The sequence below is a fragment of the Streptomyces sp. NPDC005925 genome (assembly GCF_040638805.1).
Taxonomy (GTDB): domain Bacteria; phylum Actinomycetota; class Actinomycetes; order Streptomycetales; family Streptomycetaceae; genus Streptomyces.
The window spans coordinates 57,672-173,014 of sequence record NZ_JBEXVL010000011.1 but is presented as its reverse complement, the minus strand read 5'-3'; the positions used below and the strand labels follow the sequence as shown (position 1 = coordinate 173,014).

Annotated in this window: 88 protein-coding genes, 12 tRNA genes, 1 other RNA gene and 2 pseudogenes (2 of these 103 cut by a window edge); 55 read left to right on the top strand and 48 right to left on the bottom strand. The window is 72.0% G+C overall.

Going from position 1 to position 115,343, the window contains the following annotated elements:
* The 3 genes from ABZ354_RS16330 to ABZ354_RS16320 all read right to left on the bottom strand — a co-directional run.
* Window positions 1-2,059, bottom strand: the 5' portion of a protein-coding gene (locus ABZ354_RS16330) for a DEAD/DEAH box helicase (RefSeq protein ID WP_358657142.1). It extends 182 nt beyond the left edge of the window; only the first 2,059 of its 2,241 coding nucleotides appear in the window; it begins with the start codon at window positions 2,057-2,059; the stop codon falls past the left edge of the window.
* A 299-nt stretch (window positions 2,060-2,358) separates the two neighbouring features.
* A complete protein-coding gene (locus ABZ354_RS16325) occupies window positions 2,359-2,895 on the bottom strand; it encodes a hypothetical protein (protein ID WP_358657141.1) in 537 nt (178 codons plus the stop codon).
* Between the two features lie 181 nt (window positions 2,896-3,076).
* The gene (locus ABZ354_RS16320; RefSeq protein ID WP_358657139.1) at window positions 3,077-3,427 is read right to left on the bottom strand and encodes a metallopeptidase family protein; all 351 of its coding nucleotides are present in this window, start codon (window positions 3,425-3,427) and stop codon (window positions 3,077-3,079) included.
* A gap of 84 nt (window positions 3,428-3,511) precedes the next feature.
* On the opposite strand from ABZ354_RS16320, the gene ABZ354_RS16315 reads away from it, so the two are divergent.
* From ABZ354_RS16315 to ABZ354_RS16285, 7 genes are all read left to right on the top strand, one after another.
* Window positions 3,512-5,149, top strand: coding sequence for a metallophosphoesterase (locus tag ABZ354_RS16315; protein ID WP_358657137.1), 1,638 nt, complete (start codon window positions 3,512-3,514; stop codon window positions 5,147-5,149).
* An 80-nt stretch (window positions 5,150-5,229) separates the two neighbouring features.
* Window positions 5,230-5,302, top strand: a tRNA-Glu gene (locus ABZ354_RS16310).
* Window positions 5,303-5,339: 37 nt separating this feature from the next.
* Window positions 5,340-5,414 (top strand) — tRNA-Asp (locus tag ABZ354_RS16305).
* A 24-nt stretch (window positions 5,415-5,438) separates the two neighbouring features.
* Window positions 5,439-5,512 (top strand) — tRNA-Phe (locus ABZ354_RS16300).
* Between the two features lie 163 nt (window positions 5,513-5,675).
* Complete coding sequence (gene hrpA, locus ABZ354_RS16295) at window positions 5,676-9,653, top strand: ATP-dependent RNA helicase HrpA (protein WP_358657135.1); 3,978 nt, start codon at window positions 5,676-5,678, stop codon at window positions 9,651-9,653.
* 93 nt (window positions 9,654-9,746) lie between these two features.
* Window positions 9,747-9,821, top strand: a tRNA-Asp gene (locus ABZ354_RS16290).
* Window positions 9,822-10,109: 288 nt separating this feature from the next.
* Window positions 10,110-10,304, top strand: a complete 195-nt coding sequence (locus ABZ354_RS16285) for a DUF6274 family protein (RefSeq protein ID WP_358657133.1) — start codon at window positions 10,110-10,112, stop codon at window positions 10,302-10,304.
* A gap of 460 nt (window positions 10,305-10,764) precedes the next feature.
* Here the strand turns inward: ABZ354_RS16285 and bldC are convergent, their stop codons facing one another.
* The gene (gene bldC / locus ABZ354_RS16280) at window positions 10,765-10,971 is read right to left on the bottom strand and encodes a developmental transcriptional regulator BldC (RefSeq protein ID WP_033321412.1); all 207 of its coding nucleotides are present in this window, start codon (window positions 10,969-10,971) and stop codon (window positions 10,765-10,767) included.
* A 563-nt stretch (window positions 10,972-11,534) separates the two neighbouring features.
* Window positions 11,535-12,386 (bottom strand): hypothetical protein, encoded by an 852-nt coding sequence (locus ABZ354_RS16275; protein ID WP_358657130.1) that lies wholly within the window; start codon window positions 12,384-12,386, stop codon window positions 11,535-11,537.
* A gap of 220 nt (window positions 12,387-12,606) precedes the next feature.
* Between ABZ354_RS16275 and ABZ354_RS16270 the strand changes: the two genes are divergently transcribed.
* Window positions 12,607-13,692 (top strand): Glu/Leu/Phe/Val dehydrogenase dimerization domain-containing protein, encoded by a 1,086-nt coding sequence (locus ABZ354_RS16270; protein WP_358657128.1) that lies wholly within the window; start codon window positions 12,607-12,609, stop codon window positions 13,690-13,692.
* Window positions 13,693-14,001: 309 nt separating this feature from the next.
* Window positions 14,002-14,253 carry a DUF3073 domain-containing protein gene (locus ABZ354_RS16265; protein WP_279551926.1) on the top strand — a complete coding sequence of 84 codons (252 nt, stop codon included), beginning with the start codon at window positions 14,002-14,004 and terminating at the stop codon, window positions 14,251-14,253.
* A 153-nt stretch (window positions 14,254-14,406) separates the two neighbouring features.
* On the opposite strand, the gene purM is transcribed toward ABZ354_RS16265, so the two are convergent.
* From purM to purS, 7 genes are all read right to left on the bottom strand, one after another.
* Window positions 14,407-15,474 (bottom strand): phosphoribosylformylglycinamidine cyclo-ligase, encoded by a 1,068-nt coding sequence (purM, locus tag ABZ354_RS16260; RefSeq protein ID WP_358657126.1) that lies wholly within the window; start codon window positions 15,472-15,474, stop codon window positions 14,407-14,409.
* A 44-nt stretch (window positions 15,475-15,518) separates the two neighbouring features.
* Window positions 15,519-17,048, bottom strand: a complete 1,530-nt coding sequence (gene purF / locus ABZ354_RS16255) for an amidophosphoribosyltransferase (protein ID WP_358657124.1) — start codon at window positions 17,046-17,048, stop codon at window positions 15,519-15,521.
* A 62-nt stretch (window positions 17,049-17,110) separates the two neighbouring features.
* Entirely contained in the window at window positions 17,111-17,878 is a 768-nt protein-coding gene (locus ABZ354_RS16250) for an META domain-containing protein (protein WP_358657122.1), read from the bottom strand.
* 53 nt (window positions 17,879-17,931) lie between these two features.
* Window positions 17,932-18,729, bottom strand: coding sequence for a sterol carrier family protein (locus tag ABZ354_RS16245; protein ID WP_358657120.1), 798 nt, complete (start codon window positions 18,727-18,729; stop codon window positions 17,932-17,934).
* 404 nt (window positions 18,730-19,133) lie between these two features.
* Window positions 19,134-21,392, bottom strand: coding sequence for a phosphoribosylformylglycinamidine synthase subunit PurL (gene purL, locus ABZ354_RS16240; protein WP_358657118.1), 2,259 nt, complete (start codon window positions 21,390-21,392; stop codon window positions 19,134-19,136).
* Window positions 21,389-22,069: a phosphoribosylformylglycinamidine synthase subunit PurQ gene (gene purQ, locus ABZ354_RS16235; RefSeq protein WP_358657116.1), complete on the bottom strand. Its 681-nt coding sequence runs from the start codon at window positions 22,067-22,069 to the stop codon at window positions 21,389-21,391. The genes purL and purQ overlap by 4 nt, the downstream gene beginning before the upstream one ends.
* A complete protein-coding gene (gene purS, locus ABZ354_RS16230; protein ID WP_019982969.1) occupies window positions 22,066-22,329 on the bottom strand; it encodes a phosphoribosylformylglycinamidine synthase subunit PurS in 264 nt (87 codons plus the stop codon). Before purS ends, purQ begins: the two co-directional genes overlap by 4 nt.
* 354 nt (window positions 22,330-22,683) lie before the next feature.
* Between purS and ABZ354_RS16225 the strand changes: the two genes are divergently transcribed.
* From ABZ354_RS16225 to ABZ354_RS16205, 5 genes and pseudogenes are all read left to right on the top strand, one after another.
* On the top strand, window positions 22,684-23,001 hold the full coding sequence (locus ABZ354_RS16225) for an Lsr2 family protein (RefSeq protein ID WP_358657113.1): 318 nt from the start codon (window positions 22,684-22,686) through the stop codon (window positions 22,999-23,001).
* Window positions 23,002-23,127: 126 nt separating this feature from the next.
* Window positions 23,128-23,199: transfer RNA gene (locus tag ABZ354_RS16220), tRNA-Gly, on the top strand.
* 77 nt (window positions 23,200-23,276) lie between these two features.
* Window positions 23,277-23,349 (top strand) — tRNA-Gly (locus tag ABZ354_RS16215).
* 194 nt (window positions 23,350-23,543) lie between these two features.
* A pseudogene (locus ABZ354_RS16210) lies at window positions 23,544-23,972 on the top strand (LuxR C-terminal-related transcriptional regulator); the annotation flags it as partial.
* A gap of 23 nt (window positions 23,973-23,995) precedes the next feature.
* Window positions 23,996-24,071: transfer RNA gene (locus ABZ354_RS16205), tRNA-Gly, on the top strand.
* 160 nt (window positions 24,072-24,231) lie between these two features.
* Here ABZ354_RS16205 and ABZ354_RS16200 read toward each other — a convergent pair.
* The 6 genes from ABZ354_RS16200 to ffs form a co-directional block, all read right to left on the bottom strand.
* On the bottom strand, window positions 24,232-25,131 hold the full coding sequence (locus ABZ354_RS16200) for a phosphoribosylaminoimidazolesuccinocarboxamide synthase (protein WP_358657111.1): 900 nt from the start codon (window positions 25,129-25,131) through the stop codon (window positions 24,232-24,234).
* A 185-nt stretch (window positions 25,132-25,316) separates the two neighbouring features.
* Complete coding sequence (locus tag ABZ354_RS16195; protein ID WP_358657109.1) at window positions 25,317-26,864, bottom strand: N,N-dimethylformamidase beta subunit family domain-containing protein; 1,548 nt, start codon at window positions 26,862-26,864, stop codon at window positions 25,317-25,319.
* 324 nt (window positions 26,865-27,188) lie between these two features.
* Window positions 27,189-29,297: a hypothetical protein gene (locus ABZ354_RS16190; RefSeq protein ID WP_358657107.1), complete on the bottom strand. Its 2,109-nt coding sequence runs from the start codon at window positions 29,295-29,297 to the stop codon at window positions 27,189-27,191.
* A gap of 555 nt (window positions 29,298-29,852) precedes the next feature.
* Entirely contained in the window at window positions 29,853-31,112 is a 1,260-nt protein-coding gene (gene purD / locus ABZ354_RS16185) for a phosphoribosylamine--glycine ligase (protein ID WP_358657106.1), read from the bottom strand.
* A 286-nt stretch (window positions 31,113-31,398) separates the two neighbouring features.
* A complete protein-coding gene (locus tag ABZ354_RS16180; protein WP_358657104.1) occupies window positions 31,399-33,831 on the bottom strand; it encodes a DNA polymerase III subunit gamma and tau in 2,433 nt (810 codons plus the stop codon).
* 174 nt (window positions 33,832-34,005) lie between these two features.
* Window positions 34,006-34,102: signal recognition particle sRNA small type (gene ffs, locus ABZ354_RS16175), an RNA gene on the bottom strand.
* Between the two features lie 72 nt (window positions 34,103-34,174).
* Between ffs and ABZ354_RS16170 the strand changes: the two genes are divergently transcribed.
* Window positions 34,175-34,262: transfer RNA gene (locus tag ABZ354_RS16170), tRNA-Ser, on the top strand.
* Between the two features lie 497 nt (window positions 34,263-34,759).
* Here ABZ354_RS16170 and ABZ354_RS16165 read toward each other — a convergent pair.
* From ABZ354_RS16165 to ABZ354_RS16155, 3 genes are all read right to left on the bottom strand, one after another.
* Window positions 34,760-36,547 carry a copper resistance protein CopC gene (locus tag ABZ354_RS16165; RefSeq protein WP_358657192.1) on the bottom strand — a complete coding sequence of 596 codons (1,788 nt, stop codon included), beginning with the start codon at window positions 36,545-36,547 and terminating at the stop codon, window positions 34,760-34,762.
* 277 nt (window positions 36,548-36,824) lie between these two features.
* Window positions 36,825-37,625, bottom strand: coding sequence for a glucose 1-dehydrogenase (locus ABZ354_RS16160; RefSeq protein ID WP_358657102.1), 801 nt, complete (start codon window positions 37,623-37,625; stop codon window positions 36,825-36,827).
* On the bottom strand, window positions 37,622-38,095 hold the full coding sequence (locus tag ABZ354_RS16155; protein WP_358657100.1) for a cupin domain-containing protein: 474 nt from the start codon (window positions 38,093-38,095) through the stop codon (window positions 37,622-37,624). The genes ABZ354_RS16160 and ABZ354_RS16155 overlap by 4 nt, the downstream gene beginning before the upstream one ends.
* A gap of 316 nt (window positions 38,096-38,411) precedes the next feature.
* On the opposite strand from ABZ354_RS16155, the gene ABZ354_RS16150 reads away from it, so the two are divergent.
* From ABZ354_RS16150 to ABZ354_RS16140, 3 genes are all read left to right on the top strand, one after another.
* Window positions 38,412-39,002, top strand: a complete 591-nt coding sequence (locus ABZ354_RS16150; RefSeq protein ID WP_358657098.1) for an HhH-GPD-type base excision DNA repair protein — start codon at window positions 38,412-38,414, stop codon at window positions 39,000-39,002.
* A gap of 503 nt (window positions 39,003-39,505) precedes the next feature.
* Window positions 39,506-39,802 (top strand): type II toxin-antitoxin system VapB family antitoxin, encoded by a 297-nt coding sequence (locus ABZ354_RS16145; protein ID WP_358657096.1) that lies wholly within the window; start codon window positions 39,506-39,508, stop codon window positions 39,800-39,802.
* Window positions 39,803-39,964: 162 nt separating this feature from the next.
* Window positions 39,965-40,582 carry a LytR C-terminal domain-containing protein gene (locus ABZ354_RS16140; protein WP_358657190.1) on the top strand — a complete coding sequence of 206 codons (618 nt, stop codon included), beginning with the start codon at window positions 39,965-39,967 and terminating at the stop codon, window positions 40,580-40,582.
* A gap of 163 nt (window positions 40,583-40,745) precedes the next feature.
* On the opposite strand, the gene upp is transcribed toward ABZ354_RS16140, so the two are convergent.
* Window positions 40,746-41,381, bottom strand: coding sequence for a uracil phosphoribosyltransferase (upp, locus tag ABZ354_RS16135; protein ID WP_358657095.1), 636 nt, complete (start codon window positions 41,379-41,381; stop codon window positions 40,746-40,748).
* A 96-nt stretch (window positions 41,382-41,477) separates the two neighbouring features.
* Between upp and ABZ354_RS16130 the strand changes: the two genes are divergently transcribed.
* From ABZ354_RS16130 to ABZ354_RS16095, 8 genes are all read left to right on the top strand, one after another.
* Window positions 41,478-41,804, top strand: a complete 327-nt coding sequence (locus tag ABZ354_RS16130; protein WP_358657197.1) for a hypothetical protein — start codon at window positions 41,478-41,480, stop codon at window positions 41,802-41,804.
* A 316-nt stretch (window positions 41,805-42,120) separates the two neighbouring features.
* Window positions 42,121-42,684, top strand: coding sequence for a hypothetical protein (locus tag ABZ354_RS16125; protein ID WP_358657188.1), 564 nt, complete (start codon window positions 42,121-42,123; stop codon window positions 42,682-42,684).
* A gap of 68 nt (window positions 42,685-42,752) precedes the next feature.
* Window positions 42,753-43,184 (top strand): tRNA adenosine(34) deaminase TadA, encoded by a 432-nt coding sequence (gene tadA, locus ABZ354_RS16120; protein WP_358657093.1) that lies wholly within the window; start codon window positions 42,753-42,755, stop codon window positions 43,182-43,184.
* Between the two features lie 75 nt (window positions 43,185-43,259).
* A tRNA-Ser gene (locus ABZ354_RS16115) sits at window positions 43,260-43,344 on the top strand.
* A gap of 140 nt (window positions 43,345-43,484) precedes the next feature.
* On the top strand, window positions 43,485-43,664 hold the full coding sequence (locus ABZ354_RS16110; RefSeq protein WP_358657091.1) for a hypothetical protein: 180 nt from the start codon (window positions 43,485-43,487) through the stop codon (window positions 43,662-43,664).
* The gene (locus tag ABZ354_RS16105; protein ID WP_358657089.1) at window positions 43,661-43,954 is read left to right on the top strand and encodes a Dabb family protein; all 294 of its coding nucleotides are present in this window, start codon (window positions 43,661-43,663) and stop codon (window positions 43,952-43,954) included. Before ABZ354_RS16110 ends, ABZ354_RS16105 begins: the two co-directional genes overlap by 4 nt.
* A gap of 266 nt (window positions 43,955-44,220) precedes the next feature.
* Window positions 44,221-45,108 carry a SigB/SigF/SigG family RNA polymerase sigma factor gene (locus tag ABZ354_RS16100; protein ID WP_358657186.1) on the top strand — a complete coding sequence of 296 codons (888 nt, stop codon included), beginning with the start codon at window positions 44,221-44,223 and terminating at the stop codon, window positions 45,106-45,108.
* A gap of 289 nt (window positions 45,109-45,397) precedes the next feature.
* A complete protein-coding gene (locus ABZ354_RS16095; protein WP_358657087.1) occupies window positions 45,398-46,300 on the top strand; it encodes an RNA polymerase sigma factor SigF in 903 nt (300 codons plus the stop codon).
* 143 nt (window positions 46,301-46,443) lie between these two features.
* Here ABZ354_RS16095 and ABZ354_RS16090 read toward each other — a convergent pair whose 3' ends face one another.
* Window positions 46,444-46,635 carry a hypothetical protein gene (locus ABZ354_RS16090; RefSeq protein WP_358657086.1) on the bottom strand — a complete coding sequence of 64 codons (192 nt, stop codon included), beginning with the start codon at window positions 46,633-46,635 and terminating at the stop codon, window positions 46,444-46,446.
* 206 nt (window positions 46,636-46,841) lie between these two features.
* Here ABZ354_RS16090 and ABZ354_RS16085 point away from each other — a divergent pair, with 206 nt between their 5' ends.
* The 3 genes from ABZ354_RS16085 (at window position 46,842) to ABZ354_RS16075 (ending at window position 51,031) form a co-directional block, all read left to right on the top strand.
* Window positions 46,842-47,429, top strand: a complete 588-nt coding sequence (locus ABZ354_RS16085; RefSeq protein ID WP_358657084.1) for a MarR family transcriptional regulator — start codon at window positions 46,842-46,844, stop codon at window positions 47,427-47,429.
* 13 nt (window positions 47,430-47,442) lie between these two features.
* Window positions 47,443-50,049 (top strand): MFS transporter, encoded by a 2,607-nt coding sequence (locus ABZ354_RS16080; RefSeq protein ID WP_358657082.1) that lies wholly within the window; start codon window positions 47,443-47,445, stop codon window positions 50,047-50,049.
* A 160-nt stretch (window positions 50,050-50,209) separates the two neighbouring features.
* On the top strand, window positions 50,210-51,031 hold the full coding sequence (locus tag ABZ354_RS16075) for a YceI family protein (RefSeq protein WP_358657080.1): 822 nt from the start codon (window positions 50,210-50,212) through the stop codon (window positions 51,029-51,031).
* A 278-nt stretch (window positions 51,032-51,309) separates the two neighbouring features.
* Here the strand turns inward: ABZ354_RS16075 and ABZ354_RS16070 are convergent, their stop codons facing one another.
* Window positions 51,310-52,020 carry a GAF and ANTAR domain-containing protein gene (locus ABZ354_RS16070; RefSeq protein ID WP_358657078.1) on the bottom strand — a complete coding sequence of 237 codons (711 nt, stop codon included), beginning with the start codon at window positions 52,018-52,020 and terminating at the stop codon, window positions 51,310-51,312.
* A gap of 314 nt (window positions 52,021-52,334) precedes the next feature.
* Window positions 52,335-52,946, bottom strand: coding sequence for an ANTAR domain-containing protein (locus ABZ354_RS16065; RefSeq protein WP_358657184.1), 612 nt, complete (start codon window positions 52,944-52,946; stop codon window positions 52,335-52,337).
* 490 nt (window positions 52,947-53,436) lie between these two features.
* Between ABZ354_RS16065 and ABZ354_RS16060 the strand changes: the two genes are divergently transcribed.
* On the top strand, window positions 53,437-53,790 hold the full coding sequence (locus tag ABZ354_RS16060) for an STAS domain-containing protein (RefSeq protein WP_358657076.1): 354 nt from the start codon (window positions 53,437-53,439) through the stop codon (window positions 53,788-53,790).
* A 9-nt stretch (window positions 53,791-53,799) separates the two neighbouring features.
* Complete coding sequence (locus tag ABZ354_RS16055) at window positions 53,800-54,270, top strand: PPOX class F420-dependent oxidoreductase (protein WP_358657074.1); 471 nt, start codon at window positions 53,800-53,802, stop codon at window positions 54,268-54,270.
* Between the two features lie 377 nt (window positions 54,271-54,647).
* Here the strand turns inward: ABZ354_RS16055 and ABZ354_RS16050 are convergent, their stop codons facing one another.
* From ABZ354_RS16050 to ABZ354_RS16040, 3 genes are all read right to left on the bottom strand, one after another.
* Window positions 54,648-55,388, bottom strand: coding sequence for a response regulator transcription factor (locus ABZ354_RS16050; RefSeq protein ID WP_358657072.1), 741 nt, complete (start codon window positions 55,386-55,388; stop codon window positions 54,648-54,650).
* Window positions 55,389-55,564: 176 nt separating this feature from the next.
* Window positions 55,565-56,461, bottom strand: a complete 897-nt coding sequence (locus tag ABZ354_RS16045) for an amidohydrolase family protein (RefSeq protein WP_358657070.1) — start codon at window positions 56,459-56,461, stop codon at window positions 55,565-55,567.
* Window positions 56,462-56,540: 79 nt separating this feature from the next.
* A complete protein-coding gene (locus ABZ354_RS16040) occupies window positions 56,541-57,425 on the bottom strand; it encodes a DUF2797 domain-containing protein (protein WP_358657068.1) in 885 nt (294 codons plus the stop codon).
* Between the two features lie 478 nt (window positions 57,426-57,903).
* On the opposite strand from ABZ354_RS16040, the pseudogene ABZ354_RS16035 reads away from it, so the two are divergent.
* Both ABZ354_RS16035 and ABZ354_RS16030 read left to right on the top strand, forming a co-directional pair.
* Window positions 57,904-58,197: pseudogene (locus ABZ354_RS16035) on the top strand (DUF3662 domain-containing protein); the annotation flags it as partial.
* A gap of 588 nt (window positions 58,198-58,785) precedes the next feature.
* A complete protein-coding gene (locus ABZ354_RS16030; RefSeq protein WP_358657182.1) occupies window positions 58,786-60,126 on the top strand; it encodes an AAA family ATPase in 1,341 nt (446 codons plus the stop codon).
* Between the two features lie 229 nt (window positions 60,127-60,355).
* Here ABZ354_RS16030 and ABZ354_RS16025 read toward each other — a convergent pair.
* Together ABZ354_RS16025 and ABZ354_RS16020 are read right to left on the bottom strand one after the other, a co-directional pair.
* Window positions 60,356-60,428 (bottom strand) — tRNA-Arg (locus ABZ354_RS16025).
* Window positions 60,429-60,638: 210 nt separating this feature from the next.
* Window positions 60,639-60,729, bottom strand: a tRNA-Ser gene (locus tag ABZ354_RS16020).
* A 196-nt stretch (window positions 60,730-60,925) separates the two neighbouring features.
* Here ABZ354_RS16020 and ABZ354_RS16015 point away from each other — a divergent pair.
* Window positions 60,926-61,510 carry an SSI family serine proteinase inhibitor gene (locus tag ABZ354_RS16015; RefSeq protein ID WP_358657066.1) on the top strand — a complete coding sequence of 195 codons (585 nt, stop codon included), beginning with the start codon at window positions 60,926-60,928 and terminating at the stop codon, window positions 61,508-61,510.
* A 332-nt stretch (window positions 61,511-61,842) separates the two neighbouring features.
* Entirely contained in the window at window positions 61,843-66,717 is a 4,875-nt protein-coding gene (locus tag ABZ354_RS16010) for a PAS domain-containing protein (RefSeq protein WP_358657064.1), read from the top strand.
* Window positions 66,718-67,000: 283 nt separating this feature from the next.
* Here the strand turns inward: ABZ354_RS16010 and ABZ354_RS16005 are convergent, their stop codons facing one another.
* The 4 genes from ABZ354_RS16005 to ABZ354_RS15990 form a co-directional block, all read right to left on the bottom strand.
* Entirely contained in the window at window positions 67,001-68,644 is a 1,644-nt protein-coding gene (locus tag ABZ354_RS16005) for a long-chain fatty acid--CoA ligase (RefSeq protein WP_358657180.1), read from the bottom strand.
* Between the two features lie 160 nt (window positions 68,645-68,804).
* A complete protein-coding gene (locus ABZ354_RS16000; protein WP_358657062.1) occupies window positions 68,805-69,365 on the bottom strand; it encodes a SigE family RNA polymerase sigma factor in 561 nt (186 codons plus the stop codon).
* Between the two features lie 623 nt (window positions 69,366-69,988).
* A tRNA-Ser gene (locus ABZ354_RS15995) sits at window positions 69,989-70,075 on the bottom strand.
* Window positions 70,076-70,137: 62 nt separating this feature from the next.
* Window positions 70,138-71,739: a trypsin-like peptidase domain-containing protein gene (locus tag ABZ354_RS15990; RefSeq protein WP_358657060.1), complete on the bottom strand. Its 1,602-nt coding sequence runs from the start codon at window positions 71,737-71,739 to the stop codon at window positions 70,138-70,140.
* A gap of 256 nt (window positions 71,740-71,995) precedes the next feature.
* On the opposite strand from ABZ354_RS15990, the gene ABZ354_RS15985 reads away from it, so the two are divergent.
* From ABZ354_RS15985 to ABZ354_RS15975, 3 genes are all read left to right on the top strand, one after another.
* Window positions 71,996-72,823: a glycerophosphodiester phosphodiesterase gene (locus ABZ354_RS15985; protein WP_358657058.1), complete on the top strand. Its 828-nt coding sequence runs from the start codon at window positions 71,996-71,998 to the stop codon at window positions 72,821-72,823.
* A 226-nt stretch (window positions 72,824-73,049) separates the two neighbouring features.
* Window positions 73,050-73,601, top strand: coding sequence for an ATP-binding protein (locus ABZ354_RS15980; protein WP_358657056.1), 552 nt, complete (start codon window positions 73,050-73,052; stop codon window positions 73,599-73,601).
* Between the two features lie 222 nt (window positions 73,602-73,823).
* Window positions 73,824-74,789 carry a DUF5926 family protein gene (locus tag ABZ354_RS15975; protein WP_358657054.1) on the top strand — a complete coding sequence of 322 codons (966 nt, stop codon included), beginning with the start codon at window positions 73,824-73,826 and terminating at the stop codon, window positions 74,787-74,789.
* Window positions 74,790-74,996: 207 nt separating this feature from the next.
* Here the strand turns inward: ABZ354_RS15975 and ABZ354_RS15970 are convergent, their stop codons facing one another.
* Together ABZ354_RS15970 and ABZ354_RS15965 are read right to left on the bottom strand one after the other, a co-directional pair.
* Complete coding sequence (locus ABZ354_RS15970; protein ID WP_358657052.1) at window positions 74,997-75,668, bottom strand: hypothetical protein; 672 nt, start codon at window positions 75,666-75,668, stop codon at window positions 74,997-74,999.
* Window positions 75,669-75,722: 54 nt separating this feature from the next.
* The gene (locus ABZ354_RS15965) at window positions 75,723-76,388 is read right to left on the bottom strand and encodes a bifunctional DNA primase/polymerase (RefSeq protein ID WP_358657050.1); all 666 of its coding nucleotides are present in this window, start codon (window positions 76,386-76,388) and stop codon (window positions 75,723-75,725) included.
* 504 nt (window positions 76,389-76,892) lie between these two features.
* Between ABZ354_RS15965 and ABZ354_RS15960 the strand changes: the two genes are divergently transcribed.
* Both ABZ354_RS15960 and ABZ354_RS15955 read left to right on the top strand, forming a co-directional pair.
* On the top strand, window positions 76,893-78,410 hold the full coding sequence (locus ABZ354_RS15960; protein WP_358657048.1) for a PP2C family protein-serine/threonine phosphatase: 1,518 nt from the start codon (window positions 76,893-76,895) through the stop codon (window positions 78,408-78,410).
* A gap of 189 nt (window positions 78,411-78,599) precedes the next feature.
* Window positions 78,600-80,063, top strand: coding sequence for an aminopeptidase P family protein (locus ABZ354_RS15955; protein ID WP_358657046.1), 1,464 nt, complete (start codon window positions 78,600-78,602; stop codon window positions 80,061-80,063).
* 188 nt (window positions 80,064-80,251) lie between these two features.
* Here ABZ354_RS15955 and ABZ354_RS15950 read toward each other — a convergent pair whose 3' ends face one another.
* Entirely contained in the window at window positions 80,252-80,722 is a 471-nt protein-coding gene (locus tag ABZ354_RS15950) for an ATP-binding protein (protein WP_358657044.1), read from the bottom strand.
* A 224-nt stretch (window positions 80,723-80,946) separates the two neighbouring features.
* Here ABZ354_RS15950 and ABZ354_RS15945 point away from each other — a divergent pair, with 224 nt between their 5' ends.
* From ABZ354_RS15945 to ABZ354_RS15905, 9 genes are all read left to right on the top strand, one after another.
* Entirely contained in the window at window positions 80,947-81,783 is an 837-nt protein-coding gene (locus tag ABZ354_RS15945) for a hypothetical protein (protein ID WP_358657042.1), read from the top strand.
* A 218-nt stretch (window positions 81,784-82,001) separates the two neighbouring features.
* A complete protein-coding gene (locus ABZ354_RS15940) occupies window positions 82,002-82,733 on the top strand; it encodes a YcnI family protein (RefSeq protein WP_358657040.1) in 732 nt (243 codons plus the stop codon).
* A 79-nt stretch (window positions 82,734-82,812) separates the two neighbouring features.
* Window positions 82,813-83,460: an SCO family protein gene (locus tag ABZ354_RS15935; RefSeq protein ID WP_358657038.1), complete on the top strand. Its 648-nt coding sequence runs from the start codon at window positions 82,813-82,815 to the stop codon at window positions 83,458-83,460.
* A 53-nt stretch (window positions 83,461-83,513) separates the two neighbouring features.
* Complete coding sequence (locus ABZ354_RS15930) at window positions 83,514-83,996, top strand: copper chaperone PCu(A)C (RefSeq protein ID WP_358657179.1); 483 nt, start codon at window positions 83,514-83,516, stop codon at window positions 83,994-83,996.
* Window positions 83,997-84,009: 13 nt separating this feature from the next.
* Entirely contained in the window at window positions 84,010-86,028 is a 2,019-nt protein-coding gene (locus ABZ354_RS15925) for a copper resistance protein CopC (protein WP_358657037.1), read from the top strand.
* 6 nt (window positions 86,029-86,034) lie between these two features.
* Window positions 86,035-87,354: an iron uptake transporter deferrochelatase/peroxidase subunit gene (gene efeB / locus ABZ354_RS15920; protein ID WP_358657036.1), complete on the top strand. Its 1,320-nt coding sequence runs from the start codon at window positions 86,035-86,037 to the stop codon at window positions 87,352-87,354.
* A 160-nt stretch (window positions 87,355-87,514) separates the two neighbouring features.
* The gene (gene pheA / locus ABZ354_RS15915; RefSeq protein WP_358657035.1) at window positions 87,515-88,447 is read left to right on the top strand and encodes a prephenate dehydratase; all 933 of its coding nucleotides are present in this window, start codon (window positions 87,515-87,517) and stop codon (window positions 88,445-88,447) included.
* A gap of 695 nt (window positions 88,448-89,142) precedes the next feature.
* Window positions 89,143-90,420 (top strand): serine--tRNA ligase, encoded by a 1,278-nt coding sequence (gene serS / locus ABZ354_RS15910; protein ID WP_358657033.1) that lies wholly within the window; start codon window positions 89,143-89,145, stop codon window positions 90,418-90,420.
* Window positions 90,417-91,265 (top strand): Cof-type HAD-IIB family hydrolase, encoded by an 849-nt coding sequence (locus ABZ354_RS15905; RefSeq protein ID WP_358657032.1) that lies wholly within the window; start codon window positions 90,417-90,419, stop codon window positions 91,263-91,265. The genes serS and ABZ354_RS15905 overlap by 4 nt, the downstream gene beginning before the upstream one ends.
* Before the next feature lie 422 nt (window positions 91,266-91,687).
* On the opposite strand, the gene ABZ354_RS15900 is transcribed toward ABZ354_RS15905, so the two are convergent.
* Genes ABZ354_RS15900 through ABZ354_RS15885 form a run of 4 tightly spaced genes read right to left on the bottom strand, consistent with a single transcriptional unit; the run spans window position 91,688 to window position 95,227 of the window.
* On the bottom strand, window positions 91,688-92,407 hold the full coding sequence (locus ABZ354_RS15900) for an ABC transporter permease (RefSeq protein ID WP_358657030.1): 720 nt from the start codon (window positions 92,405-92,407) through the stop codon (window positions 91,688-91,690).
* A gap of 12 nt (window positions 92,408-92,419) precedes the next feature.
* Window positions 92,420-93,331 carry an ABC transporter ATP-binding protein gene (locus tag ABZ354_RS15895; RefSeq protein WP_358657028.1) on the bottom strand — a complete coding sequence of 304 codons (912 nt, stop codon included), beginning with the start codon at window positions 93,329-93,331 and terminating at the stop codon, window positions 92,420-92,422.
* Window positions 93,328-94,236 (bottom strand): ABC transporter permease, encoded by a 909-nt coding sequence (locus ABZ354_RS15890; protein WP_358657026.1) that lies wholly within the window; start codon window positions 94,234-94,236, stop codon window positions 93,328-93,330. Before ABZ354_RS15890 ends, ABZ354_RS15895 begins: the two co-directional genes overlap by 4 nt.
* The gene (locus ABZ354_RS15885) at window positions 94,226-95,227 is read right to left on the bottom strand and encodes an ABC transporter ATP-binding protein (RefSeq protein WP_358657177.1); all 1,002 of its coding nucleotides are present in this window, start codon (window positions 95,225-95,227) and stop codon (window positions 94,226-94,228) included. Before ABZ354_RS15885 ends, ABZ354_RS15890 begins: the two co-directional genes overlap by 11 nt.
* 485 nt (window positions 95,228-95,712) lie before the next feature.
* Between ABZ354_RS15885 and ABZ354_RS15880 the strand changes: the two genes are divergently transcribed.
* The gene (locus ABZ354_RS15880) at window positions 95,713-97,755 is read left to right on the top strand and encodes an SDR family oxidoreductase (RefSeq protein WP_358657024.1); all 2,043 of its coding nucleotides are present in this window, start codon (window positions 95,713-95,715) and stop codon (window positions 97,753-97,755) included.
* Window positions 97,756-98,183: 428 nt separating this feature from the next.
* A complete protein-coding gene (locus tag ABZ354_RS15875; protein ID WP_358657022.1) occupies window positions 98,184-98,777 on the top strand; it encodes an RNA 2'-phosphotransferase in 594 nt (197 codons plus the stop codon).
* 274 nt (window positions 98,778-99,051) lie between these two features.
* On the opposite strand, the gene ABZ354_RS15870 is transcribed toward ABZ354_RS15875, so the two are convergent.
* Window positions 99,052-99,963: an LLM class flavin-dependent oxidoreductase gene (locus ABZ354_RS15870; RefSeq protein ID WP_358657020.1), complete on the bottom strand. Its 912-nt coding sequence runs from the start codon at window positions 99,961-99,963 to the stop codon at window positions 99,052-99,054.
* Window positions 99,964-100,558: 595 nt separating this feature from the next.
* Here ABZ354_RS15870 and ABZ354_RS15865 point away from each other — a divergent pair.
* Window positions 100,559-101,446, top strand: a complete 888-nt coding sequence (locus ABZ354_RS15865; protein WP_358657018.1) for an HAD-IIB family hydrolase — start codon at window positions 100,559-100,561, stop codon at window positions 101,444-101,446.
* A gap of 131 nt (window positions 101,447-101,577) precedes the next feature.
* Here ABZ354_RS15865 and ABZ354_RS15860 read toward each other — a convergent pair whose 3' ends face one another.
* The 5 genes from ABZ354_RS15860 to ABZ354_RS15840 all read right to left on the bottom strand — a co-directional run bounded on the left by ABZ354_RS15860 (window position 101,578) and on the right by ABZ354_RS15840 (window position 111,059).
* A complete protein-coding gene (locus tag ABZ354_RS15860; RefSeq protein ID WP_358657016.1) occupies window positions 101,578-102,630 on the bottom strand; it encodes a M23 family metallopeptidase in 1,053 nt (350 codons plus the stop codon).
* Window positions 102,631-103,021: 391 nt separating this feature from the next.
* Window positions 103,022-104,791: a GAF domain-containing protein gene (locus tag ABZ354_RS15855; RefSeq protein WP_358657014.1), complete on the bottom strand. Its 1,770-nt coding sequence runs from the start codon at window positions 104,789-104,791 to the stop codon at window positions 103,022-103,024.
* Window positions 104,792-104,978: 187 nt separating this feature from the next.
* Window positions 104,979-108,512, bottom strand: a complete 3,534-nt coding sequence (gene cydD / locus ABZ354_RS15850) for a thiol reductant ABC exporter subunit CydD (protein WP_358657013.1) — start codon at window positions 108,510-108,512, stop codon at window positions 104,979-104,981.
* A gap of 12 nt (window positions 108,513-108,524) precedes the next feature.
* On the bottom strand, window positions 108,525-109,529 hold the full coding sequence (gene cydB / locus ABZ354_RS15845) for a cytochrome d ubiquinol oxidase subunit II (RefSeq protein WP_358657011.1): 1,005 nt from the start codon (window positions 109,527-109,529) through the stop codon (window positions 108,525-108,527).
* Window positions 109,530-109,550: 21 nt separating this feature from the next.
* Entirely contained in the window at window positions 109,551-111,059 is a 1,509-nt protein-coding gene (locus ABZ354_RS15840; RefSeq protein WP_358657009.1) for a cytochrome ubiquinol oxidase subunit I, read from the bottom strand.
* Between the two features lie 180 nt (window positions 111,060-111,239).
* On the opposite strand from ABZ354_RS15840, the gene ABZ354_RS15835 reads away from it, so the two are divergent.
* Window positions 111,240-111,407 carry a hypothetical protein gene (locus tag ABZ354_RS15835; protein ID WP_358657007.1) on the top strand — a complete coding sequence of 56 codons (168 nt, stop codon included), beginning with the start codon at window positions 111,240-111,242 and terminating at the stop codon, window positions 111,405-111,407.
* Window positions 111,408-111,477: 70 nt separating this feature from the next.
* On the opposite strand, the gene hisC is transcribed toward ABZ354_RS15835, so the two are convergent.
* Complete coding sequence (gene hisC, locus ABZ354_RS15830; protein WP_358657005.1) at window positions 111,478-112,557, bottom strand: histidinol-phosphate transaminase; 1,080 nt, start codon at window positions 112,555-112,557, stop codon at window positions 111,478-111,480.
* Window positions 112,558-113,041: 484 nt separating this feature from the next.
* Here hisC and ABZ354_RS15825 point away from each other — a divergent pair, with 484 nt between their 5' ends.
* Together ABZ354_RS15825 and ABZ354_RS15820 are read left to right on the top strand one after the other, a co-directional pair.
* Window positions 113,042-114,154: a LacI family DNA-binding transcriptional regulator gene (locus ABZ354_RS15825; RefSeq protein ID WP_358657003.1), complete on the top strand. Its 1,113-nt coding sequence runs from the start codon at window positions 113,042-113,044 to the stop codon at window positions 114,152-114,154.
* A 190-nt stretch (window positions 114,155-114,344) separates the two neighbouring features.
* A protein-coding gene (locus ABZ354_RS15820) for a metallophosphoesterase (protein WP_358657001.1) crosses the window boundary here: on the top strand, window positions 114,345-115,343 show its 5' portion. Its footprint extends 105 nt past the window's final position; the window shows 999 of its 1,104 coding nt (coding positions 1-999); it begins with the start codon at window positions 114,345-114,347; the stop codon falls past the right edge of the window.

Below are 115,343 nucleotides of genomic sequence, written 5' to 3'. Positions count from 1 at the left end.
CGCCACGCTCGTCACGGCGGAAACCGGGGCGGTCGCCGTCACGGCGCTCCTCCCGGCGGAAACCGCCGCGCTCGCCGTCACGGCGCTCGAAGGTACGGCCACCACGGTCGTCCCGACGGTCGTCCCGGCGGAAGCCGCCACGGTCACCGCCACGGTCGTCACGACGGTCGTCACGACGGAAACCACCACGGTCAGCACCACGGTCGCCGCCACGCTCGTCACGACGCTCGAAGGTACGGCCACCACGGTCGTCACGACGATCATCGCGACGGAAGCCGCCACGGTCACCGCCACGCTCGTCACGACGGTCGTCACGACGGAAACCACCACGGTCACCGCCACGCTCGTCACGACGCTCGAAGGTACGGCCACCACGGTCGTCACGACGATCATCGCGACGGAAGCCACCGCGGTCACCGCCACGGTCGTCACGACGGAAACCGCCACGGTCACCACCGCGGTCACCGCGGTCGTTGTCCCGGCGCTCGCGACGCTCGTACGGTGCCGGGGCCTCCGTACGCGCCTCGCGCTCGACCCGGTCCGTCCGCTCGACCCGCTCCACGTCCTGCGCACCCGCCTGCGCCGGCACCACGACCTCGGTGTCGGACACGGCGTCGGACGCGACGGCCTCGGCCGCCTCCGCCAGGACCACGGCCGGGTCCTCGCCCCGCTCGCGCGCGGCACGGGCGAGCAGCCGGTCGGCCTCCTCGCGCAGCTCGCTCGCGCGCCGCTGCGCCCGCTCCAGCTGCTTGGTGAGGTGGGAGACCTCACGCTCGGCCTGCTGCGCGGCGTTGCCCGCGGACTCGGCCTGCACCTCGGTCATGGACCGGGCGCCGGTGATCTCGGCGACCTCCGAGTCGAAGGCCGCGCCGCCCTGGATGATGTGGCGCGCGGCGTCGACGCCCGCGTCCTCCATCTGGCGGAAGATCTGACGCCGCTGGTGCGGCAGGGAGAGGGAGACGACGGTGCCGGTGCGGCCGGCACGCGCCGTACGGCCCGCGCGGTGCAGGTAGTCCTTGTGGTCGCCGGCCGGGTCCACGTTGAGGACGAGGTCGATGCCGTCGACGTGGATGCCGCGGGCGGCGACGTCGGTCGCGACGAGCGCGTTGACGTAGCCCTTCTTGAAGTCCTCGAGCACCCGGGTGCGCGCGCCCTGGGTCATGCCGCCGTGCAGCGCGTCGGCCTTCACACCGGAGTCGCAGAGCTGCTCGGCGATGCGGTCGGCGCCCAGCTGGGTGCGGACGAAGATGATCGTGCGGCCCTTGCGGGAGGCGATCGCGGCGGTGACCGGAGCCTTGTCCTTGGGCTTCACGATGAGGATGTGGTGGGACATCGTCGTGACGTTGCCCTGGGCGCTGTCGACCTCGTGCGTGACGGGGTCGGTCAGGTAGCGCTTGACCAGCGTGGAGATCTCGTTCTCCATGGTGGCCGAGAACAGCATGCGCTGCCCGCCCGCCGGGATCTGGTCGAGCAGCTCGGTGACCTCGGGCAGGAAGCCCAGGTCGGACATCTGGTCGGCCTCGTCGAGTACCGCGATCTGCACGTTCTCCAGCGAGCAGGCGCCGCGGTTGATGATGTCGCGCAGGCGGCCGGGGGTGGCGACGAGGACGTCGACGCCGCGCTCGAGGGCGTAGATCTGGTTGCCCATGGAGGTGCCGCCGCAGACGACCTTCATCTTCAGGCCGAGGACGTCGCCGTACGGCTGGAGCGCGTCGGCGACCTGCATGGCCAGCTCACGCGTCGGCGTCAGGATGACGGCGCGCGGCTTGTGCTTCTCGGTGCGTCCGCCGGCCAGCGTCGCCAGCGCCGGCAGACCGAAGGAGAGGGTCTTGCCGGAGCCGGTGCGGCCACGGCCGAGGATGTCCTTGCCGGCCAGGGCGTCCGGGATGGTCGCGGCCTGGATCGGGAAGGGGGAGGTCACGCCGTTCTGCGCGAGCTTGCGCACGATGCCCTCGGGGAGGCCGAGGTCGGCGAAGGTGGGCTCGGTGGTGGTGTCCTCGGTGGTGTCGATGCCCTCGTTCTCGGGCATGACGACGTGATCAGAACTGGTGATGGACATGCGAATGCGAAACCTTCCGGAGTCTCGTCGGCACGCGCCCGTCAACTCCGTGAATCGCAATTCGACCGCCTCGATGCGGTCAGCCACGGCAAAGGAGAGTACGCGCCACACGGCGCGCTCTGCGTTGGCGCCGGGCAAATAGGATCAAACGATCTGCCACCATACGCACCCCGGGCCCCCGAAAGCAAATTGAGCTCCTGCCGGTCCCTCCTACGGGGTACACCTGCCGCGTCGGGCGCCGCGAGACCGGGACGGCGGCGGTCCGTCGGGCGGCGGACGGGAGCCCGTCGGCCAGGGTTCTAGACCGGCGCCCCCGCTTCCGGCGACGGTTCCTGGTAGCGCACCTGCGAGCCCTGCGGCTCGTGCGCCGACGAGGACGGTTCGGCCATCGTCGGCTCGGGTGTCGGCGAGACCGACGGCTCCTTCGTCGGCGTGGGCTGCGGCTCGGGCGTGTTGCTCGGGGTGGGGTCGTCGTCGCGGGGCGGCGTGGATCCGTCGGGCCCACCCGCACCGCCCGGCGCGGGAGCGGACCGGCTCGGACCGGCGGACGGCGAGGCCCCGGGAGACGCCGCAGCCGCCCCGTCCTCGCCCTTCGCCCGGCCGCTCTTCGCGCCGGTCCCGCCGGTGTCCGCTTCTCCTCCGTCGCCCGTCGGCCGGTGTCCGTAGGCCCCGCCCACGGCCGTCCCTCCGTCGGGCACCTCACCGCCCTCCTGTTTCACGGAGTGCGACGGCTTGGCGCGCTCGCCCTGGTCACCGCCCACGCTCATGCAGCCGGCGACAGCGGCAACGGCCAGGACCGCGGTGGCCACACGGACGGAGAGGTACAAGGGGCGCACGGGAAGCGACCTCCGGGGGACGGGAGAGGAGTCAACCTGCCCAACTCCCCTGGCCCACAAGAAGACACGCGCCGAGCACGGCAATCCGCCGCCGGGCTCCCGGAAGGACACCCGCCTGCCGGCGATCCCGACGAGCCGTCAGCCGGTCGACCCGCTCCCCACCTGCTCTTCGACCCGCCCGTCAGCCGTATCCCAGGGCGTGCAGCCGCTCGTCGTCGATACCGAAGTGATGCGCGATCTCGTGCACCACGGTCACCTCGGTCTCCTCGACGACCTCCTCCCGCGACGCGCACAGCCGCAGCGTCGGTCCCCGGTAGACCGTGATCCGGTCGGGCAGCACACCCGCGTACCACTCGCCGCGCTCGGTCAGCGGAGTCCCCTCGTACAGCCCGAGCAGCTCGGGGTCGTCGGCGGGCGGCTCGTCCTCGACGAACACCGCGACGTTGTCCATCAGACGGGTCAACTCCGGCGGAATCCGGTCGAGCGCCTCCGCGACCAGTTCCTCGAACTCCTCACGCGTCATCTCCAGCACACCGCCCATTGTCGGGCACGTCACGCCCGGGCGAGAGTCGCGGACGCCCGCATATCCGACGCACTACTTGGGCATACGGGATCAATGGCCCGCGTCCCCGCCGCCGCCCAGAAGCTCCCGCACCGACTCGCCGGTCTCCCGCGCGCCCTCGTACGCCGCTACCGTGCCCGCCAGGCGCCCGCGACCGTCGAACTCGTCCGCCGGCCCCACCCGTGGGCCCACGCGCTCGGCCTCGTCGCCGTCGTCCTGCTCGGCGCCTGGCTCGGCCTGCTGATCGTGGGCGACGTCCGAGCCCCGGTGGGACCCATGGACACGACGATGACCCTGCGCCCCTCCCTCACGGGCGGCACGAAGATCAACGTCTCACCGCTGGGCGCCCTGCAGCTCGACAGTCACACCGCGCCCGTCCGCCTGGACGTCAACGTCGACCAGCTCGACCCGGCCCGCTCCCAGGCCCTGGTCGACCATCCCGAGCGCATCTCCGGACTCCAGGAGGAGGTCACCCGCGACATCGCGCACGGCACCCTGGACCTGGCCGTCCGCTCCGGCGTCGCCGTCGTCGCCGGCGCCACCGCCCTCGGGCTCGCCGTCTACCGGCGCCCGCGCCGCGCCCTCGCCGCCGGCGGCCTCGCCCTCACCCTGCTGGCCGCATCGGGCGGCACCGCGTACGCCACCTGGCACCCCGACTCGGTCCTGGAACCGAAGTTCTCCGGGCTGCTGTCCTCCGCCCCGTCCCTGGTCGGCGACGCACGCAGCATCGTCACCGAGTTCGACGTCTACCAGCAGGAACTGGCCCGCCTGGTGACGAACGTGACCAAGCTCTACGACGTCACGTCCACGCTGCCCGCCTACCGGCCCGACCCGACGACGATCCGGGTGCTGCACGTGTCGGACATCCACCTCAACCCGGCGAGCTGGAAGATCATCGCCTCGCTGGTGAAGCAGTACCAGGTTGACGTGATCGTGGACTCCGGCGACACCATGGACCACGGCACGGCCGCCGAGAACGGCTTCCTGGACCCCATCGAGGACCTGGACGCCCCCTACGTCTGGGTGCGCGGCAACCACGACTCGATGATCACCCAGCGCTACCTGCGCGGCCTGAAGAACGTGCACGTCCTGGACGAGGGCCGGTCGACGTCCGTCGCCGGTCTGCGCTTCGCCGGCATCGGCGACCCCCAGTTCACCCCGGACCGCTCGGCCGGGCCCGGCGGCGGCCGGGTGCAGGAGATCGCCGGCGCCCGCCTCGCCTCCGCGCTGCGCGACCTGCGCGCCGCCGCCAAACCGGCGGACATCGCCGTCACCCACGAACCGGAGGCCGCCCGCGGGGTGGACGGGGAGGTGCCGCTGGTGCTGGCCGGCCATGTCCACCACGAAAGGATGGAGGTCATGAAGTACGGCACCCGGCTGCGCGTCGAGGGCTCCACGGGCGGCAGCGGGCTGCGCGCCGTCGAAGGCAAGTACCCGGACCCCGTGCAGGCGTCGATCCTCTACGTCGACCGCGACTCGCACCGCCTCCAGGCCTGGGACGAGATCAGGCTCGGCGGGCTCGGCGAGTCGGCGGCCGAGGTCAGCCGCCATCTGCCGAAGGAGAACCAGCCGGGAGCGACGCCGTCACCGGGCACGCCATCACCCGGCACCCCCTCCCCCGGTCCCGCCTCCGGTCCCGCTGCGAAACCCGCCGCAGGCCGGGCGCCGGCCCCGGCGGCGACGAGCCCGTAAACCGTTTTGGCGATAGGTCCCGCCATCCCATATGCTTCTCACGTCCCCGACGCGCTGAGAAGCGCCCAGGCGGGCCGATAGCCCTCATCGTCTAGCGGCCTAGGACGCCGCCCTTTCAAGGCGGTAGCACGGGTTCGAATCCCGTTGGGGGCACGCAGTACGCTGTGCGACACTGTCGTACAACACGCTTGGTCCTGTGGAGCAGTTTGGAGTGCTCGCCACCCTGTCAAGGTGGAGGCCGCGGGTTCAAATCCCGTCAGGACCGCTGAGGTTTCACGTGAAACCTCGTGGCTGGGTAGCTCAGTTGGTACGAGCGTCCGCCTGAAAAGCGGAAGGTCGCCGGTTCGACCCCGGCCCCAGCCACAACAACCCCCGTCGAGATCATCGGCGGGGGTTTTGGTTGTGCCCTGCAGTCCGGCAAACCCGGTGAGCACGGTGGCCCGAGCGGGCCCGCCCGCCTCCCGACGCGAGGCCCTCACAAAAGCGTTCGCCACGTTTTTCGCCGGGATGAGATCCTGGAATCCGTATGTCTACGCACCCTGCCCCCGCCCTCGGCGCCCTCGCCCCCCGTCTGTCCGAGTTGTCGCTGCGTGACGCGCACCGGCTCGGGCGCAGGCTCGAGGGTGCCCGCAAGATCCGTAAGCCGGAGGCCCGTGCCGCCGTTCTCGCCGAGATCGAGGCCGAGGTCGACAGGGCCGGGCAACGGATGGCGGAGCGGCGCGCCCGCCTCCCCCGGATCACGTATCCCGAACAGCTGCCGGTCAGCCAGAAGAAGGACGTGATCGCGGAGGCCGTCCGTGATCACCAGGTCGTGATCGTGGCCGGTGAGACCGGGTCCGGCAAGACCACGCAGATTCCGAAGATCTGCCTGGAGCTGGGGCGCGGCGTGCGCGGCATGATCGGGCACACCCAGCCGCGCAGGATCGCCGCCCGCACGGTCGCCGAGCGCGTGGCGGAGGAGCTGGACACCCCACTGGGGGAGGCCGTCGGCTGGAAGGTGCGGTTCACCGACCAGGTGAACCCGGACGCCACGTTCGTCAAACTGATGACGGACGGCATCCTGCTCGCCGAGATCCAGACCGACCGCGAGCTGCGCGCCTACGACACGATCATCATCGACGAGGCGCACGAACGGTCCCTCAACATCGACTTCCTGCTCGGGTATCTGGCGCAGCTGCTGCCGAAGCGGCCCGACCTCAAGGTCGTCATCACGTCGGCGACCATCGATCCGGAGCGCTTCTCGCGGCACTTCGGGGACGCCCCGATCATCGAGGTCAGCGGTCGGACGTACCCGGTGGAGGTGCGGTACCGCCCGCTGCTCGAGGAGGACTCCGACGACGCCGACCGCGACCAGATCACGGCGATCACGGACGCCGTCGAGGAGCTGATGGCGGAAGGGCCCGGCGACGTCCTGGTGTTCCTGTCCGGTGAGCGGGAGATCCGCGACACGGCGGACGCGCTCACCAAGAAGAACTACCGGTTCACCGAGGTGCTCCCGCTGTACGCCCGGCTGTCGCACGCCGAGCAGCACCGCGTCTTCCAGCAGCACGGCGGACGCAGGATCGTACTCGCCACGAACGTCGCCGAGACGTCCCTGACCGTCCCCGGCATCAAGTACGTCATCGACCCGGGCTTCGCCCGTATCTCCCGCTACAGCCACCGCACCAAGGTGCAGCGGCTGCCGATCGAGGCGATTTCGCAGGCCAGCGCCAACCAGCGCAAGGGTCGCTGCGGCCGTACGTCCGACGGCATCTGCATCCGTCTCTACAGCGAGGACGACTTCCTGTCCCGCCCGGAGTTCACGGACGCGGAGATCCTGCGGACGAACCTGGCGTCAGTCATCCTGCAGATGACCGCGGCCGGCCTCGGCGAGATCGAGAAGTTCCCGTTCATCGACCCGCCGGACCACCGCAACATCCGCGACGGTGTGCAGTTGCTCCAGGAGCTCGGCGCCCTCGACCCGGCGCAGAAGGACCCGCGCAAACGGCTCACGGACACCGGCCGCAAGCTGGCCCAGCTGCCCGTCGACCCCCGGCTGGCGCGGATGGTGCTGGAGGCCGACCGGAACGGCTGTGTCCGCGAGGTCATGGTCGTCGCGGCCGCCCTGTCCATCCAGGACCCGCGCGAACGTCCCGCCGACAAGCAGGCGCAGGCCGACCAGCAGCACGCCCGTTTCAAGGACGAGACCAGTGACTTCCTCGCCTACCTCAACCTGTGGCGCTACATCCGTGAGCAGCAGAAGGAGCGGGGGTCGAGCTCCTTCCGGCGGATGTGCAAGCAGGAGTACCTGAACTTCCTGCGCATCCGCGAGTGGCAGGACATCTACGCGCAGCTGCGCACGGTCGCCAAGCAGATGGGCATCCACCTCAACGACGACGATGCCCCCGCCGAGCGCATCCACGTCTCCCTCCTCGCCGGTCTGCTGTCCCACATCGGCATGAAGGACGTGAAGGAGTCCAAGGACTCCGGGCCGGGCGGGCGCAAGGACAGCGGGCGCAACGAGTACATCGGCGCCCGCAACGCCAAGTTCGCGATCTTCCCGGGCTCGGCGCTGTTCAAGAAGCCGCCGCGGTTCGTGATGAGCGCCGAGCTCGTCGAGACGTCCCGGCTCTGGGCGCGCGTCAACGCGAGGATCGAGCCGGAGTGGGTCGAGCCGCTCGCCGAGCACCTGCTGAAGCGGACGTACAGCGAACCGCACTGGGAGAAGGACCAGGCCGCGGTGATGGCGTACGAGAAGGTCACGCTGTACGGCGTGCCGATCGTGGCGCAGCGGAAGGTGAACTATGGGCGGATCGACCCGGAGGCCAGCCGCGAGCTGTTCATCCGCAACGCGCTCGTGGAGGGCGACTGGCGTACGCACCACAAGTTCTTCACCGACAACCGCCGGCTCCTCACCGAGGTCGAGGAGCTGGAGCACCGGGCACGGCGCCGGGACATCCTGGTGGACGACGAGACGCTGTTCGACTTCTACGAGCAGCGGATCCCCGACCACGTGGTGTCCGGCGCGCACTTCGACTCGTGGTGGAAGCACAAGCGGCACGAGCAGCCCGACTTCCTCGACTTCGAGCGCGAGATGCTCATCAACGAGCGGGCGGGCGCGGTCAGCAAGGACGACTATCCGGACTCCTGGCGGCAGGGCCGGCTCACGTTCCGGGTGACGTACCAGTTCGAGCCGGGCGCGGACGCGGACGGCGTGACCGTGCACATCCCGCTGCAGGTGCTCAATCAGGTCACGGACGAGGGCTTCGACTGGCAGATCCCGGGCCTGCGGCACGAAGTGGTCACCGAGCTGATCCGTTCCCTGCCGAAGCCGATCCGCCGCAACTACGTGCCCGCGCCGGACTTCGCGAAGCGTTTCCTGGACACGGCCGTCCCCCTCCAGGAGCCGCTGACGCTGACCATGGCGCGCGAGCTGAAGCGCATGGTGGGGGTGCCGTTCGGGGCGGACGACTTCGACTGGGACAAGGTCCCCGACCATCTCAGGATCACGTTCCGGATCATCGACGAACGGCGTCGCAAGCTGGCCGAGGACAAGGACCTGGAGGCGCTGCGGCTGACGCTGCGTCCGAGGGCCCGGAAAGCCATCTCCCGGGCCGCCGCCGCGACCGCCGAGCGGCAGGGCGGCGAGTCCCTGGAGCGCACCGGCCTGACGGACTGGACGATCGGCACGCTGAGCCGTGTCTTCGAGACGCGCCGCGCCGGACAGCCGGTGAAGGCCTACCCGGCCCTGGTGGACGACGGTGACACCGTCTCCGTACGGCTCTTCGACACGGAGGCCGGGCAGGCGCAGGCGATGTGGCGCGGCACGCGCCGGCTGATCCTGCGCACCATTCCGGTCAACCCTGCGAAGTTCGCGTCCGAAAAGCTGACCAATCCTCAAAAGCTGGCCTTGTCCGCGAATCCGCACGGTTCCGTCCAGGCGCTGTTCGACGACTGCGCCATGGCGGCGGCGGACAAGCTGATCGCCGACTTCGGCGGGCCGGCGTGGGACGAGGGGTCGTACCGCACCCTGTACGACAAGGTCCGTGCCGAGATCGTCGACACGACGGTCCGGACGGTGGGTCAGGTACAGCAGGTGCTGGCCGCCTGGCAGTCCTGCGAGCGCCGTCTGAAGGCCGCCCGGAGCCCCGCGCTGCTGCCGAACCTCCAGGACGTACGCAGGCAGCTGGACGGCCTTGTGAAGCCCGGCTTCGTGACGGAGGCGGGGGTGCGGCGCCTGCCCGACCTGATGCGCTATCTGGTCGCTGCGGACCGACGGCTGCAGCAGATGCCCACGAACGCGCAGCGGGACACCACGCGCATGGCCAAGGTGCACGAGATGCAGGACGAGTACGCCTGGCTGCTGGAGCAGTTGCCGCAGGGCCGGCCGGTGCCGCGGCAGGTCCTGGACATCCGCTGGATGATCGAGGAGCTCCGGGTCAGCTATTTCGCCCACGCGCTCGGCACGGCGTACCCCGTGTCGGACAAACGGATCGTGAAGGCGATCGACGCGGCCTCACCGTAACGGCCCCTGCACGGTGGGTGAGTTCGACCAGGAGGCGCGCACTCCTGTACAGTCCTTCTCGCAGCGCAACGCACGAATCGCCCTGCGAAACCTGGTCCTGTGGAGCAGTTTGGAGTGCTCGCCACCCTGTCAAGGTGGAGGCCGCGGGTTCAAATCCCGTCAGGACCGCAAGAGAGAAGGGCCCGGGTCGCGAGACCCGGGCCCTTCTGCATGCCCCGGTGCGCTTGAGGACCGGTCCCTCCGGGCGCCTTTCCCGCCCGTGGTGACGCGCGAGGCCCTGTCGACGTCCCGCTGAGCCCTGCCGGTGCCGCGCGGGGCTCCTGCGGTTCACCGCGGCCCTTCGCCGCGGATTCCTCACCGGTTCACCCTTCCGCCCTCGCGCCGTCTTGACGGTCTCTCAACGGCTCGGTACCCCAATGAGGCAGGGTCCTTCCGTGGGCCCGCCGGAGGTGGCGTATGGCGGCATCGGCCAGGCACGAGACGCGAGCCCTGCTCCGCGCGCATTTGTCGGCCGCTTCCTCCTACGGTCACGTCACCCGCCGCTGCCCCATCTGCCACCGCCTCCTGAGACTGGCGATGGACGCGGCCCCGTCGGCGGACACGGAGGGCCAGGAGGCAGCGGCGGAGGACGAGAGCCCCTCGCCCGCGTGAGCCTCGGCGGCGTCAACTCCCGTCCCGGCGGCGGGCGGTGGAATGGCGTGTTCCATTAGCTCACACGTGCCAAGGGTCACAAGCCTCTCAGCACGTGACGGGTGTCACTGCATGATTTTTGATGGGCCCTGAACTTACCCCTCACCTACAACAGGTCAATTTAATATGTACAATTGCACTCTCCTCCCAGCCCTCTCACAGAGGTTCCGACACCTCTCCCCAGACCCCGACAACCCCGCTCACAGAACGGCCGTCGGCGGCCCCCGAAGGGCACAAAAAAAACCGCGCTGGACCCGGCGGAGTCCAGCGCGATCGACGACGCTTCCTGCTGCTCACCCGGAGAACTCCGGGCTGCTTGGGCGTGGGGGCCGTTGGGGCAGTCCCCGCATCGTGTGGTGCGGTGTTTCAGGCGTCTCGGCACATTGGGGGAACGTGACGTTCTGCCTGGTTATGCGGTTGTTCAGGCCTCGGTGCGCTGTTGCGGGATACCCGCGAGCAGAGCGCGGACCTCGGCCTCGCGGTAACGGCGGTGTCCGCCGAGCGTGCGGATCGACGTGAGCTTGCCGGCCTTCGCCCACCGCGTGACCGTCTTGGGGTCGACGCGGAACATCGTGGCGACCTCAGCCGGGGTCAGCAGCGGCTCGGCATCAGGGGTGCGAGCGGTCATGAGCGGCCTCCTCGGGAGAACCGAACCTTCTCGGTTCTTTCCTCTAAATTCTGCACCTTGACCCACGTTGCCCGAAATGGCGGACGCGGGTCGAGTCGGTTATAGGACGAACGGCTTGTCCTCGGCACTACAACTACACCATCTGTCCAGCCGCCTCGGCCAAACCGATGGAATTGCCCCCCCAGGTGTTCATCAGCGACGGAAGCCGATGGACTATGCCATAGCGGACAGTCACGTCACTGTGACGATCAGTCACAGGACGATCAGGAGGCACCGGGCGCCCAGAGTCGTGCAATGCCGAGATTCCCCCCACTCCACAACAGAGTTGGGCGAACAGAGTCCTTGCGGACTCCTTGTCCTATTTTGGCATGAGGGTGGGCAAGGGGCGCAAGGGCCGCGTTAGTGCAGTCCGTCACGCTTGACGCAGTTGACACATACGCCCGGATCGGGACCTACGTCCGTCATGAAGACCGTACTGACGACCCTTCAGGGCAGACTCGACTCGGGCTGGATGCGCACCTCAGTGCGAAGACAAAACCCCAAGACGGGCGCCCCGTCAAACGTCAGTTCGCGGACCGCAGGTCCCGCACGGCCCGCCACCGCTCCACGAGCCGCCCGTACGCCTCGGCCGCCGCTCCCCCGTCACCGCGCCGCAGCGCGTCGATGCCCTCGGCCACGTCGGCCGCCGAGTGGTCGTCCTCCAGCTCATCCGCCCGCAGGGCGTGCACCAGGCCGCCGTAGTCCAGCTCCACGAAGGACCGGGGGTGGAACTCCTCCAGCCAGCGCCCGACGTCCAGGAGGCCGTCGATGAGCGGCCCCTCCTCGATCGCGTCCTTCAGGGCGCGCAGTCCGCGCGCGACCCGACGCCGGGCCTGCACCATGGGCGTGCGGTAGCGCAGCAGGGGCGCACTTCCCTCACGCGCGCCCGATCCTTTCTCGTACTCGCGCTCGCCGTCCTCGACCAGCACGAACCAGTTGATCGGCACCTGCCAGGTGGCCGTGCGGATCCAGGGGCGCGCGTCGGGGTTGCGGGCCAGCCAGCGCTCGTAGTCCTGTGCGGCCTCGCGGCGCAGGACCGGGGGCAGCACCGCGTCCAGGACGGGCTGCGAAAGCTCCGCGGCGACCTGCGGGAGTGCCTGCCAGCCGCGCAGCCGGGTGCGCCAGGGGCAGACGCAGACCACCCCGTCGGCCTCGATGACGAACGCGTCCCCGCTCTCGTGCACCGGCACCGGGACGGGCGGTGTGGGCAGCAGGTCGGCCAGCGAGCGGCGCAGTTCGTCCTGGTACGTGGGGCGGTGGGGGCGGCGCGCATAGCGCGCCCAGTGCCCGCGCTCCGGCTCCGGGAATGCGGCCAAAGGCTCGTACACGCGGAGGTACGCCGCGTACGGGACGGTCACCGAGGACACCTTGGGCACGCCTGCTCCCTCCCCCGCCCTCCGATGGGAAAAACTGCAGATTCCCCTCACGATCTCGCATGAAAACTATGCAAATGGTCGCACGCCGGTACCCCACGCGGACGTGATCCTGAGCACTGTGGGACCCACGGGCGCACCAGGCTCTAATCTCATGCTCACAGCGCCCGCCACCCGTACGGGGGCTTTACCCCCCGCCGCTATTTACTCAGGAGTCACCACAGTGACCGACGTAACCGACGGCGTCCTGCACACCCTGTTCCACTCGGACCAGGGGGGTCATGAGCAAGTCGTGCTCTGCCAGGACCGCGCCAGTGGCCTCAAAGCAGTCGTCGCCATCCACTCCACCGCACTGGGCCCCGCCCTCGGCGGTACGCGCTTCTACCCGTACGCGAGTGAGGAAGAGGCCGTAGCCGACGCCCTGAACCTCGCGCGCGGCATGTCGTACAAGAACGCCATGGCCGGTCTCGACCACGGCGGCGGCAAAGCTGTGATCATCGGCGACCCGGAGCGGATCAAGACCGAGGAACTGCTCCTCGCGTACGGCCGCTGCGTCGCCTCCCTCGGGGGCCGCTACGTCACCGCGTGCGACGTCGGCACGTACGTCGCCGACATGGACGTGGTGGCCCGGGAATGCCGCTGGACCACGGGCCGCTCCCCCGAGAACGGCGGCGCCGGCGACTCCTCCGTCCTCACGGCGTTCGGCGTCTACCAGGGCATGCGGGCCTCCGCCCAGCACCTGTGGGGCGACCCCTCGCTTCGTGACCGGACCGTCGGTGTCGCAGGTGTCGGCAAGGTCGGGCACCACCTGGTCGAGCACCTGATGTCCGAGGGCGCGCACGTCGTGATCACGGACGTCCGGGAGGACGCCGTGCGGCGCATCGTCGAGCGGCACCCCGGGGTGCGCTCCGTCGCCGGCACCGACGCGCTGATCCGTGTCGAGGACCTCGACATCTACGCCCCGTGCGCGCTGGGCGGCGCTCTGAACGACGAGACCGTGCCGGTGCTGACCGCCAGGGTGGTGTGCGGCGCGGCCAACAACCAGCTCGCCCACCCGGGCGTCGAGAAGGACCTCGCGGACCGCGGGATCCTCTACGCGCCGGACTACGTGGTGAACGCCGGCGGTGTCATCCAGGTCGCCGACGAGCTGCACGGCTTCGACTTCGAGCGGTGCAGGGCGAAGGCGGCGAAGATCTACGACACCACGCTCGCCATATTCGCACGTGCGAAGACGGATGGGATTCCGCCGGCCGCGGCGGCCGACCGGATCGCCGAGCAGCGCATGGCGGAGGCCCGCGCGACACGCTGATCGTCCTCCTCACACCCGGGTCTGCCCGGGTGTGAGCGGTACCCGCCGGGGGCCGGTTGGAGAGAACTCTCACCTTTCCCGGCGGGTCGACTGCCGATAAGTGGTTAAAATCGCGGTTGACCAGCGAGGACAGGGCTCCTCGAAGGTCCCGGGCGCGGCGACGTCCTGCGGGCGACGTACCGTATGGGCGCGGGCTCAGGTACCGTGGAAGCCCTACGGACCGGCCTCTCCACGGAGAGTCCGTTCCGGATCATGAACGCGTGTCAAGACTCTGGGGCCGTCGAGCCCCGTCGTTGAGGGGGTCGAGCCATGGGGCGCGGCCGGGCCAAGGCCAAGCAGACGAAGGTCGCCCGCCAGCTGAAGTACAACAGCGGTGGGACTGATCTCGCACGCCTGGCCGAGGAGCTGGGCGCATCGACTGCGAACGCGTCGCCGAATGGCGGCGAACGGTTCGAGGACGATGAGCAAGACGACGACCTGTACGCAAAGTACGCCGACCTCTACGAGGACGACGACGAGGACGAGGACGGCCAGTCCCCGCAGCAGCGTCGCGGCGCTTGACCTTGCACTGAGCATCCGCCCGGTCGGTGACTTCGGTCACCGACCGGGCTCTGTGCTGCCCGCACGCCCTTCGCGCCACGGGCGGTGCGTGAAGGGCGGATACAAGGACGCGTGAGATGTGGACGCGTGAGGCGCGAGGGCAGCCGCCACCGCTCAGCCCGCGTAGTCACCGGTCATCGCCGCGCCCGTGGCGTGGTCGCCGCGGTCGGTGATCTCGCCGGCCACCCAGGCGTCCACGCCGCGGTCGGCCAGGGTCGCCAGGGCCACGTCCGTGGACTCCTCCGGGACGATCGCGATCATGCCGACGCCCATGTTCAGCGTCTTCTCCAGCTCCAGGCGCTCGACAGAGCCGGTCCGGCCGACAAGGCCGAAGATCGGCGCCGGGGTCCAGGTGGAGCGGTCCACGACCGCGTGCAGGCCGTCCGGGATCACGCGGGCCAGGTTGGCCGCCAGACCGCCGCCGGTGACGTGGCTGAAAGCGTGCACTTCGGTGGTGCGCATCAGGGCCAGGCAGTCCAGCGAGTAGATCTTCGTCGGCACCAGCAGTTCCTCGCCGAGGGTGCGGCCGAGGTCGTCCACGTGGCGGTCGAGTGCCATGCCGGCCTGGTCCAGCAGGACGTGCCGGACGAGCGAGTACCCGTTGGAATGAAGGCCGGAGGACGCCATGGCGATCACCGAATCACCCGTACGGATACGATCCGCGCCGAGCAGGCGGTCGGCTTCGACCACGCCCGTGCCGGCGCCCGCGACATCGAAGTCGTCCGGGCCGAGCAGGCCGGGGTGTTCGGCCGTCTCTCCGCCGACCAGGGCGCAGCCGGCGAGCACGCAGCCCTCGGCGATGCCCTTGACGACGGCGGCGACGCGCTCGGGGTGCACCTTGCCGACGCAGATGTAATCGGTCATGAACAGCGGCTCGGCGCCGCACACCACGATGTCGTCCATGACCATGGCGACCAGGTCGTGGCCGATCGTGTCGTAGACGCCCATGCGGCGGGCGACGTCCACCTTGGTGCCGACGCCGTCGGTGGCGGAGGCGAGCAGCGGGCGCTCGTAGTTCTTCAGGGCGGAGGCGTCGAAGAGGCCGGCGAAGCCGCCGAGGCCGCCGAGGACCTCGGGGCGCTGCGTCTTCTTCACCCACTCCTTCATGAGCTCGACGGCGCGGTCGCCCGCTTCGATGTCGACGCCCGCGGCTGCGTAGCTGGCACCAGTTGTCTCAGACATGGCTAATGAGAACCTTCGTGTCGTACAGCAGGTAGTGCGGGCCGCTACGGGCGGCGGATCGCGTCGGCGGCGGCCGTGGCGGCCGGGCCCGCGGCCAGCTCCGTCTCCAGCAGCTGCTTGCCGAGCAGCTCGGGGTCGGGGAGTTCCATCGGGTACTCGCCGTCGAAGCAGGCGCGGCACAGGTTCGGCTTGGCGATGGTGGTCGCCTCGATCATGCCGTCGAGGGAGATGTAGGCGAGCGAGTCGGCGCCCAGGCTGGTGCCGATCTCGTCGATGGTCATGCCGTTGGCGATGAGCTCGGCGCGGGTGGCGAAGTCGATGCCGAAGAAGCAGGGCCACTTCACGGGCGGGGAGGAGATCCGGATGTGGACCTCGGCGGCGCCCGCCTCGCGCAGCATGCGGACCAGGGCCCGCTGGGTGTTGCCGCGGACGATGGAGTCGTCCACGACGACCAGACGCTTGCCCTTGATGACTTCCTTCAGCGGGTTCAGCTTCAGCCGGATGCCCAGCTGGCGAATGGTCTGTGAGGGCTGGATGAAGGTCCGGCCCACATAGGCGTTCTTCACCAGGCCGGCGCCGAACGGGATGCCGGAGGCCTCCGCGTAGCCGATCGCGGCGGGAGTGCCGGATTCCGGTGTCGGTATGACCAGATCGGCCTCGACGGGGGCCTCCTTGGCGAGGCGGCGGCCCATCTCGGCGCGGGACAGGTACACGTTCCGGCCGGCGATGTCGGTGTCCGGGCGGGCCAGGTAGACGTACTCGAAGACACAGCCCTTGGGCTTCGCTTTCGCGAATCGGGAGGTGCGCAGGCCGTTCTCGTCGATGGCGACGAACTCGCCCGGCTCGATCTCGCGCACATAGCTCGCGCCACAGATGTCGAGGGCGGCGGACTCGGAGGCGACCACCCAGCCGCGCTCGAGACGGCCGAGGACCAGCGGGCGGATGCCCTGCGGGTCGCGGGCCGCGTAGAGGGTGTGCTCGTCCATGAAGACGAGGCTGAAGGCGCCGCGCACCTCGGGCAGCACCTTGCCGGCCGCCTCCTCGATGGTCAGCGGCTTGCCGTCGGCGTCGGCCTGGCCCGCGAGGAGCGCGGTGATGAGGTCGGTGTCGTTGGTGGCCGCGACCCGGGTGGAGCGCCCGGAGTGGTCCTTGGGCAGGTCGGCGACCAGGTCGGCGAGCTGCGCCGTGTTGACGAGGTTGCCGTTGTGACCGAGTGCGATCGAACCCTGCGCGGTGGCGCGGAACGTCGGCTGGGCGTTCTCCCAGACGGAGGCACCGGTGGTCGAGTAGCGGGCGTGTCCGACCGCGATGTGTCCCTGGAGCGATCCGAGGGAGGTCTCGTCGAAGACCTGGGAGACCAGGCCCATGTCCTTGAAGACGAGGATCTGGGAGCCGTTGCTGACCGCGATTCCCGCGGACTCCTGGCCCCGATGCTGGAGGGCGTAAAGCCCGAAGTACGTGAGCTTGGCGACCTCTTCGCCCGGCGCCCAGACACCGAAGACGCCGCAAGCGTCCTGGGGGCCTTTCTCGCCGGGGAGAAGGTCGTGGTTGAGTCGTCCGTCACCACGTGGCACGCCACCGAGTGTAGGCGAGGTCGACCACTGGTCCGAATTGGGGATGTGCCCTCAGTTGTGGATCACGGGGCGGCGACGGCCCGTAGGGAAGCGCCGTTCTCGCTGGTCAGCGTGAGGGTGTGGTGATCGATGCGGTACTCGACCGGACCCTTGAGGGCGCGCAGCACGGCCCGCTCGGTGTCCATGAGTGAGTCTTCGCACATCATCCGGGTGGTGGTCGGAGCGCCTACGGTGATACGGCCGTCGCGGACAGTGGCCTTGGCGTTGACGTGGTTGCAGCCGAGGCGGCCGGTGACGGTGCTCTTCTTCGCGTCGAAGGTCAGGTGGGCCTCGCCCTTGGCGTCGGGGCTGGTGACGATCCACTTGGTGCCGCGCAGCTTCGCGTCCGGCGACCTGCTGAGGTGGACGGTGCCGTGGTCGCCGGTCAGGTCGACGCGGTCGCTCTTCACGTCGGTGCCGAGTTCGGCGTCGGTGAGGGCGGCGGCGAGGACGCGTTCGAAGGCCATGGGCTTCTTGTCGCAGGCCATGTCCGTCGAGGTGGCGTCGCCGAGGCGGACTGTGCTGCCGTCGAAGGTGGCCTTCGCGCTGAAGGTGTTGCAGCCGTAACTGCCTTCGGCCCGGCCGTCGTCCGTGACGGTGAGGTGGGCGTCGGCCGGGGAGCGGTGCGTGGTGCCGTCGACGGTGACGCTGTCGACACTCCACACCGCTCCGGTCAGGGGTTTCTCGGCCCCGACCGATCCGCTGCCCGCCTTCTCGCTGCCGCAGGCCGCCACGAGCGGGACCAGCACGGCCGCTGCTGTCAGGGTGATGCGTTGCTTGTGCCTGTCCATGGCGCTTCGACGGGTCTTCCGAAGGAACGGTTCCCCGCGCGCCCGGGGGCGTGTCAGCCCATGAGGGGCAGCAGCTCCGAGAGGTCGGCGCGCTCGCCGCTCGCGCTCACCTCGGCCGCGGCGACCGCGTCGGCCCAGGTGAGGCGGCCGGTGGCGAGCCGGACCCAGGTCAGCGGGGCGGTCTCGACGACGTTCGGCGGGGTGCCGCGGGTGTGCCGGGGCCCTTCGACGCACTGCACGACGGCGTAGGGCGGAATCCGCACCTCGGTGGCGCCGCCGGGTGCCTTGGCGGCGAGGGCGTCGGCCAGCAGCCGGGTGCAGGCGGCCAGGGCCTGGCGGTCGTACGGGATGTCGAGGCCGGGCACGGCGGCGTTGAGGTCGTCGGTGTGGACGACGAGTTCGACGGTGCGGGTGACCAGGTAGTCGGCCAGCGTCATGGTGCCGGTACGGGCGGCCAGCAGGCGGGTGCCGGGGGCGTCGGCGAGCCGCTCGGTGAGGCGGTCGGCGGTGCGGGCGTAGAGGTCTTCGAGGTCGGGGTTGGCCCGCGCGAGTTCGCGGGTGCCGTCGGCGATGTCGGTGGCGCGGGCGGCGGTGGCGAAAGGCCAGTCGAGCAGGGCCAGCCCGGCCTCGGCGGGCTCGTCCCGGTCGAGGTTCCGGCTGACGGTCCCGACGGCCATCGTCACGTGCGCGGCCAGCTCCCGGACCGTCCAGTCCCCGAGGCGCGTCGGCAGGTCGAGCTGCTCGGGGCTCAGCGTGCGCACGGCCGCGCGTACGTGCCCGAACTGGGTAAGGACGGCGGAGCGGATCTTGACGGGGTCGTAGGCGCGGAGGCGTTTTCTGGCCGGGGGCATGGGGGCGAGCCTATGCGGCGCGGAGGCCACCGGACCGGGGAAAGTCGATGCCGGTGCGGTGGGGCCCCGGGCGACGTCGGTGACGCAGGCGCGGAGGAGCGTCGCCGGTGCGGGCCTGACCTGCCCCGTGTCGATCTCGCGTCGTGTCGACCGTCCCGGACCCGCCGGGTCTCTCGCCCCCTGTGACCGGCACCGCCCGGCGAGCGGGCGCGGTGACACGTCGGCCGCGCTCCTCACTCCGCCCGGAAATCGGAGCTCCCCGTGCCCCCAGAGCATCGGTGCCCGCGTGACATCGCACGCTCGGACGACCGAAGTCGCCGGCGGCACCGGCAGGAGGACCCGGTTCGGACGCGAGGAACCCCCGCCCGGTCAGGCCCGGGCGGGGGCTCAGGGGTTGGGCCCGGTCAGGCCAGCAGTGCCGGAATCGTGCCCTCGTGGGCGTCGCGCAGCTCGGTCAGGGTGAGCGCGAACTCGCCCTGCACCTCGACCGTGTCGCCGTCCACGACACCGATGCGGGTGACGGGCAGGCCCCGCGCGCCGCACATGTCGTTGAAGCGGACCTCCTCCGAGCGCGGCACAGCGACGATCGCTCGGCCGGCCGACTCGGAGAGCAGGAACGTGAACGCGTCCAGGCCGTCCGGGACGATCAGGCGAGCGCCCTTGCCTCCGAGCAGCGCCGACTCGACCACGGCCTGGATCAGACCGCCGTCGGACAGGTCGTGCGCGGAGTCGATCATGCCGTCGCGGGAGGCGGACAGCAGGATCTCGGCCAGGAGCCGCTCGCGCTCCAGGTCCACGGCCGGGGGCAGGCCGCCCAGGTGGTCGTGGATCACCTGCGACCAGGCCGAGCCGCCGAACTCCTCGCGAGTGTCGCCGAGGAGGTAGATCAGCTGACCCTCCTCCTGGAAGGCGACCGGCGTGCGGCGGGCGACGTCGTCGATGACGCCGAGGACCGCGACGACCGGCGTCGGGTGGATCGCCGCCTCGCCCGTCTGGTTGTAGAGCGAGACGTTGCCGCCGGTCACCGGTGTGCCGAGCTGTCGGCAACCGTCGGCGAGACCGCGGACGGCCTCCGCGAACTGCCACATGACGGCCGGGTCCTCGGGCGAGCCGAAGTTCAGGCAGTCGGAGACGGCGAGCGGCTTGGCGCCGGTGGTGGCGACGTTGCGGTACGCCTCCGCCAGGGCCAGCTGTGCGCCCGCGTACGGGTCGAGCTTGGCGTACCGGCCGTTGCCGTCCGTCGCGAGGGCGACGCCGAGGCCGCTCTCCTCGTCGATGCGGATCATGCCGGAGTCCTCGGGCTGCGCGAGGACGGTGTTGCCCTGCACGAAGTGGTCGTACTGCGAGGTGATCCACTTCTTGGACGCCTGGTTCGGGGACGCGACCAGGCTCAGGACCTGCTTCCTCAGTTCCTCGGACGTCTGCGGACGCGGCAGCTTGTTCGCGTCGTCGGCCTGGAGGGCGTCCTGCCAGGCCGGGCGGGCGTACGGACGCTCGTAGACCGGGCCGTCGTGGGCGACCGTGCGCGGGTCGACGTCCACGATCTTGCCGCCGTGCCAGAAGATCTCCAGCCGGTCGCCGTCGGTGACCTCACCGATGACGGTCGCGATGACGTCCCACTTGTCGCAGATCTCCAGGAAGCGGTCGACCTTGTCGGGCTCGACCACCGCGCACATGCGCTCCTGCGACTCGCTCATGAGGATTTCCTCGGGCGAGAGCGTGGAGTCGCGCAGCGGTACGTCGTCCAGGGTGACGCGCATGCCGCCCGAGCCGTTGGACGCCAGCTCGCTCGTCGCGCAGGACAGGCCGGCCGCGCCGAGGTCCTGGATGCCGACGACCAGCTTCTCCTGGAAGGCCTCCAGGGTGCACTCGATGAGGAGCTTCTCCTGGAAGGGGTCGCCCACCTGCACGGCGGGACGCTTCGAGGGCTTGGCGTCGTCGAAGGTCTCGCTCGCCAGGATCGAGGCGCCGCCGATGCCGTCGCCGCCGGTGCGGGCCCCGTACAGGATGACCTTGTTGCCCGCGCCGGACGCCTTGGCGAGGTGGATGTCCTCGTGCCGCATGACGCCGATCGCACCGGCGTTGACCAGTGGGTTTCCCTGGTAGCAGGCGTCGAAGACGACCTCGCCGCCGATGTTCGGCAGGCCCAGGCAGTTGCCGTAGCCGCCGATGCCGGCGACGACACCCGGCAGGACGCGCTTGGTGTCGGGGTGGTCGGCCGCGCCGAAGCGCAGCGGGTCGACCACGGCGACCGGCCGGGCGCCCATGGCGATGATGTCGCGGACGATGCCGCCGACACCGGTCGCGGCGCCCTGGTAGGGCTCCACGTACGACGGGTGGTTGTGCGACTCGACCTTGAAGGTGACGGCGTAGCCCTGGCCGACGTCGACCACACCGGCGTTCTCGCCGATGCCGACGAGGAGGGCGTCGGACTGCGGGGCCTTCTCGCCGAACTGGCGCAGGTGGACCTTGCTGCTCTTGTACGAGCAGTGCTCGGACCACATGACCGAGTACATGGCGAGCTCGGCGCCGGTGGGCCGGCGGCCGAGGATCTCCACGACCCGCTCGTACTCGTCCTTCTTCAGGCCGAGTTCGGCCCAGGGCAGCTCGACGTCGGGGGTCGCGGCCGCGTGCTCGACCGTGTCCAGAGGCGTCCGGCTCATGCGTTGACCAGCTTCTTGAGGATCGAGGTGAAGAAGGGGAGGCCGTCGGTACGACCCGTACCGATCAGCGGCTCCACGGCGTGCTCGGGGTGCGGCATCAGGCCCACGACGTTCCCGGCCTCGTTGCTGATGCCGGCGATGTCGCGGAGCGAGCCGTTGGGGTTGAAGTCCACGTACCGGAAGGCGACGCGGCCCTCCGCCTCCAGCTTGTCGAGGGTGTACGCGTCGGCGACGTACCGGCCGTCCATGTTCTTCAGCGGGATGTCGATCTCCTGGCCCGCCGAGTAGTCGGTCGTCCAGGCGGTTTCCGCGTTCTCCACCCGCAGCTTCTGGTCGCGGCAGATGAAGTGAAGGTGGTCGTTGCCGAGCATCGCGCCGGGCAGCAGGTGCGCCTCGGTGAGGATCTGGAAGCCGTTGCAGATGCCGAGAACCGGAAGACCGGCCCTGGCCTGCTCGATGAGGGGCTCCATCACGGGCGAGAAACGGGCGATGGCACCGGCACGCAGATAGTCGCCGTACGAGAATCCGCCGCACAGCACCACGGCGTCGACCTGCTTGAGGTCCTTGTCCTTGTGCCAGAGCGCGACGGGTTCGGCACCGGCGAGCCGGATCGCGCGCTGCGTGTCACGGTCGTCGAGGCTGCCGGGGAAAGTGACGACGCCAATGCGAGCGGTCACTTCGCGGCCTCCGCGACTTCCTCCACCTTGACGGTGAAGTCCTCGATCACGGTGTTGGCGAGGAAGGATTCCGCAAGATCGTGGATGCGGGCGAGCGCGGCGTCGTCGACCGGCCCGTCAACTTCCAGTTCGAATCGCTTTCCCTGACGTACGTCCGAGATCCCCTCGAAACCCAGACGCGGCAGTGCGCGCTGCACCGCCTGGCCCTGGGGGTCGAGGATCTCCGGCTTGAGCATGACGTCGACTACGACGCGTGCCACTGGCACTCCCGGTGTTGTGGTGCTGAGCAGGTTCCTGCGTGTGTCTTCAGACTACCCGCACAAAATTTCTACGCGAGTAGAGTTGGAGGAATCTACGTGACCGCTGTCACGATCGGGTCTCGACCAGGGGTTTTCGCGAAAAGTTACTGGAAAGATCCGTGATCCGGGCGTGTTCCCTATTGCGCTGCGGACACGCGGAGAGATTTAGTCGGGCTTCACAATGCAATGGCAGGCACTGTACAAATGAATTGCCATTGGCCGATACTCTGCCCATTAACAGGCGAACAGTCGACATCTCCGTGACGTCCCGGCACGTCACAACGGACGAGATGTCGCACGAAGGGACCGATATTCGTGGCGCAGAAGGTCGTGGTCACTCTCTTTGACGACATCGACGGCTCGGAAGCGGCGGAGACGATCGCCTTCGGACTCGACGGCAAGTCGTACGAGATCGACCTGAATGAAGCCAACGCCGTCAACCTGCGCCGGGCCCTCGAGCCCTACGTGGCGGCCGGCCGCAAGCGGTCCAGGTCGGGCAAGGCGTACCGGCAGACCGAGGTCGCGCCGGACCCGGCGGCCGTACGGGCCTGGGCCCAGGCCAACAAGATGGACGTACCGGCGCGCGGCCGGATCCCGAAGAAGGTGTACGAGGCCTTCTCCGCCGCTCAGTGAGCCCCGGACCGACGACCGGTCATACGCCCCTCGCGTGAACCGACTTGCGCAGCACCCCCGCTGATCAGCTAGAGTCTGGAGCACGCCGAGGGGCAAGGCCGAAAGGCCCAGCTCACTCAGGGGCGCGCGGGTGTAGTTCAGTAGTAGAACATCCCCCTTCCAGGGGGAAGGCGCAGTGTGCAATTCCTGTCACCCGCTCTGCATCGCCACCACCACTCTTGTGGATCAGGTAAGATGATGCTCGCGCCGATCGGTGAGAGCCGGTCGGAGGCAATGCGGACGTAGCTCAGTTGGTAGAGCGCAACCTTGCCAAGGTTGAGGTCGCGAGTTCGAACCTCGTCGTCCGCTCGGGAATGAGACCCCGGTCCCTCAGGGACCGGGGTCTTTTCGTTGTTCCGCGAATCCTCCCCCGTCCGCGAATCACCTCGTTCTTCCGCGGGTTCTCCTCCCGCCCCGTCTGCCATGTGTCATGCCGCCTGGTGGCAACGCGCACTGCCGCACCGCTGCACCGCCCCATCTTCAGATGCCCGCTCGGCGTGGGCGGTGTGAAGGTCGCCACATCAACATCGCTACGTAGGGAACTGCCGGACTTGCTTAGTGCTGAGCGTGACCAGTCGCGGTCGGCCGGCCACCTGAAGCGGGCGCTCGCCTCTGGTGTGCGCGGGTTCGTCGTGACGACGGTCAGCGCGGAGCGGCTCGCGGAGGTCATCCGTACCGTGCACGCCGGGAACCGCCCCGTGGTTCCGGGGTGGGCGGCCGACGCGGTCTCCGCCGGTGACTCCCCGCTGACCGCACGGGAGACGGAGGTGCTGGTATTCGCCGCCGACGGGACGTTCGTCGCGGAGATCGCCGAGCGCGCCGCGCTGTCACAGGGAACGGTACGGAACTGCTTGTCGTCGGCCGCGTCGAAGCCCGGGGCGGAGAACCGTCACACGGCGGTGCGTCTCGCACGGGAGCGAGGTTGGGTATAGTTGCTCTCGCGCCACCGCGCACTGCGGACGTAGCTCAGTTGGTAGAGCGCAACCTTGCCAAGGTTGAGGTCGCGAGTTCGAACCTCGTCGTCCGCTCCAGATGGTGAAGGCCCCGGTCCTTGGACCGGGGCCTTCGTCGTGGTGGGCGGGCCGCCCTCGTCGTGATGGCCGTCGGCACCGGTCCTGCGTCGTGGACCGGTGCCGGCCTGCCCCAGCCGGGTGCCCGTGCCCCGTGCCCGTGACCTGTGCCGGTCGTGCGTCAGCTCCAGGTGGTGCCCGTCAGGCGCTCGTACGCCTCCACGTATTTCGCCCGGGTCGCGTCCACGATGTGCTGCGGCAGCGGCGGCGGGGGCAGCTCGCTCCCGCGGTCCCAGCCGGACGCGGCGGAGGTCAGCCAGTCGCGCACGAACTGCTTGTCGTACGAGGGCTGCGCACGCCCCGGCTCCCACTGGTCCGCCGGCCAGAAGCGGGACGAGTCCGGGGTGAGGACCTCGTCCGCGAGGATCAGCTCCTCGCCCTCGAAGCCGAACTCGAACTTCGTGTCCGCGAGGACGAGGCCGCGCTCGCGGGCGACGTCGCGGGCGCGGGAGTAGACGGCGAGCGTCGCCTGGCGCAGCTGCGTGGCCGTCTCGGCGCCCACCTGGCGGGCGACCTCCTCGTAGGAGACGTTCTCGTCGTGCTCGCCGACCTCGGCCTTGGTGGCCGGGGTGAAGATCGGGGCGGGCAGTTCGGAACCGTCGACGAGCCCCTCGGGGAGGGCGAGGCCGCAGACGGTGCGGAATTCCTGGTACTCGGTGAGGCCCGAGCCGGTGAGGTAGCCGCGTGCCACGCATTCCACGGGGATCATCCGCAGCGACTTGCAGACGAGGGTGCGGCCGGCCCAGTCGGCGGGGGCGCCCGACGGCAGCTCGGTGCTCAGGACGTGGTTCGGGACGAGGTCCGCGAGCTGGTCGAACCACCACAGGGAGAGCCGGGTGAGGACCCGGCCCTTGTCGGGGATCTCGGTGGGCAGCACCCAGTCATAGGCGGAGATGCGGTCACTCGCGACCATGACGAGCTCCCCCGCCTCGTTCTGGTACAGGTCGCGCACCTTGCCGGTGTGCAGATGTACCAGGCCCGGAACCTGACGCGGTTCGGGCTTCTCTACGAATCCGGACACGGTTCCTCCCCGTGGTTCTGTACGACTCCCCCCGATTCTTCCGTATGGCGAAGCGACGGGCGCCGCCAGGGGCGCCATCAGCGGCAACGCGGACGCGTCCTGGTCGTCGGCCGGGCGCGCTCCGGTTCCCCGGCGGGCGTCGTGCGGCGCTCGGGCGAGCTTTTCGGCGGCGCTCGGGGCGGGGGTCAGTCCCGCTTGCAGATGCGGTCCAGGAGGTTGGCCGTCGCGCGCTGGATGCGGGGGTCGACGTGGCCGGGCCGGTCCAGGGCCGGGGACCAGGCGGAGGTGCCGGAGGCGAAGACCCAGGCGCCCGACGGGGCCCGGTAGAGAGACGTGTCCTGGTGACGGAGGGCCCCGTTCGCATCGGTGTACGGGGAGTGGGCGAGCAGGGTCCGCTCCTCGTACGGGGGCAGCGCCGTGCGCGGGAAGTAGCGGTCGGCCTCGCCCGCGACCAGGCCGTCGAGCTCGTCGCCCTCCCGGGCGCCGGTCGCCTCCCACAGCCAGTGGTCGCCGTTGCGGACGATCAGCGGGTGGGGCTCCGGCACACTGCCCGCGTACTGGATGCCCAGCAGTTGCTGCTCGGGGCGGTCGATCTCGCGCCACAGCACCGGCTTCCCGGGGCCCTTGCGCTTGCGGCAGGTCAGCAGGCGGTCCGGGGTGCCGGACGGCGAGGGCCTCAGCTCCACCTGCCAGCGCATGGTGTCGGCGGAGAGGAAGACCAGCGACGTGCCGTGGTCCCGGGCGCGCTCGGCGGTGGCGCGCATGGGGACCGACCAGTACTCGTCGTGCCCGGGGAAGATCAGTCCGCGGTAGCGGGTGGGGTCGACCCGGCCGGCGTGCAGGTCGCGGGCGTCGGCGTAGGTGAGGTCGTAGCCGTAGCGCTCGGCCCAGCGGATGACGTCGTAGGCGTGGCCGATGTGCAGCGGCAGGCCCCAGCCCGCGTAGGGGCGGTCGAAGGAGACCGTCGCCGCGGCGTCGGCCTCCCCGAGCAGGCGGCCCCCGTCGTCCCAGGCGTGGTACATGCTCGCGCCGGTGCGGCCGTCGTCCGGGTAGCGGTTGTACGCCTGCCAGGTGATGTCCGGCAGGACGAGCAGCAGGTCGGCCGGGCGGTCGTCGCGGACGGTGAACGGCACGTGGGAGCGGTGGCCGTCGGCGGTGGTGAGTACGGCGACGTACGCGCCGGGGTTCCAGTACGACGGCACCTGCAGCCGCCAGGACAGCCACCAGTGGTGACAGGACACCGTACGGTCGGCGGTGAGCGGCGCCGGCTGCACGATGCCGGACAGCCGGGGGCTCGTGGTGATCTGCTCGGCGCCGTCGCCGCCGTAATGGCCGATGCGGTAGACGTCGACGCCGAATTCCTGCGGCGGGTCGACCGTGATGTGGAAGTCGATCGCCTCGCCGGGGGCGACCGCGCCGGTCGAGGTGAACCCCTTGATCTGGAGGCGCACGTCGTCCGCCGAGCGGGGGCCGTCGATGGCCCGCGGGTGCGGGGTGCCGCCGACGGTCCCGTGCCGGGACGTCGGTCCTGTCCGGTCGGCGTCGGCCGCCTGGTCCGCCGGCTCCGTCTCCCCCACGTACCAGGGGACGATCCGGTCGGGGTCGCCGACGTACGTCTCGGTGCCGCGCGGCCAGGGGGTGGGGCCGGTGCCCCGTCCGAGGGGATCCGGCACGGCGTGCGCCCGTGCTCCCGGCTCCCGCGACTCCCAGCGGCGGATCTGGTCCGACGCCATTGGCCTTCCCCTCCCTGGTCCCCCGTGGCCGCCCTCTTCATGGTGGTGGCCGGTCGCGTCACCGGTCTCGCCACCGGTGACGCCACCGGTGGTGGTCGCCGGGTCATCGCGGGCTCGTCGTGTCTCGACACCACCCTGCTGCGCGCGATCGGTCCCAGCACATCACATACCGCACGCGCGCTGTCACTATTCGTCGCGGATTGGCTGAAAGTGGAACTAGGCAGTCCGGAGGAGTGTCGGAGCGTTGGGCGGCCCCGCCGGACGGGCGGAGAGGCTGCTTCGGTGGCCGGTGAGCGGGCGCGTCAGAGTCGCGTCGTACGGGCGTCAGACGAGCCGTACCGGCTTGTCCGGCCGTATGCCCTGGTCCGTCAGCCAGGAGCGCAGGGGGGTCGGGTCGCCCCGCTCCACGAGGCTCAGGACGCGGGGGCCGAGGTCGGTCGCGCGTACGCCGTTGACCAGGAGCGACGGGCCGTCGAGCCAGTCGAGGCCCGGAACCGCGCCCGCCGTGTCCACCGCGGCGCAGCACACCAGCGCGGTGATGTGGTCCGCGAGCAGTTCGCGGCCGGAGCGCGGCGGCTGGAGGGGGAACAGCGGGAGCGCCTGATCGTCCCAGAGGGCGGTGTCCGGGCCGGTCCGGTCGGCCCGGGGCACGTCGGCGGGCGGGGCGGTCCGGGCGGCGATCGCCTCCTCGCGGGCCACCTCGGCACTGAGGCCTGCGGCGAGGTCGGCACTGCGGGGGGTGGTGTCGCGGAGGTCTTCTTCCTCGTCGGCCTCGTCGTCGTAGCGGGCGACGAATTCGTCGTCGTGGCCGTGGCCGACGGCGTGTTCGACGGTGTAGCCGACGGCGTGTGCGGCGGTGCAGCGGTCGGCGTGTGCGGCGTCGTGTTCGCCGTCGGGCCGGCGGTGGTGTTCGCCGTCGGATTCGTCGGGCCGGTGGGGACGCTCGGCGGATTCGGCTGATCCGGCGGACTCAGCGGATTCGGCGGGCTGAGCGGGCTCGGGGGGTTCGGCGGGGCGGTGGGGCTCAGGGGTGGGGCCCTGAGCCGACGGTCTTGTCGGTTCCGCGAGGTGGTGGAGGACGCGGGCCAGGGTCGGGTCGTCCCTGTCGGGGGTGTGGGCGTCGGCGTCGCGGCGGATGCCCAGGGTGTCGAGGACGCGGTGCAGGCGGGCCGCGTCGCTGCGCCACTTGCGGTCCACCACCTCCTCCGGATACGCGTCCCAGTCCACCGGGGACCAGTCCGGGCCGGACTCGGCGGGACCGCCGTGGAAGAGGCGGGCGGCGAGGAGAGAGGTCGCCTCGTCGATCAGGCCGGGCTCTTCCAGCAGGTCGCAGGCGGGGCGCTCGCCGAGCCGGGAGGCGAAACCCTCGGCCAGGCGGTCGCGCCGGGACAGCTCGGTGAGCGCCGCGACGACACCCGCGTCCAGCCGTGAGGGCCAGCGGCCCATCCGCCAGGCGGGCAGCGCGACCCGGGTCAGCAGGCGGTCCCAGCCGGCGTAGGCGAGGCCGACCTGTTCCTGGGCGACGATCCGCAGGCCGTAGTCCACGGCCTGCGCACGCTCGGCGGCGGCGATGGCGACGCCGCGCTCCATCTCGGCGGCGTGCACGCGGCAGCCGCGCAGCAGCAGGCGGACCACCCAGCCGGCGCCGGCCAGCACCGGGCGGGTCAGTGGTCCCCGGCCGGGCGCCGAGGTCACGGCGACCGCGGCGTCCAGGCCCCGGACGAAACGCCGGGCCGCCGCTATGTCGGGGTGCGACGACGGCCCCGTACCGGCGACGACCGGGGCGAGGACGGCGCGGAGCTCGCCGACGCGCATCCACCACAGGAAGGGGGAGCCGATGACGAGGACGGGGGCGGTGGCGGTGGCGGTGCGGCGCTGTACGCCGATGCCCGCGGCCGGGTCGTCGTGGTCGTCCCGGCTGCCCGGGGCGCTTCCGGCAGGGACGTTGTGCGGCTCGTCGGCGTCGGGGACCCGGCCGGGTGCCGCGGACGCTTGCGTGGGCGTGTTCGTGGAGGGGCCGTGGGCCGGGTGGGTGCGGTCCTCCAGCCAGCTGTCGCAGTCCGGAGTGAGCGCTATCGCGGACGGAGCGGGAACGTCGAGACGGTCGGCGAGCTCCCGCACCAGCCGGTACAGGTCGGGGGCCGACTTCTCGGCGATCGTCACCGTCGGGCTCATGGCCGGGCGCGACCGGGCGACGATCAGGGCGATGCCGGCGGCGGCGAGCAGGACCAGCACGGCGAACGGCGTCACCGTCCGGCGGGCCGCGTCCCAGCCGTCGCCCGTGAAATGACCGGTCGAACCGCCGACGAGAAGGATCACGGCGGCAGCCGCGGGCAGCAGGGCGACAGCCAGAGCCCGGCTGCGTACGCGCAGCACGGCGATCGCCCGGGAGCGCGCTGCCTGCGCGCCCACCTCCACACCCAAACCGGTCACGCCGGACCTCAACCCCTCCCTGATGCCCTCGGTTCTCTCCTGCTAGGTGCCGTTCTCGTGGTGCTCACTTCCCCACTGTGGCACCCGGCACCGACATCGCAATGTCAGTGAGCCATGTGCCGGAGAGCTTGCGCCGCACCCTAGTTGGGGCCCCGGCCCTCGTCAGCCGGATGGGGCATCGGTCACTCGATGGAATGGCTTTGGGGAAAGGTGGATGACGGACAGCAAGGATCAGGCCCCAGCTTCCTGAAGGTGGTCTCCAGGAGTCCGGGGCCGTGTGGACAGCGGGCAGGGGGCGCGTACGGGACCTGCGTTTCCGCCGGTCGCCGGCGTGCGGTTGGCCATTGCCGGGTTGCGGATCGCCTGCGGCAGGGGTGCCGGTTGCTGCCGGGTTGTCGGGTGGGGGCGGCTTGGCGTCCGGCTCCTCGGCGGCGAGTGGGGGCGGCTTGGCGTCCCGGTTTCGGCGGCGAGTGGGGGCGGCTTGGCGTCCCGGTTTCGGCGGCGAGTGGGGGCGGCTTGGCGTCCCGGTTTCGGCGGCGAGTGGGGCGCGGCCGGTCAGGCGCCGGCGGTTGCCGCCGCCTTCGCCGCGATGTCCGTACGGTGCTGGGAGCCGTCGAGTCGAACGCGGGCCACCGCCCGGTACGCACGTTCACGGGCCTCGGCGAGATCCTGGCCGGTCGCGGTCACGGACAGGACGCGTCCGCCGGCGCTGACCACCGCGTCGCCGTCCTGCCTGGTGCCCGCGTGCAGCACGTACGCGTGCGGGGCGTCCTGGGCGGCCACCTCGTCCAGGCCGGTGATCGGGTCGCCGGTGCGGGGGGTGCCGGGGTAGTTGTGCGAGGCGACGACCACGGTGACCGCGGCGTCCTCGCTCCAGCGCAGCGGCTCCAGGTGGGCGAGGTTGCCGGTGGCCGCGGCCATCAGCAGTCCGGCGAGCGGCGTCCTCAGCCGGGCCAGGACGACCTGCGTCTCGGGGTCGCCGAAGCGGGCGTTGAACTCGATGACGCGGACGCCGCGCGAGGTGATCGCGAGGCCGGCGTAGAGCAGGCCGGAGAACGGGGTGCCGCGGCGGCTCATCTCGTCGACCGTGGGCTGCAGAACCGTCTGCAGCACCTCGTCGACCAGCTTCGGGTCCGCCCACGGCAGCGGCGAGTACGCGCCCATGCCGCCGGTGTTCGGGCCCTCGTCGCCGTCCAGAGCACGCTTGAAGTCCTGGGCGGGCTGGAGCGGGACGACGGTCCGGCCGTCGGTGACCGCGAAGAGGGAGACCTCCGGACCGTCGAGGAACTCCTCGATGACGACGCGTTCGCAGGCGGCCGCGTGCTCCTTGGCCGCCTCGATGTCATCCGTGACGACGACGCCCTTGCCGGCGGCGAGCCCGTCGTCCTTGACGACGTACGGAGCGCCGAAGGCGTCGAGGGCGGTGGCTGCCTGGTCCGGCGTCGTGCAGACGTAGGAGCGCGCGGTGGGTACGCCGGCCGCCGCCATCACGTCCTTCGCGAAGGCCTTGGAGCCCTCCAGCTCCGCCGCCTCCCTGGAGGGGCCGAAGACCGGGACACCCGCCTCGCGCACCGTGTCGGCTACCCCTGCGACGAGCGGGGCCTCCGGACCCACGACCACCAGACCGGCGCCCAGCCGCTTGGCCAGGGCGGTCACGGCCGCGCCGTCGAGGGCGTCGACCTGGTGCAGCTCGGCGACCTCGGCGATGCCGGCGTTGCCGGGGGCGCAGTGCAGCGCCGTGACGTCGGGGTCGAGGGACAGGGAGCGGCACAGGGCGTGTTCGCGGGCACCGCTGCCGATGACGAGGACCTTCACGGGGTCAGCCTAACGGGAGCGGGGCCGTTTCCTTTGTGCGGGCTTCCGAGGAGCCGGGATCCCTGGGCTTGGAGGTTTCTCCAAGCCCAGGGATCGAGCGAAGGGGAGAGGACTGGCCCCAGCGGTCGAGTGAAGGAGGAAAGGAGGAGAGGACTGGCTGGGCCGCGGGGGCGCCCCGGGGGGAAGGCGGCGGAGCGAGGAGGAGAGGAGGGGAGGAGGGGGCAGAGGAGGCGAGGCTGGAAGAACGGCTCGAGGTGGAGAGAACGACGGGAGCTCGACGGGGAGCTCAGTCGTTCGAGAGCTCCTCGATGACGGTCGCGCCCAGTTCGCGTACGAGCAACTCCGTCCCGGAGAGGGCCGACTCGTCGAGGTCGGGGTCGTCGTCCTCCGGAATGTCGTCCTCGGGCGAGACGGGGGGCGGGGCAGAGGGCCGGGGCACACGTGCGGGCGCGGTGGCGGTGACTCCGGTGGACTGTGCCGGGGTGGGCTGGTGTGCGGACGACGCGGACGGGTTCGCCGGCGGCGGGGCCTGCGGGGGTGCCGGGCGGGACGCGGGCGCGCCGCCCCCGCCGTACCCACCGGCGGCGCCGCCTCCGTAGCCACCGCCGCCCTGACTGCTCGGGCTGCCGCCGCCGAAGCCGCCCGGAGGGCCGGGCGGGGCGGGGGCACCTGTTCCGCCGGACGGGTCGACGATCGCCTCGATCTTCCACTGGACGTTGAACTGCTCGGCCAGCGCCTGCCGCAGTACGTCCTCGCTGCCGCTGCTCAGGAAGTTGTCCCGCGCACCGGCGTTGACGAAGCCGATCTGGAGTGTCGTGCCGTCGAAGCCGGTCACCTGGGCGTTCTGGCTGAGCAGGATCCAGGTGAACCGGCGGCGGTTCTTGACGACCTCCAGGATGTTCGGCCACAGCATGCGGGGGTCGAGACCGCCGGCGGCCGGGGCCTGGGCCGGGGTGGGGGCGGGCCCCTGGGCGGCCGGGGACTGCGAGGCTGCCGGGGGGGCGGGGTGGTCGGGGGACCCGGATGGGGCTGCCGGTGCGGGAGCGCCCGCGGATGCGCCCGACGTCGCAGCCGGGGGTGCCGGGGACTGTCCGCCGCCGCCCGCGGGAGCCGCGGTGGGCCAGCCGCCGGGCCTGCGCCCACCGCCGGCGGCGGCCGGTGTGGGCCATGCGCCGGGAGCGGGGGCGGGTACTGCTTCAGCGGCTGGTGCCCGGTCCGGCTGCGGGGCCGAGGCCGTGACGGTCGAGGAGGCCTCGGCTGCCGGGGCGGGGGCAGGGGGCGACGGGGGCTGGGCAGCCGGGGCCACATGCCCCGGCGTACCGGAAGGGCTGGAGGGGCCGGAAGGGCCGGCCAGGCCGGAGGCGGCCCCGGTGCCCCCCGCCGGGTCGGAGGTACCGGATCCCCCGCCTGCGGCACGCACCGCCGCTCGGGCCGCCGCGGGACCTCCACCGGGCGAAACGGGCGCGGCCGGAGGGACGGCTGCCGGAGGGGCGCCTGCCGCATGGGCGTCGGGGCCGGGCACGTACCCCATGGCGGGCGCGCCCGCTCCGCCGGAGAAGGCGACGCCGCGCTCGATCCGGTCCAGGCGCGCCATGACGGACCGCTCGTCACCGTAGGCGGCGGGCAGCATCACGCGGGCGCAGATGAGTTCGAGCTGGAGGCGCGGGGAGTTGGCGCCCCGCATCTCGGTGAGGCCCTCGTTGACGAGGTCGGCGGCGCGACTCAGCTCGGCGGCGCCGAAAGTGCCCGCCTGGGCCTGCATCCGCTCGATCACGTCGGCGGGGGCGTCGATGAGCCCCTTGTCCGCGGCGTCGGGCACGGCGGCGAGGATCACCAGGTCGCGCAGGCGCTCGAGCAGGTCGGCGACGAAGCGGCGCGGGTCGTTGCCGCCTTCGATGATCCGGTCCACGACCTCGAAGGCGGCGGCGCCGTCGCCGGTGGCGAAGGCCTCGACCACGGAGTCGAGCAGGGATCCGTCGGTGTAGCCGAGCAAGGAGGTCGCCATGGCGTACGTCACCCCGTCCGCCCCGGCGCCGGCCAGCAACTGGTCCATGACGGACATCGAGTCACGCACGGAACCTCCGCCGGCCCGCACGACGAGCGGCAGGACGCCGTCCTCGACCGGGATCTCCTCCTTCCCGCACACCTCGCCCAGGTATTCCCGCAGGGTGCCGGGCGGCACGAGCCGGAACGGGTAGTGGTGCGTGCGCGACCGGATCGTCCCGATGACCTTCTCGGGCTCGGTGGTCGCGAAGATGAACTTGAGATGCTCCGGAGGCTCCTCGACGACCTTCAGCAGGGCGTTGAAACCGGCCGACGTGACCATGTGGGCCTCGTCGATGATGTAGATCTTGTACCGGCTGCCCGCAGGTCCGAAGAAGGCCTTTTCGCGCAGGTCACGGGCGTCGTCCACACCACCGTGCGATGCGGCGTCGATCTCGATGACGTCGATGGAACCGGGCCCGTTGCGCGCGAGGTCACGGCAGGACTGGCACTGGCCGCACGGGGTGGGCGTGGGCCCCTGCTCGCAGTTCAGACAGCGCGCCAGGATTCGCGCGCTGGTCGTCTTGCCGCAGCCGCGCGGACCACTGAACAGGTACGCGTGATTGACCCGGTTGTTCCGCAGCGCCTGCTGCAACGGGTCGGTGACATGCTCCTGCCCGATGACCTCGGCGAACGACTCCGGGCGATAGCGGCGGTACAGCGCGAGAGACGACACGCATACGAGGTTATAGGCGCCCACCGACAACGAGTCCCGCCACGGAACGCGGGGAAGGTCACGCCGACGGATCGAGGAAGGGCCGGGCCTCCGATGGAGAGGGAGGGCGGAGTCCCCGAGAGAAGGGGAACGCCCGGGCAGGCCGCCCGGACCGGGGCCGCGGGGCGGGGATCACGCGAACGCCCCCCACGCACCCGCCAGAGCCAACCTACCCTTGCTGCCTTCCGGCCCTGGGGGAGTTCAGTCAGATAGCGCCGCGTGAGGGGCTGCGCACAGCTTACCTGATCCCGCAGGCAGGGAACGAGTTCGCGAGCACTCCCCGCCGTCATGTAATGTTCCCGACGGAGGATTCGCCTAGAGGCCTAGGGCGCACGCTTGGAAAGCGTGTTGGGGGCAACCCCTCACGAGTTCGAATCTCGTATCCTCCGCCAGTGCCTCACCGGGCACGATGTCGAAGGGCCCCCTGGAAACAGGGGGCCCTTCGTCGTTGGCCTCACACCCCGTGTCCTGTGTCTTTGTCCACGGTGAGGTTTCCGGGGCTCCCCGGATCGCGCGCTCGATCTTCCGGGCCGGCTCCCTGAGCATCGAAGTCGGTCACATGCATCGGTGGCGCAGGGCCGCGGCCGGCCGTGGCTCGCCGGCACCGGCGCCGCCGGGCAGTACCCGGGTCAGTACCACCGATCCAGCACGGGGCCCGGGCGGCGCCCACCCGTGCGTGCCGGGTTCGGGGGGGCTGGAAGGCGGATGCCAGGGCCGGCACGGGGGTGGAAGCGGGGTCTGGCCGATTCGGCGGTGCGGTCAGGAAGCGCGGCGCTCCGGTCGCGGCAGAAGTGGCGGGGCGTCGCTGTCCCCGTTGACCTGCCCCACGGTTCGCACGACGCATCAGGAGGGGCGGGTTCGAATGCGCGCTGCTCAGCGCCGTTCGTCGTCAGTCCGGGATGCGGACCCGTCGTGTCACCGTCACCTGGTCCAGGTCGGACACCCGGATCGTCGCTCGCATCGTCCAGGTGCCGGGGAGGGGGAGGGTGAGGGTGTCCGTGGTCCAGTAGCCGCCTCGGTCGGTGAGGGCGGCGTCGAGGGGGCCCACCTCGCGGGACGTGAGGGTGAACGTGAGGCGGAGTCCGGGGACCGTGGCCGGGCCGCCGTCTCGGGCCAGGACCACGGCTTCCACCCGGTTACGGCCCACCCGGCCCGGGTCGAGGGTGATCTGCACGGTGCCCTGCCCCCCGGCCCCGCCCACGTCGAACGGGACGGAGGTGACGGTCGCCGCGGGCATACTCCCCGCAGTCGTCCCGTCCTGGTCAGTCTCCGCCCCAGCCTCCGCCGCCGTCCGGCCCGGCTGTGTGCCGGTCAGCGCGGCCGTCAGCAGGAGGACGAGGACGCCCACTGCCGCCTCGGTGAGGACCGAACGGCGCAGGCCCCGGCGGTGGGCGGCGTCCTCGTCGGGGTCGGAGGCGGGTTGCGTCGCCGGGTTCCGTTCCGGCTCGGGCCGCGTGTCCGTCGGCAGCGGCGGGCCTCCCGCCGGTTGGGGGACCCGGTGCCCGGCCGTCGCCGTCCCCTTCGCCGCCCAGTGGCGCGAGCGGGTCGCCGCTCCCAGCAGCAGCGCCACCAGCGCCAGTTTGCCGAGCAGGAGACGGCCGTACGGGGTGTCCGTGAGGGCCTGCCAGGAGCCGAGGCCGCGCCAGGACTGGTAGGTGCCCGTGACCACCAGGACCGTCACTGAGCTCAGGGCCAGGCGGGAGAAGCGGGTCACCGTGGACGCCGGGAGCGGAGTCGGCGAACGGTGCAGGGTGGTCAGGAGGGCCGTCAGGCCGCCCAGCCAGGTGGCCGTCGCCAGGAGGTGCAGCACCGCGGACGGCATCGCCACCGGTACCTGGATTCCGGCGGAGGCGTGGTCGGCCGCCGCCCAGGTCAGGGCCAGCGCCACCGCCAGGGCGGCGCCCGTCACGAGGACTGGCGGAGTAGTACGGACCTGCCGGTCGCGGCTCCGGGACAGCCGTACGTACAGGGCGCCGCAGAGCACCAGCAGGGCGAGTCGTGCCACGAGTGCCAGGCCCGGGCGGGTCGTCGCGGTGCGGGCGAGGCCTGCCGGGTCCAGCGCCCGGGCCGGGGAGGCTCCCGACTCGTACGGGGCGCGCAGGAGGAGCAGGACGACCGTCGTGGTCAGCAGGGCCCACCAGCCGGTCAGGAACGGGGCCCGCAGGGGGGCGGTGTGCGGCGGTCGGCACAGGGCCGCGAACGCCGCCGTGCCGATCAGCAGGGCCGCGGCCAGGTAGGCGAGGTGGCGGGCGGCGGCGTGCAGGCCCCCGGTCAGCGGGTTCTCGGCGGCGGTGGGGATCGCCGCGGGGGTGGGTGTGGGCGCGCCCACGGAGAAGGTGAACGCCCCGGACACCGGGTGGCCGTCCGCCGAGACGACCCGCCAGGCAACGGCGTACGTACCGCTGCCGAGCGCTCCCGGCAGCGTCGCCCGCGCCGTGTCCGGGCGGGCGCCGGCGTGGGCCGAGCCGCCCGCGACGACTTGGCGCCCGTCGGGGCCGTAGACGCGGAAGGAGTCGTCCAGCAAGGCCACGGATTCGGTGAAGGTCAGGGTGAGGTGGCGGGGCGCCCGTTCGAGGACGGTTCCGTCGACGGGGTTCGTGGCGCGCAGCGCGGCGTGCGCGGAGGCGGGGGCGGCGGCACCGAGCAGCAGGAGGGCGAGAGCGGCACCGAGCAGCAGCATGCTCCGCGGGTCGCCCCGCACCCCGTCACGTCCCACGCCCCGGCTCCGTCCCCGCAGTTGCCTCTCGGGAAGGGGTACGGAAGCGGGGGCTCCCGTGCTCAGCGGCCCCGCCCTCGTGTCCGGCCGCCCCGTCCGCGAGGGCAACACCGAAGGCGCCGGCATCCGGGGCGCCTCTCCCGGAAGGGCGCGGCCCCCGGCTCGGCGGCTGCTCGGCCCCGCCGCCGTGCTCGCCCCCGCGTCGGCGCTACCAGTGCCGGCGCTACCAGTGCCGGCGCTACCAGTGCGGGCGCGCCGACACTCCCCCGTCCACCACCAGGTCGTGGCCCGTCACCCAGGACGCCAGGGGGGAGGCGAGGAACACGCACGCGTTCGCGACGTCCTCCGGGCGGCCCAGGCGGCCTGTGGGAGCTGCCCGGCGCCAGCGGCGTACGCCGTCCGGCCAGGCCTGCGCCAGACCCTCGCGGTCGATGAGGCCCGGGGAGACCGTGTTGACGCGGATGCCGTGCGGGCCGTACTCCAGGGCCGCCGCGCGGGCGTGCATGACGACCGCGGCCTTCGCGGCGCTGTAGTGGGCGTGGCCCGGGGCCGGGGTGTGGGCCTCGACGGAGGCGATGTGGGTGACCGAACCCCCGTCGTCCTGGGCGCGCATGAGGCCGGCGGCGGCCTGGGTGCAGGCGAAGACGCTCGTGAGGTTGGTGTCGACGACCGTGCGCCACGCGTCGGCCGTCATGCCGGGGAGGTCCTGGACGGGTTGGATGCCCGCGTTGTTGACCAGGGCGGTCAGCCGGCCGCCGCCAAAGTCGGCGGCCTCGTGGACCAGGCGGCGGCAGGCGTCCTCGTCGGTCAGGTCGGCGCGCAGGACGACGGCCCGCCCGCCCGTCTCCCGGATGCGGCCCGCCGTGTCGTCCGCCGCCGCCACGGCCGTACGGCAGTGCAGGGCGACGGCCGCGCCCTCCTCGGCGAAGCGCAGGGCGACGCCCCGGCCGATGCCGCCGCTCGCGCCCGTGACGAGGGCGACCTGCCCTCCGAGCAGTCCCCCGGCAGGCACGCTGCTCCTGGTGTTCCCGCTGCTCATGGGCGGCACAGCGGTACGATCCGGGCGGCCTCGGACGGGTAACGCGCCGTGAGGTCCGCCGGGTCGCCGTGCTCGTAGTCGGCGTAGGTGAAGCCGGGCGCCATCGTGCAGCCCAGGAAGCTCCAGGCGCCGTCCGCGGCGACCCGCCCGCCCATCCAGGTGCGGGCCGGGACGGTGAACTGCACGTGCTGGCCGGCGCGCAGGTCCGGGCCCAGCACCACCGTGCGCGACGAGCCGTCGGGGGCGAGGAGGAGCAGTTCCAGGGGGTCTCCGAGGTAGAAGTGCCAGATCTCGTCGGTGGGGAGGCGGTGCAGGGCGGAGTGCTCGTCCGCCGTCAGCAGCACGACGATGGCCGACCCCTCGGGTCTGCCGTCCGCCCGCTCGGGCCCGGCCCAGGTGCGCCGGAACAGGCCGCCTTCGCGTGGGATCGGTTCCAGTCCGTAGTGTGCGACGAGGTCGTCGGGATTCACCCGCCGAAGGCTACCTCCCGGGCGGGGGCCCACCAGGTCGCGGCCCACCGAGCTCCGGCCGGATGTCGCCGGGCTCGGCGTCGTACGGTGCCGCTCGACCTCCCGCTGCCGGGCCCGGTCGCACCCGGTCTCCGCCCACGCCGACCGCTGCCGTCCGCCGCGAAACCGCACGGCCGCCCCGCAGACCCATGACGGTCCCCTCACAGGGCGCCTACGCCTCCGCCGCGAGCCCCGGTACACGGCCCCACCACACAGCCCCGCCGTACGGCGGTCCCACCGGCGCGCGCCCGCGTGCCCGGCGCGGGATGATCGACGCATGGACGTCACCCTTCACCTCGCCCAGGACCCCGAGGCCGACGAACTCCTCGGACGCAGTCCGCTCGCCGCGCTGATCGGCATGCTGCTGGACCAGCAGGTTCCGATGGAGTGGGCGTTCAGGGGGCCGTCGACGATCGCGCAGCGGCTCGGCACCGACGACCTGGACGCGCACGAGGTCGCCGCGCACGACCCGGAGGCCTTCGCCGCGCTCCTGTCGGAGAAACCCGCCGTGCACCGCTACCCGGGCTCCATGGCCAAGCGGATCCAGCAGCTGTGCCAGTACCTCGTCGAGCACTACGACGGTGACGCCGAGGCGGTCTGGCGGGCCGTGGACAGCGGCGCCGAACTGCTGAAGCGGCTGGAAGCCCTGCCCGGGTTCGGGAAGCAGAAGGCACAGATCTTCCTCGCCCTGCTGGGCAAGCAGCTCGGCGTACGGCCGTCCGGCTGGCGCGAGGCGGCGGGAGCGTACGGCGAGCCGACGTCGTACCGCTCGGTCGCGGACATCACGGGCCCGGAGTCACTGGCGAAGGTCCGCGCGCACAAGCAGGAGGTGAAGGCGGCGGCCAGGGCGAAGGCCACCGGCACGTAGCCGACGGGGCCGGGGGTACGGGGTACGGCCCGGCGGCCTCGGACGGCTGCCGCCTCCGTCCGCGCCACGGGCCATCACGCGGCCCGCCGTCGCGGGGCCGCCGCCTGGCCGCCCTCCCCCGGGCTCGCGGCTTCGCGCGACTCCGGTGACCCCCGTCGTCCCGGCGGCACAACCACCGCGGCCACACGGACCGTTGCCCGCGTACAGGCGGGAACGTGGCGCGGGGTGTGCGAGGTGTGCCGTTCGGCTCGGCCACCACCGCCGAGTGCCGGGAAGCCGGACCAGGGGCGTGCCCCGCCGCGGATCACGCCACCGCCCCACGCCCCGCACCCCCCACGCCTCTCCGACCCGCCCGCCCGCCGGACCGAGGGCGCACCCGCCCCACAACGGGCACCGCACACACGAACTTCGCATTCCCGTTCGCCCGTCTTCATGACGCTTTTCGGCGTCGCACTCGCTCGCCATGGCTGCGCCCGGAACGTCTCGACCGGTAGGCTTTCCGTGTGATCTTCAAGCGCATCGGAAACGGCCGGCCGTACCCCGACCACGGCCGGGAAAGCACCCGGCAGTGGGCGGACGTCGCGCCGCGCCCGGTCCGCCTCGATCAGCTCGTGACGACCAAGCAGCAGCTCGACCTGGAAACCCTCCTCGCCGAGGACTCGACCTTCTACGGCGACCTCTTCGCGCACGTGGTGAAGTGGCAGGGCGACCTGTATCTGGAGGACGGCCTGCACCGCGCGGTCCGCGCGGCCCTCCAGCAACGCCAGATCCTGCACGCGCGCGTCCTGGAGCTGGACTGAACACCCCACGCCGTACACGCCCATAAGCCGTCGTACGCCCCGATTACCCGCTCGGCCCTTGGCCCTTTCGGGTTGGACTGAGCGGTGTCGAATGATCATCTAGTAGGCATCGCCGTTGGATCGCACTACGCTGCGCCCATGAGCATGCTGACTCCCCCAGGCATGGGCGGCCAGTACCGGATCACGGGGGACAAGTACCCGCGGATGCGCCGACGCCGGGGCCGCAGGATGGCGGTGATCACCGTCGCCTGTGCCGCTGCACTGGGTCTGCTCGGCTGGGGCACGCTGCAGCTCATCGACGTCTTCACCGGCGGCGACAAGGCTTCCGCGGCCGGTTCCGCCGAGGACTGCCCGCCCGGGGCGAGCGCCTCCCCGAGTCCCGGCGTCCCGGCCGCCCTCCCCGCCCCCGGCACGATCAAGGTGAACGTCCTCAACGCCACGACCCGCTCCGGCCTCGCCAAGAAGACCGCGGACGAACTGAAGAAGCGCGGCTTCCGCATCGGCGAGGTGGGCAACGCGTCCAAGAAGTACGACAAGAAGGTCAAGGGCACCGGCATCCTGCTGGGACCGACCACGGCCCTGAAGACCTCGCTGCAGGTGCTCGGTACACAGCTCACCGCCGCCGAGCCCCGCACCGACGCCGCCCGCAAGGGCGTCGAGGTGGACCTGATCATCGGCGACGCCTTCAAGAAGCTGACGCCCGAGGCGGACGCCTCGAAGGCCCTGACGAAGCTGACGCACCCCGCGCCGGCGCCGACGAATTCACGGAAGGGCTGCTGAGCCCGGGAGACCGCGGAACCGCCACAACGGCAGAGGCGAGGGGCCGCTGAACCCCAGCGGCCCCTCGCCTCATGCCTGCCACGCCTGCCATGCCTGCCACGCCTGCCACGCCTGCTCGACGGGCCTGCCCGGCAGTCCGACTCGGCAGTCCGACTCGGCGGTCCTACTCGGCCGCCCCGTACATCCGGTCACCCGCGTCACCGAGCCCCGGCACGATGTAGCCGTGCTCGTTCAGGCGCTCGTCCACGGACGCCGTCACGACCGTCACCGGCGTGCCCGCCAGGTGACGCTCCATGACCTCGACGCCCTCGGGCGCTGCCAGCAGCACCACGGCGGTCACGTCGTCGGCGCCGCGCCGGATGAGCTCCTGGATCGCCGCGACGAGCGTGCCGCCGGTCGCCAGCATCGGGTCCAGGACGTACACCTGACGCCCCGACAGGTCCTCCGGCATGCGCGTGGCGTACGTGGAGGCCTCGAGCGTCTCCTCGTTGCGGATCATGCCGAGGAAGCCGACCTCGGCAGTCGGCAGCAGCCGGACCATGCCGTCCAGCATGCCGAGCCCGGCACGCAGGATCGGCACGACCAGCGGACGCGGATGGGACAGCTTGACGCCGGTGGTCCCGGAGACCGGGGTCTTGATGTCGACCACTTCGGTGCGCACGTCCCGCGTGGCCTCGTAGGCCAGCAGGGTGACCAGTTCGTCGGCGAGCCGGCGGAAGGTCGCGGAGTCGGTGCGCCGGTCGCGCAGCGTGGTGAGCTTGTGAGCGACCAGGGGGTGGTCGACGACGTGGAGACGCATGTCCCCAACAGTAACCGGGCCCGCCGTCCGCCACGCGCTGGCGTCAAACGGCCCGTTCGGGGGAAAGTGGGAGGGACGGACGAGGGTGGTGTGCCGATGCCTGACCTTCCTGATCTGCCCGACCGGCAGAAGCGGCCCGACGGGCCCAACCGGCCCAACCGGACCGACGGGCCCAACCTGCGTGACCGGCCCGACCGGCCCGACCGGCCCGGCCCCGGAGTCGATCGGGACGCGCCGCCGGGCGGTCCGATGCCGCCGATCGAGCGGACCGGCCCGGAGACGGACGCCGAACGCCGGCAGCGCCGGGCCCGGTTCCTGCGCGACCTCGCCGAGGCGCGCGAGCTGCGCGACCGCGTGCAGCCCCGCCGGGCCAAGGCCGCCAGGCTCCGCCACGCGATGCGCATGCGGACGTTCCGCTGGTAGATCCGCCCCGGGAGTGAGGTCCCGGCCGCGCCACCGGACCCGGCGCGGCCGGGGGGAGATCATGTGCGGGGCCGGTGTCGCGGCGAGTGACACGTACGCCCCACGGGTGGCGGCGACCCGCGTGTCGGCCCCCGCTGCACGGACCCGATCGTGACCTGCGGGGAAAACTGCCGGACACAGGGAGCCGAAGACGTCCCCTGGGCGCCTTGTTTCTGCCACGATGCCGAGTGGGTGGGACTCGGAAAAGCACTCCCGCCCGCAACCTCCGCCGGGGGGAACCCCAACCGGCACGCCTATGACCAGTGGGAGAGTCACGGTGTACTTCGCCGCACTGCTCGCGCGCACCGAAGACGGGTGGGAAGCGAGCGACACGGAGCTCGACGATGTGGAGACCCTGTCGGACCTTGCCGACCTGGCCCGGGAAGCCTCCCCGGACGAGGACACGGTGCTCGTACTGATCGAGCAGGAGAGCGGGTGGTTCGGCGTCGTCCGCGTGGACGGCGAGGAGGATCCCCGTATCTACGTCTCGGACGCCGCCGCCGCTGCCCGCAGCAGCTACGGCGAGATCCTGCTCACCGACGAACTGCTCGGCCGGGAGCCCGGGGACGACGCCCCCGACCTCGACGCCCTCGATCTCGACGGCACGGAGGACGGTGATGCGGACGACGACGCGGCCGACGGCGGCGACACGGACACCGGTCTCGGTTCCGGTTCCGGTTCCGGTTCCGTCGGGGCCGTGCCGCACGGCTCGGTCGGCGACGCGCAGATCCTGGAGGACCTGGGTGTCACCGAGAAGGAGCTGCGTTCGTTGGACGGCGACGCGCTCAGCGAGATCGCCGAGGCCCTGGGCGCCTCGGAGGTGCTGGAGACCGTCCGCTGACCGGGGACGACACCGACGACACGGCGGCGCGGGTCCCGGACCCGGTCCGGGACCGCTGGCGTGCCGCGATGCGGCTCGCCCTGGAGGAGGCCCGGCAGGCCGGCCGGGGCGGTGACGTCCCCGTCGGCGCCGTCGTGCTGGCCGCAGACGGCACGACCGTGCTGGCCGTCGGGCACAACGAGCGCGAGGCGACCGGCGATCCGACGGCGCACGCCGAGGTGCTCGCGCTGCGGCGGGCCGCCGCCGGGCTGGGGCAGTGGCGGCTCGCCGACTGCACGCTGGTCGTCACCCTGGAGCCCTGCACGATGTGCGCGGGCGCGCTGGTGCAGTCCCGCGTGGACCGCGTCGTCTACGGCGCCCGCGACGAGAAGGCGGGCGCGGCCGGCTCCCTGTGGGACGTCGTACGGGACCGTCGGCTCAACCATCGGCCCGAGGTGATCGAGGGCGTGCTCGCAGGGGAGTGCGCCGGGCTCCTGACGGACTTCTTCCGCGCCTGCTGAGTCCTCCCGCGCGCCCCGGCAGCGCCCGGGAATCCGATTTCAAACCACGGCCCCCCTTGGGGTAGGGTCTCCCTCGGTAGCGTGTCCGAGCGGCCGAAGGAGCTCGCCTCGAAAGCGAGTGTGGCGCAAGTCACCGAGGGTTCAAATCCCTCCGCTACCGCTGAAGAAGGGCCTCGTCGCAAGACGGGGCCCTTCCTGCTGTTGATCTCCGCGGCGGACCGCCGGTTACACTCGCGGCCGACAGGCGGGCGCCACCCGGGCGTGGGACTCAGAGGGCACAGGGGAGCAGGGGAGGCCGCAGTGGCGGTGCATGCGAAGAAGATCGCCGTCTATGTACTCGTGGTCTTCATCTCGTACGTGATCATCACCGACCCGGCGAAGGCCGCCGACTACGTCCAGATAGGGTTCCAGGGCATCTCGGACGCCGCCAAGGCCATCGGCGACTTCATGACGTGGATCGCCAACGGAGGGAAGTCATGATCCGACACCTGGTCCTCTTCAGACTCAACGAGGGCGTCCGGCGCGACGACCCGCGCGTGGAGAAGGGCGTCGAGGCCTTCGAGTCGCTGGACGGCAAGATCCCGGACATCCGCTTCTGGGAGTGCGCCTGGAACATCAGCGACCGGCCCATCGCGTACGACTACGCCATCAACTCCGCGTTCGACGACGAGGCCGCGCTGCGCCGCTACGCCGAGCACCCCGAGCACCAGGCGGGCGTCGGACTGTGGCGGGAGTTCGCCACCTGGGTGATCGCCGACTACGAGTTCTGATCCCCGGGCCCGGGGCTTCGTCTCGGGCCCGGAGCTCTGCGGCCCGGGCTCCCGGGGCCTCGGTCCCCGCTTCTCTCCCCGCGCCCCTCGCCATGCCGGCGAGGGGCTTTCGCATGCACATTATCCCTCTTATCTCTTTTATTCCTCAACACGGCGTCATGCGGTGCTTGCGCACAGTGCACATGTCTTGTGATGCTATGACCGCTTTTGACGGATGATTGACCGATGCGTCGAGCGACGAGTCGACCGAGGACGAAGAGGTGGCGGTGACCGTGTCGGCCAGTACTGCGCCACCCCAGGACGAGGCCTCGGCCCGTGGCCCTGCCCAGGCACCGGCCCAGCCGTCGGCGTCGACCCCGGCCCAGTCACCCGCGCCCGCGCCGGAGAAGCGCCGGGGCGCGGACACCCGGGCGCTGACGCAGGTGCTGTTCGGGGAACTCAAGAAGCTCGAGCCGGGTACGCCGGAGCACCACCGCGTACGCACGGCGCTCATCGAGGCCAACCTCCCCCTCGTGCGCTACGCCGCCGCCCGGTTCCGCTCCCGCAACGAGCCGATGGAGGACGTCGTCCAGGTCGGCACCATCGGCCTGATCAACGCCATCGACCGCTTCGACCCGGACCGGGGCGTGCAGTTCCCAACGTTCGCGATGCCCACCGTGGTCGGCGAGATCAAGCGGTACTTCCGCGACAACGTCCGCACCGTCCACGTACCGCGCCGGCTGCACGAGTTGTGGGTGCAGGTCACCAGCGCGACCGAGGACCTGACCACGGCCTTCGGGCGCTCGCCGACCACCCGCGAGATCGCCGAGCGGCTGCGCATCTCCGAGGAGGAGGTGCTGTCCTGCATCGAGGCGGGACGGTCGTACCACGCGACGTCGCTGGAGGCCGCGCAGGAGGGCGACGGGCTGCCGGGGCTGCTCGACCGGCTCGGCTACGAGGACCCGGCCCTGGACGGCGTCGAACACCGCGACCTCGTACGGCACCTGCTGGTCCAGCTCCCCGAGCGGGAACAGCGCATCCTGCTGCTGCGCTACTACAGCAATCTGACCCAGTCGCAGATCAGCGCCGAACTCGGCGTCTCCCAGATGCACGTCTCCCGGCTGCTCGCGCGCAGCTTCCAGCGGCTGAGGTCCGCGAACCGCATCGAGGCGTAGGGCGTACCGGCACAGCTGTGCAATCGAAAGCGTGAGCGACACGTCACCGGGAAGAGCGAATCGCTCGCCCGGGGGTTCGCACCACTTGCTGGCCGAAGGTCCGTCAGGCCCCTTGTTTCCAGGGGCGATCCACGTCTCAGATGTCGACATGTCTCTACAGCGCGTTGCCGACATGTGACATTCTGCGGGAAGCGCGTTTGCCGAAGCTCCGGCTCCGGTATTCAGGTGGAGGCTGCGTTCCTCAGTGGGAGCGTCCGCCACGACCGTCCCGCGACCCAAAGGGGGTGGCATGTCCGCAGAACAGGGCAGCTCGAAGGTGCTCACGCTCGCGGAGAGCGACTCGGCTCCGCATGCGCTCGGCACACTCGGCCCCATCGATGACGTACCGCCCCTCGAGGCCGCGCCGGCTCCGGCGATCCCGGCCCCGGAAGCCATCGACACCCGCACGCTGTCCCGTTCCCTGTTCCTGCGGCTGGCCGCTCTCGCCGAGGACAGCCCCGAGCGGGGCTACGTCCGGGACACCCTGATCGAGCTCAACCTCCCGCTGGTGCGCTACGCGGCGGCCCGCTTCCGCTCGCGCAACGAGCCGATGGAGGACATCGTCCAGGTCGGCACGATCGGCCTGATCAAGGCGATCGACCGCTTCGACTGCGAACGCGGCGTGGAGTTCCCGACGTTCGCGATGCCGACCGTGGTGGGCGAGATCAAGCGGTTCTTCCGCGACACCTCGTGGTCGGTGCGTGTGCCGCGCCGGCTCCAGGAGCTGCGGCTGGCGCTGACGAAGGCGAGTGACGAGCTCTCCCAGAAGCTGGACCGCTCCCCGACGGTGGCCGAACTCGCCGCGGTGCTGGGCGTGTCCGAGGAGGACGTCGTCGACGGCCTCGCGGTCGGCAACGCGTACACGGCCTCCTCGCTGGACTCCCCGGCACCGGAGGACGACGGCGGCGAGGGCTCGCTCGCGGACCGCCTCGGCTACGAGGACACGGCCCTGGAGGGCGTGGAGTACCGCGAGTCGCTGAAGCCGCTGCTGGCCAAGCTGCCGCCCCGCGAGAGGCGCATCATCATGCTGCGCTTCTTCGCCAACATGACCCAGTCGCAGATCGGCGAGGAGGTCGGCATCTCACAGATGCACGTCTCCCGGCTGCTGACCCGGACGCTGGCCCAGCTGCGCGAGGGCCTCATCTCCGACTGACGTACGTCGACGCGCACCCGTACGTACTGTCGTAGGCATGGCGCGGCGCGGCACGGCGGGCCCTTCCGGCCCGCCGTGTCCGCGTGATCCGCCAATGTGTTTCCGCGCGTCCCTGCGCCGCGCTCCGCGCGGCCCGTGATCTCCTACTTCAGCGCCAGCCAGGCCACCGCCGCGATGACGGCGACGGCGACGACCACGCCGATGATCAGGCCGATGCGCGGGCCGGCCGGGGCGGCGGCCTGCCGGCCCTGGGGCGCCTCGTCGACGAACGCGCGGAACATCTGGGTGCTGCCGGCGGGATCGGGGGTGCCCTGTGGGCCCTGGTTGTTAGCCATGGGCCGAGACACTAGCGAATCCCGGGGGCGCGGCCCAAGAGCGGACCCGACTCCTCCACCGGATCCACGAGCACCCCGCCCACCTGCACATTTACATGTGCAATACATGCCTTTGCCAACTTTTGATTCCCGCACCCCCGTCTTTATTTGCCTCCCGCAACTAAATACTCCTATGGTTGCCCTAAGCAACGAACGTGGGAGGTGTGATGGCCGGACAGGCGCAGTACGCGGAGCTGATGCGCCAGTTCAGCGCCTTCGGGGCCGTGAAACGCGAGCTCGGGCGCATGATGCCGGCCGACTGCCCGAGCGGTTCCGCCGCCGTGCTGACCCTGCTCCAACTGCACGGGGACATGCGCATGAGCAAGCTCGCCGAGCTGCTCGCCGTGGACATCTCGGTGACCAGCCGCCATGTCGCGCACTTGGCCGAGCGCGGCTGGATCCAGCGCTCCCGCGACCCGGCGGACAAACGCTCCCGCATCCTGCACCTCACCCCCGCGGGCCTGGCCCAGATCGACGAGCTGTCCCGGCGGACCACCGAGATGCTCGCCCGCCGGCTGAGCGACTGGAACGACGACGACGTCGGCCATCTGATCCGCCTGATGTCCCGGCTGCGGGCAGACTTCGACGACGGCCGGTGCACCCCGGCCGCCCGGCCGGCCACGCCACCCGGCGCCGGCCCGTCTCCCGCCGCTTCCTCCGCTCCCGCCACGCGCACACCCGCGCAGGCATCCACGCGCACCCCCGCGCGTGCACCCACTCGTACGTCCACCCGTACACCCGAGATCACCACGTAAGAGAAGGAAGTCCATGGCAACGACCACACCGGCCGGTGTGCGGGCTCATGCCAAGCACGGGGGAGGCGCCTCCGACGCCGCTCCCATGACGCACCGGCAGATCATGGAGGCGCTCTCCGGGCTGCTGCTCGGCATGTTCGCCGCCATCGTGTCGTCCACGATCGTCTCCAACGCCCTGCCGGAGATCATCACCGACCTCGGCGGCGGCCAGAGCGCCTACACCTGGGTCGTGACCTCCGCGCTGCTGGCGATGACGGCCTCGACGCCCCTGTGGGGCAAGCTCGCCGACCTCTTCAGCAAGAAAGTCCTGGTGCAGATAGCCCTCTGCGTCTACGTCGTCGGCTCCGTGGTCGCCGGCCTGTCGCAGAACCCCGGCCAGCTGATCGGCGCGCGCGTCATCCAGGGGCTGGGCGCCGGCGGTCTGACCGCGCTCGCCCAGATCATCATGGCCGCGATGATCGCCCCGCGGGAGCGCGGCCGGTACTCCGGCTACCTGGGCGCGACCTTCGCCGTCGCGACCGTGGGCGGCCCGCTGGTCGGCGGTGTCATCACCGACACCGACTGGCTCGGCTGGCGCTGGTGCCTGTACGTGGGCGTGCCGTTCGCGCTGATCGCCCTGTTCGTACTGCAGAAGACGCTGCACCTGCCGGTGACCCGGCGGAAGGTCAAGGTCGACTGGGCCGGCGCCTTCTTCATCACCGCGGCCGTCTGCCTGCTGCTGGTCTGGGTGACCTTCGCCGACGACAAGTACGCCTGGCTGTCCTGGCAGACGTACACCATGGTCGGTGGAGCGCTGGCCCTGACGCTGGTCTTCCTGCTGGTGGAGACCCGGGCGAGCGAGCCGATCATCCCGCTGCGCCTGTTCCGCAACCGCACCATCGCGCTGGCCTCGGTCGCCTCGCTGTTCGTCGGCATCGCGATGTTCGCGGGCACCGTGTTCTTCAGCCAGTACTTCCAGCTGGCGCGCGACGAGTCCCCGACCATGTCGGGCATCATGACCATCCCGATGATCGGCGGCCTGTTCGTGTCGTCCACGGTCTCCGGCCTGGTCATCACCAAGACCGGCAAGTGGAAGGCCTGGCTGGTCACGGGCGGTGCGCTGCTCACGGCGGGCCTCGGCCTGCTCGGCACCATGCGCTACGACACCGAGTACTGGAGGCTCGCCGCGTTCATGGCGGTCATGGGACTCGGCATCGGCATGATGATGCAGAACCTGGTGCTGTCCACGCAGAACCAGGTCGCCCCGCAGGACCTCGGCTCCGCCAGCTCCGTCGTGACCTTCTTCCGCTCCCTGGGCGGCGCGGTGGGCGTCTCGGCGCTCGGCTCCGTGATGTCGACCCGGATCACGCACTACGCCGAGGACACCGTCGGGCAGCTCGGCCCGCAGGCCCGCCGGGCGGCGGGCAAGTCCATGGGCAGCGGGTCGCTGCCGGACATGGACCTGCTGCCCGCGCCGGTCCGCACCTGGCTGGAGAGCGCGTACGGACACGGCATCGCCGACATCTTCCTGTACGTCGCGCCCGTCGCGTTCCTCGCCTTCCTGGTGACCCTGTTCATCAAGGAGGTTCCGCTGCGCACCACCGGCGCGCTGGCCCAGGCCGCCGAGGCCGACGCCCGGGCCGGCGCCGAGGCCCTCGCCAGGGCCGACGCCGAGGCCGTCGCCACAGGCGTCGCCGGGGCGCCCGCGCCGGTCGTCCCCGCCGAGCAGATCCCCGCGCCGGTCCAGGCCCCGGCCCCGGGCGGCGCGGCGAACCTCGCGGCGGACACCGGGGCCGGCGAGGCCGCCGAACGGCCCACCGCGGCGCAGCCGCTCGCGGCCGTCGCCACGGTCACCCGTGACGAGGAACCGGCCACCGGTGCCGGCACATCGGTGCGCGGTTTCGTGCGGGGCGCGGAGAGCGCGCCGGTGCCGCGGGCCGCGGTCACACTGATCTCGCTGGCCGGCCGGCAGCTGGGCCGCTCGGTCGCGCAGAGCGACGGTTCCTACGCGCTGGACGCGCCGGGCGAGGGCTCGTACGTGCTGATCGCGTCGGCCGACGGCTACCAGCCGCAGGCGTCCACGATCGTCGTGAACCGTGAGCCGGTGTCGTACGACATCCTGCTCAGCGGCACCAGTGGGCTGACCGGTGTGGTGCGGGCCGCGCAGGGCGGGCAGCCCGTCAAGGACGCCATGGTGATCGTCACCGACGTACGCGGTGAACTGCTGGCCACCGCCACCAGCGGTGAGCAGGGCGACTTCACCCTCACCGAGCTGGTGCCGGGCATCGTGACGGTCGCGGTGAACGCCGCCGGGTACCGGCCGAAGGCCCTGCCCGTCGAGTTCGGCGCCACCGGCGTCACCCGCCTGGAGGTCGACCTGGACTCCGGTGCCCACCTCCAGGGCACCGTCCGGGCACCGCACGGGCCGCTGGCCGACGCGCGCGTGACGCTGGTCGACGCCGCCGGCAACGTCGTCGGCACCGCCACCACGGGTGCGGACGGGGCGTACGCCTTCACCGACCTGGGCAGCGGCGAATACACCGTCATCGCCACCGGCTACCCGCCGAAGGCGACCGCGCTGACGCTGTCGGGCCCCGGCGCCGACGGGCACGACATCACACTCGCCCACCCCGGCGAGTAGTCCGGCACCGGCCCGTGGCGGTGTACGCGCCCTTCGCGGTGCGCGCCGCCACGGGCCGGTTCCTTTCGGACCACGCCCAATCGATTCAGACCACTTCAAGATCAGTCGGCACATGCGTGCCGTTCTGGCCAGTGCGCAAGGCTTGCAGGGAGAAAACGGGATGGGACTGACCGCGAGGATCCGCACCCGGGACGGATGGGCCGTGTCGCACGCGGTCGTCACGGTGACCGACACGACCGGGGCGCAGGTGCTGCGCGCCGAGGCCGACACCGAGGGCGCGGTGCGGCACCCGGACCCGCTGGCGCCCGGCGCGTACACCGTCATCGTCACCGCCGTCGGCTACGCGCCCACCGCGTCGAGCGCCATCGTCACGGCGAGCGGGCGCGCCGAGATCGGCACGGTGACTCTGGCCCGGCACGGCGGCAGCGAACTGCCGCCGCCCGGACCGTGGACGATCGACCCGGCGCACTCCAGCGTCGCCGCGGTCGCGCAGCACCTGGGGATCTCCAGCGTGCACGGCCGGTTCACGGACTTCTCCGGCAGGATCGACATCGCCGCAGGTGACGTCACGAAGTCGCGGGTGGAGGCGGTCATCCGGGCCGACTCGATCAACACCGGCAACGGCATGCGCGACGGCCACCTGAAGTCGCCGGACTTCCTGGACGTCGAGAAGTACCCCGAGATCACCTACCGTTCGACCGGCGTCAGCGAGGCCGGGCCCGACCGGTGGACCGTGCACGGCGAACTCGGCCTGCACGGCGTCGTACGCCCCGTCGACCTCGACCTCGCCCACCTCGGCACCGGCGCCGACCCGTGGGGCGGCACCCGCGCCGCGTTCCGGGCGACGACGCAGCTGCGGCGCGAGGACTTCGCGATGAACTACAACCAGGTCGTCCAGGCGGGCATCGCCGCCATCGGCACGACCCTGCGCGTGCAGCTGGACATCCAGGCGGTGCGGGGGACTTCGCTGCCGGTCGTGTGAAGCCGTCTTTGACGCCCCGGGGGCGGGGGCGGGGGGCCGGGGGCGCGGGGGCAGAGGGCGCGGGCAGGGGCGGGGGTCCGGGAGCGGGGGTCCGGGGGTGCTGCCGGTTGTCTGTGGACCCGTTGCCAGGACCGGTGGTGGGGACCGGTTGCCCGGGGACCGGTTGTCCGGGGACCGGTTACCTGGGGACCGGTTACCTGGGGATGCGTCGTCTGGGGGGACCGGTTGTCGACGGGTCGTCCAGGATGGGGTGTTCCGGGGCCGGTCGTGGGACGGGACTACTTCCCGCCGCGGGCGGCGGTCTCGCTCGCTCTCGTCACCAACTGGTCGCACAAGTCGCGGAGTTTGACGTTCCGGTCCTGTGAGACGCGCCGCAGCCGCTCCAGGGCGAGGCGGGCGTCGATCCGTTCGCGGGCCATGATGATGCCGATGGCCTGGTCGATGACGCTGCGGGACAGCAGGGCGGTGCGCACGTCGGCCGCCGACTCGCGCCGCCGCTCCACGCGCAGCGCCACGTTCACGGCGTCCGCCACGCGAGCCGCGAAGGCGCGGGCCCGCTCCCGGTCCGCGCCGAGCACACCGGGCCGCACCCCGTAGAAGTTGATCGCGGCGCGCGTCCCACCCTCCACGTCCAGCGGCAGCGCCAGCACACAGCGCACCCCGGCCGACAGCGCGTACGCGGTGTACGTGGCCCAGCGGGTCTCGGTGGCGAGGTCGGGCGCGTACTGCTCGGTGCCGGTCTCGGCGGCGGTCACACAGGGTCCGGAACCGTGCTCGTACTGCCGTTGGTCGAGGCCGCTCGGCATGCCGCTGCTGCCCGCGAGGGTGAGCAGCCGGTCGCCACGGCGCACCGTGATGCTGCACGCGCCGGCACCGGGCACCGCGTCGACCGCGCGGTCGGTCAGATCGCGCAGCAGCGTGTCGAGGCCGCCGCTGCGCGCGACGGCCTGCTCCAGCGTGTCGGACATCTCGGAGGTCTCGAAAGTCATGGACGTACGGGTATCCCGGCGACGGGTGTTGACGCCCCGGTCCCTTATCGGCCGGTGCTCCGGTGATGGCTCGGGGCGTGCCTCGGGCCGTACCTCGGGCTGCCGCCTCGGGCGCTGTCCTGGCCATGCCTCACACCGTCATTCGCCCATGCCCCGGGCGCTGTCCCAGCCATGCCTGAGACCGTCATTCGGCCATGGCTCAGGGCGTGCCTCGGCCATGCCCCGGGCGCTGTCCCAGCCATGCCTGAGACCGTCATTCGGCCATGGCTCAGGGCGTGCCACGGCCAGGCGTCAGGCGGTGCTGCGGCCATGCGTCAGGCCGTGTCGACGATGCGGCGGGCGAGGTCGCGCAGCTTGACGTTCTCGCGCTGCGAGGCCCGTACGAGGTTGTCGAAGGCGGCGCCCGCGTCCATGCCGAGGCGTTCCATGATGATGCCGGTGGCCTGGCCGATCAGGTCCCGGGTGTGCATCGCCTCGGTGAGCTGCTCGCGCACGGTCGCCGAATCGAGGGCGATGCTGACGTGTGCCGTGAACAGCCGGCCGATGCGTGTCGCCGCGTCGTCGAACGCACGCGGGCCACGCGCGTACGCCGTGAGCACGGTCAGCCGGCGACGGTCGGCGCGCAGCCGCAGCGACAGCGCCGAGCGCAGGCCCAGGCCGGCCAGCAACCGCCCGGCGTCGTCGGCCGCGCTGTCCTCCACCCGGCGCACGGGCGTGGTCCACAGGTCGTCGAGATGCGAGCCGTGTCCCCCGGCGGTCTGCCCGGCCTCCGCCGACCGCGCCAGCTCGTCGGTCCAGGCCAGCGACAGGCCGGGGCTGCCGCGCTCGACGACGCTGACCCCGGCGTGCTCGGCGCCGGGCATGAGCCGCACCGCGAGGCGCACCGCGGCGCTCAACGTGCCGTGCGGGGTGCCGGGTTCGTGCAGTTGCCGCGCCGCGACGGTGAGGGCTTCGGCGAGATCGCCGTCGACCGGGGGGCCCGACGCGGGACGGTCTGCCGAGGGACGGCCCGTCGCGGCACGGTCTGCCGCGGGACGGTCTGCCGCGGGACGGCCCGGCCGATCGGCGGCAGGGCCGGTCTCCGGATCGGGCCCGGCACAGGCCCCGGGATCGGCCCCGGCACCGGTCTCGGGATCGGCGGGGCGGTCGGCCCCGGAAAACGGCACATCGGAAAACTCGTACGCAGTCACCACGAACCTCTTCGGCGTGCACGGCCGTAACAGCCATGCGCAGGAGAGCTCCGCAGCACATTCCCGACTGCGAGCACACAGGACGGACAGCACTTTAACCGCTGTGCCCCGTGCGGGGTGCGGCCCCCGCGCGCTTCCGAACTCCCCTGCCGACGTGGTGCAATGGGGTCGAAGGGTCAGGAAGCGGCCTTACCGAGAACCGTACGAACGTCTTGGGTGAGATGCCGTGATCTTCTTCCTCCGTCCCTGCGAGCCGAACTCTCCGCCCGGCAGCACGCTGCTCGCGCTGCCCCCGGAGATCGACGGCGACAACGCGTCCGAACTCTTCACGCTGATCAGCCGGCTCACCCGGCTGCGCGTCCCGCGGCTCGAGGTGCTGATCCTGGACCTCACCGGCACCCACTTCATGGACTCCCAGGGTGTCCGCCTCGTCAACGACCTGCGTCGCCAGTTGCAGCCCCGGGCCCGGGTGCGGGTGGTGGTGGCCCCGGGCGGCGTGGCGAGCCGCATCCTGCAGATCACCGGCCTGCGCCGCGACGTCCCCGTGTACGACAACCTCGCCGAGGCCCTGTCGTCCTAGGCTGGCCCCATGGCACCCAACATCGCGACCAACACCCGCGTCTCCCTGGCCGAGCTGCTCGACTTCGTACGACCCCGGCACCGCGCCGTCCTGCTCACCCGGCGCGCCGACGGCGGTCCGCAGGGTTCGCCGCTGACCTGCGGGGTCGACGACTCGGGCCGGATCGTGGTGTCCACGTACCCGGAGCGGGCCAAGACGCGCAACGCCAGGCGTGACCCGCGGGTCAGCCTCATCGTGCTGAGCGACGAGTGGAACGGGCCGTGGGTGCAGATCGACGGCGCGGCGGAGGTCGTGGACGCGCCGGACTCCGTCGAGCCGCTCGTGGAGTACTACCGGAACATCGCGGGTGAGCACCCGGACTGGGACGAGTACCGGGCGGCGATGGCCAAGCAGGGCAAGTCGATCATCCGGATCACCCCCGAGCGGTGGGGGCCGGTGGCGACGGGCGGCTTCCCGGCGGGCCTCGCTGCGCAGGAGTAGCGGGGCCTCCGCCCGGTCGGACCGCTCAGCGCCGAGCCGCCTTCCGTCCGGACGGCGGTCGGACCGCTCAGCGCCGAGCCGCCTTCCGTCCGGACGCTTCAGGATCCCGGGGGCTCTCTGCCTCCCGGACCCCCCGGAGCAACAGGGCCGCCGCGACAGGCCCGCCCGCGACCACGGCCACGCCCCCGCCCCGCTCCCGCTTCCGCCCCCGCTCCCCTACGGCGACCAGCGTCACGGACGCGACGACGAGCCGGCGGCGGGGTGCGGCGGGACCCGGAGGGCTGCGAGGCCCGTCCGCGCCCCAACCCGACGGCGACGCCCTCCCCTTCGCCCCGGGCCGTCCGTCGCCGCTGCGCACGCGGCCGTCGCCGTCCTCGTCAGGACACCGCGGGTTTGATCAGATATCCGGCACCTCTCCGGGTGTGGATCATCGGCTCCCGCCCGGCGTCGATCTTCCGGCGCAGGTACGAGATGTACAGCTCGACGACGTTGGCGCGCCCGCCGAAGTCGTACGACCACACGCGGTCGAGGATCTGCGCCTTGCTCAGCACCCGGCGCGGATTGCGCATCAGGAACCGCAGCAGTTCGAACTCGGTGGCGGTCAGGTGGAGGGAGTCGCCGCCCCGCGTCACCTCGTGGCTGTCCTCGTCCAGCGTGAGGTCACCGACGACCAGGGTGGACTCGGAGCGCCGGTCGGCCGCGCCGGAACGCCGGATGAGGCCGCGCAGCCGGGCGACGACCTCCTCCAGGCCGAACGGCTTGGTGACGTAGTCGTCGCCGCCGGCGGTCAGCCCGGCGATCCGGTCCTCCACGGCGTCCTTGCCGGTGAGGAACAGCACCGGCACGTCGGGCAGTTCGCGCCGCAGCCGGCCGAACGCGCTCAGCCCGTCCATGTCGGGCAGCATCATGTCCAGCACGACGACGTCGGGCCGGAACCGGCGCGCGGCGCGTACGGCGCCCTGGCCGTCCCCGGCGCTGCGGATCTGCCAGCCCTCGTAGCGCAGCGCCATGGACAACAACTCGGTGACGGACTGCTCGTCGTCCACCACCAGCACCCGGACGGCCCTGCCGTCCGGCCTCAGCAGTTCGGTGCGCCCCAGGGGCGAGGTCGTCGTCATACCGGTCACGATGCCGGGGCGCTCTGAGAGCACCCTTTTCGGAACCTGTGATTTCCCTGAGAAACGCACGGGTGCTTCTCAGCGACCAGGACCCGTGACCGCGGGACGGGCCCATGACCGCGGGACGGGCCATGACGGCGGGACGGCGCGTGCGGCGCGACTGTGGCACGCGGGCCTCACACCCCGAACAACCGCGCCCCGTTGTCGTGGCACACGGCCCGCAGCCAGGCGTCGCCCAGCCCGAGCCGCTCCAGCGCGTGCAGCTGATGCGCGTACGGGTAGGGGATGTTGGGGAAGTCGGACCCGAGCAGAATCCGGTCGCCGAGCGCCGCCAGCCGGGGCAGGGCGCGCGGGGGAAACGGCGCGAACCGCTCGCTGAAGTCGGTGAACGCCATCGTCGTGTCCAGCCGCACCTCCCCGTACCGCTCGGCGAGGCCGAGGAAGTCCTCGTACTCGGGCATGCCCATGTGGGCGACGACCAGCCGCAGCCGGGGGTGGCGCGCGAGCACCCGGGCGACGGGCTCGGGCCCGGTGTGCTTGCCCGGCGCGGGCCCCGAACCGCAGTGGATCACGACGGGCACCCCTGCCTCGGCGAGCAGCCCCCAAGCGGGGTCGAGCAGGGCGTCGGCGGGGTCGTACGCCCCCACCTGCACATGTGCCTTGAAGACCCGGGCGCCCGCCTCGACGGCCTCCCGGACGTAGGCGTGGACCCCCGGCTCGGGAAAGAGCGTCGAGGTGTGCAGGCAGTCGGGCGTGCGCCGGGCGAAGTCGGCGGCCCAGGAGTTGAGCCACTGCGCCATGCCGGGCTTGTGCGGGTAGAGCATGGCCGTGAAGGCCCGCACCCCGAACTCCCGCAGCAGCGCGGCCCGCTCGTCCTCCTCCTGCCGATAGGTGATGGGCCACTCGACGCCACCGGTCAGCGGGCCGAGCGCGTCGAAGTACGCCCATACCTTGCGCAGCACCCGATCGGGCATGAAGTGGGTGTGGACGTCGACGAGTCCGGGCAGCCCGAGCCGCTCCCAGAACCCACGGACACCGGCCGCCTCACCGCCACTGCCAGGCTGATCACTCATGGGGCAACCCTGGACCGGGAACACGACCCAGGTCCACCCCCGTCCGCCCGCCCGGCCGGGGCGGACGTCAGGCGGCCCGTCAGAACAACCCGTCCTGAACACCCCCGACGGTCGCTCCGAACCTCCGCACGGGAAAGGCGGCCCGGCCCTCGATGCCGTCCCCCGCGGGCCGGATCCCCCACCCGGTCATCAGCCGCGTGTCGAGTACGACGACCCCGCGCCCGGTCGCCAGATGCAGGTCGGGCCCCGCGGCGGCCACCAGCTCCCCGCTCACCGCGCCGCCCGGCACCAGCTCGGTCACCTCCCCGACGGCGGCCGGCGCCCCGGCCAGCCCGAAGTCCCGCAGGTGGTCCACGGGCCGGAACGGCTCGGCCGTGAGCGACTCGGGCCGCCCGTCCAGCGCCACGGCACGCGCGTGCAACGCGGCGATCTCGGCGGCGCGCTCGTCCGCCCCGCCGGGCAGCGCGGACCGCACGGCGCGTTTGGCGGCGTACGGGATCCGGTCCGGCACACCGAGCGCGGCGCGCAGCAGCTCCTCGGTCCGCCGCGCGGCCATCAGCGGCCCGGTCCCGAGCCAGCTGAAGCAGACGGCGCCCTGCTCCAGCAGCCGCGCCGAGCCCCGCTCCACGGCGGTGATCCCGACCTTGACCATGCCGGGCCCGAACCAGGCCAGGTACACCCGGTACGGCCGCGGATCGTCGGCGATCGTGTCGGCGGCGACGGAGTGCGCCCGGTCCAGCCGCGCGCACTCCTCGCACCGCGCCCCCGTACTCCGCGGCCCCACCGCCACCCTGCCGGCGCAGGGATGTCCCCGCGCCCCCACGCACGTCCGCGGCCCGGCCTCCGCCACCCCGAAGGCCACCCGCTTCCCCGGCACGACCGCACTGCGCCGCCCTCCGTCCCACAGCAGCACGGGCCCACCGGCCGCCCACCGCAGCCCCGCGCACCTCCACACCCGGCCCATCACTCCACGGTAGGGACCACCACTGACAACGCCGCCCGGCCAGGGAAAGGCGAGAAGACAGAAGGCTGAGGAATCACGGAAAACCTCAGGAGAAGGCGTGGAGGACCGAAGACGGGGCACGTCGCGGACGGCAGCTGCTCGGCGCGGCGGTCGGCTGCGTGAGGCCGGCAGTCCCGGTCCTTTCCCCTTACAGCGTTCCGTTGCGGCGTATCTCCCGGCCGGCGGCCCGCGGTCCACGGCCAGGGCCGGCGGCAATCCGCCGTACAGCCGGCTTCTCCCGCATCCGGTCAGCGATGCGGACGGGCCGGCCTCCCGGGGCAGGCCTTGCCGACCGCGCTCTCCCGTGCGTTTTGCGTCCAATTCAGTGATTTGAGGCAACTCACCATCGTTCCTCACTCCACGTGGCTATATAAGTACTACAAGTAGAATTTTCGTTTCTCTGACTGCGTCACGGCACGTCGGCACCCCGGAGGCCACGATGGGAACGCTGGGCAAAATCGAACAGCGCTTCGAGGCCCTCATCAACGACACGTTCGCCAAACTCTTCAAATCGGAGGTGCAGCCCCTGGAGTTCATCGGGGCGCTCCGGCGCGAATGCGACATCAACGCGAAGATCTGGAGTCACGACCGCACCATCGCGCCGAACGGATTCGTCGTCGAAATGGGCCCCAGCGACCACGAATTGCACAGTGCGTGCTTGGTTCTGCTCGGCGACGAGCTGGTCGAAAGGCTCCACGAGTACGCCGAAGAACAAGGGTATTCGTTCATAGGCCCCCTGAAAGTGCAGCTGCAGCGAGCGGAGCACTTGAAGCCCGGGCAGTTTCGCGTACGCAGCCGGCTCGAGGTCCCACCCGAAGTACAGCGGACCCTGGAAGCCGAACGGCACCATCGCGTCACGCATGCGATGACGGCCGACCTCAGCAGTGCGAGAACAGGGGCCCGGCAGCCGACTTCGGAAGTCCGGCGCTGGGAGAAACGGGTCCTGATGGTGGAAGAGCTCATATCCCAGGGTTTCGCGTTCGGCGAGGACGGCATGCTGGTCCGCGCGGACGCCCCGGGGCGGTCGCGTGCCCTCCCCGCGGCACAGGCGCCTCCGGCAGCCGGCCTCACCGGTGGCCAGGCCCACGGGCCGGGTTTCCGCGGCACCGGCCGCCGGGACAGGGGCGGCCCGCCCCTGTCGCAGGTCGACAGTCTGTCTGCGGGCCGACCGCCGGCAGTACTCGTTCCAGAGGGCGATCACCGCCACGGAGGAACGAGTCCATTGCCCGGCAGGCAGGAGGAACCGCCGGCCGGAACATGCCACCGTCACCGACCCGACTCTCCACTCGACGGAATTCTCTCTCCTCCGAAAGGACGAAACGTGACGAACGATCGCGACACCTGCGTCGGCGGTCCTGTACCCGCCGGGGGCCGGGAGGGCTTTGGCGGGCTCGCTTCCCCACCGCCGGGCCAGCACGTCGCCGACAGGCTGCAGGCGGCCCCGGCGCCGGAGCCTGTGAACGGCACCCGGGTGGCCGGCGAGGCCGCGCACCCCGAGGGCAGGACGGAGAACCACATGCCCGCGCCCGGCCGTCACGCTGAGCACCCGGCAGCTTCGTTCGCCCCGGTGGCGCACCCGCCGGTTCTCGCCCCTGAAGCACCGGCGTCCGCCCGGCCCCCGGCGTACCACGCTCCGGCCCACTGGCCGGCGCCGGACACGAACGGCCGCACTGGAGCGCTGGGCCAGAGCGCGGCCGTCGAACTCTCCTCCGACCGGCTCCTGCGTAAACAGGGCAAAGACCGCCGCGGCCGTGCCCGCTTCCGAGTCGGAGGCAGGTCCGCCCAGCGAGAACTCCAGCAGAAGCTGGCCATCCTTCGCGCCCCGGTGATGCAGTGCCACAAGATCGCCGTCATCAGCCTCAAGGGCGGGGTCGGCAAGACGACCACCACGACCGGCCTGGGCGCCACTCTCGCCACCGAGCGCCAGGACCGGGTCGTCGCGATCGACGCCAACCCGGACGCGGGCACCCTGAGCCGCCGCGTCCGTCGCGAGAGTGGTGCGACGATCCGCGACCTGGTGACCGAACTCCCGAACGTCAAGAACTACATGGACGTGCGGCGTTTCACCTCCCAGTCCCCCAGCGGGCTCGAGATCCTCGCCAACGAGGTGGACCCCGCTCTCTCGACGGCGTTCAACGACGAGGACTACCGACAGGTCGTCAACTGCCTCGGGCAGCACTACCCGATCATCCTGACCGACTCCGGCACCGGCCTGCTGCACAGCGCCATGCGCGGCATCCTGGATTTCGCCGATCAACTGATCGTGGTCGCCACGCACAGCGTGGACGGCGCGACCAGCGCCAGCACCACACTGGACTGGCTGAACGCACACCACTACGACGATCTGGTCAAGCGGAGCATCACCGTGGTGTCCGCGCCGCGGAAGAAGAGCAAGCTCGTGCGGGTGAACGATGTCCTCGACCACTTCCGGGCCCGCTGCCGGGCTGTGGTGGAGATCCCCTTCGACGAGCACCTCGCCACGGGTTCGGAGGTCGACCTGAAACAGATGAAGCCCCGGACCCGCGAGGCCTACTTCAACCTGGCGACGCTGGTGGCCGCGGACTTCCCCCGCACCCAGCCCGAGCCCCTGAGGTGGGGGGCCGCCTATCCGCACTCGGGTTACAACGCCGCCAGCCTGTTCGCCGCCCCTGCGTGGAGTTGACCGGCCCGGCGGAGCAGGACAACCACCGCGGCAGCCAAAGCCCGGGTCCCCGGGACCAACACGGACGGACGGCGCCCGCGAACTGTCCGCCGCCACGCTCGGGACCGGACCACGACCAGGGCGACGCGGACGACGGGACGGCCGCAGGAACGGCGCCGCGTAGCGACGCTGACGTCACCCGCTGACGTCAAAGGCCCCGCCGGAGAACCGGCGGGGCCTTTGACTTCCGTGCACTCGGCAGGATTCGAACCTGCAACCTTCTGATCCGTAGTCAGATGCTCTATCCGTTAAGCTACGAGTGCTTGTTTTGTTTCCCGCCGCTTTCCGGCCTTCCGGCCCGCTCGCGGCGACAGGAAGAACATTACATGACTGCCGCCGTCATGTGAAATCCGTTTGGCTCACCCCTTGTGACCTGCGAAAACCAGATTCTGAGGGGGGTGCGGCGGCGAGCCGTGGACGGGCGGAAACGAGCGAAGCCCCGGCCGCTCGGGCCGGGGCTTCGGGATCTTGCGCGGAGGCGGAGGGATTTGAACCCTCGATGGGCTTTAAGACCCAAACCGCATTAGCAGTGCGGCGCCATAGACCGGACTAGGCGACGCCTCCAGCACACTCACCGCGCGCGAGCGCGATCAGTTTGCGTGCCCGATGATGACACAGTCCAGCTCGCTGTCACCAATCGACCCCCACGGTACTGGCAGCGCGGTCGCGGGGCAAAGCCCTTCCGGGTCCGTGGGTCGCCCGTCCGGGCCGGTGGGACGGGCCGCGCGCAACGTCCGGCGGGCCGTCGCGTTAGTCAGGCATGTCGCACGCCATCACCTCCCCCAGCCACCGCAACTCCCCCAGCCGTCCCGTTCCGCACCCCTCTGCCGGGGATTCCGTCGTTCCCGGGCGCCGGGTCCGTTCCTCCGGGCCGTCCCGGTCCGCGCTGCGCCGGCTCGTCCTCGGTGTCGCCGCCTCCCTCGCCGCGCTCGGGTCGCTGTCGGCGGCGCCCCCGGTCGCGTACGCCGCCGCCGGTCCCGGTGTGCTGATGCCGCCGCCGGTGCGGGGCGAGGACCGGGGCGGCGATCATCTCGTCGTCACCGTGCGGGACACGGGCGGCGGCGCGGACGGGACGTACGAGCTGTACTGCCATCCGCGCGGCGGCAGCCATCCCGAGCCGGCGCGGGCCTGTGCCGCCGTGGACGAGAACACGCGGTGGGGGCGGGATCCCTTCGCGCCGGTGCCCGAGGACGCCGTCTGCAGCATGCAGTACGGCGGGCCGGCCACCGCCCGCGTCACCGGTACCTGGGCCGGGCGGCCCGTCGACGCGACGTACGACCGGCGCGACGGCTGCCGGATCAAGCGCTGGGACCGGCTCGTGCCACTGCTGCCCGCCATGGGGTGACCGCGCCGGGTGACAGGACCCGCGGAGCGCGCCCGGTGACGGGTCCGAACAGGTTTTCCGAAGCGTGGGCAAGAGGTGCGTAAAGGTCGCGCGGAGGTGGGGCGGGCGGGACGGCGAAGTGTGCGCAGGCGGGCGCGTGTTCCAGGTGACCCCGCCCTCGCGTCGGCCGCCCTCCGGCCCCGCTCCGCCGTGGCCTCCCCGTGCGACGTCCCTCTCATCGGCGTCGCTGGCGCAACCCCCTCCCTTAGACTCCCTCGCGTGACACGCCGCGGGACGGTTGGCAAGATGGCCCGAGCGGTCGGCAAGGTGCGGTAACAGGAGGGAAGCGTCTCGTGAGCAGCAGGCCATCCCGAGGCGCTGCTCGCCTCGCAGCCATACTGGACGCGCTGCCCGACGCGTTGGTGCTGGTCAACGCCAACGGCACGGTGGTCAACGCGAACACCATCGCCCTGGAGGCCTTCGAGACGCCGGGGACGGCGCTCGTGGGGCGGGGGCTGCTCGATCTGCTGCCGCAGTTCGACTCCAAGCTGATCCCCGGTTCCATGCGCCGGCCCGACCACATCGACCCGCGGGCCCGGACCAGGCCGACCCGGATGATCGCGCGCCGCACCGACGGCACGGAGTTCCCGGTCGAGGTCACGAGCGCGAATCTGGAGAACGGGCAGCAGGCCTACGACAGTTACGGCTACACCGGCGACGAGCTGCTCATGCTCGTCGTGCGGGACCTGTCCGGGACCGTGGACACCGAGGCGGAGCTGGCCCGGTCGCAGCGGCAGACCGAGATGATCCTGCGGGCCGCCTCCGAGGGCGTGGTCGGTACCGACACCGACGGGCGGATCGTCCTGGTCAATCCGGCCGCCGCCCAGATACTGGGCTTCCGGGCCAGCGATCTCGGCGGCCGGGAGTTGCACACCCTCGTGCTGCACTCGCGTGCCGACGGGTCGCCGTTCCCGTACGGCGAGTCGCCGCTCGCCGACACCCTGCGCTCCGGGCGCAAGCACCGGGTGCGCGGGCAGGTGCTGTACGCCAAGGACGGCAGCAAGGTGCCGGTCGATCTGACGACCGCGCCCGTGCGCGACGGCGACCAGCTCGTCGGCGCCGTCATGACCTTCACCGACCGGCGGCCGTACGACGCCGTCGTGGAGGAGAAGGAGGCCGCGCAGGAGGCGCACGCCGAGGAGCTGGAGCGGGTCGCCGAGGAGCACGCCTCCGAGCTGACCGCCCTGCGCCAGAAGCACGTGGCCGAGCTGGAGCAGCTCCGCGAGGAGCACGCCGAGGAGCTGGCCGCCGGTGAGGACCGGTACGCCGCGCTCGGCGAGCGGGAGAAGGACCGCTACGAGGCCCTTGCCGCCCGCCACGAGCAGTTGCTCACGCTGCTGGGCCGTTCGCTGCGCGGGCCGCTGGAGGAGCTGCGGCGCGATCTGGCGACGCTCGCCGCCGACGACGCCGGGCAGTTGTGGCCCGAGGCCAACCAGGTGCTCCACCACCTCTCGGCCGGCTACTCCCGCATCACCACGCTGATCGACAACGTCCTCGGCTACCAGCGGCTGGACACCGGCGCCGAGGTCCTGGCCCGTACGAAGGTCATGCTGGACGCGGTCGTCGCCTCGGGTGTCGACGGTGCCGTCGAGCTGATCGGGCCGGGCCGGGTGCAGTTCGCCGTGCACGCGCCGCCCATCGAGGCCGAGGTCGACCCCCGGCTGCTCGCGACCGCGCTCGCGCATCTCGTCGCGGACGTCGCCGGCGTCGACTCCACCGGCAACGCGCCCGTGTCGACCGGCGGATACATGGACAACACCGTCGTCGTCGCGGCGGCACAGCGCGGTGCGGTCGTACGGATCGAGGTGCGCGGGCCGTACGCCGGGGGAGACCCGGTGCACCAGCCGATCGTGCAGGGGATCGTGCGGGCCCACGGCGGCGTGCTCCAGACCCACGAGGTGCCGGGGATGAGCGGCAACGCGTACGTCCTCGAAGTGCCGATCGGGGGTGGGGCGGGGGCTGTCGCGGCCCCGGCGGCCGGCCGGATGCCGGCGTTGGAGCAGGCGCCCGGCCCGGCCCCGGCCGAGGCCCGGGTTGAGGCCCGAGCGCAGGTGGAGGCCCCGGCCCCGGCTGCGATCCCGGCTCCCGCGTCCGATTCCGGTGAGGGTGCCGCTGCTGCCGGTCAGGGTTCCGGGGGCGGGCGGCGGCGGGCACGGCGGTCGTCCGTGGACGCCTTCCTGGACGGCGGGGCGCAGGGGGCGGGCACGCCCGAGGAGGCCGGTCCGGAGAACGCGTCCGGGAGTGGGACCGGGGCCGGTGGCGCAGCGCCTACGGGACGGCGCCGGCGGCGTGCGGTCGAGGCCGCGCCCGGTCAGGCGGGCGCGACGGGTGCCGGGGCGGTGCCGGAGTCGGGTTCGGAGTCGGGTGTGGCTTCCGGTTCGGCATCGGGGGCGGTGTCCGGGGGGACCGGACGGCGTCGTGGGCGGCCCGCGGAGGACGCGGGTGCCGTCGGTGCGGTGGGAGCCGCGGGCGGTGCGGGTCCTCCGGGTGCCGTGGCCGGTGGGGGTGCCGCCGCCGAGGGCGCCGTACGCACCGCCGCCGAGCATGCCGCCGGAACCGCGGCGACCGGCAACGGACTGGGCGGGACGGTGCCGCCGCGGGGCGTGCCCGCGCCGGTCGCACCGACCGGACGCCGTGCCCGCCGTGACAACGGCGAACAGCACGCGCTGCCACCCGCGCTGCCCGCACCGTCCGGCGAGCACGCTCTCGGCGGCGCGAACGCGTCCAGTGGTTCCGAGGCGTCCCAGCCGACGGGCCGCCGCCGGCGTGCCCTGGCCGCCGCGAACGAGCGGGCCGCCGCGCAGGAGGCGGGACCCCGTACGGTCTTCGCCCTGCCGCCGGCCGAGGCGGACCGGGCCACCGGCCCGGGCGCGGGCCACGCCGGGCAGTCCGGCACCGCGCCGCGGGTGCCGGGTGCCGGCAACGAGCAGACCGTCCCGCATCCGCCGGTTCCCGGTGCCGGGCCGGGCGGCCGGACGCAGGTGCCCCGTCCCGGCCCCAGTCCCGCCGCCCCTGCCGCTTCCGCTTCCGCCGGTGACGTACCGGTCGACGGCCGGCAGGACGCGGTGTCGCACGACCCGTCCGACGGCCACACGCCTCCGCCGGCCCATGCCGCCGGTACACCCGCGGGCGGACCGACGGGCCGTCGCCGGCGCGCGGCACAGCCGACGGACGGTGCCGCCGCACAGGGGACGGCCGGGCACGGGGTTCCCGTTCAGGTCCAGCCGGGGGTCGCCGGTCAGGGCGGGGGCAGTGTCCCCGTTCCGCAGCAGGGCGCTGCCGGGCCTGCGTCGGGGCAGCCCGTGCCGGGTCGGCCTGTGCCCGTCCAGGGCACCGCACCGCAGCCAGGCACCTCGGGGCACCCGATTCCGCTTCCGCTGCCGCCGCGGGTCTCCCCGGGTCAGACCGGTGCGGGGCAGTCCGGTGCGGGGCAAGCTGGTGCGGGGCAAGCCGGAATGGGTCAAGCCGGTGCAGGTCAAGCCGGTGTGGGTCAGCCGGTTCCCGGTCAGGCGCCGCACGCTCAGGGCGCCCTCGCCCCGGCCCCGGCCCCGGGCACTCCGGCGCACGGCACGTCCGGGCCGGGCGTCCCCGTCGGGCAGCCCCTCCCCGCCGAAGTCCCTCCCGGTCCGGGCACCCCGGTCCAGGGCACCCCGGTGCCCCAGCAGTGGCCCGACCCGAACAGTGCCCCCGGTGCGGGCACGCCCGTACATCCCCACGGCCACGCGCCCGTGCCGCCGCACGGCACCGGCCCGGTGCCCCCGCAGGGCACCGGCTCCGTACCGCCCGCCGCCGTCCCCGGCGTCCCCGGTGAGGACGCGCCGCCGCACGCCCAGCCGGCCCTCGCCCCCGGCGCTCCCCTGCCCCCCGAGAGCGCCGCGCCTCACCGGCCGGAGCAGCCCGGCCGGCCGGGGCAGCCCGCCCGTCTCGCCCAGCCGCTGCCGCTGCCCGCCGAGGCGGCGACCCCCGCGCCCGCGCCCCTCGACCCCAACTCCACGCAGGGCCGCGCCATCAGCGTCCGTACCCTCGGGCAGGGCGTGCCCTTCACCCGGCAGGCGGCCCAGGTCCAGCAGCCGCAGGCGCATACGCAGCACCAGACGCAGACGCAGACGCAGGTACAGACACAGCCGCATCCCCAGCCGCAGACGCAGGCGTCGACGGCCCTCGCCCCGCATCAGCCGGGCGCCGCGGCCCGGCGCCGCAAGCTGGGAACCCCGCAGACAGCCTCGGCATCCGCCGCGCCCACCGGGCAGTCCCCGTCCTCGGTCTCGTCCCCCTCCCCCTCCCGCGCGGGCCAGCGCCCCGCGCCCGGGGGTGAGGACGCCGGACGGTCGTACGCCATAGGGGCACCGGACGAGAACGCGGCCGAGGGACCGGAGCCGTTGGACGGTCCCGGTGGTGCGGTGGAGGTCGCGGAGCCGCCGCGTCCGCAGCCCATGGACGACGAGCTGCCGCCCGAACCGCTCGACAACCCGCGCCGACTGCTGGTGTGGCCCGCGCCCGACGTCCCGACGCAGCAGGCGCTGAGCGACCGCGGTTACCGGCCGGTCGTCGTGCACTCGCGCGAGGAGGTCGACGCGCAGATCGCGGCCTTCCCCGCCGCGCTGTTCGTGGACCCGCTGACCGGGCCGATCACGCGTACCGCGCTGCAGTCGCTGCGGCAGGCCGCCGTCGCGGCCGAGGTGCCGGTCCTCGTCACGGCCGGACTCGGGCAGGCCTCGCGGGACGCGGCGTACGGCGCCGATCCCGCCGTACTCCTGAAGGCCCTGGCGCCGCGCGACAGCGAGCAGCACCCGCCACGCGTCCTGCTCATCGAGGAACACGCGGAGATCGCGCTGGCGCTGACCGCGACGCTGGAGCGACGCGGGATGCAGGTGGCGCGGGCGGCGAGCGACCAGGACGGGGTGACGCTGGCGTCGCAGTTCCGGCCGAACCTCGTCGTGATGGACCTGATGCGGGTGCATCCGCACCAGGCGGGGATCATCGACTGGCTGCGCGCGAACGGGCAGCTCAACCGCACGCCGCTGGTCGTCTACACGGCCACCGTCGACCCGGCCGACCGGCCGCGGCTGGCCTCGGGCGAGACGGTGCTGTTCCTCGCGGAGCGGTCCACCACCGCCGAGGCGCAGGCCCGGATCGTCGACGTACTCGCCCGCGTCGGCACCAACTGACGTCGGCGCGCGGGCCGGGCGTACGCGCTGATCGGCGCGTGCAGCGGGCCGGGGCTCCCGCAAGGGGACCCCGCCCGTCGTCCCGTCGTCACGTCACCGCATCGGGGTGTCGCTGCAGGGCCTCACTCCACGACGGTGTCGCGTCACGGCTGCAACGGCACGTCACCGTGTCGCTGCACGGCCTCACCGCACGTCACCGTGTCGCTGCACAGCCTCACCGCGCGTCACCGTGTCGCTGCACGGCCTCACCGCGCGACATGTGTCGCGTCACGGCCTCACCGCGTCAGAGCCGGGTGACGTCCAGGTCACCCGCCGCGTACCGGCGTCGCAGCACCTTCTTGTCGAACTTGCCGACGCTCGTCTTCGGGACGGCCTCGATGACCGACCACCGCTCCGGGAGCTGCCACTTGGCGATCCTGCCCTCCTCGGCGAGGAAGGCGCGCAGGGTGCGGAAGTCGGCGGTGGCGCCCTCCTTGAGGACCACCGTGGCCAGCGGGCGTTCGCCCCACTTGTCGTCGGGCACGGCGACCACGGCGGCCTCGGCGACCTCCGGATGGGACATGAGCGCGTTCTCCAGCTCCACCGAGGAGATCCACTCGCCGCCCGACTTGATGACGTCCTTGGCGCGGTCGGTGAGCGTGAGGAAACCGTCGGGGCTGATGGTGCCGACGTCGCCGGTCTTCAGCCAGCCGTCCTCGCTGAACTTGTCGTCGGGGCGCAGCGGTTCGGCGTCGGGGCCGTTGTAGTAGGCGCCCGCGATCCACGGGCCGCGCACCTCCAGCTCGCCGGCCGACTCGCCGTCCCACGGCAGGCGCTCGCCGCCGGGGCCGGTGAGGCGGGCCTCGACGCCCGCGGCAAAACGGCCCTGGGTGAGGCGGTAGCCGAACTCCTCGTCGGTGCCGACGACGTGGGCCGGTGGATGGGCGACCGTGCCGAGCGGGGAGGTCTCCGTCATGCCCCAGGCGTGGCGGACCCGCATGCCGAGGCTGTCGAAGGCCTTCATCAGGGCGGGCGGGCAGGCCGAGCCGCCGATGGTGACATGGGCGAGGGTGGACACGTCGCGCGGGCGGGCGGTGAGCTCGGCGAGGAGGCCCTGCCAGATGGTGGGGACGGCGGCGGCGTGTGTCGGCCTGATCCGTTCGATCATCTCGGCGAGCGGGCCGGGCTGGAGGAAACGGTCCGGCATGAGCATGTTGACGCCGGTCATGAAGGTGGCGTGCGGCAGGCCCCAGGCGTTGACGTGGAACTGCGGGACCACGACCAGGGAGATGTCCTGATCGGTGAGGCCCATCGACTCGGTCATGTTGACCTGCATGGAGTGCAGGTAGATCGAGCGGTGGCTGTAGACGACGCCCTTGGGGTGGCCGGTGGTGCCGGAGGTGTAGCACATGGCGGCGGCGCGACGCTCGTCGAACTGCGGCCAGTCGTACGTGGCCGGCTTCCCGGCGATCAGGTCCTCGTACTCGTGGACCCGCGCGGTGACGCCGGTGAGCAGGGAGCGGTCGCCCGGCCCGGAGACGACGACGTGCTCGACCGTCTTCAGGTGGGGCAGGAGCGGCGCGAGCAGCGGCAGCAGTGAGCCGTTGACGATCACGACGCGGTCGGCCGCGTGGTTCACGATCCAGGCGAGCTGCTCGGCGGGCAGGCGGAGGTTCAGGGTGTGGAGGACCGCGCCCATGGAGGGAATCGCGAAGTAGGCCTCGACGTGTTCGGAGTTGTTCCACATGAGGGTGGCGACACGGTCGTCGTCCGCGACGCCGAGGTCCTCGCGCAGGGCGTGCGCCAGCCGGGCGGCGCGGGCACCGATCTCCGCGAAGGAGCGGCGGTGCGGTTCCGGCTCGCCTGTCCAGGTGGTCACCTGTGAGCCGCCGTGGACCGTGGACCCGTGCGTCAGGATCCTCGAAATCAACAGCGGTACGTCCTGCATCGTGCTCAGCACGGTGTCCTCCCGGGGCGACTTTGCCTACGCGGCGGCAAGGGTTGCGCTGATTCTGCGCACATACCGCGCGGTATGTCACTAGGGACGGGCGAACGATCACTTCAGGACACCCGCCACACTCACCCCGGGCACCGTCAGACACGTACCGTCACTGCCGGACGAGCCCCAGCTCAGGATCCTCGCGGAGCTTACCGAGGGCACGGGAGACGGCCGACTTCACCGTGCCGACCGAGACACCCAGCACGTCGGCCGTCTGCGCCTCACTGAGGTCCTCGTAATACCTGAGGACGACCATGGCCCGCTGCCGGGCGGGCAGCTTCTTGATCGCCCGCCACATGGCGTCGTGCAGCGCCTGCTGCTCCGCCGGGTCGTCGAGGCCGGGCAGCGGATCGGGCTCGGGCAGTTCGTCGCACACGAACTCGTCGACCTTGCGCTTGCGCCACTGCGAGGTGCGGGTGTTCACCAGCGCCCGGCGCACGTAGCCGTCCAGCGCACGGTGGTCCTCGATGCGCTCCCAGGCGACGTACGTCTTGGTGAGCGCCGTCTGCAGCAGGTCCTCGGCGTCATTCGGGTTCGCGGTCAGCGACCGGGCGGTCCGCAGCAGGACGGGGCGGCGGGCCGTCACGTACGACGAGAACGACGGGTACGGGCGACGGGTCCGCGTCGCCGGCGCGGCTGCTGAGGCGTTGGTGCAGACGAGTGTGGTCATGACTCAACGCTATGAGCGACCGCGCCTCGGGCGGATCGCCCGCAGGTCCCGAAGGGGTCTCCGCCTCAAGGTGTAGGGGTGGACCCGGGTGGACCTCCTGAAGGTGGACGGCGGGACGAGACGTACTGCGGGTTTTCCCCTGGGGGTGGCCCCGGCCCACGACTCCGGCCGAGACCCCCGCCCCGGGCTCTGGTCCGAGAACCGGGCCGGGGTCCGGGGCCCTGACCCGGCGCCCCTCCCCCTCCCCAAACACGCGTACGACACGAGGTAGGGCCACCTCCGACCGGCGGACTACGACGAGGTCCCGTCGGGCCACGACGCGGACGAGTCGCTGCGCAACGTGCCGTCGGAAAGCCTGGCACGTGACTGCGCGGCGTGACCTGCGGCAAGGGCGAGGGTGCGCCTGGCCGGGACGTCCGGAACGCCGGGGGGCGATCAGCAGATCATGCGGCTTGGCCGCGCTCCGGACGCCCCTCGACGCTTCGAGCAAGGTCATGGGCAAATGGCCCGTGCCCCGTCCGTGCCCGATCGTGCGGGAACCTGCAGCGAAGCACCGGCACGAGCGGAGACCGCCCAGCACAACGGCCCCCGACCGATTCACCTGGTCAGGGGCCGTTCACCTGCGGTGGGTGTGGGATTTGAACCCACGGTGACGTCGCCGCCACGACGGTTTTCAAGACCGTTCCCTTAGGCCGCTCGGGCAACCCACCCCGCGCCGGCCGTGATCGGTGGCGCGGGGACAAGGGTAACGGGTCCGCGAGGGGCGGTGGGGTCAGCTGTCGCCGACTCGCGCCCCCAGGGTCAGGTCGACCGTGTGTTCCTTGGCGTCCCGCTCGTACGTGATGCGGACCTTGTCACCGGGCGCGTGGGTCCAGATCTCGCCGATCAGGGTCGGGCCGCTGTCGATCACGTGGTCGTCGAGCTTGGTGATGACGTCACCGGGTTTGAGGCCCGCCTTGTCCGCCGGGCCGCCCGGCTCGACCGCCTTGGAGCCGCCGGCGCCCTGGTCGGTGATCTTCGCGCCGTTCGCCGACTCCTCCAGGGAGACGGACGCGCCGATCTTGGCGTACACCGGCTTGCCGGTCTTGATGAGTTCTTGCGCGACGTACTTGGCCTGGTTGATGGGGATGGCGAAGCCGAGGCCGATCGAGCCGGCCTGGCCGGTGCCGAAGCCGCCGTTGCTGGTGGACTGGATCGCGGAGTTGATGCCGATGACGTTGCCCCGCGCGTCCAGCAGCGGGCCGCCGGAGTTGCCCGGGTTGATCGACGCGTCGGTCTGCAGCGCGCTCATGTAGGAGGCCTGGCTGCCCGTGCCGTCGCTGGAGGCGACCGGGCGGTTCTTGGCGCTGATGATGCCCGTCGTGACCGTGTTCGACAGGCCGAAGGGCGCGCCGATCGCGATCGTCGAGTCACCGATGGCGACCTTGTCCGAGTTGCCGAGGGCGAGCGGCTTCAGGCCGGACGGCGCCTCCTTGAGCTTGATGACGGCGACGTCGTAGCCCTGCGCGTGGCCGACGACCTCCGCGTCGTACTTCCTGCCGTTCGGGAAGGTCGCCGACAGTTTGCCGCCGTCGACGGCCTCGGCCACCACGTGGTTGTTGGTGACGATGTGGCCCTGGGTGTCGAAGACGAAGCCCGTGCCCGTGCCGCCCTCGCCACTGTCGCTCGCGGCCTCGATGGTGACCGTGCTCGGCAGCGCTCTGGCGGACACCGCCGCGACCGTGCCCGCGTCGCGCTTGAGGTCGCCGCCGCTCTGCGAGGCGGACACCGTCGTGGAGCCGGTGTCGTCGTTGTTCTTGGCCAGCGTGTAGCCGAGGCCGCCGCCCAGGCCGCCCGCGATGAGCGCCGCGCCCAGGATCGCCGCGATCACACCGCCACGACCGCGGCCGGACCTGGGCGCTGCGGGCTGCTGGTGCGGGGCTCCCCAGCCCGCCGGTCCGCCGGGGCCGCCGGGGCCGCCGCCCGGGCCGCCGGGCCCCTGACCGCCACCGGGTCCGTAGGGGCCCTGACCGCCGTCGCCGTAGGGGCCACCGGGCGGCGGCGGAGGCGGGGGCCAGGAGGCGTCGGGCGCCGCGCCCTGCGGGCCGTGGCCGGCGCCGTGGCCCCCGGTGCCGGGGGAACCGCCCTGCGGCGGGCCCTGCGGGGTGGCCGGCTCCGGCGCGCCGGCCGAGGCGTACGCGGGAGCGGGACCGCCGGTCTGCGCCCCCTGCTGCCCCGCCGCTCCACCGGTGCCCGCGGGCACCGGTGGGAGCTGCGTCGTGGGCGGGTCGACGGCCGGGGCCGCCGCCTGCGGGGAGGCTGCGGGAGCGTCCACCGGCACGGGAGGTGCAGACGGGGCCGGGGGTACCGCGGTGCCCTCGTTCTCGGTGCTCACAGCTTTCTCTCCTCGATCCACGGCTGTTCTTCTCGGTCGCACTCGGCCACGCCGCTCACGCTGGTCGACGGACCGGTGCGGGTCAGCTGCACGGGTCTTTTCGTAGGTGTCAGCTTTTCCCACCAGCCGTCAGAGCACCATAAGCGGTGCCTGTGGGTCCACGGCCATTCTTTATATAGGTCATGTCAACCCAAAAGGTAGGAAGCTCGATGGCTCCGTCCGCACGCCTACCCCCGTGCGGTGGCACCATGACGCGGTGACCCACGCACGCCAGCACCGGATCCAGGTCGTCGCCCACCGCGGGGCCTCGGAAGACGCCCCCGAGCACACCCTGGCCGCCTACCGCAGGGCGATCGAGGACGGTGCGGACGCCCTCGAGTGCGACGTACGGCTGACCGCCGACGGTCACCTCGTCTGCGTCCACGACCGCCGCGTCAACCGCACGTCGAACGGCCGGGGCGCCGTGTCCGCGCTGGAGCTCGACGACCTCGCCGCCCTGGACTTCGGCTCGTGGAAGAACCGCGACGCCTTCCGGGGGCGCGACGAGGAACCCGACTGGGAGCACCGTCCCGAGGACCGCGAGGCGACCTCCGTCCTCACTCTGGAGCGGCTGCTCGAACTCGTCGCCGACGCCGGACGCCGCGTGGAGCTCGCCGTGGAGACCAAGCACCCCACGCGCTGGGCGGGCCAGGTCGAGGAGCGGCTGCTGCTCCTGCTGAAGCGGTTCGGTCTCGACGCCCCCGCGGACGCCGCCGAGTCACCGGTGCGCGTCATGAGTTTCTCCGCCAGATCGCTGCACCGCGTGCGTGTCGCCTCACCGACCCTTCCCACGGTGTACCTCATGCAGTTCGTCTCGCCCCGGCTGCGCGACGGACGACTGCCCGTGGGCGTCGGCGCCGCGGGCCCGTCGATCCGCATCGTGCGCAGTCACCCCACGTACGTGGAACGCCTGAAGCAGGCGGGGCACCAGGTGCACGTGTGGACGGTGAACGAGCCCGAGGACGTGGACCTGTGCACCGGGCTGGGTGTCGACGCCATCATCACCAACCGGCCGCGCGCGGTGCTGGACCGACTCGGCCGCTGACACCCGGGCCCCCGGGCCTGGAGCCCCCGCGCCCACGAGGGACCGGCACACGCGCGTAGACCGAACCGGACCGGCGCTTTTGAGTCGTCCGACCACGTGGCGTGCCGCGGCGCGTTCCCTCCGTGTCCGTACGGTGCGACGACGTCACCGGAGGGCGATCGACCGGTTTCCGGCACAGGCCCACCGGGCATTCACACCGTGGCGTGGGGCGAAGGAGGTCTCGGGGGTGGCGTTGGTGATGGCACAGGAAGTGCCCACGTCGTCGAGCATGGCCGTGCCCCATGGCCCTGCGGGCGTGGGGGAAGCAAGACAGCGGATGCGCAAGCAGTTGCGCGAGTGCGCCGTGGCGGAATCGGTCATCGACGACGCCGTTCTGGTTCTTTCCGAACTGCTGAGCAATGCGTGCAAGCACGGAAGGCCGTTGGGCGACGCTCTGGCCGGTGACGGTGACGTCCGGGCCGCGTGGCGCGTCGACCTGGTGGGCCGGCTTATCGTGGAGGTCACGGACGGGGGCGGCCCGACCCGCCCGGCCCCGGCCACGCCCTCGGTCACGGCGCACGGCGGCCGCGGGCTGAACATCATCACCGCGCTGGCCGACGACTGGGGCGTACGGGACGACATCCGGGGCGAAGTGACGGTGTGGGTGGTCGTGCACGGCGACGTCCACGATCCGGACGCCGGCCACCGCCGCGACGACTTCGCCGCTCGTGTGACGGCACCCGCCGTGCCGCCGATCCCCGGCCTGGACTTCGCGGACGCGTTCGACGACCTGGACTGACCGAACGGAACCGGCCCGGCCGGTCCGGCCCGGACCACGGAACATGCCTGCTGCCCGGAGCCGTCCGACGAGCGCACCCGGTACGTCTTCCAGACCCGCACCGTCGTGCGCACCCGGTACGTCATCCACACCCGGGCCGTTGTCCACAGGTTCCCGTCGGCCATGGCATGAACGGCTAGGCTCCCGACGTACGAGACGAGCCGTAACCGGGAGACACCCAAGATGGCCAAGAAGCGCACCCAGACGAAGGCCAAGCGCCCGCAGCTCACTGACGGAGAGGTCCCGGTCGTCGGCGCCCGCGAGCCCTGCCCGTGCGGCAGCGGTCGCCGTTACAAGGCCTGTCACGGCCGGGCCGCCGCGCACGCGGTGACCGAGCTGGTGCACCGGCCGTTCGAAGGACTGCCCGCCGAGGGCGACTGGGTGGCCCTGCGCGAGCTGGTGCCCGCGGCCACGGTCGAGCTGACCCTGAAGGACGGCCTGCCCGCGGACGTCCCGTCGGTCACGCTGGCCACGGTGCTGCCGATGGCCTGGCCCGCGCTGCGCCGCGACGACGGCTCGGTGCTGCTCGGCCTGCAGAACGACACCTCGTCGGGCGACATCAGCCGCGACCTCGCCGACACCCTGCGGCGCGCTCTGGAGGCGCAGCCGGGTACGCCGGTGCAGGGCCGCCGCGCCCCGGCCGACGGTCCGCGGCTTCAGGACGTACTGGCCCCGGAGGGCGCGTTCGAGCCAGTCGTGCACGACGGATTCGAGTTCTGGGTCCCCGACCCGGAGAACGCGACACCGGACGTGACCGCCTCCCTGGAGCGGGCCAACGCCGCGGCCATCCCGACCGTCCGGCTGCAGGGCGTCGACGCCGCGTACTGGTGCGAGACGCCGGAGAAGAACCACCTGCGGTGGGTCATGCCGCACGCCGAGGAGCAGCTTCTGGACGCGCTCGCGCGGCTGCACGCGGCGGGCACGTCGAGCCTGGGCGAGGGCACGCGCCTCGTGGGTTCCTTCCGCGCGCACGGGCTGACCGTGCCGGTGTGGGACCTGCCGACCGGGATGACGGCGCAGGACGTGGAGAAGCCGGCCGCCGCGTTCGCCGAGCGTCTGGCTGCCGTGCTGGACGCCGACACGCCGCTCACCGCGGACGAGCGCCGTGCGCGGGGCGGGCTCACCAACCGGCAGGTCACGCTGAGCTGAGGGCGCGCCACGCCGACGGTGCGGACGGTGACTCCGGTCACAACTCCTGGTGGAAACCCGCTAGTCGGTGACTGGAAAAGCTGAGATCGAATTTGCGAACTGCCGATCTCTTGTTACCGTTCCCATAGCCCGGTTGCTGGTGCATCCCCCGTCGCCAGCAACCGGGTCTTTTCCTGCGCACGGTTCCTCACGGGCCGCAGCTGACTCTCAACTCCCTGTTTGCACAGGCGAGTTGCTCCCGGAGCGAAGCAGCAGCGAACCGCGCGCACCGCTTCCGGCCTCCGCGAACTCCGCGACCGCCGTGTGGACCCACGGCCCGTCACCGGCCGGTTCCCTGGGTGTCTCGCACATGGCGGGCGCGTCCCCCGCGCCGATGGCGCAGTGCGTCCGCACTGCGCGCCCCCCGGGCCCCATGAGGCCGAGTACGGCGGTCAGGGCGGCGCCGGTCGCGTTGCGGTAGTAGGTGCGCGCCCAGGTCTCGGTGCCCTGGATCAGGACACACGTCTGCGCCTCGATCCCGCCGGGGGTAGCGAGCTCGGGCCCGCAGCGCACGGCGGTGCCGACCCCGACACCGAGCGCCGGCGATGCGGCCGAGGGGGTGGGCGACTCCGGTGACCGGTCCGGCCCGGCGGGTGCCCGTGGTCCGCCCGGAATGCCGAGAGGCGCTTTGCCGTTGTCCCCGCGCGTCCGTTCCCCCGGCCCGACGGCGCCGCCGGGCCCGCCCCGTCCCTCCTCGCGTACGGATCCCGATGCCGCTGTCAGCGGCAGGAGGGCCGCGCACGCGACGGCGCACGCCAGGGCCAGGAGCCGGGCGCGGTGCGGGCCCGGGCAGCGGCGGGACGGGCGCGGCACACGGTGTTCACCGGGGGGACGCAGCATGCGGGGAACGTAACGCGCGGTGCCGCGCGCCCGGGCCCGCCGCGTCCGACACCCCTACAACTCGGGCGCGCTCACACCCGTACGAGTGAGGGCCTCGACCACGGCGTCCACCACGGCCTCCACGTCGGGAACCCACGGGGCGGCCGAGCCGGGCAGCGGCGCGCGCTCCCAGTGGACGGTGCCCTGACCGGTCTCGGAAGGGGGCAGCGTGATGTAGCCGCCCTCGCCGTGGAAGCGGAGGGATCCCGGCACGAAGTCCTTGGCGTACAGCAGGTCGCCGAGCTGCTCCATGGAGTACGGCTTCACGAGGATCGACCAGCGGTCGGGCCCGGCCACGACGGGGCCGAGCCGGATGCCCGTCCGGTCGAGCGCCTCCAGGGCGTGGGCGGCGGGCAGGGCGGGCAGCGACACCGCGCACGGCGCCCTTCCGCCGGTGGCCAGGATGATCGGCGCGTCCGGCCGGTTGCTCCACCACCAGCGCACCATGCGTTCGTCCGTGGTGGCCGCGAGGAGGCCGGGGTCGAAGGGGTGCGCGCCCGGCACCGTGCAGTCAGGGTCGGGGCAGGCGCAGCGGGACCGCCCGCGGGGGTCACCCGCCACACCCGGGAGTACGGGCCACTGCCATGTGGTGGCGAACGTCAGGGCCGCGCCGTTCAACTCAGGCCGCCCGCTGCCACGCCGGGACAGGAGCCTGCGTCGCCTTCCGAGGATCTCGCGCATGAGCGCTCGTTCCTTTCCGTTGCACGCCTGGCAACACCGAGAGTCCACATCACGTCATGTGTCGATCACTTCACTGTGCGTACCTGTTGGCGCATCACACCCCTGTCCTGGACAAGGGGATCCCCTATGGGCCGAACGTCTGTGCGTCCGCGGCGGCCTCGCCCGTGCTGCGTGGGTCTGAGCACCGGCGTGGCGTGGGGGTGGCGAAGTCTGGCGTTTTGCCGTCGCGCGTGGTTCTCTCCGCCTCCGCCACGGGAGGATGGGGCACGGTCGTCGGTGGCTAAGACGCCCGGAGTGGTCACCAGGTTCCCCGGTGGCTTGTCAACCACCTTGACCTTCTCCGAGTACGTACCCATCACGACCGCTGTGACGCTCCGTCGAGCACGCCCAGTCGACCGCAACAAACCGTTCCCCGAGGCGGTTTTAAGCCAACTTTGCCATTCCGCAATAATTCTGGAAGGAGTCCGGCGAGGCCCTGCGGACATCAGCGATCCCCGCAGGACAATGCTGGACATCCCCTCACGAGTGCGTGTACATGTGAAGACACTGCTAGCGGCGCAGAATGACATGGGGGTTTGCGATGCTTTTCAGCAGTACGCACCGGTCGGAAAGCCGGACATCATGAATGCCCCTCACCCGTCGAAAGTGGCCGGAATCGATCCCACGATCCCGCCGCCCGCACACACTGTCGCGCCCGCCGCCGCGCCCGGTACCACCCCGGTGCCCCCGCCGCACGCCGCGATCGCCCCCGGCACGGCCCTCCAGGACCGGCTCGCCGGCTGGATCTCGGACCTCACGACCCTCCACGAACTCACCGAGCGCCTGGTCCGCACCGACTCCCTCGGCGCCGCGCTCCAGGAACTGCTGAACGCCGGAGCCGCCCTGGTCGGAGCCCGGCGCGGCCTCGTCGTCCTGGAGCCGGCCGACCGGCTCGGGCCCGACACCACCGTAGGTCTCGGGCTCGGGCAGGCCGATCTCGGGCACCTGGAGACCGTGCCGCGCGGTTCCCTGGCCATCGGCCGGATCCTCGACGGGCTGCCCGGCGGCGACGGCGAGATCACCCAGCCCGACCTGATGGCCGACGAGTCGCTCGACCCCCGGCACCGCGAGGTCGCCGCCCGCCTCGGCTACGCCGCCAGTTACGCGCTGCCCCTGACCGGCGAGCACACCGGCCGTATCGGCGCCGCCCTGTGGCTCTACGACGAGCCCGCCGAGCCGGACGCGCACCGCCGCCACCTCGTGGGCCTCTACACCCGCTACGCCACCGCGCACCTGTCCCGCCTCGTGGAGGTCGAGCGCACGCGCGCGTGCCTGGCGACGATGTCGGAGGAACTGCTGCCCTCCCGGCTGCCGCGCGTCCCCGGCGTGCAGCTCGCCGCGCGGCGCCGCACCGGCCCGCGCGGCGGCGGCGACTGGTACGACGCGCTGCCGCTGCCGGACGCCGCGCTCGGTCTGGCCGTCGGTTCGGTCACCGGCTCGGGCCCGAGCGCGGTGGCGGCGATGGGCCGGCTGCGGGCGTCGCTGCGGGCCTACGCCGTGATGGAGGGCGAGGATCCGGTGGCCGTGCTGTCCGACCTGGAGCTGCTGCTGCGGCTGACCGAGCCGGCCCGGTCGGCCACCGCGCTGTTCGGCTACTGCGAGCCCGCCCTGCGCAAGATCACCGTGGCCGGTGCCGGGCACAGCCCGCCGCTGCTGATCGGCGAGCGGCGCACCGAGTTCGTGGAGACGTCCGTGTCCGCGCCGCTCGGCATGCTCGCCTGCTGGGAGGCGCCCAGCGTGGAGTTCCAGATCGACCCCGGAGAGACGGTGCTGCTCTACACGGACGGTCTGCTGCACCGTACCGGCGACCCCGCCGACCGGGCCTTCGCCCGGCTGCACGCGGCGGCGGCGAGCGTCCCCAGGGCGCTCCGCCGGGACCCCGGCGCCCTCGCCGACCACGTCCTGCGGACGGTGCTCCCGGACGGGCTGGACGCGGCCGACAGCGAGGAGGACGTGGTGCTGCTGGCGGTGCGGTTCGAGTAGCGGCCCGGCGGGGGGCGGGAGGCATCGCGGGGCCGCCGTCCCGCGATGCGCAGGAGGCACCGCGGGACACTCATTGCGGGAGCGTCCCGGCACTTCGGGCGTGAGCGCCGGTAAACGGTTTTTCGGCCCCTGGCTCCACCGCCCCGCGACCGTACGATGGGGGTCGGTCCCATGCCGTACCCAAGGAGGATGACCGTGGCGGAGGAGCTTCCGGAGACCCCGGAGAGTGCCGAGGAAGAGCCGATCAAGCAGCGCAAGAACGGCCTGTACCCGGGCGTGTCCGACGAGCTTGCCGAGAACATGAAGAGCGGCTGGGCCGACACCGAACTGCGTGACCTGGAGCCGATCCCCCAGGCCGCCGAGACCGCCGCCCGGCGCGCCGCGCTGTCCGCCCGCTTCCCCGGCGACCGCATCGTCGTCCCGGCGGGCAGCCTGAAGACCCGCTCGAACGACACCGATTACCCCTTCCGGGCCTCCGTCGAGTACGCATACCTCACCGGCGACCGGACCGAGGACGGCGTCCTCGTCATGGAGCCGGTCGCGGGCGGGCACCGGGCCACGATCTACCTGCTGCCGCGTTCCGACCGGGAGAACGGCGAGTTCTGGCTGGACGGCCAGGGCGAGCTGTGGGTCGGCCGCCGCCACTCCCTCACCGAGGCCGGGAAGCTGTACGGCATCCCCGCCTCCGACGTGCGCGAACTCGCCGGCAAGCTGCGCGAGGCGCCCGGCCCGGTGCGCGTCGTACGCGGCCACGACGCCCGCGTCGAGGCCGCACTGACCGACAAGGTCACCGCCGAGCGCGACGAGGAGCTGCGGGTCTTCCTCTCCGAGATGCGGCTCGTCAAGGACGACTTCGAGATCGGCGAGCTGCAGAAGGCCGTCGACTCCACGGTGCGCGGCTTCGAGGACGTCGTGAAGGTCCTCGACAAGGCCGAGGCGACCAGCGAGCGCTACATCGAAGGGACGTTCTTCCTCCGCGCGCGCGTGGAGGGCAACGACGTCGGCTACGGCTCCATCTGCGCCGCCGGCCCGCACGCCTGCACGCTGCACTGGGTACGCAACGACGGCCCGGTCCGCTCCGGCGACCTGCTGCTGCTCGACGCAGGCGTGGAGACGCACACGTACTACACCGCCGACGTCACGCGCACGCTGCCGGTCGGCGGCCGGTACACCGGGATCCAGAAGAAGATCTACGACGCCGTGTACGAGGCCCAAGAGGCCGGGATCGCGGCCGTGCAGCCGGGTGCCAAGTACCGGGACTTCCACGACGCTGCGCAGCGGGTGCTCACCGAGAAGCTGGTGGAGTGGGGCCTGGTCGAGGGGCCGGTCGAGCGGGTGCTGGAGCTGGGGCTCCAGCGGCGCTGGACGCTGCACGGCACGGGCCACATGCTCGGCATGGACGTCCACGACTGCGCCGCCGCGCGGACCGAGACGTACGTCCAGGGGACGCTGGAGCCGGGCATGGTGCTCACCGTCGAGCCCGGGCTGTACTTCCAGGCCGACGATCTGACCGTGCCGGAGGAGTACCGGGGCATCGGCGTGCGGATCGAGGACGACATCCTCGTGACGGCCGACGGCAACCGGAACCTGTCGGCGGGGCTGCCGCGCCGCTCGGACGAGGTCGAGAGCTGGATGGCGGCGCTGAAGGGCTGAGACGGGCCGTTTGCCGGCGGGCGTGTTCGTCGCGGTCCGCCGGCGGTCCGCCCGTCGGCGGTCTCGCACGAAGGGCCGGGCACCACCCTGGTGGCGCCCGGCCCTTCGTGCGGGCCGCCGGGACGAAGAGCGGGGCAGAGGCCCGGCAGCCGGTGAGCGCGGAGTGACGCGCCCACGCGCCACGGCGTCTACACGGCGACCAGCGGGGAGTCCTTCTTCCACTTCAGGATCTTGTCGAAGCTGACCACCGCGCCGCCCCGGCCGGGCTTGTTGCCGATCTGGACGTGGTCGGTGAGCTGCTCGATGAGGCACAGGCCCCGGCCGTGCTCGGCGTCGGCGTGCGGCAGGCGTGCCGGCCGGACCGGGGTCCGTACCGGGGCCGAGTCGTGGGCGAAGCCCGGTCCCGCGTCGGTGACCTCGATGCGACATCGCTCGCCGTCGAGGTAGGCGGTCACGCGGTAGGCCGCCGTGGCGCCGCCGCGGCCGTCGTCGCCGCCGTGCTCCACGGCGTTCGCGCAGGCCTCGGTGAGGGCCACGGAGAGCTCGTAGGAGATGTCGGGGTCGACGCCCGCGGTCTCCATGGTGCCGAGCAGCAGGCGACGGGCCAGCGGCACGCTCGCAGCCTCGCGCCGAAGATGGAGGGACCACCAGATGCTCATGCTCCAGCCTCCTGGCCGCGGCTCGACATACCGTTACGTATTGCCCCGAGTACTCGCCGGTAAGCACAAAGTTGACGTGATGCCGCCCATACGGGGGATATGCCGGGGGTCGCCCCCCGGTGTATGCGTGGCCACCTGCCCCCAAAACGTGATCAGACGGTGGTACGTCGTCTTCTGCACCTGCCGTACCGCCCCTGTCCCGCCGGTGCCATGATGGGGCCGTTATGACGGCCCCCCGCCAGTGCGCGCGCCCCGGGCACGATCTCCGGGTGCTGAGGGCCGCGGTGTTCGCCGCGGTCTGCGTCGTGCTGGCCGCGGCCGGGCACGTACTGGCCTCCCTCGCCCCGGTCCCGCTGTGGACGCTCGGCCTGGCATTCCTCGGGGCGGCCGTGGTCGCCGCGCCGTTCACCGGACGCGACCGTTCACTGCCGGCCGTCGTGGCGGTGCTCGCGGTCGGACAGACCGTGCTGCACACGCTCTTCGGGCTGGGGCAGCACATGTCGGCCGCCCCCGCATCCGGAACGGGCGCCGCCACGCTGTCCGACGCCACGCTCGCCGACCATGCCGCGCGCTTCGTGTGCGGGACCACGTCGGCGGCGCTCAGCCCCGCCGAGGCCCACCGGATCCTCACCGACGCCCACGTGCACCCCGGCCTCGCCGGGCACGCCGTCGCCGCGCACCACCATCCGGCGGACGCCATGACCGCCGCCACGGGTTCCTCTGCCGTGCTGCTGCCGTCCCTGTCGATGCTGCTCGGCCACGTCCTCGCGGCCGTTGCCGTCGGCTGGCTGCTGCGCCGCGGGGACCTGGCCCTGCTGCGGCTGCTGCAGATGCCCGCGCTGTCGGCGCGCACCGTCGCGGAGGGGGCGCTCGTCCGGTCCCTGCGCGGGGCGCTGGCGCTGGCCCGTGCCCTGTACGCCGGGCTGCCGGGCTCGCCGCCGGACCGGCCGGGCCTGCCGAGCACCGCGCTGCTCGCGCCACCGGAGCTCCGTACCACCGCGCTTCAGCACACCGTCGTCCGGCGCGGCCCGCCCGTCGACGCCTTCGTCCTCGCCGCCTGACACGACGCGACCACCGCTCCGCCGACCTGTGCCGGAGGGGGCCGCCGTCGTGCGGCACGCGCGTGCGCCGTTCCTCCGTCGTTTCCGGGAGGGCCCGTCGGGCTCTTGTTCCGGGGGTGGTCGGCCGCGTGCGCATTCCCCCGTCACCATCACGTCACCGGGACGTACGGGCGTCAGCCCCGTGCCCCGGCGACCCACTCGAAGCGGAGTGCTCTTTCATGAAGGCTTCTCGTATCGCCGCCGCCGGCGCCGTCGCCGCCACCGCCGTGCTCGCCCTGTCCTCCCCCGCGCTCGCGCACGTCTCCGTGCAGCCGGAGGGCGCTGCCGCCAAGGGCGGCTACGCCGTGGTGAACTTCAAGGTTCCCAACGAGCGGGACAACGCCTCCACCACCAAGCTCGAGGTCAGCTTCCCGACCGACCACCCGCTGGCGTCCGTGATGCCGGAGCCCGTCGACGGCTGGAAGATCGAGGTCACCCGGTCCACGCTGGACAAGCCCCTCGAACTGCACGGCAACAAGATCACCGAGGCCGTCTCCAAGGTCACCTGGACCGCCGACGGCGAGGGCGTCCGGCCGGGCTACTTCCAGAAGTTCCCGCTCTCCCTCGGCGCCCTGCCCGAGGACACCGACGAGCTCGCCTTCAAGGCCATCCAGACGTACTCCAACAAGGAGGTCGTGCGCTGGATCGAGGTGCCGCAGGAGGGCCAGGCGGAGCCCGAGCACCCGGCGCCGGTGCTGGAGCTGTCGGCCGCCGAGGAGGACGGACACTCCCGCGGGGCGGCCGCGCAGGAGACCTCCGGCGACGCGGGGCACACCGACAGCGCCGCCCCCGCCGAGGACGGTGACGGCACCGACACGACCGCTCGCGTCCTGGGCATCGCCGGCATCGTGGTCGGCGCGGCCGGTGTCGGCTACGGCGTGTTCGCGGGCCGCCGCCGTACCACCGCCTGACGAACCTCTCGCCCGGCGCGCACCGGGGCCGTGCGGCCCCGGTGCGCGCCGGGAACACTCACCTCTGGGACATTCTTCTATGCGCACCAAGACGTTCGCGGCGGCCGTACTGCTCGCCGCCGCCTCCCTGACGCTCTCCGCCTGCGACAGCGGCGGCGACGAGCCCGTCGCCGCGGTCTCCGAGGAGGCCGGGTCCGACCGGGCGGCCACCGTCCTCGACAAGCCGTTCGAGAAGCCGGACCTCGTCCTCACCGACACCAAGGGTGAGAAGTACGACCTGCGCGCGGCCACCGCGGGCAGGCCCACCCTCGTCTACTTCGGCTACACGCACTGCCCCGACGTGTGCCCGCTGACGATGAGCAACCTCGCCGTCGCCAAGAAGCGGCTGCCCCAAGCGGAGCAGGACAAGCTGCGGGTCGTGTTCGTCACCACCGACCCCGAGCGCGACACCTCGGCCGAGCTCGGTACCTGGCTCAAGGGCATCGACTCCGACTTCGTCGGCCTGACCGGCGAGTTCGACACGATCCAGGCAGGCGCCCGCACCCTCGGCATCTCCATCGACCCGCCGCACAAGGACAAGAACGGCAAGATCGTCTCGATGCACGGCACCCAGGTCATCGCGTTCTCGCCGAAGACCGACGCCGGGTACGTGCTCTACGGGGAGGACGCCGGACCCGACGACTACCTCAAGGACCTGCCCCGGCTGATCAAGGGCGAGAAGCCGTGAAGCGGGTGCCGAGCCGGGTCGGAGGGCTGAAGGCGGCCAGAAAGCCGGGACGGGTGAAGCCGGCCGGTCCGCCCGCCGTCTCCCTCGGTCTCGCCGGGGCGCTCGCCGGGACGCTCGCCCTGACGGGCTGCGGCAGCTCCCCGGACTCGTCCTCCGGCTCCGCGCCCGAGCTGTCCGTCAGCGCCGCCTACATGCCGCAGCCCGTCTCCGACACCATGGCGGCCGGATTCCTCACCGTCACCAACGTCGGCGGCACCGACGACGAACTGACCTCCGTCACCAGCCGGGCGTCGGGGCGGATCACCGTGCACCGGACCGTCGACGGCGCCATGCGCGAAGTCGACGGCCTGACGATCCCGGCTCACGGCAGGCTCGTCCTGGAGAGCGGCGGCAACCACCTGATGTTCGACGAGCTGAAGCGGCGGCCCACGCAGGGTGAGACGGTCCCCGTCGAGCTGCGCTTCGCCCACTCCGACCCGGTCACGGTCGACATGCCGGTGAAGCCGGCCACGTACCGGCCGGCTTCCGGACACTGAGGGAGGGACCACCGTGACGCAGACCACCGCCCCCCGCACACGCATCCTGGTGCTGCTGGTGCCGCTGTTCCTGGCGGTCGCCGGCGCGCTGCTCGCCGGCGCCGCACCGGCCTCCGCGCACGCCGCGCTGACCGGCAGCGACCCCCGGCAGGGGGCGGTGGTCGACCGGGCCCCGAACCGGGTCACGCTCACCTTCTCCGAGGAGGTGGCGATGTCCGGCGGCGCGCTGCGCGTCCTCGACCCCCAGGGCAAGCGCGTCGACAGCGGCACGCCGGCCAGGGTGAGCGGCACGACGTACGGCGTCGGACTCCACTCCGGCCTGCCCGACGGCACCTACACCGTGACCTACCAGGTGGTCTCCGCGGACAGCCACCCCGTCGCCGGTGCCTACACCTTCTCCGTCGGCGCGCCCTCCAAGACGTCTGTCCCGCTGGCCGCGCAGGCGGCGGGCGGCGGAATCGTCGGCTTCCTGTACGGGGCCGGGCGCTACGTGTCGTACGCCGGGTACGCCGTCCTCGTGGGCGGCGCCGCTTTCGTCCTCGCCTGCTGGCCGCGCGGTTCCGGGGTGCGGGCCGTGCAGCGTTTCGTGGCGAGCGGGTGGGTCGCGCTCACCGCCGCGACGCTCGCGCTGCTGCTCCTGCGCGGCTCCTACACCGGCTCGGGCAAGGCCGGCGACGTGGTCGACCTGGACCTGCTCGGGCAGGTGCTGCAGACCAAGGCGGGCAGCGCCCTGGTGTCCCGGCTGCTGCTGCTCGCCGCAGCCGCGCTGTTCGTCGCGATGCTGTTCGGCGCCTACGACAAGCGGGCGGACGAGGAGAAGCGGGACCTCACCTTCGGGCTCGCGCTCGGCGGGAGCGTCGTCGCCGCGGGGCTCGCGGCGACCTGGGCGATGGCGGAGCACGCCTCCACGGGGCTCCAGCCGGGCATCGCCATGCCGGTCGACGTCCTCCATCTGCTGGCCGTCGCCACCTGGTTCGGCGGGCTCACGACCCTGCTCGTCGCCCTCCACCGGGCGCCCGCCGGCACACCGGTCACCGCCACGGCCGTACGACGCTTCTCCCGGGTCGCCCTCAGCAGCGTCGTCGCGCTCGTCGCCACCGGTGCGTACCAGTCGTGGCGGCAGCTCGGCTCCTGGTCGGCCTTCACCGAGACCCGGTACGGGCAGCTGCTGCTCGTGAAGCTGGGGCTCGTGGCGGCCGTGGTGGGCCTCGCCTGGTTCTCACGGCGGTGGACCGCGCGACTGGCGGACACGACCGCAGAAGCGGAGACGACGGACGCAGGAGCGCAGACGACGACCGGACTGGCCGAGGACACCGCCCGGGACACCGCCGTGGACACGGCCGCCGTCGTGCCCGAACGGACGCAGGGCGAGTCACCGGCGGCGGGGGAGCCTACGCGCGCCGGCGCGTCGGCCGCGGCCGGCGGGAAGGGCGACGTGGCCGGCTCCGCGCGCGCCGAGCAGCTCGCCCGGCAGGAGGCCGCCAAGGCCGCCGCCCGGCGCAGGCGGCTGCGGGACGCCGACCCGAACCGCTTCGGCCTGCGCCGCTCCGTGCTCGCCGAGGCCGGGGTCGCGGTCCTCGTCCTCCTCGCCACCACCCTGCTCACGCAGACCGAGCCGGGCCGCACCGAGCAGGACGCCGAGGCGGCAACGGTCGGCTCCGCGTCCTCCACCGACCCGGCCTCGCCGTCCGGTGCGCTGACCCTGGACATGCCGTTCGACACCGGCGGCAAGGACGGCAAGGGCCTCGTACGGATCGACCTCGACCCGGCGCGCGTGGGCGCCAACGCGACGCACGTCTACGTCCGGCGTCCCGACGGCCGTGCCTTCGACATTCCCGAGGTGAAGATCGCCTTCACCCTGGAGTCCAGGGACCTCGGGCCGCTGCCCGTGGTCCCCGACCACATCACCACCGGACACTGGTCGGCGAGCGGAGTGCAGCTCCCCATGGCGGGCGACTGGACGGTCGACGTCACCGTGCGGACCTCCGACATCGACCAGGTGACCGTCTCCAAGAACGCGCAGATCGGCTGAAGCACCATGCCTGACCAGTCCCTTTCGGCGGCCCGGGGCCCCGAAGCAGCGAAGGGTGCCGGGAGGACCGCACCCTCGGACCCGGCCGTGTCTCCGGGCGGCCCCGCTCCCGGGGCGGGCATCTCGCGGCGCCGGCTGCTCGGCACCGCCGGAGCCACCGGGCTCGTGCTCGGTGCGGCGGGCGGCGTCGCCGGGTACGCCGCCCGGCCCGCCGAGGCCACGCCGCTCACCGCCCTCGGCGCCGAGGAGGTGATGTTTCACGGGAAACATCAGCCCGGCATCGTCACGCCCATGCAGGCGCACGGCCATCTCGTCGCCTTCGACCTGGTGGGGGGCGCCGGGCGGAAAGAGGCGGCCGCCCTGCTGCGCCGCTGGTCGCGAACCGCCCGGCGGCTGATGGCGGGCGAGCCGGCGGCCCACGGTGACACGGACGTGTCCCGTGACGCCGGGCCGTCCTCGCTGACCGTCACGTTCGGCTTCGGGCACGGGTTCTTCGCCAGGACCGGCCTGGAGAAACAGCGCCCGGTCGCCCTGGACCCGCTGCCCGCCTTCTCCTCCGACCGGCTCGACAAGGCCCGCAGCGACGGTGACCTGTGGGTGCAGATCGGCTCCGACGACGCGCTGGTCGCCTTCCACGCGCTGCGCGCTCTCCAGAAGGAAGCGGGCCCGGCGGCCCGGCTGCGCTGGCAGATGAACGGCTTCAACCGCTCGCCGGGCGCCACCGACCGCCCCATGACCACCCGCAATCTGATGGGCCAGGTCGACGGCACACGCAATCCGAAGCCGAGCGAGCCCGACTTCGACCGGCGGATCTTCGTGCCCGCCTCGGGCGGGCCGTCCTGGATGGCGAACGGCTCCTACGTCGTCGTACGCCGCATCCGCATGCTCCTCGACGACTGGGAGAAGCTGCCGGTCAAGGCTCAGGAGGACGTCATCGGGCGGCGCAAGTCCGACGGTGCGCCGCTGACCGGCGGCGACGAGGAGACCGCGATGGACCTGGAGAGGGCGGACGCGCAGGGCGACCCGGTCGTCCCCGTGAACGCCCACGCCCGGATCAGCCGGCCGGACCAGAACGGCGGCGCGGCGATGCTCCGCCGCCCGTTCTCGTACCACGACGGCTTCGACGCGAAGGGTGTGCCCGACGCGGGTCTGCTGTTCATCTGCTGGCAGGCGGACCCGCTGCGCGGCTTCGTACCGGTGCAGCGCAAGCTCGACCGGGGCGACGCGCTGTCGCCGTTCATCCGGCACGAGGCGAGCGGCCTGTTCGCGGTGCCGGGCGGTGCGGCGGAGGGCGAGTACGTGGGGCAGCGGCTGCTGGAGGGATGAGGTTCCACGAGCCCCGGCCGTCGCCACGTCAGGGCTGATGAGGCCCCCCGAGCCCCGCCGCCGCGTGCGGGTCCCCGGAACACGCGGCGCTCGGAGACCGGGGTGTCAGTGCGTGAGACACGAGCCGCCTGGGGCCTCTTCCGGCCATTAGGGTGAGGGCATGCCAGCGAGCTACGCCTATCTCGGCCCCGAGGGCACCTTCACCGAGGTCGCCCTGCGCACCCTTCCCGAGACGGCCACCCGGGAACTGATCCCGTACGTGTCCGTGCAGTCCGCGCTGGACGCGGTCCGCACCGGCGAGGCCGAGGCGGCGTTCGTGCCCATCGAGAACTCCGTCGAGGGCGGCATCACGACGACCCTCGACGAACTGGTCGCGGGCGCGCCGCTGATGATCTACCGCGAGGTGCTGCTGTCGATCACCTTCGCGCTGCTGGTCCGGCCCGGCACGAAGCTGTCGGACATCAAGACGGTCACCGCCCACCCGGCCGCGCAGCCGCAGGTCCGCAACTGGCTCAAGGACCACCTCCCGGACGCGGTCTGGGAGTCCGCCGCCTCCAACGCGGACGGCGCCCGGCTGGTGCAGGAGGGCCGCTACGACGCCGCGTTCGCCGGCGAGTTCGCCGCCGCCCGGTACGGTCTCGAGGCCCTGGAGACCGAGATCCACGACCGGGAGAACGCGCAGACGCGGTTCGTGCTGGTGGGGCGCCCCGCCCGGCCCGCCGCACCGTCCGGCGCCGACAAGACGTCCGTGGTGATCTGGCAGCGCGACGACCACCCCGGCGGGCTGCGCGACCTGCTGGGCCAGTTCGCCACGCGCGGCATCAACCTCATGCTGCTCCAGTCCCGCCCCACCGGCGCCGGGATCGGCAACTACTGCTTCTGCATCGACGCCGAGGGCCACATCTCCGACCGCCGGATGGCCGAGGCCCTGATGGGACTCAAGCGGATCTGCCTCCAGGTGCGGTACCTGGGCTCGTACCCGCGCGCCGACCTGACCGCGGCGGACGTACGGGCCCTGCGGCCGGGCACCTCCGACGAGGCGTTCGCGTCGGCGGCGGACTGGGTGGCGCGGTGCCAGGACGGACGGTTCTGAGCGCTCGCGCCCCGCGCCCTCCCCGGTTCCCCGTGCCGTCCTCGTCCCCGCCCCTCGTCCCGGTTCTTCGCCCCCCGGGGGGGCGGGCTTCCGGGTCCCGTGCCTGTAGGATTTCCGTCCGGATTCCGGATTCCGTCAGTCCTACCTGCGGATTGTCGTTGTCCACAGAAGTTATCCACAGGTCAGCATCTCGACCTGGGGACAAGTCGACAGCGAAGCCCCCTCCAGTCGACAAATCACCCTACGACCCCCCACCTCGTCCGCAGTCGCCCCGATCACCTTTCGTCCACCCGTTTCCTTCGATGAATCCTTTGGGGTGACCCCGTTCCACCCGAAAGCGGGCGCGGACCGGGTTTGCATCGGGATTTCCCCGGCCTGATCAACCCTGCCGGAATGATCACCCCCTGTGTCCACAGATCTTTCGCACAGCCTGTGGATAACTCTGCGGCAGTATGAATACCTGTGGATAGAGACGCTGCGACACGGCCTGAGTGGCGACCCGTCCGCGCCGATCCGGTCAACGAGCCGCCACCGGCCGCCTGGTTCCAGGGAGTCGAGCACCTCCCCTTGACGCAAGAGACGATCTCCCCACCGCGGAACACAAGCCGCATTTCCGACACCCTTCCGGCAGCCTTCTGACGTTCTTCCGACTAGTGAGTCGTGGGCTGTCAGGGGGCACGGGTAGCCTGGGGCGCGTGATTGACCTTCGCCTGCTCCGTGAGGACCCTGACCGTGTGCGCGCCTCGCAGCGCGCCCGTGGAGAGGACGTCGCGCTCGTCGACTCCCTCCTGTCTGCCGACGAGCGGCGCAGGTCGTCCGGCGTCCGCTTCGACGAGCTGCGTGCCGAGCAGAAGGCGCTCGGCAAGCTCATCCCCAAGGCGAGCGGCGACGAGAAGGCCGAGCTGCTGAAGAAGGCGGGCCAGCTGGCCGCCGACGTCAAGGCCGCCGACGCCGACCGCGACGCCGCCGACACCGAGACCCAGGAACTGCTGCTCAAGCTCAGCAACCTGATCCACCCCGACGTCCCGGTGGGCGGCGAGGAGGACTTCGCCACTCTGGAGACGCACGGCGCGATCCGGGACTTCGGCGCCGAGGGCTTCGAGCCCAAGGACCACCTGGAGCTCGGCCGGATCCTCGGCGCGATCGACGTCGAGCGCGGCGCCAAGGTCTCCGGCTCCCGCTTCTACTTCCTCACCGGCGTCGGCGCCCTGCTGGAGCTCGCCCTGGTGAACGCGGCACTGGCACAGGCCACGGCGGCCGGCTTCACGCCGATGCTCACGCCCGCCCTGGTCCGCCCCCAGGCCATGGCCGGCACCGGCTTCCTCGACCAGGCCGCGCAGGACGTCTACCGCCTGGCCGACGACGATCTGTACCTGGTCGGCACGTCCGAGGTGGCACTCGCCGGATACCACATGGACGAGATCATCGACGTCGACCGGCTTCCGCTGCGCTACGCCGGGTTCTCGCCGTGCTTCCGCCGCGAGGCCGGCTCGCACGGCAAGGACACGCGCGGCATCTTCCGCGTCCACCAGTTCGACAAGGTCGAGATGTTCTCCTACGTCACGCCCGAGGACGCGGAAGCGGAGCACGGGCGGCTGCTGGAGTGGGAGAAGCAGTGGCTGACGTCGCTGGAGCTGCCGTTCCGGGTGGTCGATCTCGCGTCGGGCGACCTCGGTTCCTCCGCCTCCCGCAAGTTCGACTGCGAGGCGTGGATCCCGACCCAGGGCAAGTACCGCGAGCTCACCTCGACCTCGAACTGCACCGAGTTCCAGTCCCGGCGGCTGTCGATCCGTGTCCGTGAGGACAAGAAGGCGCGCCCGCTGGCGACCCTCAACGGCACGCTGTGCGCCGTACCGCGCACGATCGTCGCGATTCTGGAGAACCACCAGCAGGCCGACGGTTCGGTGCGCGTGCCCGAGGTGCTGCGTCCCTACCTGGGCGGCCGGGAGGTCCTGGAGCCCGTGGCCAAGTGACCGAGGCGGCCACCGCACCGACCGGGCAGGCTTCCACCGGGGCCCTGCCGTACCAACTGATCGCGACCGACCTGGACGGCACGCTGCTGCGCTCCGACCAGTCCGTCTCGACCCGCACGCGCGAGGCGCTCGCCGCGGTCACCGCGGCGGGCGCCGCCCACATCGTCGTCACGGGCCGCGCCGTCCCCTGGACCCGGCACGTCCTCGACGACCTCGGCTACCAGGGCCTCGCGGTCTGCGGCCAGGGCGCCCAGGTGTACGACGCGGGTGCCCGCCGCCTGCTGACGACGGTGACGCTGGACCGGCAGCTGGCCGGACTGGCGCTGGCCAGGATCGAGGCGGAGACCGGGCCGCTGTACCTCGCGGCGAGCCGCGACGGCCTCGACGGCGAGGTGTTGGCCGGCCCCGGCTACGAGGTGCGGGGCCCGCTGCCCGCGACACCGTTGAGGGACGCCTCGGACCTGTGGTCCGCCCCGCTGAACAAGATCTACGTCCAGCATCCGACCCTGTCGGACGACGAGCTGGTCGAGGTGGCGCACCGCGCCGCGGGCGGTTTCGTCACGGTGACGCTGGCCGGCGAGGGCATCGTCGAGCTGCTGCCCCTCGGTCTGTCCAAGGCGACGGGGCTGTCGCTGGCCGCGCGTCGGCTGAAGCTGAAGGCCGCCGACACGATCGCCTTCGGCGACATGCCCAACGACCTGCCGATGTTCGCCTGGGCGTCCTACGGCGTGGCGATGTCCAACGCCCACGAGGAGCTGAAGTCCGCGGCGGACGAGGTGACGGTCTCGAACGACGAGGACGGCATCGCGGTGGTGCTGGAGCGGATGCTGGCGCGGCTCGCCTGAGGGCGCGTCCGGCGGACCCGCCCCGGGCCCGTCGCCCGCACGGCCCGTCGCCCGCACGCCCCGTCGGCCTGTGCCGCCCCGGCGGCCCCACCGCCGGGGCGGCAACGGAGAAGGCGGCCCACACGGACCCGTACACGCGCCCGTGTGCTCGAAGCGGCCGCCCGGCCGGAGCCCCGTTCTCCGGGCCGTGGCACCGACTCCACCGGCGTCGCGGCCACCCTCAGTGTGCGCGGGCGCCGCGTCCGTCGGCCACCGATTAAAGAGCGGGGCAGAACAAGGGCGTGAGGCGAAACGGCGGGGCGGACGGCGTTCCCGCCGTCCGCCCCGCCCCTGTCACTCCCCCCCTGTCGCTCCCCGGCGGCCTCAGTCACCGGGGTGCTGCTGTCCCTCCCCGGCCGCCGCAGTCGCCGGGGGCCCTGCTCTCACTCCTCGCCGGCCAGGGTCAGCGCCCGCAGCTTCTGACCGGCGTACCAGGTGGCGAGGACCGTGACCGCCGCGAGCAGGATCGTGGCCGTGGGCAGACTCACGTCCGAGGTCACCAGGTCACCTCCGGACACCTTCTGGGCCACCGCCAGCGCCCACTGCTGGACGCTCAGGGTGCGGGCACCCGGCACCAGCGAGCCGAACAGGGCCTCCCAGACCAGCGCGTAGACCAGGCCGAACACGACCGCGTGCCGCGACACCGTGCCGAGCAGCAGGAACAGCGCCGCGTACGCGATGGAGGCGACCAGCGCGGCCACGGTGTAGGCGACGGCCACCTGCTGGCCGTTGCCGTTCAGGATCAGGCCGGCGATGAGGGTCGGCACCGCCGAGAAGACCATCGTCACGGCGATGGCGACGATCAGCTTGGTGTAGATGATCGTGGGCCGCTTGATCGGCTTGGACAGCAGGTAGACCACGGAGCCGTCGTCGATCTCGGGGCCGATGGCGCCGGTGCCCGCGATGACGCCGATGAGCGGCACCATGGTGGCGAGCGCGAGCCCGCCCAGCACGTCGGCCGTCGTCTGGTCGTCCGCGCCGACGAGGGCGCGCACGATCACGGCGATCACGATCAGCAGCAGTGGCAGGGCGCCCAGGATGAGGGCCCGGCGCCGGCCGAGCAGGGCCCGGTAGGTGAGCCGGGCGACTGTGGGGTCGTACATCTCTTGGGCCTCCTACGCCGCGACCAGGTACGAGAACACGGACTCGAGGGACTCGTCGGACGGCGAGACCGTGAGCAGCCGGATGCCGTGGTCCCTGGCGACCTTCGGCAGCAGGGTCGTGAAGCGGCCGAAGTCGACGGCCTGGACGCGCAGCGCGCCCTCGGTGACATCGACCTCGATGCCGGATGTCGACGGGTCGGCGATCAGCGCGGCGGCGAGGGTGCGGTCGTCGCTGGAGCGCACCAGGTAGCGGTGCGGCCGGTCGGTCATCAGGCGGCGGATCTTGCGGAAGTCGCCGCTGGCGGCGTGCCGTCCGGCGACCACGACCTCGATGTGCCAGGCGAGTTGCTCGACCTCTTCGAGGATGTGCGAGGAGAACAGCACGGTGCGGCCCTCGTCGCCCATGCGCCGCAGCAGGTCCATGAGCTGCATGCGCTGGCGCGGGTCCATGCCGTTGAACGGCTCGTCCAGCAGGAGCAGCGAGGGGTCGTGGACCAGCGCGGACGCCATTTTCACGCGCTGGCGCATGCCCTTGGAGTACGTCTGGATCTTGCGGTCCTGGGCGTACTCCATCTCGACCGTGGCGAGCGCCTTCTGCGCGGCCCTGGCGCCGAGGCCGTGCAGTTCGGCGTTGGCCAGGACGAATTCGCGTCCGGTGAGGAAGTCGTACATCGCCTCCCGCTCGGGGACGACGCCGATGTGCCGGTAGATCTGCTCGTTGCGCCAGACCGGCTGCCCGTCGAGGGTGACGGTGCCGGTGGAGGGGGCGAGGAAGCCGCCCATCATGTTGATGAGGGTGGACTTGCCGGCGCCGTTGGGGCCGAGGAGGCCGGTGACGCCGGGGCCGATCGTCATGGTGATGTCGTTGACAGCGACCACGTTGCCGAACCAGCGGGAGACGTGGTCGAGGGAGAGCGTGGTCACAGTCCCACCTTCTTGTAGCGGCGCACGAGGAGACCGTAGGCGGCGGCGATCACGCCGAGGGCGACGACGACGTACGCGGCGCCCTCGCCAGTGTCCGGGCCGATTCCGCCGGGGAAGGCCGAGGTCGCGCCGAGGAACGCGGACTGCACGCCGTCGACCAGCGTGATCGGGGAGAACAGTCCGATCCAGGCGACGGCCCCGCCACTGCCCTGCGCGTCCGCGATGGCCTGGAGCGTGGTAACCGCCCCGTAACTGATGGTGAGGACGGCGATGACGGCCGCGATGCCGAAGCCGCGGCGCGGCGTGAACGAGGCGACGACCAGGCCGATCCCGGCGAAGAGCAGCGACAGAAGTGCCACGGACACCACCCCCTGCGCGAATCCCTCGGTCTGGTCGGTGAAGTCGAGCTTGGCCAGCAGCGCGCCCACGTACAGCACGAGGAGCGGGGCCGCCGTGAGGATGAACAGCGCCGAGGCCAGCGCCGCGTACTTCGCCCGCACGTAGTCGGCGGTCTCGATCGGCCGCGAGAAGTACAGCGGTACGGTCTTGAAACGCAGGTCGCGGGAGACGGACTGGGGTGCCTGCGAGGCGACGTACAGGCTGATGACGGCCTGCATGACGACCGCGTAGCGCGTGTAGTCGACGGGCAGGTCGTTGGCCTTGGTGGTGACCGCCACTGCGACCATGATGGCCGCGGGCACGCACATCACCACGAACAGCAGCATCGGCAGCACCTTGGACTTGACCGAGCGGCCGAGTCCGTACGCGCCGCGCAGGGACTGCGAGTACAGCGAACGGCGGGCGTAGGCGCGGCCCAGGCGAGGGCCGTCGTAGCCGCGGTACCCGATGTTGTGGATGCGGGTCTGGTCGCCCGCCGCGACGGCTACGGGCTGTTCAGTTGCCATGGCCGACCGCCTCCTTTCCCTGTGCGTCCCGCTGTGCGTCGCCGTCCTGCGGGGTGCTGTCCCGGTCGCCGTCCTGGAAGACCTCGGCGATGTGGTGCCTGCGCTGCTCCATGCGCACCAGGCCCAGGCCGAGGTCCGCGATCACGTCCCGCACCAGGTCGTACGTCTCCTCGCCCTGCGCGGTGAGCAGCAGCACGTGGCCCGCGCCGGGCAGGCCGCTGCCGGACTGGACGGTCACCCCGCGTGCGTGCAGCGCGTCGCGCACCGCGCGGGTGCCGTCGGGGTGCTCGTCGGTGTCGGTGACCTCGACGGCGAGGGTCGTCGTGCTCTGCGTGAAGTCGGTGGTGCGGCTGGAGCGGAGCAGTTTGCCGCCGTCCACGACGACGACGTGGTCGCAGGTGCGTTCCAGCTCGCCCAGCAGGTGCGAGGTGACCAGGACCGAGATGCCGAAGTCGGTGTGGATGCGGCGGATCAGGCCGAGCATCTCGTCGCGGCCGACCGGGTCGAGGCCGTTGGTCGGCTCGTCGAGGAAGACCAGCTGCGGATCGTGGACCAGTGCCTGGGCCAGCTTCACGCGCTGCTTCATGCCGGTCGAGTAGCCGCCGATGGGGCGGTACCGCTCCTCGTACAGCCCGACGTGGCGCAGTGTGTCGGCGGTGCGCTCGCGCGCTGCGGTGGGCGGCAGGCCGGACATGCGCGCCATGTGGACGACGAACTCGGTGGCCGAGACGTCGGGCGGCAGGCAGTCGTGCTCGGGCATGTAGCCGACGCGCTCGCGGATGGCGGCGCCCTTGGTGGCGACATCGAGGCCAAGCACTTCGGCGCGGCCCTCGGTGGCGGGGGACAGACCCAGCAGGATCTTGATCAATGTGGACTTGCCGGCACCGTTGGCTCCGACGAGTCCGGTCACACCGGGCCCGACGTCCACGGAGAGCCGGTCAAGAGCGGTCACCCGGGGGAACCGCTTGCTCAGGCTTTCGGTCGCGATCACAGTCACGAGGACGACCCTAGTGACCCGGACCACGCCGATCGTCAGACCGCAGAGCCGTCTTCCCGTCCCTCTCAGGTAGTACGGGGCCCTAGGGGTCACCCTGAGGTCGAACGGCTCCCGTCAAGACCGAGGGGCGTCCCGCCGGGATCGGCCGGGGCGCCGGGGCCGGCCGGTGTCCCGCCGAGGTCGTTCAGCGGTGGGAGGTTCGGGGAGACGGATTGCGTCACTCGGCACGGAGGGCCGGGCCCTGGGGCGCACCGTGGGACGGGCCCGAGCCGGGGGTGCGGCAGCCGCTCACGGCCCTATTGACGTTGCCTATAACAACTGCGAGATTCGCCTGCGTCCGCGGGCGCCGCCGCCGGTCCGGTGTACGCGGCGGGTTGCGGGGCCCGGACCGGCCGGCGGGCGCGAGCGCCGTCGGCCTCGACCGGGTGCGGCGGACCGGCGCGGGTGGGCTCGATGACTCGACGACGTACGGAGGAAGCGTGACGATGCCGGCAGGCGCGCGGGAGCGCTGGGTGCGGACCGGCGGGGTCGAGCTGAGCGTCGCAGAACTGGGCGACCCGCAACGGCCGACGGTCCTGCTGGTGCACGGCTACCCGGACAGCAAGGAGGTCTGGTCCGAGGTCGCCGTCCGCCTCGCCGGCCGCTTCCACGTCGTGCTGTACGACGTCCGCGGCCACGGCCGCTCCACGGCCCCGCAGCCACTGCGCGGCGGGTTCACGCTGGAGAAGCTGACGGACGACTTCCTCGCCGTCGCGGACCTGGTGAGCCCGGACCGCCCGGTGCACCTGGTCGGGCACGACTGGGGATCGGTGCAGGCCTGGGAGTTCGTCACCGTCCCGCGCACCAAGGGCCGTATCGCGTCGTTCACCTCGATGTCCGGGCCGTCCCTCGACCACTTCGGCCACTGGATCAGCAAACGGCTCAGACGCCCCACCCCGCGCCGGATCGGCCAGCTCCTCGGCCAGGGTGCCAAGTCCTGGTACATCTACCTGCTCCACACGCCCGTGCTGCCCGAACTGGCCTGGCGCGGGCCGCTCGGCACGCTGTGGCCGCGCATCCTCGAACACGTCGAGAAGGTGCCGCGCGGCACCTACCCCACCGCGTCGCTGCGTTCGGACGCGGCACGCGGCGCGTGGCTCTACCGGGACAACGTACGGCCCCGGTTGCGCCACCCCCGTACGGACGCCCACGCGCACGCGCCCGTGCAGCTCATCACGCCCCTGGGCGACGCGTACGTCTCCGAGAAGCTGTACGACGAACTGGAGCGGTGGGCCCCGCGGTTGACCCGGCGCACGCTGCCCGCGGGGCACTGGATCCCGCGCACACGACCCGAGCAACTGTCCGTCTGGATCGCCGACTTCGTGTCCGACGCGGAGAACGGAGGGGCGGCGCAGGTGGGGACGACGGGGGCGGGCACGGAGGGGGCGGGCACGGAGGGGGCGGGCACGGAGGGGGCGGGCACGGAGGTCGCGGGTACGGAGGTCGCGGGTACGGAGGTCGCGGGTACGGAGGTCGCGGGTACGGAGGTCGCGGGCGGGCGCGGGGCTCGGGGAGCCGGCCGGGGCGATGGCCGGGGCGGTGATCGAGTCGGTGGCCGGTTCGGGGGCCGGTCCCGTGGCCGGTTCGGTGACCGGTTCCGTGGCCGGTCCGGTGACCGGTTCCATGGCCGGTCCGGGGACCGCTCCGTCGCACGCTTTGGGGACCGCTTCGGTGGGCAACTCGTCCTCGTCACCGGCGCGGGCAGCGGCATCGGGCGGGCGACGGCGCTCGCGTTCGCTCAGGCGGGCGCGCGGGTGATCGCCGTCGACCGCGACGGCGCAACCGCGGCCCGGACCGTTGAGCTGGCACTGGACGCCGGTGCGCCGGCCGCCTGGGCGGAGATCGTCGACGTCTCCGACGCACAGGCCATGGAGGAACTCGCCGGCAGGACAGCCGCCGAGTACGGCGTCGTGGACGTGCTGGTGAACAACGCCGGCATCGGCCTGTCCGGTCCCTTCTTCGACACCACACCGGAGGAGTGGCAGCGGGTCATCGACGTCAACCTGATGGGTGTCGTCCACGGCTGCCGCCTCTTCGGCAAGCACATGTCGGAGCGCCGGCAGGGCGGGCACATCGTCAACGTGGCCTCGGCCGCCGCCTACCTGCCGACGCGCGCGCTGCCGGCGTACGGCGCGTCCAAGGCGGCCGTCCTGATGCTGAGCGAGAGCCTGCGCGCGGAACTGGCCGGGCAGGGCATCGGAGTTACCGTGGTCTGTCCCGGTTTCACCACCACCAACATCGCGTCGACCGCGCGCTTCGCGGGCGCCGGTGCCGCCGAGGAGGCGCGGCTCCGCAAACGCGCCGAGCTGCTGTTCACGTTGCGCAACTACCCGCCGGAGAAGGTGGCGCGGGCGATCCTCAAGGCGGTGACGCGCAATGACGCGGTGGTGCCGGTGTCGGCGGAGGCGCGGGGTGGGCGCCTCGTCATGCGTCTGGCGCCCGGTCTGTTGCGGGTAGTGGCTCGCGTACGTCCGCCCCTGTGAGGCGGGTTGGTTCCATCTGCTCCACATGGGGCCGTCCCGGCGGGGTGTTGGCGCGTGAGCCGCCAAAGCAGGTGCGGCGCACACGACTTGTGGGTGTGAGCCGTCAAGCCGGGTGCGTCGCACGCAGCTTGCGGGCGTGAGCGCCAAGCCCCGTTGCGTCGCACCCAACTTGCGGCGTCAGCCGCCAAGCCCGGCTGGGCGCAGGCCGCTTGCGGGCGCGAGCGTCAAGCCGGGTGCGGCGCAAGCTGCTTGCAGGCGTGAGCGCCAAGGCAACTGCTGCGTACGCAACTTGCCGAACTGGCATCTCGGGTGCGCTGGTTGTCCACAGAATCGTCAATACGCCTGTGGATAAGCGGAGTTGACTGTGGATCAAACCCCCGGACCCAAAATCGTTCGCATGATTCACGCCTCCCCGGCACGCTGACGGGATGAGCGACAGCAGGCCGAAGGCAAACACGCCGGGCGACGGCAGACCGGACGACCGACGCACCGTGAAGGTGTCGAAGTACCTCTCGAAACACCTGCGGCACCAGCCGGAGCTGATCGGGCTCACGCTGGACGCGGGCGGCTGGGTCGAGATCGAGGCCCTGATCGCCGCTGCCGGCGCCCACGGGTTCCCGTTCACCCGGGAGGAGCTCGACCACGTGGTGGTCACCAACGACAAGCGGCGCTTCGCGGTCGAGGGCACCCGGATCCGCGCCAGCCAGGGCCACAGCGTCGACGTCGAACTGGGGCTGCCCACGGCCACCCCGCCGCCGTACCTCTACCACGGGACGGTGGCCGGCAATCTGGACGCGATCCGCGCCGAGGGGCTCCGGCCGATGAACCGGCACGACGTGCATCTCTCGCCCGACCGCGAGACCGCGACCCGGGTCGGCGCACGCCGCGGCCGGCCGGTCGTCCTGAGCGTGGACGCGGGCACCATGCACCGCGACGGCCACGAGTTCCGGGTCAGCGCGAACGGCGTGTGGCTGACCGAGGCCGTACCGGCGAAGTACCTGCGGTTCACCGGGGCGGACTGAGGAACGCTTGGCAGAGGATTGACGGAGGGAGTCGGGCGGGCCGGGGCACGCCGGGCAGGCGGTTGGGCGGGCTGGGACACCCCGGGCTGGGGGCTTGTGCGGACGGGTGCTGGGGCGGGCGGTGCCGCTCGAACCGGCGGGCGGCAGGCGGCAGGCGACGGGCAGCAGGCGACGGGCGACGGACGGCGGACGGCGGACGACGGGCGGCGGACGACGGGCGGCGGGCGGCGGGCGGCGGGCTCAGGATCCGTCCCGGTGACCCGGAGGAGGCTCGTCAGCCCAGTTGCTCGAGCGCCTCGGTGGCGATGCGCTCGAAGACCCTCTCGTCCGCGGCGAAGTCCGAGTCCGGGATCGGCCAGTGGACGACGATCTCCGTGAAGCCGAGTTCCTTGTGCCGGCCGGCGAAATCGACGAAGGCGTCCAGGGATTCCAGGGGGCGGCCACGGTCCGGCGTGAAACCCGTGAGCAGGATCTTGTCCATGGCGGCGGCGTCGCGGCCGATGTCCGAGCACGCCTTGCTCAGCCTTTCGGCCTGTTCGCGCAGGGCCTGCCGGGACTGCTCGGCGGTGCCCGTCTCGTACAGCTTCGGGTCGCCGGTGGTGACCCACGCCTGCCCGTGGCGCGCGGCGAGCCGCAACCCGCGCGGGCCGGTGGCCGCCACCGCGAAGGGCAGCCGGGGGCGCTGCACGCAGCCGGGGATGTTGCGCGCCTCGTGCGCCGAGTAGAAGTCGCCCGCGTACGAGACACCGTCCGTGCCGTCCTCGGTCAGCAGCCGGTCGAGCAGCGGAACGAACTCGGCGAACCGGTCGGCGCGCTCGCGCGGCGTCCACGGCTCCCGCCCGAGCACGGAGGCGTCGAAGCCGTTGCCGCCCGCGCCGATGCCGAGGGTGACCCGGCCGCCGGAGATGTCGTCCAGCGAGATCAGTTCCTTGGCGAGGGTCACCGGATGCCGGAAATTGGGCGAGGTGACGAGCGTGCCCAGGCGCATCCGCCCGGTGGCACCCGCCGCGGCGGTCAGCGTCGGAATCGCACCGAACCACGGCCCGTCCCGGAACGAGCGCCAGGAAAGGTGGTCGTAGGTGTACGCGCTGTGGAACCCGAGCTCCTCCGCGCGCACCCAGGCCGCACGGCCGCCCTCGTGCCAGCGGCGGTACGGGAGGATCACGGTGCTCAGGCGCAGACTCATGTCTCAGAGCCTACGGCGCTCCGGGACGGGCCCGGAAAGACCCGGCTCGCGGCGTAGGCCCCCCACCGCGTCCGGCGCACGCGGGCGGGCCCGTTCGCCCCGTGCGCCGGATGAACGGGACGCTCCGCCGCGCGCCGGGAGGGGAAGGGACGGTCCGCCACCCGCCGGAAGGAAGAGGACGGCCCGCCACCCGCCGGGGGAAGAGGACGGAGCCCCATCGTGGAGCAGGCGTCCGGTTCAAGCCATTCCTGGCCAGGCTCGGAAACCGGCCCACGCCCGCCCCGTCATCGGCCGGACCGCCCTCAGTGGTCGGCAAGCCGCAGCTCACCGGCTTCCACCCGGCCCCGCGATCACTCGCTCCAGTCCCTGACCGCGTTCGTGATTTCGCGGCCGGACACGGGGAATTGGGCGTCAACGCGCTCGTGCTGCAACGGCCCGTCCCCGGCTCCGCGGCGCACCGGAAGACCGTCGAGCACATCGACCGGATGCCCCGGCCCGGCTCGGTCGACGGGACGGGCCGTACGCCCTCGCCCCCAGGGGCCGCAAGACCCGTATTCACTCAGATGTGCGGGCTCCCGCACGCACGTGCGGGCATATGCGGGACAATGGCCGGGTGACCTCAGCTACCAGACAGCCCGCCACCCCTGCCGCCGCTGTCCGCCCGCGGCTGATAGCCACGGATCTCGACGGCACCCTGCTGCGCGACGACAAATCGGTCTCACCGCGCACGGTGGCCGCCCTCGCCGCCGCCGAGAAGGCCGGCATCGAGGTGTTCTTCGTCACCGGCAGGCCCGCCCGCTGGATGGACGTCGTCAGCGAGCACGTGCACGGCCACGGCCTGGCGATCTGCGGCAACGGTGCCGCCGTGGTCGACCTGCACGGCGGACCCGGCGCGCACCGGTTCGTGAAGGTGCGCGAGCTGGCACGGGAGAACGCCCGCGACGCCGTACGCCTGCTGCGCGAAGCGGCGCCCGGCACGCTGTACGCCGTCGAGCAGACCTACGGCTTCCGCCAGGAGCCGGGCTATCCCAAGCTGCACATGGAGATCCCGGACAATCGCGCGCCCGCCGAGGACCTCCTCGGGGACTTCGGCGACGCAGCCGCCGAGCCGGTGCTGAAGGTCCTCGCCCACCACCCCTCTCTGGACCCCGACGCCTTCCTCACCCTGGGCCGGCTCGCCATCGGCGACCGCGCCAACGTGACCCGGTCCAGCCCCAGCGCCCTGCTGGAGATCAGCGGCCCCGGCGTCTCCAAGGCCAGCACGCTCGCCCTGTGCTGCGCCGAGCGCGGCATCTCGCACGAGGAGGTCGTGGCCTTCGGCGACATGCCCAACGACGTCGAGATGCTGACCTGGGCCGGCCAGTCGTACGCCATGGGCAACGCGCACCCGGACGCGATCGCCGCCGCGTCGGGACGCACCGTCGCCAACAACGACGACGGGGTCGCCGTCGTGATCGAGCAGGTGCTGGCCGAGCTGCCGTAGCCCGCGGGCCGCCCCGCGCCCGCCCGCGGCCACGATGTCACCGCCCACGACTGCGACGTCACAGCCCTCCGCCGCGGGCACGGCGGGTGCCGCCCCGGCCCGTCGCCCCGGCCGCACCCCGGGGGTGCCGCTCATCCCGGGCCGAGCCGCACCCCACGCTCGGCCAGCCACGGTTTCGGGTCCAGTGCCGAGCCCGTTTCGCGGGTGACCCGCACCTCGAAGTGCAGATGCGGCCCCGTGGAGTTGCCTGTGGTGCCCGACAGGCCGATCCACTGCCCCACCGACACCCGCTCCCCCTGATCGACGGCGACGGATGCCAGATGCGCGTACTGCGTGTAGTAGCCGCCGGGATGCTCCACCACCGTCTCGATGCCGAACGGGCCCCCGCAGGACACCCGCACCACCCGGCCCTCGCCCGCCGCCCGTACCGGCGTCCCGATCGGGACGGCGAAGTCCTGACCGGTGTGCCGGTTCGCCCACCGGCTGCCGCCGCTGCCGAACCCCGCCGACAGCTGGTACGTCTCCACGGGTGCCACCCAGTCGCTCGAGAACCCTGTCTCCGGCTGGTCCAGCCGCACGGCTCCCCGGCACGCGCCTGCCGCGACGGCGGCGTCCGCCTCCCCCTGGAGCTGTCCGCGGGCCTGCTCCAGCTTCTGCTCGATGTCCTTCTTCAGCTCGGCGAGCTGGGCGTTGCGCTTCTCCAGGGTCTGCCGGGCGGAGGCGGCTCTCGCCTCGTCGGCGGCGAGCCGGGACTCGGCGCGACGGCTCCTGCTCACCGCGTTGCCCAGCGCGAGTCGCGCCTGCCACACGACGTGCTGGCCCCGCATCAGCTCCTCGGGGCTGTCCGCCAGCACCATCCGCACCGCCATCGGAAGCCCGCCGCCGGTGCGGTACTGGGCGCGCGCGATCCGGCCCAGGTCCTCACGCAGAACCGCGATCTCTCTCCGTTCCTGCTCCAACAGCCCTTCGAGCCTCCGTGCCTCCGCCCGCTGCGCCTCCGCCTCGTGCCGCCCCTCGTCGTACTGCCGCGTCGCCACCGCCGCGTCCGCGTAGAGCCGTGCCACCTGGGCGCCGGCACTCGCGTCGGAACCCTCCCCGGCGGCTTCGGTGGGCTGGGCGGCGGACAGGGCGAGCGCGCACAACAGCGCCGGGACGAGCAGCGGGTGGCGGCGAAACGATCGCATGACAGCGATCGTGACCCGCGACGACGGGCGCAGCCATTCAGATCGTACGGCTGGGGGATCGCACGCCACGGACGGATGAGCGGTACGGCCGAACAGCCCTGCCGGCCGTCACGACTGACCGCACGTCATCCGACGCCCCGCGCGAACAACGTCATACGCGCGGGAGAATCCGCGGACGGGACGCGTCGTTGGTGGGGTGCGCCATCGGCGGGCCGCCTCATCGGCGGGACGGTGTCACTGGGTGTCGCCCCTGCGGGGCGCACCACATCTGAGGGCCTACCACCGCTGTGGCACACCACCGTGTGGCACGTCCTCGGTGGGGTGCGTCATCGGTGGGGCACGTCCTCGGTGGGATGCGTCCTCTGGTGGGATGCGTCATCGGTGGGATGCGTCATCGGTGGGGTGCCCACCACAGGACCGTCGTGCCGCCGCCGTCCGCGCCGATCCCGGGACCGAGTCGGCAGTCGCCGCCCAGGGATTCGGCGCGCTGTCGCAGGTTGTGCAGCCCGCTGCGCCGGCCGCCCTCGCGGATGCCGACGCCGTCGTCCGCCACGCTCAGCCGCACGCCTGGCCTCCCGTCCGGCAGCGTGACCGTCGCGTCGACGACGACCTCGATCCGGGAAGCACGGGCGTGCCGGAAGACGTTGGAGAGGCTCTCGCGGAGCGCGGCGATGAGGTTCTTGCCGGTCACGTCGCCGACCGCGCTGTCGACCGGGCCGACGAAGCGGTGCTCGGGCGTGAAGCCGAGCGGCACGGCGGCCGTGCTGATTTCGCGCAGCACGCGCGTGCGCAGTCCGGACGGCGCCTCGGCGGGCTCCTGCCCGAGCGCGAAGACGGCGGTACGGATCTCCTGGATGGTGACGTCCAGTTCGTCCACGGCCCTGCCGACGCCGTCGCGCACCTGGGGCACGTCAGACCGTTGCTGCACGCTCTCCAGCATCATGCCGGTGGTGTAGAGACGCTGGACGACCAGGTCGTGCAGGTCGCGGGCGATGCGGTCCCGGTCCTCGTACACCGCGAGCCGTTCCCGGTCCCGCTGCGCCTCCGCCATCATCAGCGCGAGCGCGGCCTGGGCGGCGAACTGAGCGGCGAGGGTGCGTTCCGCCTGTGTGAACGGCTGCTCCCCGCGCGCCCGGGGAGTGACGAGGCTGCCCAGCAGGCGTCCGCCGCTGCACAGCGGCAGCAGCATGACCGGGCCCCACTCGCGCAGCAGTCCGGTGGTCAGGCGCCGGTCGGTGGCCGCGTCGTCGATGAAGACGTCCTTGCCGTCGAGGAGCGCGGCGACGGCCGGGCTGTCCGGCGGTACGACGCTGCCCAGCGCCTTGGCGGGCCGGTCCGCGGCGACGGCCACGACCTCCAGCCCACCCTCGTCGACGGGCAGCAGTACGGCCCCGGCCGCCGCGCGGGACAACCGGCGGGCGTGCTCGGCGACGATCTGGAGGGCGTCTTCGAGGTCTCCGCCGGAGAGCAGGGCGGTCGTGACGGCGACCGACCCGTCGATCCAACGCTCCCGCTGCTGGGTCGACTCGTAGAGCCGGGCGTTGCCGATGGCGATGCCCGCCTCCGTGGCGAGCACCCGGGCGGTGTCCAGGTCCTGCTCGTCGAACAGCCTGCCGCCAGCCTTCTCGGCCAGGTACAGCTTCCCGTAGACCTCGCTGCCGAGCCGGACGGGGACGCCGAGGAGGGCATGCCCCGGCGGGTGGTCGGCCGGGGAGGCCGTACGTGAGGGGGCCGCGCCCAGGTCCGCGAGCAGCGTGTGTTCGGGGTCACGGAGGAGCGCGTCGAGCAGATCCGTATGTCCCCCGGGTGACTGCCTGCTCCGCCCGGCACGCTTCTGCCCAACGGTCTCGTACCCGCCACTCTCCTGGTCGACGGTCTCCTGCTCCGCTCTCTTCTCATGGACGGTCTCCTGCCCTGCGGCCCCCTGCTCGACGGTCTCCTGGGTGACACCGTGGTGGACGAAGTCGGCCAGACCGTTCCCGTCCTCGTTGACCACGCCGAGGGCCGCGTACCGGGCGTCCGTGAGGGCCACCGCGGTGACGCAGATCCGCTGCAACATGCCGTGCAGCTCCAGCCCGCTGCCGACGCACCGCACCGCCTCCAGCAGCCGTCGCACCCGCGTGTCGGGCGAGGGGGGACCAGCAGCGGGGACAGCAGGCATGGACCGAGCCTAATGAGCCCGATGTGATACAGAAAGTCGGGAAGACGCAGGAACCTCGGGGAGCGCCGGAAAGCGTCAGAAGCTCGGGAAGCCGTCGTTTCACGTGAAACATGGCGGCCCTCGGACTCGTGCGGGAAGCCCACCCCCGACCGGCCACCCCCGACCTGCCACCCTCACCAGGCCACCCTCAGTCCGCCGCCACGAACAGCCCTGTCTCCGCCTCCCGGAACGACTCTGTCTCCGCCTCCCGCTCCACCATCGCGCGCAGGGGCCCCGGTACGGCGGCCAGGTCCGCGAATGTCCCGCGCTGAGCCACACGCCCTTCCACCAGGACGATCACCTCGTCGACGTCCTCCAGGCCCGCCAGCCGGTGCGTGATGAGCAACGTCGTACGACCCTCGGTGGCGGCCAGCAGGTCGGCGGTGAGCGCGTCGGCGGTCGGCAGGTCGAGGTGCTCGGCGGGCTCGTCCAGCACCAGGACGGGGAAGCCGGCGAGCAGGGCACGGGCCAGCGCCAGCCGCTGCCGCTGCCCGCCGGACAGCCGCGCCCCGTGCTCCCCGACCAACGTGTCGAGCCCGTCGGGCAGGCTGTCGGCCCACTGGAGCAGCCGGGCACGGGCGAGCGCGTCGCGCAGTTCCCGCTCGCCCGCGTCCTTGCGGGCCAGCAGCAGGTTCTCGCGCACGGAACTGTCGAAGAGGTGCGCGTCCTGCGCACACAGGCCGACCAGCCGTCGTACGTCGTCACCGTCCAGGCAGGTCGCGTCGACGCCGGCCAGCGTGTAGGAGCCCTGGTCGGCGTCCAGGAACCGCAGCAGCACCTGCGCGAGGGTGGTCTTGCCGGACCCGGACGGCCCGACCACCGCGACCCTTCGCCCCTCGTGGAGGGTCAGGTCGAACCCGGCCAGCGCGTCCCGGTCCTGCCCGGCATGGCGGGTTGCCAGAGCCTTGACGACGAGCGGAAAGGGCGTGTCGGGCGCCCGCCGGGGCCGCTCGGGTTCCCGTACCGGCGCCGGGGCGTCCAGCACCTCGTACACGCGCTCGGCGCTTCTGCGCACCCGCTGCCGGTACTGGACGGCGAGCGGCATCCCGAGGACGGCCTCGAAGGCGGCCAGTGGGGTCAGGACGACGACGGCCATGAGCACGCCGTCGAGCCGGCCGTCGGCGACCGCCCGCGCGCCGAGCAGCGCGGTCGAGGCGACGGTCAGGCCGGAGATCAGCGCGGTGAGCCCGTCACCGAGGGCGGTGGCGGTCGCGGCACGGGAGGCGATCCGGGTGAGCGTGCCGTCGGCCCGCCGCGCTTCGGCCTCGCGGGCGGGCAGCGCGCCGGCGACCGCCAGTTCCGCTGTGCCGGTGAGCAGGTCGGTCACGCGCGTCGCAAGCACTCCCCTGGCAGGAGCCAGCCTGCGCTCGGCACGCCGGGCGACGGCACCCGTGATCAGGGGAACGCCGGCACCGGCCGCGAGCAGACCGACGGCGAGGGCTGCGCCGGCCTCGGGCAGCAGCCAGGCCGTGAAGGCGACGGATCCGGCCGACACCACCAGCGCGGCTCCGGCGGGGAGCAGCCACCGCAGCCACCAGTCCTGCAGGGCGTCCACGTCGGTGACGAGCCGCGACAGCAGATCACCCCGGCGGGTCAGGCCCAGACCGGCGGGCGCCAGCCGCTCCAGCCGTTGGTACACGGCGACCCGGGTGTCGGCGAGCATCCGCAGCACCGCGTCGTGCGACACGAGCCGCTCGCCGTACCGGAAGACGGCCCGGCCGATTCCGAACGTACGCGTCGCCGTCACGGCCACCATCAGATACAGCACGGGCGGCTGCTGCGAGGCCCGCGAGATGAGCCAGCCGGAGGTCGCCATGAGCCCGACGGCACTGCCGAGGGCAAGACTCCCGAGCGTCAGCGCGAGACCCAGCCGCCCGCGCCGCGCGCCGGACAGGGTCCGCACCCGGGCGAGCACACCGCCCACCGCGGCGCCGGACCCGGCCCCAGCGACGGAGGTGCCGCCTGCCTCCGGCGCCTCCTCGATGCGGTGGCCCTCGATCGCCGCGGCTGCGGCCGCGTGGGCCCCGGCCGGAGCGGTCAGCGACGTCCCACCGTCCAGGCGTATCACGCGATCGGCCGCTCCCAGCAGGGCCGGCCGGTGCACGACCAGCAGGACCGTCCGCCCAACCACCAGCCGCCGTACGGCCGCGACGACCTCGGCTTCGGTGGCCCCGTCGAGTGCGGCCGTCGGTTCGTCGAGCAGCAGCACCGGCCGGTCCGCGAGGAACGCGCGGGCCAGCGCCAGCCTCTGCCGCTGCCCGGCGGACAGCCCGGTGCCGCCCTCGCCCAGCACGGTGCCCAAGCCCTCGGGCAGCCCGGCCACGAACTCCAGCGCCCCCGCGTCGGCCAGCGCCCGCCGTACGGCGCCGTCGTCCGCCTCGGGCCTGGCCAGCCGTACGTTCTCGGCGACGGTCCCGGCGAACAGGTGCGGGCGCTGCGGCACCCAGGCGACGCGCGCGCGCCACTGCGCCAGGTCCAGGCCGCCCAGGTCGGCTCCCCCGACGCGGACGCTGCCCCGGTCGGGCCGGACGAAACCCAGCAGGACGTTCAGCAAGGTCGATTTGCCCGCGCCGCTCGCCCCGACGAGCGCGACCGTCTCGCCCGGCCCGACCGTGAAGGTCACGTCGGACACGGCGGCGGCGGACCGGCCGGGATGGCGAACGGTCACGCCGCTGAAGTCGAGGGAGAGCGCTCCGTCCGGTACGGCTCCGGTTCCCGTGTCCGGCGCGGGCGTCTCCAGGACCGCGAAGATCTCCTCGGCGGCCGCGAGACCCTCAGCCGCCGCGTGGTACCGCGCCCCGACCTGCCGCAGCGGCAGATACGCCTCCGGGGCGAGCACGAGGATGACCAGACCCACGTACAGATCCATGTCGCCGTGGACGAGCCGCATGCCGATCGTCACCGCGACGAGCGCCACGGACAGGGTGGCGAGCAGTTCGAGGGCGAACGACGACAGGAAGGCGATCCGCAGGGTCCGCATGGTCGCCTGCCGGTACTCGCCGGTGATGCGGCGGATCGACTCGGCCTGTGCCTTGGCCCGCCCGAACACCTTCAGCGTCGGCAGCCCGGCCACGACGTCGAGGAAGTGGCCGGACAGCCGGGACAGCAGACGCCACTGGCGGTCCATCCGGGACTGCGTGGCCCAGCCGATCAGCACCATGAAGACGGGGATGAGCGGCAGGGTGCCGACGATGATCGCCGCCGACACCCAGTCCTCGGTGACGATCCGCGCCAGCACCGCGACCGGCACCACGACCGCGAGTCCCAGCTGCGGGAGGTAGCGCGAGAAGTAGTCGTCCAGCGCGTCGACTCCGCGCGTGGCCAGGGCGACCAGCGAACCCGTCCTGTGTCCGCCGAGCCATCCGGGGCCGAGCGCCGTCGCGCGCTCCAGCAGCCGCCCGCGCAGTTCCGACTTCACCGCCGCGCTCGCCCGGTGCGCGGCCAGCTCCGTGAGCCAGGCGACCAGGGAGCGGCCGACCGCGACGGCGATCAACAGCAGCAGGGGAGTGCGCAGTCCGGCGACGGACAGCCCGTGCTGGAACACCCCGACCACCACTTCGGCGATGAGCATCGCCTGCGCGACGAGCAGCAGCGCTCCGACGGCGCCCAGGCCGACCACGGCCAGCAGGAAGTGCCGGGTGGTCCGGGCGTACCGAAGAAGGCGCGGGTCGACTGGTTTCACGTGAAACACCCCTCAGTGCACGGGGTCGGAGATGTGCTGGGTGCCGATGCGCTTGCGGAACACCCAGTAGGTCCAGCCCTGGTACAGCAGCACGATCGGCGTGGCGATCACCGCGCACCAGGTCATGATCTTCAGGGTGTAGGGGCTCGAGGACGCGTTGGTGACGGTCAGTCCCCAGTCCTCGTTCAGCGAGGACGGCATGACGTGCGGGAAGAGCGTCAGGAAGAGCATCCCCACGACAGCCACGACGGTGACGCCGGACAGCGCGAACGACCACCCCTCCCGCCCGGCCTGGTTCGCCACCAGCGCGAGAACCAGCGCGGCAACCGCCACGACGAACGCGACCAGACTTCTGCCGTCGCCTCCGTCGACCTGCGTCCACAGCAGAAAGACCGACGCCTGCGCGGCCGTGAGGAGACCGACCCACAGTGCCAGCTTCCGCGCCCGTTCCCGGATGCCGCCGACGGTCTTGAGCGCGGTGAACACCGCGCCGTGGAAGGTGAACAGCGTGAGCGTCACCAGTCCGCCGAGGAGCGCGTACGGGTTGAGCAGGTCCCAGAGGGTGCCGACGTACTCGAAATCCTGGTCGATCTTCACGCCGCGCACGATGTTGCCGAACGCCACACCCCACAGGAACGCCGGAAGCAGCGAGGTCCAGAAGATCGCGTGCTCCCAGTTGCGCTGCCAGCTCTCCTCGGGCCGCTTCGCCCGGTACTCGAAGGCGACGCCCCGGACGATCAGGCAGACCAGGATGAGCAGCAGCGGCAGGTAGAAACCGGAGAAGAGGGTGGCGTACCACTCGGGGAAGGCGGCGAAGGTGGCGCCGCCGGCCGAGAGGAGCCAGACCTCGTTGCCGTCCCACACGGGCCCGATGGTGTTGATCAGCACGCGCCGCTCGGGCCGGTTGCGGGCGAGCAGCTTGGTGAGGACACCCACCCCGAAGTCGAAGCCCTCCAGGAAGAAGTAGCCGGTCCACAGGACGGCGATCAGGACGAACCAGACGTCGTGCAGTTCCATGACGGTGCAGCTCCCTCGGGCCTAGTAGGAGAAGGCCATCGGCTTGTCGGCGTCCCGGTGGTCGCCGCCGATCTTCGTGGGCGGGTTGAGGTCGGCCTCGGTGAGCTCGGGCGGGCCCGCCTTGACGTACGTGGCGAGCAGCCTGACCTCGACGACGGCGAGGATCGCGTAGAGCATGGTGAAGACGATCATTGAGGTGAGGACCTCGCCCGTGGAGGCGCCGGGGGAGACCGCGTCCCGGGTCTTCAGGACGCCGTAGACGACCCACGGCTGCCGGCCCGTCTCGGTGAAGATCCAGCCCCAGGAGTTGGCGATCAGAGGAAAGCCGAGCGTCCAGACCGCGATGCGCCAGTACCAGGTGGTGAGCTTCGGGCTGAGCGCCTTGTTCCGGAAGAGAACCAGGCGCGGCACCTCGTCGTCGCCGACCCGCAGGTGCTGCGGCAGCCAGAACTTCTTCCGTGTCAGCCAGAGCCCGGCCAGGCCCAGCGTGAAGGACGCCATCCCGAAGCCGATCATCCAGCGGAAGCCCCAGTAGGCGACGGGGATGTTGGGCCGGTAGTCGCCGGGCCCGTACTTCTCCTGCTCGGCCTTGTTGATGTCGTTGATGCCGGGGAGGTACGAGCTGAAGTCGTCCTTGGCCAGGAAGGACAGCAGGCCGGGAATCTCGACCGCGACCTTGTTGTGGCCCTTCTCGACGTCGCCATAGGCGAAGACCGAGAACGGCGCCGGCGCCTCGCCGTCCCACAGGGCCTCGGCGGCGGCCATCTTCATCGGCTGCTGCTCGTACATGATCTTGCCGAGGGCGTCACCACTGATCGCGGTGAGCATGCCGCCGGCCACCAGGGTCACGAGGCCGAGCCGCAGCGACAACTTCATCTCGCGTATGTGCTTCTCGCGCAGCAGGTGGAAGGCCGAGATGCCGACCATGAAGGCACCGCCGGTGAGGAAGGCGGCGGAGAGGGTGTGGAAGGCCTGGGCGAGCGCGGTGTTCTGGGTGAGCACCAGCCAGAAATCGGTGAGCTCGGCCCGGCCCCTGCCCTCGTTGATCCGGTAGCCGACGGGGTGCTGCATCCACGAGTTGGCGGCCAGGATGAAGTACGCCGAGAGGATGGTGCCGATCGAGACCATCCATATACAGGCGAGGTGGATTTTTTGGGGCAGCTTGTCCCATCCGAAGATCCACAGGCCGATGAAGGTGGACTCGAAGAAGAACGCGATCAGCGCCTCGAAGGCGAGGGGGGCGCCGAAGACGTCGCCGACGAACCGCGAGTAGTCGGACCAGTTCATGCCGAACTGGAACTCCTGCACGATGCCGGTGACCACGCCCATCGCGATGTTGATCAGGAAGAGTTTGCCCCAGAACTTGGTCGCCCTGAGGTACTTCTCCTTGCCCGTCCGCACCCACGCGGTCTCCAGGCCGGCCGTCAGGGCGGCGAGGGAGATCGTCAGCGGGACGAAAAGGAAGTGGTAGACGGTGGTGATGCCGAACTGCCAGCGCGCCAGCGTCTCCGGCGCCAAAGCCAATTCCACGTCGTCGCTCCTTACATCGCCGTGGACCAGGCAGCTTGTCCGTCTCACCACACCCGGTAAGGGGGCAATCAGGACACGCTTGTGAACGCGTTCACATTCACAAGCTAGTATGACGCACCGGTTTTCGATCTCCCAAGGGGGGTCCCCTAAAAGTCAACCCCCCTGCAAAACTTCAACATCTTGTTGAACACACGACGCGCAGACACCGTCCCGCCCCAGATGTGGATGTGCTACGGCTACGGCTACGGCTACGGCTACGGCTACGGCTACGGCTACGGCTACGGCTACCGAAGTCTTCCCCGGCGAGGAGTTCTGCTTCGCAGCCGACGTCGCCGTTGTTCCACGTGAAACCAGCGCCCGGGTGGGCATCGCGACGAGGCGTAGCGCGCCCGCAGACGCGCCCGCCCCGCAGGCACCCTCAGAACTCCTTGCGGAACGCCTCCGTCACCTTCAGGAAGATGTCGTTCGCCTCGTTCTCCCCGACGGTCACCCGCACACCCTCGCCGGGGAACGGCCGCACCACGACACCCGCCCGCTCGCACGCCGCCGCGAACTCCACGGTGCGCTCCCCCAGCCGCAGCCACACGAAGTTGGCCTGGGTCTCCGGCACCGTCCAGCCCTGGGCCCGCAACCCGTCGACCACCCGCGTGCGCTCGCACACCAGCGATCCGACCCGCCCGAGGAGCTCGTCCTCGGCGCGCAGGGAGGCGATCGCGGCGTCCTGCGCCAGCTGGCTCACCCCGAAGGGCACCGCCGTCTTGCGCAGCGCGGCGGCCACCGGCTCATGGGCGATGGCGAATCCGACCCGCAGACCGGCCAGGCCGTACGCCTTCGAAAACGTCCGCAGCACGCAGACGTTGGACCGATCGCGGTAAATCTCCACTCCGTCGGGCACCTCGGTGTCGCGGATGAACTCGCGGTATGCCTCGTCGAGCACCACCAGCACATCGCCGGGCACCCGGTCGAGGAAGCGTTCCAGCTCTGCGCGCCGGACCACCGTGCCCGTCGGATTGTTGGGGTTGCACACGAAGATCATCCGGGTCCGGTCGGTGATCGCGTCCGCCATCGCGTCCAGGTCGTGCACATCGCCCGGCGTCAGCGGCACCTGCACCGAGGTCGCACCGCTGACCTGCGTGATGATCGGGTACGCCTCGAACGACCGCCACGCGTAGATCACCTCGTCGCCGGGCCCCGAGGTCGCCTGCAGAAGCTGCTGCGCGACACCGACCGAGCCGGTTCCGGTGGCCAGATGGGAGGCGGGCACCCCGAACCGCTCGGACAGCTCGTTCATCAGTCCCGTGCAGGCCATGTCCGGGTAGCGGTTGAACGACGCGGCCGACGCCGTGACGCTCTCCATCACACCCGGCAGCGGCGGATACGGGTTCTCGTTGGAGGACAGCTTGTAGGCCGCCGGGCCACCCGCGGCGGCCGGCCTGCCCGGCTTGTAGGTGGGGATACCCTCCAGCTCGGCACGCAGCTTGGGGCTCGTCTCGCTCACCGCAGTCCTCCTCATGACCACCCGACATCCAATACTTCTCACCTTATGAGGATTCGCTTCCGCTGCGTAGAGGCTCCGGCCACGCACATGCCGAGGCGGTGCGGGGGCGGGCGTGGCCACCCGGGCAAGGCGACACCGGGTGCACCCCACCCATGAGGCTCCTTACGTTCCTCGTCCGCCACACTGACATCAGGTGCAACAGCACCCGAAGGCGCACGAACCGGGGGCGCGCCTCAGATATATCTGTGCGCCGGTGGTTCACGCCGTGGCGCGCGTCCCTCGTGAAGGTGAGTTGAGACCTCTTCGCAACATCAGAGACTGTGCAGGCCCGCGCGCGTCCACAAGTCAGGTATCCGCGCCAAACCACACAACTACCTTACTTTCGTAGGCAGTTAACCCATTGCAGCCATGCAGAAACGTGCCTGTCAACGAATGCCGAAGCGTCGGCACTACCCCACCGCATGAGCCCTACTATCGGCTCGCCATGACAGCAGCAGGGAAGCACCAGGTGAGCCGCGCGGAAACCTCACGCCGAGGCAACCGGCCGGGTCGGGCGGGCATCAGGGACGTTGCCGCCGCCGCCGGAGTCTCCATCACGACCGTCTCCGACGCCCTCAACGGCAAGGGCCGGCTCCCGGACGCCACCCGCCGCCATGTACGCGAGGTCGCCGACCGACTGGGCTACCGCCCCTCGGCGGCCGCAAGAACGCTCCGCACCGGCAAGTCAGGACTCATCGGCCTGACCGTGACCACGTACGGGGATGAACCTTTCACCTTCACCGAGTTCGCGTACTTCGCCGAGATGGCCCGCGCGGCCACGTCCGCCGCACTCGCCCGCGGATACGCCCTGGTCATCCTCCCGGCGACCTCCCGCCACGACGTGTGGTCGAACGTCGCCCTGGACGGCACGGTCGTCATCGACCCCTCCGACCAGGACCCGGTGGTCAGCGAACTCGTCCGCCAGGGCTTACCCGTCGTCTCCGACGGCCGCCCGGCCGGATCGCTGCCGGTCACCGCCTGGGTGGACAACGACCACGAGGACGCGGTCCTCGGCATCCTCGACCACCTCGCCGAAGCCGGCGCACGCCGCATCGGCCTCCTCACCGGCACCACGACCGACACGTACACCCAACTGTCCACCACCGCGTACCTGCGCTGGTGCGAACGCGTCGGACAGGACCCCGTCTACGAGACCTACCCCGCGCACGACCCGTGCGCGGGCGCCGTGGCCGCCGATCGCCTGCTCGCCCGGCCCGACCGGCCCGACGCCGTCTACGGGCTGTTCGACCCGAACGGCACCGACCTCCTCGCAGCCGCCCGCCGGTACGGGTTGCGCATCCCCGACGACCTGCTGCTGGTCTGCTGCAGTGAGTCCACCGTGTACGCCAACACCGACCCGCCCGTGACCACGCTCTCCCTGAAGCCGCGCCGCATCGGCACGGCGGTGGTCCAACTGCTCATCGACGCCATCGAAGGCCTCGATTCGGAGCAGCCGGTCACGCAGGTGATACCGACAGAGCTGATCGTGCGTGCCTCGTCCCAGCGACGTTCGCCGCGCACGACAGTCAGTCCGCCGCGGTCGCCCGAGGAGAAGTAGAACCGCGTCGGTGCCGGTCAGGGGAGGCCGAAGCCAGGCCCAATCGGGGCGAAAGCCTCGGCGATCAGGAGTCTCGCTCCGATTCACCACCCCTGGGTCATCACATGGCGCGATCCGCATTCCTATGATGGGCCCACGACACCGCGGGCCGCTGCGACCAGGCAGTCCGAAGCGGTGCAGCTGCGGCGCGATGGTGGAGGGGTCGATGACTCAGGGGGCCGGTCAGGGACCCGAGGTGGAGCGGACGGCGACGCTGCGCGACTTCCGGGTGCCGGCGTACGTCCACGACACCGCTCCGTACGTCGGCGGTTCGCAGCCCGTTCCGTTCGCCGGCGCCGTCGAGGAACCGGTGGAGTTCCCTGAGTCGTACACGCCCACGCAGCGCGACATGCCCGTGATCAACCGGGGCGACACCGTCCAGGTGGTCGTCGAACCCGAGGCCGTGCCCGACCCCGCGCCACAGCCCGCGGACCGTCCCGGCCCCCTGTACGTCGTGGGCGACGTGCACGGCTACCTCGACGAGCTGACGGCGGCGCTCCAGCACAAGGGCCTCGTCGACGCCGCGGGTCGCTGGTGCGCGGGCACCACCAGGCTGTGGTTCCTCGGCGACTTCACCGACCGCGGACCGGACGGCATCGGCGTCATCGACCTCGTCATGCGGCTGTCCGCCGAGGCCGCCGCGGCCGGCGGCTACTGCAAGGCGCTGATGGGCAACCACGAGCTGCTGCTGCTCGGCGCCAAGCGGTTCGGCGACACCCCCGTCAACTCCGGCGCGGGTACCGCCACGTTCCAGGCGGCCTGGCTGCTCAACGGCGGGCAGAAGACCGACATGGACCGTCTCCAGGACCACCACCTGCAGTGGATGGCCCGTCTCGACGCCATGGAGGAAGTGGACGGGCACCTGCTCGTGCACTCCGACACCACCGCCTACCTGGACTACGGCGCCTCCATCGAGGAGGTCAACGACACCGTCCGCGAGACGATCACGCGCAACGACGCGGACGAGGTCTGGGATCTCTTCCGCAAGTTCACCAAGCGTTTCTCCTTCCGCGACGAAGGCGGCTCCGACGCCGTTCGCTCCCTCCTCGATACGTACGGCGGCACCCGTATCGTTCACGGCCACAGCCCGATTCCCTACCTGCTCGGTGAAGTGGGCTCCGAGGACGGCGAGGACAACGCGGGCCCGGTC

Bases quoted from the DNA above. Each gene is read 5' to 3' on its own strand.
- ABZ354_RS16315 (WP_358657137.1), top strand. From the start codon at position 3,512: ATGGCCCGCGTCCCCGCCGCCGCCCAGAAGCTCCCGCACCGACTCGCC.
- hrpA (WP_358657135.1), top strand. From the start codon at position 5,676: ATGTCTACGCACCCTGCCCCCGCCCTCGGCGCCCTCGCCCCCCGTCTG.
- ABZ354_RS16285 (WP_358657133.1), top strand. From the start codon at position 10,110: ATGGCGGCATCGGCCAGGCACGAGACGCGAGCCCTGCTCCGCGCGCAT.
- bldC (WP_033321412.1), bottom strand. From the start codon at position 10,971: ATGACCGCTCGCACCCCTGATGCCGAGCCGCTGCTGACCCCGGCTGAG.
- ABZ354_RS16265 (WP_279551926.1), top strand. From the start codon at position 14,002: ATGGGGCGCGGCCGGGCCAAGGCCAAGCAGACGAAGGTCGCCCGCCAG.
- purM (WP_358657126.1), bottom strand. From the start codon at position 15,474: ATGTCTGAGACAACTGGTGCCAGCTACGCAGCCGCGGGCGTCGACATC.
- ABZ354_RS16250 (WP_358657122.1), bottom strand. From the start codon at position 17,878: ATGGACAGGCACAAGCAACGCATCACCCTGACAGCAGCGGCCGTGCTG.
- ABZ354_RS16245 (WP_358657120.1), bottom strand. From the start codon at position 18,729: ATGCCCCCGGCCAGAAAACGCCTCCGCGCCTACGACCCCGTCAAGATC.
- purL (WP_358657118.1), bottom strand. From the start codon at position 21,392: ATGAGCCGGACGCCTCTGGACACGGTCGAGCACGCGGCCGCGACCCCC.
- ABZ354_RS16195 (WP_358657109.1), bottom strand. From the start codon at position 26,864: ATGGCGTCGGACCAGATCCGCCGCTGGGAGTCGCGGGAGCCGGGAGCA.
- ABZ354_RS16160 (WP_358657102.1), bottom strand. From the start codon at position 37,625: ATGAGCAGCGGGAACACCAGGAGCAGCGTGCCTGCCGGGGGACTGCTC.
- ABZ354_RS16150 (WP_358657098.1), top strand. From the start codon at position 38,412: ATGGACGTCACCCTTCACCTCGCCCAGGACCCCGAGGCCGACGAACTC.
- ABZ354_RS16140 (WP_358657190.1), top strand. From the start codon at position 39,965: ATGGGCGGCCAGTACCGGATCACGGGGGACAAGTACCCGCGGATGCGC.
- upp (WP_358657095.1), bottom strand. From the start codon at position 41,381: ATGCGTCTCCACGTCGTCGACCACCCCCTGGTCGCTCACAAGCTCACC.
- ABZ354_RS16130 (WP_358657197.1), top strand. From the start codon at position 41,478: ATGCCTGACCTTCCTGATCTGCCCGACCGGCAGAAGCGGCCCGACGGG.
- tadA (WP_358657093.1), top strand. From the start codon at position 42,753: ATGCGGCTCGCCCTGGAGGAGGCCCGGCAGGCCGGCCGGGGCGGTGAC.
- ABZ354_RS16105 (WP_358657089.1), top strand. From the start codon at position 43,661: ATGATCCGACACCTGGTCCTCTTCAGACTCAACGAGGGCGTCCGGCGC.
- ABZ354_RS16095 (WP_358657087.1), top strand. From the start codon at position 45,398: ATGTCCGCAGAACAGGGCAGCTCGAAGGTGCTCACGCTCGCGGAGAGC.
- ABZ354_RS16090 (WP_358657086.1), bottom strand. From the start codon at position 46,635: ATGGCTAACAACCAGGGCCCACAGGGCACCCCCGATCCCGCCGGCAGC.
- ABZ354_RS16085 (WP_358657084.1), top strand. From the start codon at position 46,842: ATGGCCGGACAGGCGCAGTACGCGGAGCTGATGCGCCAGTTCAGCGCC.
- ABZ354_RS16080 (WP_358657082.1), top strand. From the start codon at position 47,443: ATGGCAACGACCACACCGGCCGGTGTGCGGGCTCATGCCAAGCACGGG.
- ABZ354_RS16075 (WP_358657080.1), top strand. From the start codon at position 50,210: ATGGGACTGACCGCGAGGATCCGCACCCGGGACGGATGGGCCGTGTCG.
- ABZ354_RS16070 (WP_358657078.1), bottom strand. From the start codon at position 52,020: ATGACTTTCGAGACCTCCGAGATGTCCGACACGCTGGAGCAGGCCGTC.
- ABZ354_RS16055 (WP_358657074.1), top strand. From the start codon at position 53,800: ATGGCACCCAACATCGCGACCAACACCCGCGTCTCCCTGGCCGAGCTG.
- ABZ354_RS16050 (WP_358657072.1), bottom strand. From the start codon at position 55,388: ATGACGACGACCTCGCCCCTGGGGCGCACCGAACTGCTGAGGCCGGAC.
- ABZ354_RS16045 (WP_358657070.1), bottom strand. From the start codon at position 56,461: ATGAGTGATCAGCCTGGCAGTGGCGGTGAGGCGGCCGGTGTCCGTGGG.
- ABZ354_RS16040 (WP_358657068.1), bottom strand. From the start codon at position 57,425: ATGGGCCGGGTGTGGAGGTGCGCGGGGCTGCGGTGGGCGGCCGGTGGG.
- ABZ354_RS16015 (WP_358657066.1), top strand. From the start codon at position 60,926: ATGTCGCACGCCATCACCTCCCCCAGCCACCGCAACTCCCCCAGCCGT.
- ABZ354_RS16005 (WP_358657180.1), bottom strand. From the start codon at position 68,644: ATGCAGGACGTACCGCTGTTGATTTCGAGGATCCTGACGCACGGGTCC.
- ABZ354_RS16000 (WP_358657062.1), bottom strand. From the start codon at position 69,365: ATGACCACACTCGTCTGCACCAACGCCTCAGCAGCCGCGCCGGCGACG.
- ABZ354_RS15975 (WP_358657054.1), top strand. From the start codon at position 73,824: ATGGCCAAGAAGCGCACCCAGACGAAGGCCAAGCGCCCGCAGCTCACT.
- ABZ354_RS15970 (WP_358657052.1), bottom strand. From the start codon at position 75,668: ATGCTGCGTCCCCCCGGTGAACACCGTGTGCCGCGCCCGTCCCGCCGC.
- ABZ354_RS15965 (WP_358657050.1), bottom strand. From the start codon at position 76,388: ATGCGCGAGATCCTCGGAAGGCGACGCAGGCTCCTGTCCCGGCGTGGC.
- ABZ354_RS15960 (WP_358657048.1), top strand. From the start codon at position 76,893: ATGCTGGACATCCCCTCACGAGTGCGTGTACATGTGAAGACACTGCTA.
- ABZ354_RS15955 (WP_358657046.1), top strand. From the start codon at position 78,600: ATGACCGTGGCGGAGGAGCTTCCGGAGACCCCGGAGAGTGCCGAGGAA.
- ABZ354_RS15950 (WP_358657044.1), bottom strand. From the start codon at position 80,722: ATGAGCATCTGGTGGTCCCTCCATCTTCGGCGCGAGGCTGCGAGCGTG.
- ABZ354_RS15945 (WP_358657042.1), top strand. From the start codon at position 80,947: ATGACGGCCCCCCGCCAGTGCGCGCGCCCCGGGCACGATCTCCGGGTG.
- ABZ354_RS15940 (WP_358657040.1), top strand. From the start codon at position 82,002: ATGAAGGCTTCTCGTATCGCCGCCGCCGGCGCCGTCGCCGCCACCGCC.
- ABZ354_RS15935 (WP_358657038.1), top strand. From the start codon at position 82,813: ATGCGCACCAAGACGTTCGCGGCGGCCGTACTGCTCGCCGCCGCCTCC.
- efeB (WP_358657036.1), top strand. From the start codon at position 86,035: ATGCCTGACCAGTCCCTTTCGGCGGCCCGGGGCCCCGAAGCAGCGAAG.
- pheA (WP_358657035.1), top strand. From the start codon at position 87,515: ATGCCAGCGAGCTACGCCTATCTCGGCCCCGAGGGCACCTTCACCGAG.
- ABZ354_RS15900 (WP_358657030.1), bottom strand. From the start codon at position 92,407: ATGTACGACCCCACAGTCGCCCGGCTCACCTACCGGGCCCTGCTCGGC.
- ABZ354_RS15890 (WP_358657026.1), bottom strand. From the start codon at position 94,236: ATGGCAACTGAACAGCCCGTAGCCGTCGCGGCGGGCGACCAGACCCGC.
- ABZ354_RS15875 (WP_358657022.1), top strand. From the start codon at position 98,184: ATGAGCGACAGCAGGCCGAAGGCAAACACGCCGGGCGACGGCAGACCG.
- ABZ354_RS15870 (WP_358657020.1), bottom strand. From the start codon at position 99,963: ATGAGTCTGCGCCTGAGCACCGTGATCCTCCCGTACCGCCGCTGGCAC.
- ABZ354_RS15865 (WP_358657018.1), top strand. From the start codon at position 100,559: ATGCGGGACAATGGCCGGGTGACCTCAGCTACCAGACAGCCCGCCACC.
- ABZ354_RS15860 (WP_358657016.1), bottom strand. From the start codon at position 102,630: ATGCGATCGTTTCGCCGCCACCCGCTGCTCGTCCCGGCGCTGTTGTGC.
- ABZ354_RS15855 (WP_358657014.1), bottom strand. From the start codon at position 104,791: ATGCCTGCTGTCCCCGCTGCTGGTCCCCCCTCGCCCGACACGCGGGTG.
- cydB (WP_358657011.1), bottom strand. From the start codon at position 109,529: ATGGAACTGCACGACGTCTGGTTCGTCCTGATCGCCGTCCTGTGGACC.
- ABZ354_RS15825 (WP_358657003.1), top strand. From the start codon at position 113,042: ATGACAGCAGCAGGGAAGCACCAGGTGAGCCGCGCGGAAACCTCACGC.